At 76.7% G+C, this 115,343-nt stretch carries 12 protein-coding genes (2 of these 12 cut by a window edge); 1 reads left to right on the top strand and 11 read right to left on the bottom strand.

Translation table 11 applies throughout. The features are described from left to right. From O7600_RS02925 to O7600_RS02885, 9 genes are all read right to left on the bottom strand, one after another. Nucleotides 1–1,368, bottom strand: the 5' portion of a protein-coding gene (locus O7600_RS02925; protein WP_281592153.1) for a type I polyketide synthase. 12,702 nt of this gene lie to the left of the window's left edge; only the first 1,368 of its 14,070 coding nucleotides appear in the window; its start codon is at nucleotides 1,366–1,368; the stop codon falls past the left edge of the window. A 46-nt stretch (nucleotides 1,369–1,414) separates the two neighbouring features. Continuing rightward, nucleotides 1,415–12,580 carry a type I polyketide synthase gene (locus O7600_RS02920; RefSeq protein WP_281592152.1) on the bottom strand — a complete coding sequence of 3,722 codons (11,166 nt, stop codon included), beginning with the start codon at nucleotides 12,578–12,580 and terminating at the stop codon, nucleotides 1,415–1,417. Between the two features lie 34 nt (nucleotides 12,581–12,614). After that, the gene (locus O7600_RS02915) at nucleotides 12,615–27,479 is read right to left on the bottom strand and encodes a type I polyketide synthase (protein ID WP_281592151.1); all 14,865 of its coding nucleotides are present in this window, start codon (nucleotides 27,477–27,479) and stop codon (nucleotides 12,615–12,617) included. Nucleotides 27,480–27,517: 38 nt separating this feature from the next. Then, the gene (locus O7600_RS02910) at nucleotides 27,518–37,816 is read right to left on the bottom strand and encodes a type I polyketide synthase (RefSeq protein ID WP_281592150.1); all 10,299 of its coding nucleotides are present in this window, start codon (nucleotides 37,814–37,816) and stop codon (nucleotides 27,518–27,520) included. Between the two features lie 298 nt (nucleotides 37,817–38,114). Then, the gene (locus O7600_RS02905) at nucleotides 38,115–67,733 is read right to left on the bottom strand and encodes a type I polyketide synthase (RefSeq protein ID WP_281592149.1); all 29,619 of its coding nucleotides are present in this window, start codon (nucleotides 67,731–67,733) and stop codon (nucleotides 38,115–38,117) included. A 21-nt stretch (nucleotides 67,734–67,754) separates the two neighbouring features. Beyond that, entirely contained in the window at nucleotides 67,755–91,496 is a 23,742-nt protein-coding gene (locus tag O7600_RS02900; protein WP_281592148.1) for a type I polyketide synthase, read from the bottom strand. Between the two features lie 234 nt (nucleotides 91,497–91,730). After that, nucleotides 91,731–92,588 (bottom strand): metallophosphoesterase, encoded by an 858-nt coding sequence (locus O7600_RS02895; RefSeq protein ID WP_281594057.1) that lies wholly within the window; start codon nucleotides 92,586–92,588, stop codon nucleotides 91,731–91,733. Then, nucleotides 92,582–106,549, bottom strand: coding sequence for a type I polyketide synthase (locus O7600_RS02890; RefSeq protein WP_281592147.1), 13,968 nt, complete (start codon nucleotides 106,547–106,549; stop codon nucleotides 92,582–92,584). The genes O7600_RS02895 and O7600_RS02890 overlap by 7 nt, the downstream gene beginning before the upstream one ends. Before the next feature lie 20 nt (nucleotides 106,550–106,569). After that, nucleotides 106,570–111,993, bottom strand: a complete 5,424-nt coding sequence (locus O7600_RS02885; RefSeq protein ID WP_281592146.1) for a type I polyketide synthase — start codon at nucleotides 111,991–111,993, stop codon at nucleotides 106,570–106,572. A gap of 230 nt (nucleotides 111,994–112,223) precedes the next feature. On the opposite strand from O7600_RS02885, the gene O7600_RS02880 reads away from it, so the two are divergent. Further along, on the top strand, nucleotides 112,224–112,982 hold the full coding sequence (locus O7600_RS02880) for an alpha/beta fold hydrolase (protein ID WP_281592145.1): 759 nt from the start codon (nucleotides 112,224–112,226) through the stop codon (nucleotides 112,980–112,982). A gap of 64 nt (nucleotides 112,983–113,046) precedes the next feature. Here O7600_RS02880 and O7600_RS02875 read toward each other — a convergent pair whose 3' ends face one another. Both O7600_RS02875 and O7600_RS02870 read right to left on the bottom strand, forming a co-directional pair. Further along, nucleotides 113,047–113,934 carry a class I SAM-dependent methyltransferase gene (locus tag O7600_RS02875; protein WP_281592144.1) on the bottom strand — a complete coding sequence of 296 codons (888 nt, stop codon included), beginning with the start codon at nucleotides 113,932–113,934 and terminating at the stop codon, nucleotides 113,047–113,049. Between the two features lie 29 nt (nucleotides 113,935–113,963). Beyond that, nucleotides 113,964–115,343, bottom strand: partial view of a bifunctional 3-(3-hydroxy-phenyl)propionate/3-hydroxycinnamic acid hydroxylase gene (locus O7600_RS02870; protein WP_281592143.1) — the 3' portion only. 183 nt of this gene lie beyond the right edge of the window; only the last 1,380 of its 1,563 coding nucleotides appear in the window; its start codon lies beyond the right edge, outside the window; the stop codon is at nucleotides 113,964–113,966.

The following is a 115,343-nucleotide window of genomic DNA, read 5'->3' as shown; positions in this document are numbered from 1 at the left end:
GGTGTGCGCGTTGGTGCCGGACACCCCGAACGAGGACACCGCCGCGCGGCGCGGCCGGTCGACGGCCGGCCAGGGCGTGGCCTCGGTGGCGAGCGCGACCGCCCCGGCGTCCCAGTCGATGTGCGGGGACGGCCGGTCCACGTGCAGCGTGGGCGGGACGACGCCGTGCCGCAGCGCCAGCACCATCTTGATCACGCCGGCGACGCCGGCGGCGGCCTGGGTGTGCCCGAGGTTCGACTTGACCGAGCCGAGCAGCACCGGCGGCGCGTCGCCCCGGTCCTGCCCGTACGTGGCCAGCAGCGCCTGCGCCTCGATCGGGTCGCCGAGCGTGGTGCCGGTGCCGTGCGCCTCCACCACGTCGACCTGTTCGGGGGTGAGCCGGGCGTTGGCGAGCGCCTGCCGGATCACCCGCACCTGGGAGGGGCCGTGCGGCGCGCTCAGCCCGTTGGACGCCCCGTCGGAGTTGACCGCGCTGCCCCGGATCACCGCGAGCACCGGATGACCGTGCCGTTGGGCGTCGGAGAGGCGGGCCAGCAGCAGCATGCCGACGCCCTCGGACCAGCCGGTGCCGTCGGCGGCGGCGGCGAACGGCTTGCACCGGCCGTCGGCGGCCAGCCCGCGCTGGCGGCTGAACCCGACGAACACGGCCGGCGTGGGCATCACCGTGACACCGCCGGCCAGGGCCAGCTCGCAGTCGCCGTTGCGCAGCGCCTGCACGGCCAGGTGGATCGCCACCGAGGAGGACGAGCAGGCGGTGTCGATGGTGACCGCCGGCCCCTCCAGCCCCAGCGTGTACGCGATCCGGCCGGAGACGATGCTCGTCGAGTTGCCGGTGAGCGAGTGTCCCTCGCCGTCCTGCCCGGCCTGGGCGAGGATCGCGTCGTAGCCGTGCGCGGCGGCGCCGACGAACACGCCGGTGCGGCTGCCCCGCACGGCCGGCAGCGGCAGCCCGGCCCGTTCGAACGCCTCCCAGGTGGCCTCCAGCAGCAGCCGCTGCTGCGGGTCCATGGCGACGGCCTCGCGCGGGCTGATGCCGAACAGGTCGGCGTCGAAGTCGCCGGCGTCGTAGACGAAGCCCCCCTCGCGCACGTAGCTGGTGCCCGGGTGGTCGGCGTCGGGGTGGAAGAGCCGGTCCAGGTCCCAGCCCCGGTCGGCGGGGAACGGGCCGATCCCGTCGCCGCCGTCGCGGACCAGGTCCCACAGCTGCTCCGGCGACCCGACGCCGCCGGGGTAGCGGCAGGTCATCGCCACGATGGCCACCGGCTCGGTGTCGCGCGCCTCCAGCGCCCGCAGCCGCCGCCGGGTGCGGCGCAGCTCCGAGGTCGTACGCTTCAGGTACTCGACGTACTTCTCGTCCTCGCTGTTCACCGTGGACCTACCTCACTCGGCGTGCCGATGTCGTCGCGGCCGTCGCTCAAGACGTCTCCAGCTCGCGGTCGATCAGGTCGAAGATGTTCTCGGTGGTGGCCGACTCCAGGTCGTCGTCGTCCGCGTCGGCCTGCCGGGCGGTGAGCCGGTCCAGCAGGCCGTGCAGCCGCTCGGTGATCCCGCGGTAGGCCTCGTCGTCCGGGTCCAACCCGGCCAGCGCCGCCTCCAGCCGGTCCAGGTCCGGCCCGAGACCCGCGGTCCGGTCGGCCGGGCCGTCGGGTACGGCGATCCGGGTGGCCAGGTGCGCGGCGAGCGCGGCCGGCGTCGGGTTGTCGAAGACCAGCGTCGCCGGCAGGCGCAGCCCGGTGGCGGCGCCGAGCCGGTTACGCAGCTCGACGGCGGTGAGCGAGTCGAAGCCGAGTTCCCGGAACGCGCGGTCGGGTTCCACCGCGTCCGGGTCGCCGGCGCCGAGCACCACCGCGACGTGGGTCAGCACCAGGTCGCGCAGCGCGCGTTCGCGCCTGTCGGCGGAGAGGCCGCGCAGCGTGTCGGCGAACGCGGGGCCGCCGGCCGCCTCGGTGACCGTGCCGCGTCGGGCGCCGGCCCGGACCAGGGCGGTCAGCAGCGGGTGGACCGGTCCGCCGGTGGGCCGGGTGCTGATCCGCGCGGGCATCAGCGTCGGTCGTTCCGAGCGCCAGGTGGCGTCGAACAGGGCCAGCGCCTCGTCGTCGGTGAGCGCCACCAGGCCGCTGCGTTCCAGCCGGCGCCGGTCGACCGCGCCGAGGTGGCCGGTGATGCCGCTGGCGGTGGCCCACAGGCCCCAGACCAGGGAGACCCCGGGCAGGCCGAGGGAGCGCCGGTGGTCGGCGAGCGCGTCGAGGAACGCGTTGCCGGCGGCGTAGTTGCCCTGGCCCGGGCCGCCCATCAGGCCGGCGGCGGCGGAATAGAGCACGAACGCGGTCAGCTCGTGGTCCCGGGTCGCGCGGTGCAGGTTCCAGGCCGCGTCGACCTTGGGACGCAGCACCGCGGCGAGCCGGTCCGGGGTGAGCGACTCGACGGTGGCGTCGTCGACGACACCGGCGGTGTGCACCACGGCGCGCAGCGGGTGCCGGGCGTCCACCAGGGACAGCACGTCGGCCACGGCGTCCGGGTCGGCCAGGTCGGCGGCGACCAGCTGCACCTCCGCGCCGCCGGCCTTGAGGTCGGCGAGCAGCTCGTCGGCGCCCTCGGCGTCCGGGCCGCGCCGGCTGACCAGCAGCAAGTGCCGGGCGCCGTGTGCGGCGACCAGGTGGCGGCAGAGCAGCGCGCCGAGCGTGCCGGTGGCGCCGGTGACCAGGACGGTGCCGTCGAGCCGGGGCGTGGCCGGGATGCTCAGCGTCAGCTTGCCCACGTGCCGGGCCTGGCTGAGGAACCGGAACGCCTCGGGGGCGCGCCGGACGTCCCAGGTGCGCCGCGGCAGCGGTCGCAGCGCGCCGTCGGCGAACAGCGCCATCAATCGCTGCAGCATCCGGCCGACGACGGCCGGGCCGGCCGCCATCAGGTCGAAGCCCTGGTAGCTGACGCCGGGGTGGTCGGCGGCGACGCGGGCCGGGTCGCGCGGGTCGGTCTTGCCCATCTCGACGAACCGGCCGCCCGGGTCGAGCAGCCGCAGCGACGTGTCGACGTACGCGCCGGCCAGCGAGTTGAGCACGACGTCGACGCCCCGCCCGGCGCGGCGGGCACGGAACTCGTCGGCGAAGTCGAGGGAACGGGAGGAGGCGATGTGGTCGTCGTCGAGGCCGGTGGCCCGCAGCACCGGCCACTTGGCGGGGCTGGCCGTGCCGTAGACCTCGGCGCCGAGGTGGCGGGCGATCTGCACCGCGGCCATGCCGACACCGCCGGTGGCGGCGTGCACCAGCACCGACTCCCCGGCGGTCAGCCGGGCCAGCTCGACCAGGCCGTACCAGGCGGTCAGGAAGACCACCGGGACGCCGGCCGCCTCGCTGTACGACCAGTGGTCGGGGATCCGGGTGACCATGCGGTGGTCGGTGACGGCGACGGTGGCGAACGAGCCGGCGAAGATGCCCATGACCCGGTCGCCGGGGGCCAGCCCGGTGACGCCGGGGCCGACCTCGCGCACCACGCCGGCGCCCTCGCTGCCCAGCACCTGCTGGTCGGGGACCATGCCGAGGGCCAGCACGACGTCGCGGAAGTTCAGCCCGGAGGCGCGCATCTCGACCGCGACGTGTCCGGCCGGCACCGTGCCCTCCCCGACCGGGACGGGCAGCAGCGCCAGGTTCTCCAGCGTGCCCGTCTCGGTCACGTCGAGCCGCCACGGCTGTCCGCCGGCGGGGGGCGCCAGCACGCCGGTGTCGCGGGCCCGGACCAGCCGGGGCGTGAGGGCGGCGCCGTCGCGCAGCGCGAGCTGCGGCTCGCCGGACGCCAGCGCGGCCGGCACCGCGGCCCGCGAGGCGGCGGTGTCGTCGAGGTCGAGGAGCGTGAACCGCCCGGGGTGTTCGGACTGGGCGGAGCGGACCAGCCCCCACACCGCGGCGCGGGCCAGGTCGCGCGGCGCCTCGCCGGGCGCGGCGGCGACCGCGCCCCGGGTGGCCACGACCAGGTGGGTCGCCTCCAGGCGCGGTTCGGCCAGCCACTGCCGCAGCAGCGCCAGCATGTCGCGCGTGGCGTCGTGGGCGTCCGCGTCGGCCCGCTCCGGGTCGGGGTCCGGGCCGCCGCGCAGGTCGATCACGATCTCCGGTACGTCCTCGCCCCGGTCCACCGCGGCGAGGAGCGCGGCCAGGTCGGGGTGGGTGCTCACCCGCTGTCCGGCGTCGGCCAGCGCGTCGACCAGCCCGGTGGCGTCGGGACCGTCGAGCAGCGCCCAGTGGGCCGGGGCCGGGGCGTCGGTGGTCGGCAGCGGGGTCCAGTCCAGGTGGAACACCGAGGTGCGGCGCAGCGCGGCGGCGTCGTCGTGACCGGCGCCGACCGGCCGGAACGTCAGCGACCCGACCTCGGCGACCGGGCGGCCGGCCGGGTCGGCGAGGGTGACGGCGACGGTGTCCGGGCCGAGCGAGCGGATGGTGACCCGCAGCCGGGTGGCCCCGTGGGCGTGCAGCGTGACCGCGCGGAACGTGAACGGCAGCCATCCGCTGCCGGCGTCGGCGGGGGCGCCGAGCAGCGCGGTGGGGCCGGTGGCGTGCAGGGCGGCGTCGAACAGCGCCGGGTGCAGGCCGAACCGGGACGCGTCGGCGGCCTGCGTCTCGGGCAGCGTCACCTCGGCGTACACCTCGTCGCCGTGTCGCCAGACGCGGTGCAGGCAGCGGAACGCGGGGCCGTAGGTGAGGCCGGCGCCGGCGGTGTGGGCGTACCAGTCGTCCAGGTCGGCGTCGACCTCGACGGCGCCGGCCGGCGGCCACTCCCCCGGCCCGGGCGTCGGTTCGGTGGTCTGCGGGGTCAGCAGCCCTTCGGCGTGCCGGGTCCAGTCGGCGGCGGGGTCGTCGGCGGGGCGGGAGTGCAGCGTGACGGCGCGTTCGCCGGTGTCGCCGGGCGGGCCGACGCGGACCTGCACCTGGACGGCGCCGGTGGGCGGCAGCACGAGCGGGCTGATCAGGGTGAGGTCGGCGACCTGGCCGGCGTCGACCTCGTCGCCGGCGCGGACCAGCATGTCGACGACGGCGGTGCCGGGGACGACGACGGTGCGGCCGACGACGTGGTCGGCCAGCCACGGGTGGGTACGCGTGGACAGCCGGCCGGTGAGCACCACGGTCTGGTCGTCGGCGACCGGCAGCGCGGCGCTGAGCAGGGGGTGCGCGGCGTCCTGGAGGCCGGCGGAGGCGACGTCGTGTGCGGGCTGGACGGTGGTGGTGAGCCAGTAGCGCTTCCGGTCGAACGCGTAGGTGGGCAGGTCGACGGTGGGCGCGGGGGCCAGGACCCGGCCGAGGTCGACGGGCAGGCCGATGGTGTGGGCGGTGGCGAGGCTGGTCAACAGCCGCCTCGCGTCGTCGTCACCACGCCGCAGCGTCGACAGCGTGTGGCCGGTGGTGTCGGTGTCGTCGAGGATCGCCGTCACCGGCAGGCTCAGCACCGGATGCGCGGACACCTCCACGAACGTGGTGTGCCCCGCCGCTATCGCCGTGCGGACAGCGGCGTCGAACCGGACGGGTTGACGCAGGTTGGTGTACCAGTAGGTCCCGTCCATGCCCTCGGGTTCGGCCCACTCCCCCGTCACCGACGACACCATCCGGACCTGACCCGGCTGCGGCGACAAGCCCGCCAGGTCGGTGAGCATCCGCTCGCGGATCTGCTCCACGGCGGGGTTGTGCGAGGCGTAGTCGAACGGCACCGGCCTCGCCCGCACCCCCTCGGCCAGCCACTGCTCCCGCAGCTCGTCCAGGATCTGCGGAGGGCCGGACACCACCACATGCCCCGGCCCGTTGAGCACCGCCACCACCGTGCCCGACACACCCTCGATCCGGGCGGCAACCTCCGCCTCGGGCAGATCCACGGCCAGCATCCCGCCCGAACCCGCCAGGGTGGACAACGCGCGCGCCCGCAGGATCACCGCCCGCGCCGCGTCGTCCAACGACAGCACCCCGGCCACGCACGCCGCGGCCATCTCCCCCTGCGAATGCCCGACCACCAACGCCGGCTCGACACCGGCGGCCCGCCACACCTGCGCCAGAGACACACCGACGGCGAACAGCACCGGTTGCAGGATCTCCACCCGACCGAGCCAGGCATCGTCGTCGCCGGTGAGCACCGACACCACGTCCACGTCGAGGTACGGCGCGAACGCCCGCTGACACTCGGCAAGTCGCGTGTCGAACGGTGCACACCGGCCCACCAGACCCGCCGCCATCCGCACCGACTGACCACCCTGACCCGGGAACACGAACACCGGACCCGGCCCGTGCACGGCCACCGAGCCCGTCGCCACGGTCCCGGCCGGCGTGCCCGAGGCCAGGGCGTCCAGGCCGGCCAGCAGCTCCGGGCCCGTCGTGCCGAGCACGGCGGCGCGGTGCTCGAACGCCGAACGCGTCGTCGCCAGCGACCACGCCACCGCCGCCGGGTCGACGTCCTGCCCCGCGCGCAGGTGGGCGGCCAGCCGGGCGGCCTGCGCGGCCACGCCGGTCCGGGTCCGCGCCGACAGCGGCCAGGCCGTGACCTCGGTGTCCACCAGGCCCCTGGTGGCGGGGACCGGCCGGAGGTCCGGCTCGTCGGCCTGCTCGACGACCACGTGGGCGTTGGTGCCGGAGATGCCGAACGACGACACCGCGGCCCGACGCGGCCGCTCCACCACCGGCCACGGCCGGGCCTCGGTCACCAGCTCCACCGAACCCGCCGACCAGTCGATGTGCGGCGACGGCGCGTCCACGTGCAGCGTGGCCGGCACGACGCCGTGTCGCATGGCGAGGACCATCTTGATGATGCCGGCGACGCCGGCGGCGGCCTGGGTGTGCCCGATGTTCGACTTGACCGACCCGAGCAGCAGCGGCGTGTCCCGGTCCTGCCCGTACGTGGCGAGGACCGCCTGTGCCTCGATCGGGTCACCCAACGTGGTGCCGGTGCCGTGCGCCTCCACCACGTCCACGTCCGACGGCGACAGACCGGCGTCGGCCAGGGCCGCCCGGATCACCCGCTGCTGCGACGGCCCGTTCGGCGCGGTCAGGCCGTTGGACGCGCCATCCTGGTTGACGGCGCTGCCGCGAACCACCGCGAGCACCGGGTGGCCGTGGCGGCGGGCCTCGGAGAGCCGTTCCAGGAGCAGCACGCCGACGCCCTCGCCCCAGCCGGTGCCGTCGGCGGCGGCGGCGAACGCCTTGACCCGCCCGTCGGCGGCCAGGCCGCGCTGGCGGGAGAACTCGACGAACAACCCGGGTGTGGCCATCACGGTCACGCCGCCGGCCAGCGCCAGGTCGCACTCGCCCCGGCGCAGCGCCTGCACGGCCAGGTGGAACGCGACCAGCGACGAGGAGCACCCGGTGTCCACCGACACGGCCGGCCCTTCCAGGCCCAGCGCGTACGACACCCGGCCGGAGACCACGCTCGCCGCGTTGTCGGTGCCGCCGAAGCCGGCCGCCTCGTCGGCGGCGACGAGCAGCAGCGCCCGGTAGTCCTGGCCGTTGGTGCCGGCGAACACGCCGGTACGGGAGCCGCGCAGCGACTCCGGCACCACGCCGGCCCGCTCGATCGCCTCCCACGACGCCTCCAGCAGCAGCCGCTGCTGCGGGTCCATGGCGGCGGCCTCCCGCGGCGAGATGCCGAAGAACGCCGGGTCGAAGTCGCCCGCGTCGTGCACGAACGCGCCCTGGTCGGTGTACGTGGTGCCGGACGCCGCCGGGTCGACGTCGACGAGCGTGTCCGGGTCCCAGCCCCGGTCGGTGGGGAAGGCTCCGACCGTGTCGACGCCGTCGGCGACGATCCGCCACAGCCCTTCCGGGTCGCTGACCCCGCCGGGGAAGCGGCAGGCCATGGCCACCACGGCCACCGCCTCCTCGTCCGCGACGGTGGTCACCGGGTCGGTCGGCGCGGGCGCCGGCTCGCCGCCGAGCAGCGTGGCCAGCAGCATCCGGGCCAGCGCCACCGGGTTGGGGTGGTCGAAGACCAGCGTGGTGGGCAGCGGCTGGCCGGTCGCGGTGACCAGGCGGTTGCGCAGCTCCACCGCGGTCAGCGAGTCGAAGCCGAGGTCCCGGAACGCGGTGCCGGCCGGGATCGCGGCGGCGTCGGCGTGCCCGAGCACGTCGGCGGCGAGGTCCCGGACCAGGTCGGTGAGCGTCTCCTCGCGCCGGGCCGCGCCCAGCCCGGCGAGCCGGGCCAGCAGGGCGGCGGCCGGACCGTCGTCGGCGTCGTCGGCCGGCGCGCCGCCGTCGAGCGCGGCCCTGGCCTCCGGTACGCCCTCCAGCAGCGGCCGGCGCCGGGCGGAGGCGTACGCCGGGGCGAACCGGGACCAGTCCACGTCGGCGACGGTGAGCGTCACGTCGTCGTGGTCGAGGGCCTGTCGCAGGGCGTTCATCGCCACGTCGGCGTCCATCGGCGGCACACCCCGGCGGCGCAGCGCGCGGTCGGAGTCGGCCACGTGCATGCCGCCCTCGCCCCAGGAGCCCCAGGCGATCGCGGTGCCGGCGAGCCCGTCGCCGTGCCGCCGCTGCGCCAGCGTGTCCAGGTAGGCGTTGCCGGCCGCGTACGCCGCCTGTCCGGCGCTGCCCCAGGTGGCGGCGATGGACGAGTAGAGGACGAACGCGTCCAGGTCGTCGCCGGCGAGCAGCTCGTGCAGGTGCGCCGCGCCGGAGACCTTGCCGGCGGTCACCTCGGCCAGTTCGGCGGGCGTGACGTCGGCGAGCGGGGTGGTCTGGGGAAGCCCGGCGGTGTGCAGCACGGCGCGGATCGGCGGGCCGTCGGCGCGGAGCCGGTCGAGCAGCGCGGCGACCGCGTCCCGGTCGGCGAGGTCGCACGCGGCGACGGTCACCCGGGCGCCCCGCTCACGCAGCTCGGCGGCGAGGTCGACCGCGCCGGGCGCGTCCGGGCCGCGCCGGCTGACCAGCGCCACGTGTTCGGCGCCGGCCTCGGCGAGCCAGCGGGCGGCGCGCGCGCCGAGGCCGCCGGTGCCGCCGGTGACCAGGACGGTTCCGGTGGGCGTGAACCGGCGTACCGGGGATCGGTCGCCGATCGGTGCGCGGACCAGGCGGCGGACCAGGACGCCGGGGCCGCGTACCGCGATCTGGTCCTCGCCGGGCGGCGCGGCCAGCAGCGCGGCGAGCCGGCCGGCGGCGCGGGCGTCGGGCGCGGCGGGCAGGTCGACCAGGCCGCCCCAGCGGTGCGGGGCCTCCACGCCGACCACCCGGCCGAGGCCCCAGAGGGCACCCTGCCCGGGGTCGGTGCCCCGGTCGTAGGCGGTGGCGGCGACGCCGTTGCGGGTGACCAGCCACAGTGGCGCGTCGAGGCCGGCGTCGCCGAGCGCCTGGGTCAGGATGAGCGTGGCGGCCAGGCCGGGCAGGAGCGCGCCGTCCGCCGGCTCCCAGGCGAGCAGCGACACCACCCCGGCGACGTCGGCGGGCGCGGTGTGCTCGGTGAGTGCTGCGGCGAGCGCGGTCCGGTCGGCGTCGGGCGCCACGGTCAGCGGGCGCACGTCGGCGCCGGCGGCGGCGAGCGCGTCGCGCACGGCGGTGACGGCCGGGTCGTCCTGGTGGCCGGCGGGCAGCGCCAGCAGCCACGTCCCGTCCGGCGGGGCGGCGGCGGGCTCGCCGGCGGCCTGCCACTGCACGCGGTAGCGCCAGCCGTCGAGCCGGCCGTGCTCCTGCTGCCGCCGCCGCCAGCCGGCGAGGACGGGCAGCAGCGTCCGCAGCGACTCGGCCGCGTCGGCGTCGTCGACCGCCAGGGTGTCGCGCAACGCGTCCAGGTCGGCGCGGTCGACGGCGTCCCAGAAGCGGTGGTCGAGCAGGCCGGCGGCGACGGCCGGGGCGGCCGGTTCGCCGGCGGGCACCCAGTAGTGCTGCCGCTGGAACGGGTAGGTGGGCAGGTCGACGAGGCGGCCGGGGTGGCCGGCGAAGGCGGGCCGCCAGTCCACCGCCGTCCCGGCGGTGTGCAGGGCGGCGAGGGACCGGTGGAACCGGTCGAGGCCGCCCTCGTCGCGGCGCAGGCTGCCGGTGACCGTGACCGCGTCCGGCCCGGCGACGGCCTCGGCGCTGTCCTGCACCGCCATGGTGAGCACCGGGTGGGCGCTGACCTCGACGAAGGTGCGGTACCCGGCGGCGGTGAGGTCACGGACGGCGTCGTCGAAGCGGACCGTCTCGCGCAGGTTGCGGTACCAGTAGTCGGCGTCGAGGCCGGCGGTGTCCGTCCAGTCGCCGGTGACGGTGGACCGGAACCGCACCGTGCCGGAGCGGGGTTCGATCTCCGCGAGCCGGGCCAGGAGTCGCTCGCGCAGCGGTTCGACGTGCGCGGAGTGGGAGGCGTAGTCCACCGGCACCCGCCGCACCCGCACCTCGCGGGACTCGTAGTGCGCCACCAGCTCGTCCAGTGCGGCGGCGTCGCCGGAGACCACCACCGAGGTCGGCCCGTTGACCGCGGCGAGCGCCACCCGCCCGTCCCACCGGCCGATCGTCTCGGTGGCCTCGCCGGCGGTGGTCGCCACGGACACCATGCCGCCGTCGCGGGCCAGCTCCGCGATGACCCGGCTGCGCAGCGCCACCACGGCGGCGGCGTCGTCGAGGCTGAGCCCGCCGGCCACGTACGCGGCGGCGATCTCGCCCTGCGAGTGGCCGATGACCGCCGACGGGTGCACGCCGTAGGAGCGCCACAGCGCGGCCAGGGACACCCCGACCGCGAACAGCGCGGGCTGCACCACGTCGACGCGCTCCAGCGACGGCGCGTCCGGCGCGCCGCGCACCACGTCGAGCAGCGACCAGTCCACGTACGGGCGCAGCGCCTGCGCGCAGGCGGTCAGCTCCGCCGCGAACACCGGTGCGGTGGCGAGCAGGTCGGCGGCCATGCCGACCCACTGCGACCCCTGGCCGGGGAAGACGAACGCCACCTCGCCCGCCTCCCGGGCGGCCCCGGTGACGAGCTGCGGGGCGGGCCGGTCGTCGGCGAGCGCGTCCAGCGCGGCGGTCAGCTCGTCCCGGTCGGCGGCGAGCACCACGGCGCGGTGCTCCAGCGGCGAGCGGGACACCACCGACGTCCAGGCGACGTCGGCCGGCGCGAGCGCCGGGTCGGTGGCCAGGCGCGCGGACCAGCGCGCGGCCTGCTGGCGCAGCGCGGTGCGGGTCCGGCCGGTGACCAGCACCGGCGCGGTCCGGTCGGCCGGGGTGGCCGGCTCCGGGGCCTCCTCGGTGGACTGTTCCAGGATCAGGTGGGTGTTGGTGCCGCTCATCCCGAACGAGGAGACGGCGGCCCGGCGGGGCCGGTCGACCGCCGGCCAGGGTGTGGGCTCGGTGACCAGGCGGACCGCGCCGGCGGTCCAGTCGACGTGCGGCGTGGGTTCGTCGACGTGCAGCGTGGCCGGCACGATCCCGTGCCGCATGGCGTGGACCATCTTGATGATCCCGGCGATGCCGGCGGCGGCCTGGGAGTGGCCGAGGTTCGACTTGACCGACCCGAGCAGCAGCGGCGTGGAGCGGTCCTGCCCGTACGTGGCCAGCAGCGCCTGCGCCTCGATCGGGTCGCCGAGCACGGTGCCGGTGCCGTGCGCCTCCACCACGTCCACCAGGTCGGGGGTGAGCTTCGCGCCGGCCAGCGCCGCCCGGATGACCCGCTGCTGGGAGGGGCCGTTCGGGGCGGTCAGGCCGTTGGACGCGCCGTCGGAGTTCACCGCCGAGCTGCGGATCACCGCGAGCACCGGGTGGCCGTTGCGGCGGGCGTCGCCGAGGCGTTCCAGGAGCAGCATGCCGACGCCCTCGGACCAGCCGGTGCCGTCGGCGGCGGCGGCGAACGACTTGCACCGCCCGTCGGCGGCCAGGCCGCGCTGGCGGGAGAACTCGACGAACGGGCCGGGGGTGGCCATCACGGTCGCGCCGCCGGCCAGCGCCAGCCCGCACTCGCGTTCCCGCAGCGCCTGGCAGGCCAGGTGCACCGCGACCGACGACGACGAGCAGGCGGTGTCCACCGTGATCGACGGCCCCTCCAGGCCGAACGTGTAGGCGAGCCGGCCGGAGACCACGCTGGCGGCGGTGCCGGTGAGCACGTACCCCTCGGCGTTCGGGGCGCGGTGCAGCACGGCGGCGTAGTCCTGCCCGGACGTGCCGACGAAGACGCCGGTGCGGCTGCCGCGCAGCGACAGCGGCGCCACGCCGGCCCGTTCGAACAGCTCCCAGGTGACCTCCAGCAGCAGCCGCTGCTGCGGGTCCATGGCGACCGCCTCGCGCGGTGACACGCCGAACAGCGCGGCGTCGAACTGCCCGGCGTCGGCCAGGAACCCGCCGGAGGCGGTGTACGAGGTGCCGGCGTTCTCCGGGTCGGGGTGGTGCAGCAGGTCGAGGTCCCAGCCCCGGTCGGCGGGGAAGTCGCCGATCGCGTCGCCGCCGTCGGCGACGAACCGCCACAGCTGTTCCGGGGTGGTGATCCCGCCGGGGTAGCGGCAGCTCATCGCCACCACGGCCACCGGCTCGGACTCCTGGGCGGTGACCTCGCGCAGCCGCTGGCGGGTCTGGTGCAGCTCGGTCACGACCCGGGTCAGGTACTCCCGGAGTCGCTGCTCGTCCCCCGCCGGTCCGGTGCTGCCCACTGCCGTGTCCGCCATGGTCGATCTCGCTCCCTGGTGTGCCACGCGTGCCTCAGGACAGCCCGAGATCGCGGTCGAGAAGGTCGAAGAGCTCCTGGTTGCTGGCCGTCCGCAGCCGGTCGGCCACGTCGCCGGCCGGCTCGTCCGGTTCGTCGGCGCCGAGGCGTTCCAGCAGCCGTTGCAGCCGCATGGTGATCCGCACCCGGCCGAGGTCGTCGCGCTCGCGCAGCGTGAGCGCCTCCTCCAGCCGGTCCAGCTCCTCACCGGTGGGCAGCTCGCCCGCCGACGCCTCGTCGACGAGCTGGGCGCGCAGGTGCTCGGCGAGGGCCTGCGGGGTCGGGTAGTCGAACACCACCGAGCTGGCCGGGGCGAGGCCGGTGAGCCGGACCAGCCGGCCGCGCAGCTCCACCGCGGTCAGCGAGTCGAAGCCGAGGTCCCGGAACGGCCGGTCGGCGTCGAGGGCGTACGGGCTGTCGTGGCCGATCACCTCGGCCGCGGCGGCCCGGATCAGGTCCACCAGCAGCCGGTTCTGCTCGGTGGTGGTGAGGTCGGCCAGGCGCTTGCGCAGCGCGGCGAGCGTCTCCGTGCCGCCGGTGTCGGCCGGGTCGGTCCCGGCGGCCGGCGTCGCCACCTCGGGCAGGTCGGCGATCAGCGGGCGGGGTCGGGCGGCGGCGAAGACCGGGGCGAAGCGCGCCCAGTCGACGTCGGCGACGGTGAGCACCGTGCCGTCGCCCTCGATCGCGGCGCGCAGCGCGGCCATCGCCGGTTCCCGGTCCAGCAGGGTGACGCCGCGCCGGCTCATCGCGGTGGCGTGGTCGTCGCTGACCATGCCGCCGCCGGCCCACGGTCCCCAGTCGACCGACACCACCCGGGCCCGTCCGGCCGGGCGGGACTGCGCCCAGGCGTCGAGGAAGGCGTTGCCCGCCGCGTACGCGCCGTGGTCGCCGACGCCCCAGGTGGCGGCGATGGAGGAGAAGTAGACGACCAGCTCCAGCGGCTCCGGGTCGAGCAGTTCGTCGAGGTGGCGGGCGCCGGCGGTCTTGCCGGAGACCACGTCGGCCAGTTCGTCGGTGGTGACCGCGCGCAGCGGGTTGAGCCGGCCGACGCCGGCGGCGTGCACGACTGCCCGTACCGTCTCGCCGTCGGCGCGCAGCGCGTCGACGAGCCCGGCGACGGCGGCGCGGTCGGCCAGGTCGCAGGCGAGTACGCGGGCGTGCGCGCCGAGGTCGGCCAGTTCGGCCACGGTGTCGGCGACGCCGGGGGCGTCCGGTCCGCGCCGGCTGACCAGGATCAGCCGGCGGGCGCCGTGCCGGGCGAGCCAGCCGGCGGCGTACCGGCCGATGGCGCCGGTGCCGCCGGTGACGAGCACGGTGTCCGGGGGCTGCCAGGTCGGGGTGTCCGGCCGGTCGGGGCGGGGCGCGCGGGCCAGCCGGCGCAGGTGCACGCCGGACGGGCGGACCGCGAGCTGGTCCTCGCCGTCGGCGTTGGTCAGCGCCCGGACCAGGTGGTCCCCGGCGCCGCCGTCGAGATCGGCCGGCAGGTCGATCAGGCCGCCGGCGTGCGCCGGGTGTTCCAGCGCGGTGACCAGGCCGAGTCCCCAGGTGGTGGCCTGGGCTGGCCGGGTGAGCGGGTCGACCGCGCCGGTGCTGACGGCCTGCCGGGTGAGCAGCCACAGCGGTCCGGTGGGCGGGGAGTCGGTGACGGCCTGGACGAGGGCCAGGTTGCCGGTGAGTCCGGCCGGCACGGCCGGGTGGGCGGGATGCGGGCGCTCGTCCAGGGCGAGCAGCGACACGATCCGGGTCGGCCGGTCCGGCAGTTGCCCGGCCAGCTCGGCGCGCGCGACGGTGGCCGGATCGACGGTGAGCAGGCGGGCGTCGCCGCCGTGGTCGCCGATCAGCGCGGCGATCCGGCCGGCCAGGTCGGTCGCGGCGTCGGACGCCACGAGCAGCCAGTCACCGGCGGCGGGGCCGGCGGTGAGCTGCCGCCGGGGCCAGGTGATCCGGTAGCGCCAGCCGTCGGCGAGCGCGTCGGCGCGTCGCCGCTGGTGCCAGTCGGCGAGTGTGGGGAGCTGGTCGCGCAGCGGCCGGTCCGGGTCCACGCCGAACCGGGTGGCGAGGGCGTCGCCGTCGCCGGCGGTGACGACCTGCCAGAACGCGTCGTCGACCGGGTCGGCGGCGGCCGGCGCGGCGACGCCCACCAGTTCGCCGTCGCCGACCGGCCAGTACCGCTGGTGGCGGAACGGATAGGTGGGCAGGTCGACGGGTGCGGCGGCGGGCAGCAGCGCGGCCCAGTCCACGGGTACGCCGTGGCAGTGCAGCCGGGCCAGCGCGCCGAGCAGGGCGTCGACCTCGTCCCGGCCGCGGCGTTGCACGCCGGTGACCAGCGGGCCGCCGTCCGGCAACGCGTCCGCGGCCAGCGCGGTGAGCACCGTGTCCGGGCCGATCTCCAGCAGCGTGCCCACGCCGAGGTCGCGCAGGTGGGTGACGGTGTCGCCGAAACGCACCGCCTCCCGGACGTGGCGGACCCAGTAGTCGGGGGTGCAGACCAGGTCGGCGTCGGCGACCCGGCCGGTCAGGTTCGACACCAGCGGCACGGTCGGCGGGGCGTAGTCGAGGCCGGCGGCGACGGTGGCGAACTCGGCCAGCATCGGCTCCATCAGCGGGCTGTGGAACGCGTGGCTGACGGCGAGCCGCTTCACCCGTACGCCGAGGGCGGTGAAGTGGTCGGCGAGCGCGGCCAGCGCGTCGTCGGCGCCGGCGACCACGACGGCGGCCGGGCCGTTGACGGCGGCGATCGCGGCCCGGTCGCCGTGGCCGGTGAGTGCGTCGGCCACCTCGGTCTCGCCGGCAGCCACGGCGAGCATGCCGCCGCCGGCCGGCAGCGCCTGCATGAGCCGGCCGCGGTGGCCGACCAGCGTGCACGCGTCGGCCAGGGTGAACACCCCGGCGACGTACGCGGCGGTGATCTCGCCGACCGAGTGCCCGGCGACCAGGTCGGGACGTACCCCCCAGTCGGCGAGCTGCCGGTGCAGCGCCACCTCGACGGCGAAGAGCCCGGCCTGGGTGAAGGCGGTCTGGTCCAGCAGCGCGGCCTCGGCGCTGCCCTCGGGCGCGAACAGCACGCTCTTGAGCGGCCGGGGCAGGTGCGCGTCGAGGTGCTGGCAGACCTCGTCGAGCGTCTCGGCGAAGGCGGGCAGCGTCTGGTAGAGCTCCCGGCCCATGCCGGCGTGCTGGGCGCCCTGCCCGGAGAAGAGCACGGCGAGCGTGCCTCCGGACGCGGCGACGTCCCGGTGCACGGCGGGGTGGCTCTCCCCGGCGGCCAGGGCGCGCAGCGCGGCCAGTCGGGTGTCCGGGTCGGCGGCCAGCAGCACCGCGCGGTGCCGCAGGTGGGAGCGGGCGGTGGCGAGCGTCCACCCGACCGGGGCGGCGTCGTCGCCGGTCGCCGAGGTCCCGTCGCCGGTGGCGTCCGGCCCGGTCGGCTCGGCGGCGGCCAGAGCGGCGGCGGCCGGGCCGGTGAGCCGGGCGGCCAGGCGGGCGGCCTGGGCGCGCAGCCCGTCCTCGTCGGCGGCGGAGAGCGGCCACGGCAGCAGCGGCAGCGCCGGACGCGGGACGTCCTCCCGCTCGGGCGGGTCCCCGACCGGCGGGGCCGCCTCCAGGACGACGTGGGCGTTGGTGCCGCTCACCCCGAACGCGGACACCGCCGCCCGCCGGGGGCGGTCCGTCTCCGGCCAGGGCCGGGCCTCGGTGAGCAGCGACACCGCGCCGTCGGACCAGTCGACGTGCGGGGTGGGCTCGTCCACGTGCAGCGTCGGCGGGAGCACGCCGTGCTGCAACGCCAGCACCATCTTGATCACGCCGGAGACGCCGGCGGCGGCCTGCGTGTGGCCGATGTTGGACTTGACCGAGCCGAGCAGCAGCGGCCGGTCGGCGGGCCGGTCCTGCCCGTAGGTGGCCAGCAGCGCCTGCGCCTCGATCGGGTCGCCGAGGCGGGTGCCGGTGCCGTGCCCGTCGACCGCGTCCACGTCGGCCGGGGCGAGGCCGGCGTTGGCCAGCGCCTGCCGGATGACCCGCTGCTGGGCGGGCCCGTTCGGCGCGGTGAGGCCGTTCGAGGCGCCGTCGGAGTTGGTCGCCGAGCCGCGTACCACGGCCAGCACCCGCCGGCCGTCGCGGCGGGCGTCGGAGAGTCGTTGCAGCAGCACCAGGCCGGCGCCCTCGCCCCATCCGGTGCCGTCGGCGGCCCCGGCGAAGGACTTGCACCGGCCGTCGGCGGCGAGGCCGCGCTGGCGGGCGAACTCCAGGAACGGCCCGGGCGTGGCCATCACGGTCACGCCGCCGGCCACCGCGAGGTCGCACTCGCCGGCGCGCAGCGACTGCACCGCGAGGTGCAGCGCGACCAGCGACGACGAGCAGGCGGTGTCCACGGTGACCGAGGGGCCCTGCAACCCGAACGTGTAGGAGAGCCGGCCGGAGACCACGGCCGCCGCGTTGCCGGTGGCCTGGTAGCCCTCCGTCTCGGCCCGGGCGGCCATCAGCAGCGTGGCGTAGTCCTGCCCGTTGGTGCCGACGAACACGCCGGTGCCGCTCTCCCGCAGCCCGTCCGGCGGCAGGCCGGCCCGTTCGAACAGCTCCCACCCGGTCTGCAGCAGCAGGCGCTGCTGCGGGTCCATCACCAGCGCCTCGCGGGGCGAGATGCCGAACAGGCCGGCGTCGAAGCCGCCGACGTCGGTGACGAAGCCACCCTCGCGGGCGTACGAGGTGCCGGGGGCGTCCGGGTCGGGGTCGTAGATGGCGTCGAGGTCCCAGCCCCGGTCGGCGGGGAACGGGCCGATGGCGTCGCGGCCCTCGACGACGAGGCGCCACAGCTCCTCCGGGCTGTCGACCCCGCCCGGGTAGCGGCAGCTCATGGCCACCACGGCGATCGGTTCGTCGAGCGCGGCGACGGCCCGGGTGGGCGCGGCGGCGGCCTCGGTGACGCCGAGGATCCGGTCGGCCAGCCAGCCGGCGAGCAGGTCCGGGGTGGGCCGGTCGAAGACCAGGGTGGCGGGCAGCCGCAGCCCGACCGCCTCGGCGATCCGGTTGCGCATCTCCACCGCGCTGAGCGAGTCGAAGCCGATGTCCCGGAACGGCCGGTCCGCGCCGACCGCCTCGGCGGAGGCGTGGCCGAGCACGGCGGCGGCGTGCATCCGGACCAGTTCCAGCAACGCCCGGCGGCGCTCCGGCGCGGCCAGGCCGGCGAGCCGGCCGCGCAGCGGGGACGCCTCGGCCGGCTCGTCGTCGGTGCGGGCGGCGGCGAGCAGGCGGGCGACCTCGGGCAGTTCCTCGATCAGCGGGCGGGGGCGGGCCAGCGCGTACGTCTGGTGGAACCGGTCCCAGGCGATGTCGGCCACGGCGAGCGTGACCTCGTCCTGGGCCAGCGCCCGGGCCAGCACGGCGACCGCCAGCTCGGGGCGCATCGGCCGGACGCCGGAGCGGAACATCTGGTCGGCGGCGCCCTCGGTGTCCATCATGCCGCCGCCGTCCCAGGCCCCCCAGGCCACGGCCGTGGCGCGCCGGCCGCGCCGGCGCCGGTCCTCGGCGAGCGCGTCGAGGAACGCGTTGCCGGCGGCGTACCCGCCCTGCAGGCCGCCACCCCAGACGCCGGCGCCGGAGGAGAACAGCACGAACGCGGCCACGTCGTCGCCGAAGGTCCGGTCGAGGTTGACCGCGCCGGCCACCTTGGCGCGCAGGGCGTCGGCGAGCTCGGCCGGGCCGGTGGCGTCGAGCGGTCCGGCGTGCGCGACGCCGGCGGCGTGGAAAACCGCGTCGATCCGGACGTCGAGCCGGTCGACCAGGTCGCGCAGGGAGTCGGGGTCGGCGACGTCGCAGGCCGCCACCGTGACGGTCGCGCCGAGCGCGGTCAGCTCCGCCCCCAGCTCGGCCGCACCGGGGGTGGCCGGGCCCTGCCGGCCGGTGAGCACGAGGTGCTCGGCGCCGTCGCGGGCCAGCCAGCGGGCCACGTGCGCGCCGAGCGAGCCGAGGCCGCCGGTGACCAGGACCGTGCCGGCGGGCCGCCAGCCGCCGCCGTCCGGCGCGCTGTCGCCGCCGGCGCGGGCGAGCCGGCGGCCGAACAGCCCGGAGGGGCGTACGGCGAGTTGGTCCTCGTCGCCGACACCGGCGAGCACGACGGCCAGCCGGCCCCGGGCGCGCCGGTCCAGGACGGCCGGCAGGTCGACCAGGCCGCCCCAGCGGTCCGGGTGTTCCAGCGCGACGACCCGGCCGAGGCCCCAGACCGGGGCCTGCCACGGGTGGTCGAGCGGGTCGGCGCGGCCGGTGCTGACGGCGCCCCGGGTGGCGCACCACAGCGGCGCGGTGAGGCCGGCGTCGCCGAGGGCCTGGACGAGGGCGAGCGTGCCGGCGAGCCCGGCGGGTACGACCGGGTGGTCGGGGTGGCCGGCCTCGTCGAGCGCCAGCAGTGAGAGCACGCCGGTGATGTCGTAGAGCCCGGCCAGATGTGCGGCCAGCGCCGCCCGGTCGGGTTCGGCGACGGTGACCGGCACGACGCCGGCGCCGGCCTCGCCGAGGGCCGCCACCACCTGCCCGACCAGGGCGTCACCGGCGTGGGCGGCCGGCGCGACGAGCAGCCAGGTGCCGGTGAGCCGGGCGGTCGACGCGGCGGGGAGCGGCGCCCACCGGACCCGGTACCGCCAGGCGTCCGCTGTGGATTCGTCGCGGCGGCGTTGCCGCCAGTCGGCGAGCACCGGCAGCGCCTCGCCCAGCGCCCGCGCCTCGGTGCCGTCGACGTCCAGGGCGGCGGCGAGCGCGTCGGCGTCGGCCCGCTCGACGGCGTCCCAGAACTGCCGGTCGGCCTGGTCCTCGACGGCCGCCACCGGCCCGGTGCGCACCGGCGAGTCGGGCCAGTAGCGCTGGCGGTGGAAGGCGTACGTGGGCAGCGGCACCGCCGGTCCGGCGGGGACGCCGCAGACCGCGGTCCAGTCCACGCCGACGCCGCGGGTGTGCAGCTCGGCCAGCGCGGTGAGCAGCCGCGGCCAGCCGCCGGCGTCACGGCGCAGCGTGTTCACCACGGCGGCCTCGTGCTCGGCGTCGTCGATCGTCTCCTGCATGCCGAAGCTGAGCACCGGGTGCGGGCCGATCTCCAGGAACACCTGGTGCCCGTCGGCGAGCAGCGTCCGGACGGCCTGCTCGAAGTTCACCGTCTGGCGCAGGTTGCGGTACCAGTAGTCGGCGTCGAGCGTGGTGGTGTCGGTGGGCAGGCCGGTGAGCGCGGAGTAGAACGGCACCTCGGCCGGGCGGGCGGTGATGTCGGCCAGGCTGTCCAGGAGCCGGTCGGCGACGGCCTCGACGTGCGGCGAGTGGGAGGCGTAGTCGACGTCGAGCGGGCGGATCCGCACGTCGTCGGCGGTGCAGGCGGCGACCAGCTCGGCCAGCGCGTCCGGGTCGCCGGCGACCACCACCGAGCCGGGACCGTTGACCACGGCCACGCAGAGCCGCCCGTCCCAGCGTCGCAGCATCCGCTCGACCCGGTCGGCGGGCAGGCCGACCGAGGCCATGCCGCCCCGGCCGGCGATGTCGGCGAGCACCTGACTGCGCAGCGCGACGATGCGGGCGGCGTCCTCGAGGGAGAGCGCGCCGGCCACGCAGGCGGCGGCGATCTCGCCCTGGGAGTGCCCGACCACCGCGCCCGGGCGTACGCCGAGGGACCGCCACAGCCGGGCCAGGGAGACCATCACGGCCCAGAGTGCGGGCTGCACCACGCCGGAGGCGACCAGGGGCGGCGCGCCGTCGGCGCCGCGCAGCACGTCGGTGAGCGACCAGTCGACCCAGGGCGCGAGGACCGCTTCGCACTCGGCGATGGAGGCGGCGAAGACGGGTGAGCTGTCCAGCAGGTCGACGGCCATGCCGGGCCAGTGACCGCCGTGGCCGGAGAAGACGAAGACGGGCGCCGGGTTGCGCAGCGCGGTCCCGGTGACCACTGTCGGCACGGTTTCGCCGTCGACCAGGGCGGTGAGGCCGCGGACCAGGCCGTCGGGATCCTGACCGAGGACGACGGCCCGGTGCGGGAACGCCGCACGGGTGGCGGTCAGCGCGTACGCCACCTCGGCCGGCCCGTACTCGGGGTAGGCGGCGAGGTGGGCGCGCAGTCGGGCGGCCTGTTCGGGGAGCGCGGCCCGGTCGGCGGCGGAGAGCGCGAGCGCGACGACGCCGGCGTCGGTGGCGGCGCCGGGCCGGAACTCGGCCGGGGCGGCGGGTTCGGGGGTGTGTTCGAGGACGACGTGGGCGTTGGTGCCGGAGATGCCGAACGAGGACACGGCGGCCCGGCGGGGCCGGTCCCGGTCGGGCCAGGGCGTCGGGGCGGTGGCGAGGGTGACCGCGCCGGTGGTCCAGTCGATGTGCGGGGACGGCTCGTCGACGTGCAGCGTCGGTGGCACGATGCCGTGCCGCATGGCCAGGACCATCTTGATCACCCCGGCGACGCCGGCGGCGGCCTGGGTGTGGCCCAGGTTCGACTTCACCGACCCGAGCAGCAGCGGCCGGCCGGCCGGCCGGTCCTGCCCGTACGTCGCGAGCAGCGCCTGCGCCTCGATCGGGTCACCGAGCGTGGTGCCGGTGCCGTGCGCCTCCACCGCGTCCACGTCGGCGGTGCCCAGCCGTGCGTTGGCCAGGGCCTGCCGGATCACCCGCTGCTGCGACGGACCGTTCGGCGCGGTCAACCCGTTGGACGCGCCGTCGGAGTTGACGGCGGTGCCGCGCACGACGGCGAGGATCCGGCGGCCCTCCCGCTGGGCGTCGGCGAGCCGTTGCACCAGCAGGACGCCGGTGCCCTCGCCCCAGCCGGTGCCGTCGGCGGCTGCGGCGAACGACTTGCACCGGCCGTCCGGGGACAGGCCGCGCTGGCGGGAGAACTCGATGAACGTGCCGGGCGTCGCCATCACGGTCACACCGCCGGCCAGCGCCAGGTCGCACTCGCCGGAGCGCAGCGCCTGCGCGGCGAGGTGCAGCGCCACCAGCGAGGACGAGCACGCGGTGTCTACCGTGACGGCCGGACCCTCCAGCCCGAACGAGTAGGCCACCCGGCCGGACAGCACGCTGGCGGAGGTGCCGGTGCCGATGTAGCCCTCGACCTCGGCGGGCAGCTCCATCAGGCGGGAGGCGTAGTCGTGGTACATCACGCCGGCGAACACGCCGGTGCGCGAGCCACGCAGCGTCGCCGGGTCCAGGCCGGCGGACTCGAACGCCTCCCACGAGGTCTCCAGCAGCAGCCGCTGCTGCGGATCCATCGCCAGGGCCTCACGCGGGCTGATGCCGAAGAAGCCGCTGTCGAACTCCGGCGCGCCGTAGAGGAAGCCGCCGTGGCGGGTGTAGGAGGTGCCGCTGTGGTCGGGGTCGGGGTCGAACAGCGACTCCAGGTCCCACCCCCGGTCGGCGGGGAACTCGGAGATCCCGTCGCCGCCGGCGGCCAGCAGCTCCCACAACTGGTCCGGGTTGTCCACCCCGCCCGGGTAGCGGCAGGCCATCCCGACGATCGCGATCGGCTCGTCCGGGCCGGTGGTGGTGGCGGTGTCGGGCGCGGCGGTGGTGTCGGCGCGGGCGCCGGCCAGTTCGGCGTACACCTGGCCGGCGAGGATCTGCGGCGTCGGGTAGTCGAAGACGAGCGTGGACGGCAGTCGCAGCCCGGTCGCGGCGTTGACCCGGTTACGCAGGTCCACGGCGGTCAGCGAGTCGAAGCCCAGTTCCCGGAACGCCCGGTCGGCCGGCACCGCGTCCGCGCCACCGTGCCCGAGGACCTGCGCGACCAGGCCCCGGACCAGCGCGTCGACCTGGTCGCGGGCCTCCTGCGGGTCCAGGCCGGCCAGCCGGTCGGCCCAGTTGCCCCGGCCGGCCTGCCGGCGGGTGGTGACCGGGCCGAGCAGCGCGCGCAGCAGGGACGGCACCCGGCCGCCGACGATCTGCGACCGCATCGCCGGTACGTCGACGACGGCCGGCACGAGCGTGGCCCGCCCGGCGGTCAGCGCGGCGTCGAACAGTTCCAGCCCGACCTCGGGGCTCATCGCGGCGAGGCCGGCCCGGGTGGAGCGGGCCCGGTCGACGTCGGACTGGGACGCGGCCATGCCACCGGTGTCCCACATGCCCCAGGCGAGGCTGACCGCCGGCAGGCCGTCCTGCCGGCGGTACGCCGCCAGCGCGTCCAGCACACCGTTCGCGGCGGCGTACGCGGCCTGGCCGGGCGAGCCGAGCACCCCGGCGACGGAGGAGAAGAGCACGAACAGGTCCAGGTCGAGGTCGCGGGTGGCCTCGTGCAACCACCACGCGGCAGTGGCCTTCGGGGCGAGCACGTTCGCCAACCGGTCCGGCGAGATCGCCGACACCACGCCGTCGTCCAGAACCCCGGCGGTGTGCACCACCCCGGCGAGCCGACCGGACACCCCGGCGACCAGCCGGTACACCTGATCCCGATCGGTCACATCGGCGGCGACCACCGACACCGACGCACCCAACCCGGCCAACCGCTCGACCAACGCCGCCGCGCCCGACGCGGCCGAACCCTGCCGCGACACCAACACCAACGACCGCACCCCGTACCCGGCCACCAGATGCTCCGCCACCAGGGCACCCAGCGCCCCCGTGCCACCGGTCACCAGCACCGTGCCGCCGGACACAGCCGCGGTCGCGGGGATGTCCGCGGCCGGGACCGGACCGGCCACGTCACCACCGGTCGCGGGCGCGTCGCCGGCGTGACCGGCCGTCGCGTCTCCCGACGACGTCGCGAGAGTGGGCGGCGGAAGCGTCGCGCGGACCAGGCGCGGCGTCAGCACGGCACCGCCGCGCACCGCCACCTGCCCGCCCGTGACCGGCAGATCGGCCGTCACGCCAGCCAGCACCGACAACACCGACGCGTCCACGTCCCGATCCACGTCCGCCAGAACGATCCGCTCCGGATGCTCCGACTGCGCCGACCGCAACAACCCCCACACCGCCGCACCGGCCAGATCCGCCACCCGGTCGCCGTCCGACACCGCCACCGCACCCCGGGTCACCACCACCAACCGCGAATCCGCCAACGCCTCGGCGGCCAACCACGCCTGCACCGTCGCCAGCACGTCGGACGCGGCGACGCGAACCGCCTCCGGCACCGCCACCCCGGACGGCGCGGCCACCGGCAGCACCAGCGTGCGGGGCATCTCCTCCCCCGCCTCGGCGGCGGCCGGCACGTCCGGGTACGCCGGCAGCCCGCCGACCGGCGCGCCGAGCGCCGCCCAGCCGGACAGGTCGTCGACGGGCGGGACCGGCTCGTGCTGCCAGCGCACCTCGAACATCGACCGGGCCGCCGCGCCCGGGGCGGTCAGGCCGGTCATCTCCCGCAGGACCAGCGCGTCCACCGACACGACCGGGGCGCCCGCGTCGTCGGCGGCGACCAGCCGCACCGTGCCACCGTCGCGGGACAGCCGCACCCGCAGCGCGGTGGCCCCGGCGGCGTGCACCTGCACGCCCTCGAACGCGAACGGCACGCGCGGACCACCGCCGTCGGTGGCGAGCAGCAGCCCGATCGGGTGCAGCGCGGCGTCCAGCAGTGCCGGGTGCACCGCGAAGCCGGCCGCGCCGTCGGCGACCTCCTCCGGGAGGGCGACCTCGGCGTACACCTCGCCGTCGCCGGCCCAGGCCCGGCGCAGGCCGCGGAACGCCGGCCCGTACGCCAGGCCGTGCTCGGCGAGCGTCGGATACCAGCCGTCCAGGTCGATCTCGGTGGCGGTGGTCGGGGGCCACGCCGGCAGGGCGGGCTCGTCGGCGGCGGCGGGTTCGAGGACGCCCTCGGCGTGCCGTACCCAGCCGGCGTCCGGGTCGTCCTCGGCCTGGGCGTGCACGGTGACCGCGCGGGCGCCCGCCGCGTCGGCCGGGCCGACCCGCACCTGCACCCGCACGCCACCGGCGGCGGGCAGCACCAGCGGCGCGGCGATGGCCAGCTCGCGCAGGCGGGACACGCCGACCTCGTCGCCGGCCCGGACGACCAGCTCGACGAGCGCGGCGCCGGGCAGCACCACCACGTCGCCGACCGTGTGGTCGGCGAGCCAGGGGTGGGTGGCGGCGGCGAGCCGGCCGGTGAGCAGCACCATGTCCTCGCCGGCGACGGAGACGGCGGCGCCGAGCAGCGGGTGCCCGGCCGCGCCGAGGCCGGCGCCGGACACGTCGGCGAGCCGCCCGACCGGCTCCAGCCAGTACCGTTCGTGCTGGAAGGCGTACGTGGGCAGGTCGACGCGACGGGCGCCCGCGCCGGCGAGCAGCGCGTCCCAGTCGACGGTCAGACCCTCGGTGTGCAGCCGGGCCAGCGCCTCCAGCACGGCGCGGGGTTCGGCGCGGTCCTTGCGCACCAGCGGCACCAGCACGGCCGCCGGGTCGGTGAGGCAGCTCTCGGCCATGGCGGTGAGCACGCCGCTGGGGCCCAGCTCGACGTACGTGCCGACGCCCGCCTCGGCGCACCGGTCCACCGCGTCGGCGAACCGCACCGCCTCCCGGACGTGCCGGACCCAGTAGTCGGGGGCGCAGATCAGCTCCGGCTCGGCGATCCGGCCGGTCAGGTTGGACACGATCGGCACGGTCGGCGGTTCGTAGCGCAGATCGGCGGCGACCGCGGCGAACTCGGCGAGCATCGGCTCCATCAGCGCGCTGTGGAACGCGTGGCTGACCCGCAGCCGGTGGGTGGGCGTACCCCGGTCGGCCCAGTGGGCGGCGAGCGCGTCGATCGCCTCGGCGTCGCCGGAGACGACCACGGCGGCGGGGCCGTTGACGGCGGCCACGCCGACCCGCCCGTCGACGCCGGCCAGCGACGCGGCCACGTCCGCCTCGCCGGCGGCCACCGCGAGCATCGCGCCACCGGCCGGCAACGCCTGCATGAGCCGGCCCCGCGCGGCGACCAGCGCGGCCGCGTCGGGCAGCGACAGCACGCCGGCGACGTGCGCGGCGGCCAACTCGCCGATCGAGTGGCCGACCAGGAGGTCGGGGGCCAGCCCGAACGAGCGGGCGAGCCGGTGCAGCGCCACCTCGACGGCGAACAGCCCGGCCTGGGTGAACTGCGTCTGGTGCAGCAGGTCGTCGTCGCCGAACAGCACCGGCTTCAGCGGCTGCGGCAGCAGCGGGTCGAGGTGGGCGCAGACCTCGTCGAGCGCGGCGGCGAAGACCGGGAACGCCGCGTACAGGTCGCGGCCCATGCCGGCGCGCTGGGCGCCCTGCCCGGAGAAGAGGAACGCGACCCGGCCGCGCGGCGCGGCGGCGCCGGTGACCACTGACGGCGCGGGCTCGTCGTCGGCGAGCGCGCGCAGCCCGGCGAGCAGCTCGTCGCGGTCGGTGGCGAGCACCACGGCCCGGGCATCCAGCCCGGCGCGGCGCCGCGAGGCGGCGGCCAGGTCGACCGGGCGGGCGGTGTCGTCGGCGGCCACGTAATCGGCCCAGCGGCGGGCCTGCGCCGCGAGCGCGTCGGGGTTGCGGGCGGAGAGCAGCACCGGCGCGAGCGGCGGCGGGGTGCCGGCCTCGGGCTCCTCGGCGGCCGGTGGCTGCTCGACGATGACGTGGGCGTTGGTGCCGCTGATGCCGAACGACGAGACGGCGGCGCGGCGGGGCCGGTCGCCGGCCGACCACGGCCGTTCCTCGGTGAGCAGCTCGACCGCGCCGGCGGACCAGTCGATGTGCGGGGACGGCTCGTCCACGTGCAGCGTGCGGGGCAGCACCCCGTGCCGCATCGCCAGGACCATCTTGATGATCCCGGCGGCGCCGGCCGCCGCCTGGGTGTGCCCCAGGTTCGACTTCACCGACCCCAACCAGAGCGGGTCGCGCCCGTCGCGGTCCTGCCCGTACGTGGCCAGCAGCGCCTGCGCCTCGATCGGGTCGCCGAGCGTGGTGCCGGTGCCGTGCGCCTCCACCACGTCCACGTCGGCCGGGGACAGCCGGGCGTTGGCGAGGGCCTGCCGGATCACCCTTTCCTGGCTGGGCCCGTTGGGGGTGGTGAGGCCGCTGCTGGCGCCGTCCTGGTTGACGGCGCTGCCACGGATGACGCCGTGGATGTGCCGGCCGTCGCGTTGCGCGTCGGAGAGGCGTTGCAGCAGCAGCATGCCGACGCCCTCGGCCCAGCCGGTGCCGTCGGCGGCGGCGGCGAACGACTTGCACCGCCCGTCGGCGGCCAGGCCGCGCTGGCGGGAGAACTCGGCGAAGACGCCGGGGGTGGACAGCACGGTGACGCCGCCGGCCAGGGCCAGGTCGCAGTCGCGCTGCCGCAGCGCCTGCACGGCGAGGTGCACGGCCACCAGCGACGAGGAGCAGGCGGTGTCGATGGTGACGGCGGGCCCCTCCAGCCCGAACGTGTACGCCACCCGGCCGGACACCACGCTGCCGGAGTTGCCGGTGCCGAGGTAGCCCTCGACGCCCTCCGGGAGGTCGACCACCCGGGAGGCGTAGTCGTGGTACATGACGCCGGCGAACACGCCGGTGCGGCTGCCGCGCAGCCGCTGCGGGTCCAGACCGGCGGACTCGAACGTCTCCCAGGTGCTCTCCAGCAGCAGCCGCTGCTGCGGGTCCATGGCGAGCGCCTCGCGCGGCGAGATGCCGAAGAACGCGGGGTCGAACGCGGTGGCCTCGTAGAGGAAGCCGCCCTTGTCGGTGGAGGACGTGCCGGGGTCGTCCGGGTCGACGGAGAAGAGCCGGTCCAGGTCCCAGCCCCGGTCGGTCGGGAAGTGCCCCACCCCGTCGCGGCCGTCGGCGACGAGCTGCCACAGCGCGTCCGGACCGTGCACCCCGCCCGGGTAGCGGCAGGCCATGCCCACGATGGCCATCGGCTCGCGGTCCTTGGCCTCCACCTCGCGCACGCGCCGCCGCGCCTCACGCAGGTCGGCCGTGGCGCGCCGGAGGTAGTCGAGGAACTCTTCCTCAGTGGGCATCGGGCCGCTCCGTATCGGGATCAGAGGTCCGGGGCATCTCAGGCGGTTCCGAGTTCGTCGTCGAGCAGGTGGAACAGTTCCTCGGCGCTGGCGGAGCCGAGGTTGTCGGCGCCCGCGCCGGCGTCGTCGGCGGCGCCCTCGGCGTACGTCCAGAGCGACAGCAGTTCACGCAGCCGGGCGGCGACGGCGGCGCGGTCGGTGTCGTCGGCGGCGATGGCGCGCATCGCGGTCTCCAGCTTGTTCAGCTCGCCGAGCACGGACAGCGCGGAGGTGCTCCGCTCGGCGAGCAGCGCGCCGCGCAGGTGCGCGACCATGGCCGCGGTGGTGGGGCGGTCGTAGATGAGCGTGGACGGCAGGCGCAGCCCGGTGGCGGCGGCGAGCCGGTTGCGGAACTCCACCGCGGTCAGCGAGTCGAAGCCCAGCTCGACGAAGCCCTTGTCGGTGTCCACGTCGCGCAGCGAGGCGTAGCCGAGCACCGCCGCCGCGTGCGTGCGGACCAGGTCGGAGAGCACCCGGTCGCGGTCCGCCTCGGCGGTGGCGGTGAGCGTGTCGCGCAGCGCGGTCGCCGCGTCCGGTGACGCGGCCGGTGCCGCGCCGGTGACCCGGACCAGGCCGTGCAGCAGTCGGGGCAGCGCCGGCCCGAGCCGGCCGAGCACCGCGTGGTCCAGGTTGACCGGCGCGATCGCCGGCTCGTCGTGCCGCAGGCCCTCGCTGAACAACGCCATGCCCTCGTCCGGGCCGAGCGGGCGGAAGCCGGCGCGGGTCATCCGCCGCTCGTCGACGTGGCCCTGCGGACCGCCGGGCTCGTCCGGGTTGGCCCACGGCCCCCACGCCATCGACGTGACGGGGAGCCCGCGGGCCCGGCGGTGGTGGGCGAGCGCGTCGAGGAACGCGTTCGCGGCGGCGTGGTTGGCCTGGCCGGGGCCGCCGAACAGGCCGGCGGAGGAGGAGAAGAGCACGAACGCGGCGAGGTCCAGCTTCTCGGTCAGTTCGTGCAGGTGCCAGGCGGCGTCGACCTTGGGCCCGAGGACGGCGTCGAACCGGGCCGGGGTCAGCGCCGGCAGTACACCGTCGTCGAGGACGCCGGCGGCGTGCACCACGCCGACCAGCGGCCGGTCGGCGGGGATCTCGTCGAGCAGCACCGCGAGGGCGTCCCGGTCGGTGACGTCGGCGGCGACGACCTGCGCGGTGGCGCCGAGCGCGGTCAGGTCGGCGACGAGGTCGGCCGCGCCGGGCGCGTCCGGGCCGCTGCGGCTGACCAGCAGCAGGCTAGGCACGGCGTGCCGGGTGACCAGGTGCCGGGCGACGAGCCGGCCGAGCGCGCCGGTGGCGCCGGTGACCAGCACGGTGCCGGTGGACAGGTCCGGTTCGGGCCGCTGCGGCGGCGGGCCGAGGCGGACCAGGCGGGGCGCCCGGAGCTGGCCGGCCCGCAGCGCGAGCTGCGGCTCGCCGGTGCCCAGCGCGGCGGGCAGCGCCACCGTGGAGCGGGGGTCGTCGTCGAGGTCGAGCAGCACGAACCGGCCCGGGTTCTCCGACTGGGCGGAGCGGATCAGGCCCCACGCGGCGGCGGCCGGCAGGTCGGCGGGCCGGTCGGTCGGTTCGACGGCGACCGCGCCCCGGGTGACCACGACCAGCGGGGTGCCGGCGAACGGTTCCCGGGTGAGCCAGTCCTGCGCCAGCGCCAGCGTCTCGTGGGTGACCAGGTGTGCGGCCCGGGCTGGGTCCGGCTCGTCGACGCGCTGCCCGGGGCGGATCGCGACCACCGCGTCGGGCCGGGCCGCGCCGCCGGTCACGGCCGTGACCAGGTCGTCCAGGTCCCGGTACGCCTCGACGCCGGGCCACCCGTCGGCGTCGCCGAGCACGGCGATCCGGGTGGGGCGGGTGGTGCCCGGTTCCGGGGTGGTCCAGTCGAGGCGGTGCAGCGACCGGGCGGCGGCCCGGCGGGCGGTGTCGAGCTGGTCGGCGCTGATCGGACGCAGCACGAGCGCGTCGAGGGAGGCGACGGGCGTGCCGCCGGTGTCGGTGACGGTGGCGGCGACCGCGCCGTCGGTGGGGGTGAGCCGGACCCGCAGCTCGCGGGCCCGGGTGGGCTGGATCGCCAAGCCGGTCCAGGAGAACGGCAGCCCGGGCCCGGCCGCGTTCGCGGGTGCGGCGGCAGCAGTGGTGGCACGGTGCAGGGCGGCGGCGCCGATGGTGTGCAGTGCGGCGTCGAGCAGCGCGGGGTGCAGGGTGAACGGGTCGACCGGCGCGTCGGGGTCGAGCGCGACCTCGGCGAGGAGGTCGTCGCCGCTGCGCCAGGCGGCGCGCAGCGCCTGAAACGTCGGCCCGTACCGGTAGCCCTGCTCGGTGAGGTGCGGGTAGAGGGTGTCCAGCGGGATCGGTTCGGCGTCGGCGGGGGGCCAGGCGCCGCCGGCGGTGGCGGTGACCGGCCGGGTGGGGGCGAGCAGGCCGGTGGCGTGCCGCTGCCAGGTCCGGCCGGTGCCGGGGGCGTCGCCGCCGTCGTCGAGGTGGGAGTGGACGGAGACCGCCCGGCATCCGTCGTCGTCGGCGGCGCCGACGCGGATCCGCAGGTCGACGCCGCCGGTCGGCGGGACGACCACCGGTGCTTCCAGGACCAGTTCGGTGACGTGGGCGGTGTCCAGGGCGCGTCCGCTCCAGGACGCCATCTCGACCAGGGCGGTGCCGGGGAGCAGGACGGTGCCGAGCACGGCGTGGTCGGCGAGCCAGGGGTGGGTGGTCAGGGAGATCCGGCCGGTGACCAGCAGGCCGTCCTCGCCGGGCAGGTCGGCGGCGGCGTGCAGCAGCGGGTGGTCGACGGCGTCGAGTCCGGCGGCGGGCAGGCCGGCCGGTCCGGTGCCGCCGCGTGACAGCCAGTACCGGTCCCGTCCGAACGGGTAGGTGGGCAGGTCGACCACGGCGGCCGGGGTGAGCACGGCGGTCAGGTCGACGGGCAGGCCGGTGGTGTGGGCGGTGGCGAGGCTGGTCAACAGCCGCCTCGCGTCGTCGTCACCACGCCGCAGCGTCGACAGCGTGTGGCCGGTGGTGTCGGTGTCGTCGAGGATCGCCGTCACCGGCAGGCTCAGCACCGGATGCGCGGACACCTCCACGAACGTGGTGTGCCCCGCCGCTATCGCCGTGCGGACAGCGGCGTCGAACCGGACGGGTTGACGCAGGTTGGTGTACCAGTAGCCGCCGTCCATGCCCTGCGGTTCGGCCCACTCCCCCGTCACCGACGAGACCATCCGGACCTGCCCCGGCCGCGGGTTCAGGCCCGCCAGGTCGGTGAGCATCCGCTCGCGGACCTGCTCCACCGCCGGGTTGTGCGAGGCGTAGTCGAACGGCACCCGCCGCGCCCGCACCCCCTCGCCCACCCACCGCTCCCGCAGCCCGTCCAGGGTGTCCGGCGGCCCGGACACCACCACATGCCCCGGCCCGTTGAGCACTGCCACCACCGTGCCCGGAATCTCTTCGATGCGGGCGGCCACCTCCGCCTCGGGCAGATCCACGGCCAGCATCCCGCCGGAACCGGCCAGGGTGGACAACGCGCGCGCCCGCAGGATCACCGTCCGCGCCGCGTCGTCCAGGGACAACACCCCGGCCACGCACGCCGCGGCCATCTCCCCCTGCGAATGACCGATCACCACACCCGGCTGCACACCGGCGGCCCGCCACACCTCCGCGAGAGACACACCCACCGCGAACAGCACCGGCTGAAGGACCTCCACCCGGTCCAACCAGGCGTCATCCTCACCGGTCAACACCGACACCAGATCCACGTCCAGAAACGGCGCGAACGCCCGCTGACACTCCGCCAACCGCGCGTCGAACGGCCCGCACCGGCCCACCAGACCCGCCGCCATCCGCACCGACTGACCACCCTGACCCGGAAACACGAACACCGGACCCGACCCGTGCACGCCCGCCGTCCCGGTGACCAGGGCGGAGGACGGCAGGCCGGACGCGAGGGCGTCCAGGCCGGCCAGCAGGTCGTCGCGGTCCGTACCGACGACGGCGGCGCGCTCGTCGAGCGCGGCGCGGGTGGTGGCGAGTGACCAGGCCACGGCGGCCGGGTCCTGATCCGGGTGTTCGCGGACGTGCCGGGCGAGCCGCTGCGCCTGGTGCGCGAGCGCGGTGGTGGAGCGCGCGGACAGCGGCCAGAGCACCGCCTCGGTCCGCACCAGCCCGTCCGTCGGCGCGGGCGCGGCGTCCTCCGGCTCGGCGGGCTGCTCGACGATGACGTGGGCGTTCGTGCCGGAGATGCCGAACGACGACACCGCCGCCCGACGCGGCCGCTCCACCACCGGCCACGGCCGGGCCTCGGTCACCAACTCCACCGAACCCGCCGACCAGTCGATGTGCGGCGACGGCGCGTCCACGTGCAGCGTGGCCGGCACGGTCGCGTGGCGCATCGCCTCGATCATCTTGATCACGCCGGCGACGCCGGCGGCGGCCTGTGCGTGGCCCATGTTCGACTTGATCGACCCGAGCAGCAGCGGCGTGTCCCGGTCCTGCCCGTACGTGGCCAGGACCGCTTGCGCCTCGATCGGGTCACCCAACGTGGTGCCGGTGCCGTGCGCCTCCACCACGTCCACGTCCGACGGCGACAGACCGGCGTCGGCCAGGGCCGCCCGGATCACCCGCTGCTGCGACGGCCCGTTCGGCGCGGTCAGGCCGTTGGACGCGCCGTCGGAGTTGACCGCCGAGCCGCGCACCAGCGCCAGCACCCGGTGGCCGTGGCGGCGCGCGTCGGAGAGCCGTTCCACCAGCAGCATGCCGACGCCCTCGGACCAGCCGGTGCCGTCGGCGGCGGCGGCGAAGGACTTGCACCGCCCGTCGGCGGCCAGGCCGCCCTGCCGGGAGAACTCGGCGAACGTGTCCGGGGTGGCCATCACGGCGACGCCGCCGGCGAGGGCCAGGTCGCACTCGCCGCGGCGCAGCGACTCGCCGGCCAGGTGCAGCGCGACCAGCGACGACGAGCAGGCCGTGTCGACGGTGACCGCCGGGCCTTCCAGCCCGAGCGTGTACGCGACCCGGCCGGAGATGACGCTGTGCGCCCCGCCGGTCATCAGGTAGCCCTCGGTGCCCTCCGGCACCTGGGTCAGCCCGGTCCCGTATCCGGAGGTGGAGGCGCCGACGAACACGCCGGTGCGGCTGCCGGTCAGGCCGGTCGGGTCGACGCCGGCCCGTTCCAGCACCTCCCAGGCGGCTTCGAGGGTGAGCCGCTGCTGCGGGTCCATCGCGAGGGCCTCGCGGGGCGAGATGCCGAAGAACGCGGGGTCGAAGCCGGTGGCCTCGGGCAGGAAGCCGCCGGCCGGGGTGTAGCCGCTGTCCGGCGCGGGCACGGCCCAGCCCCGGTCGGTGGGGAATCCGCCGATCGCGTCGACGCCGTCGGCGACCAGACGCCACAGCTCCGCCGGGCCGCTGACCCCGCCCGGGTAGCGGCAGGCCATCCCGACCACCGCGATCGGCTCGTCGGTGTCGGCGGCGCGGGTCGGACCGGCGGACGAGACGGGTACGGCGCCGAAGGCGGTCTCCCGCAGGTGGCGGGCCAGTTCGGCCGGGGTGGGGTGGTCGAAGACGAGGGTGGACGGCAACCGCAGCCCGGTGGCCTCGTTCAGTCGGGTCCGCAGGTCCACCGCGGTGAGCGAGTCGAAGCCGAGGTCCTTGAACGGCCGGGCGCGCAGGTCGTCGGCGGTGGCGTGACCGAGGACGCGGGCGGTCTGCTCGTCGACGATGCGCAGCAGTTCCCGTTCCTGCTCCGCCTCGGGCCGGTCGGCCAGGTGGCGTAGCGGCTCGGCGACCCCGGCCGGCGCGGCGGCGTCCCGGGCCGCCTCGTCCTCGGCGAGCGCCCGCACCTGCGGCAGGTCGGACAGCAGCGGGCTGGGCCGGGTGAGCGTGAACGCCGGGTGGAAGCGGCTCCAGTCGACGTCGGCGACGGTGACGCCGGGCGTGGGTCGGTCCAGCGCCCGGTCCAGCGCGAGCAGGGCCCGCCGGGGGTCGATGGTGGGCAGTCCCATCCGGTGCAGCTGTTCGGTGGCGGCGTTCTTCGCGGCCATGCCGTCGGCGCCGCCCCAGGCGGTCCAGGCGACGGCGGTGGCGGCCAGGCCCCGGTCGCGGCGGTGCACGGCGAGCGCGTCGAGCAGCGAGTTGCCGGCGCCGTACGCGCACTGTCCGGCGCTGCCCCAGGTGCCGGAGACGGAGGAGAAGAGCAGGAACGCGGTGAGCGGCCGGTCGGCGAGGCACTCGTCGAGGTGCAGCGCACCGAGCACCTTGCCGGCGACCACGTGGGCGAACTCGTCGAGGGTGGTGCCGGTCAGCGGGGTGAGCTGGTCGGTGCCGGCCGCGTGCACCACGGCGGTCAGGTCGGGTAGCGAGTCCAGCAGCGCGGCGACGGCCGTACGGTCGGTCATGTCGCAGGCGGCGGCGGTGACCCGCCCGTCGGCACCGTGCTCGTCGAGCAGCGGGGCCAGGCCGGGGGTGTCGGCGCCGCGCCGGCCGGCGAGCACGACCCGGCGGGCGCCCCGGTCCAGCAGCCAGCGGGTGACGTGGCCGCCGAGCGCGCCGGTGCCGCCGGTGACCAGCACGGTGGCGTCGGTCCACCGGTCGTCGGCCGGCTGCTCGGGTGCGGCGGCCGGGCCGAGCCGGCGGCCCCAGACACCGCCGGCGCGGACGGCCACCTGGTCCTCGCCGCTGCCGCCGGTGAGGATCGCGGCGAGGCGGCGCCGGCCGGCGTCGTCGGCAGTCTCCGGCAGGTCGACCAGGCCGCCCCACCGGTGCGGCTGTTCCACGGCGGCGGCGCGGCCGAGGCCCCAGACCAGGTTCTGCACCGGGTGGGTGAGCCGGTCGGCCGGACCGGCCTTGACCGCGCCGCTGGTCAGGCACCAGACGGGCGCGTCGAGGTCGAGGTCGGTGAGGGCCTGGAGCAGCACCAGCGTGGTGGCGGCGGCGACGCTGACGCCGGGGTGGGCCGGCAGCAGCCGGTCCTGCCCGGCGACCAGGTGCAGCACGCCGGCGACCGGCGCGTCGCCGATCGCTTCCCGCAGCCGGTCGGCGAGCGCCGCCCGGTCCAGGTCGTCGGCGCCGAGGCGCAGCACCGCCGCGTCGTCGACGAGTCCGGGCAGGTCGTCCGCCCAGCCGCGCTCCTCGGGGTCCGTGGGCAGCAGCACCAGCCAGCGGCCCGCCGGCCGGTCACCCTCCGGGACGGCGACCGGTTGCCACCGCACCTGGTACGTCCAGCCGTCCACCACGGACCGGTCGTGCCGGCCGCGTCGCCAGGCGGAGAGCACCGGCAGCGCCGGCAACAGCGTGTCGACCGCGCCGAGCTGGTCGCGCAGGGCGTCGACGTCGGTCCGTTCCACCGCGGCCCAGAACTCGGCGTCCGCGCCGGTCTGCGCGCCGGCGGGGGCGGGAGGCGGCGGCTCCGGCCAGAACCGCTGCCGGTGGAACGCGTACCCGGGCAGCCGGACCCGGCGCGGGTCGGCGCCGGCGAACAGTTCCCGCCAGTCGACGGTGACGCCGGCGACGTGCAGCTCGGCCAGCGCGGTGAGCAGGGCGGCGGGTTCGGGCCGGTCCCGGCGCAGCAGCGCCACCGCGGCGACGTCCGGGCCGGCCACGTCCCGGGTCAGCGCGGTGAGCACGCCGCTCGGCCCGACCTCCAGGAACGTGCCGGCGCCGAGCGCGCGCAGCCGGGTGACGCCATCGGCGAAGCGGACCGCCTCCCGGACGTGGCGCACCCAGTGGTCGGCGGTGCGGATGCCGTCCGGATCGACCGGCTCGCCGGTCAGGTTGGACACGATCGGCAGGGTCGGCGCGCGCAGCTCCAGCCGCTCCACCACGGCGGCGAACTCGGCGAGCATCGGCTCCATCAGCGGACTGTGGAACGCGTGGCTCACGGCGAGCCGCTTCGTGCGTACCCCCTGCTCGGCGCAGCGGCGCTCGACCTCGGCGACGGCCGCCTCGGCGCCGGAGACCACGACGGCGGCGGGCCCGTTGACGGCGGCGACGCCGATCGGCCCGGCGACGTCGGTGAGCAGCGCCTCGACGTCGGCGGGCGGCGCGGTGACGGCGAGCATGGCGCCGCCGGCCGGCAGCTCGTGCATGAGCCGGGCGCGCGCGGCGACCAGCGTGGCGGCGTCGGCGAGCGACAACACGCCGGCCACGTGTGCGGCGACCACCTCGCCGATCGAGTGCCCGGCCAGCAGCTGCGGCCGGACGCCCCAGGAGGCCAGCAGCCGGACCAGGGCCACCTCGACGGCGAACAGCGCGGGTTGGGTCCACCGGGTCAGGTCGAGCAGCGCCGCGTCCTCGGTGCCGGGTTCGGCGGCGAGGATCGGCCCGAGCGGGCGGGGCAGGTGCCGGTCGAGTTCGGCGCACACCTCGGCGAGCGCGTCGGCGTAGGCCGGGAACGCGGCGGCCAGCTCGCGGCCCATCCCGGGCCGCTGCGCGCCCTGGCCGCTGAACAGGAACGCCAGCTGCCCGCCGCGCGGGCCGGTGCCGGCGACCAGGCCGGGGCCGGTCCCGCCGGTGGCGAGGGTCCGCAGGTGGTCGCGGAGCGCGGCGCGGTCCGGGGCGAGGATCACGGCCCGGTGGTCCAGCGCGCCCCGGGTGGTGACCGACGACCAGCCGATGTCGGTCAACGCGGGTCGGGCGCCGACGACACCGGAGTCGGCCCGCTCGGCGGCGTCGCGGTCGGTCGGGTCGGCCCCGTTGGCCCTGTCGAAGTCGGCCGGCTCGGCCCCCTCGGCGTCGGCCGGGTCGGCGGTGTCGAGCCAGTCGGCCCACCGGGCGGCCTGGGCGGCCAGGCCAGCGGCGTCGCGCGCGGAGACCAGTACCGGCACCAGGCCGGCGGCCGTCACCGGTGCCGGACCGGTGGCCGCGACGGCGGTCGGCGCAGCGCCGTCGCCAGCGGCCGCCCCGTCCGGGGCCGGGGTCGCCGGCGGGTCCGTCGCGGTCGAGGGGGCCTCCTCGACGATGACGTGGGCGTTGGTGCCGCTCATGCCGAACGAGGACACCCCGGCGCGGCGGGGCTGCTCGCCCGGCGGCCAGGGCAGCGCCTCGGTCAGCACCGACACCGCGCCGGCGGTCCAGTCGACGTGCGGGGTGGGCGCGTCGACGTGCAGCGTGGCCGGGAGCCGGCCGTGGCGCAGCGCCATCACCATCTTGATCACGCCGGCGACACCGGCGGCGGCCTGGGTGTGGCCGATGTTCGACTTGACCGACCCGAGCCGCAGCGGCCGGTCCGCGGGCCGCCCCTGCCCGTACGTGGCGAGCAACGCGGTCGCCTCGATCGGGTCGCCGAGACTGGTGCCGGTGCCGTGCGCCTCCACCGCGTCGACCTGCTCCGGGGCGAGCCGGGCGCTGGCCAGCGCCTGGAGCACCACCCGCTGCTGGGAGGGGCCGTTGGGGGCGGTGAGGCCGTTGGACGCGCCGTCCTGGTTGACGGCGCTGCCCCGGATCACCGCGAGCACCGGGTAGCCGTGCCGTTGGGCGTCGGAGAGCCGGGCCAGCAGCAGCACGCCCACGCCCTCGCCCCAGGCGGTGCCGTCGGCGGCGGCGGCGAACGCCTTGACCCGCCCGTCGGCGGCGAGCCCGCGCTGGCGGCTGAAGCCGACGAACGCGGCCGGGGTGGACATGACGGTGGCGCCGCCGGCCAGCGCGAGCGTGCACTCTCCCTGCCGCAGCGCCTGGCCGGCGAGGTGCAGCGCGACCAGCGACGACGAGCAGGCGGTGTCGACCGAGACGGCGGGTCCCTCGATGCCCAGCACGTAGGAGATCCGCCCGGAGACGACGCTGGCGGCGGTGCCGGTCAGCACGTACCCCTCGACGCCGGGCGGGGGCGTCTGGAGCAGCGCCGCGTAGTCCTGGCCGGTGGTGCTGGCGAACACGCCGACCTGGTGTCCGCGCAGCGCCGTCGGGTCGATGCCGGCGTGCTCGAACGCCTCCCACGAGGTCTCGAGCAGCAACCGCTGCTGCGGGTCCATGCCGAGCGCCTCGCGGGGCGAGATGCCGAAGAAGCCCGGGTCGAACTCGGTGGCCGAGTCGAGGAAGCCGCCCTCGCCGACGTAGGAGGTGCCGGGGTGGTCGGGGTCCGGGTGGATCAGCCGGTCCAGGTCCCAGCCCCGGTCGGTGGGGAAGGCGCAGACGGCGTCGGCGCCGGAGTCGACGAGCCGCCACAGGTCCTCCGGTGACCGCACGCCGCCGGGGAACCGGCAGCCGATGCCGACGACGGCGATCGGCTCCCGTTGCGCGGCCTCCAGCTCGCCGAGCTTGCGCCGGGTCTGGTGCAGGTCGGCGGTCATCCATTTCAGGTATTCCCGGAGGGTGTCCTCAGTCGCCATCAGCGCCACCTTTTCGGGCCGGAGAAACAGGCGACCCAATACCGTTCGGCGTGACCATGAATTGCACTGTCCCGCGCCCACCAGGTCTCACTTACGGTGAGGAAGGTAATTGTCCGCGGAGGCGGGTCACAACCCCTACGACGCCCCTAGGGCCGCCCCTAGCAGGGACGCCGTCGCGAGGTGCCCAGGCTGGGCGGGTGCGCCCGGGTCGGCGGCCCGGTGGGACCGGTGGCGGCAGCGTCCACAAAGCCGTCGCGACCGATCCGCCGTACCCACTCCACAATGGCGACGGAATCGTTCAGAATTCGCCGCCGGGGCCACCCAACTCGCGGTGGATGAAATCAAACAGTTCGGCATCGCTGGCCCCGTCGAGCGTGCGGGTCACCGGCGCCTCCTCCGACGCGGACCGGTCGTCGCCCCAGCGGGCGAGGAACGCCTGCATCTGCACCATCAGCTTCCGCCGGGTCAGCTCGTCCGGCGCGCCGGCGGCGAACAGCCCGTCCACCTTCTCCAGTTCGGCGAGCAGGCCGGTGGTGGCGGCGGCGCCGTCGGGCGCCAGCAGCGTACGCAGGTGCCGGGCGAGCGCCAGCGGGGTCGGGTAGTCGAACACCACGCTCGCCGGCAGCGTGGCCCCGGTGGCGGCCCGCAGCCGGTTGCGCAGCGCCACGGCGGTCATCGAGTCGAAGCCGACCTCGCGGAACGCCCGGGCGGGGCCGAGGTCGGTGGTGTCCGGGAGACCGAGCACCGAGGCGGCGTGCCCGGCGACGAGGTCGACCAGGATCGCGTCCCGCTCCGCGTCGCCGAGCGGGCGCAGTCGTTCCCGCAGCGCAATCGCGGAGGCGTCGTCGGTGGGCTGGTCGGCGTGCAGGCCGCGCAGCGCCTCCCGGGCCTCCGGCAGGTCGCCGAAGAGCGGCCGGTCGCGGACCGCGGCGACGGCCGGCACGAACCGGTCCCAGCGCACGTCGGCGACGACCAGCCGGGCGCCGTCCGCGACGGCCCGCCGCAGCGCGGCCACGGCCAGTTCGGGATCCATGCCGGGCAGCCCGCCCCGGCTCAGCTGCGCCAGGTCGGTGTCGGTGAGGCCGTCGGCCCAGGGGCCGAACGCGACCGAGGTGACCGGCAGCCCGGCCCGCCGCCACCCGGCGGCGAGCACCTGGAGCAGGGCGTCGCCGGCCGCCTGCCCGCAGCGCCCGCCGGAACCCCACACCCCGGAGGTGGACGAGCAGACCACGAGCGCGCCGAGCGTCCGCTGTTCCACCTCGTCGGCGTACCGGGGCAGGTCACCGACGGTGGCGAGCAGGTCGGCGGCCAGGTCGGCGAGGGTGAGGTCGGCCAGCGGCACGGTGCCGGTGTCGGCGGGCACGTGCACCAGCCCGGTGACCGGGCGTCCGTCGGCGGCGAGCTGCGCCATCCGGTCGGCCAGCTTCCCGCCGGCCGGCTCGTCCAGTGGCGCCACGGTGGCGCCGGCCCGGTCGAGCCAGGCGGTGGTGTGCCGGGCGACCGGTCCGGTCCCGCCGCTGAGCAGGACGCTGCCGCGCGGCGTCCAGCCGCCGTCCGTACCCCCGGTCGGGTCGGTGGCGCGGACCAGGCGGCGCACGAGCGGCCCGGCCGCGCGCACCGCGACCTGGTCCTCGGCCTCCCGGTTGGTCAGCGCGGCGAGCAGCGCGGCGGCGGACCCGGCGGTCACCGCGCCGGGCAGGTCGACCAGGCCACCCACGTGCCGGGGGTGTTCCAGCGCGGCGGCCAGGCCGAGACCCCAGGTGGTGGCCTGCCACGGCCGGGTGGCCGGTTCGTCGTCGGTGGCCACGGCGCCGGTGGTGGCGAGCCACAGCGGCGCGCCGCCGTCGCGGCCGGTGTGCGCCTGCAGGAGCAGCAGGTTCGCCGCCAGGCCGGCCGGCAGGGCGTCCTGCTCGGGGTGGGGCGCCTCGTCGAGCGCGAGCAGCGACAGCAGGCCGGTGGGGTGGTGTTCGGCCTCGGCCCGGGTCAGCTCGGCGGCGAGGCCGTCCCGGTCCACGGCGGCCGGGTCGACGGTGAGCAGCCGCACCTCGGCGCCGCCGGCCCGCAGCGCGTCGGCGACCGCGCGGGCGGTCTCGCGGGGCGGCGCGACCAGCAGCCAGCGGCCCGGTTCCCCGCCGGTGAGGAGGCGGGGGTGCCAGGTGACCCGGTAGCGCCAGCCGGCCAGCACGCCGTCCTGACGCCGCCGGCGACGCCACGTGTCGAGCTGCGGCAGCAGGTCGCGCAGCGGCTGTCCGGTGTCGATGCCGAGGCGGTCGAGGTCGCCGTCGGTGACCGCCCGCCAGAACTCGCCGTCGTCCGGCCCGGCCGCGCCGCCGATCGGCGTGGTCAGGGTGGGCCAGTAGCGCTGCGGCCGGAACGGGTAGGTGGGCAGCTCGGGCAGGTCGCGGGCGGCGGGTCGGGGGCCGGCGAGCAGCGCCGGCCAGTGCGGGTCCCGGCCGGTCGCGTACCAGGCGGCGACCGCGGTGAGCAGCGCGGTGACCTCGGGTACGCCGGCGCGCAGGGCGGCCACGGCGGTCGCGTCGTCGGGGAGCAGGTCGGCGTTCATCGGGGTCAGCACGGCGGCCGGTCCGAGTTCCAGGAACGTGTCCGCGCCGGCGTCGCGCAGGGCGGTGACGCCGTCGGCGTAGCGGACCGCCTCGCGGACGTGGCGCACCCAGTAGTCGGGGCTGCGCAGGTCGTCGCCGTCGGCGAGCGCGCCGGTCAGGTTGGACACCACCGGCAGCAACGGCGCCGCGAACGTCAACCCCTCCAACACGCCGCGGAAGTCGGCCAGCATCGGCTCCATCAACGGACTGTGGAACGCGTGCGACACCGTGAGCCGACGGGTGCGCACGCCCCGGCCCCGCCAGACCCGTTCGATCTCGTCCAGCGCCTCGACCGGCCCGGACACCACCACCGACGACGGCCCGTTGACCGCCGCGACCCCGACGTCCGCGCGGCCGGCGATCGACGCGGCCACCTCGGCCTCCGACGCGGCGACCGCCAGCATCCCGCCGCCGGCCGGCAACGCCTGCATCAGGCGGCCCCGCGCCGCCACCAACGCACACGCGTCCGGCAGCGACAACACCCCGGCCACGAACGCGGCCGTGACCTCACCGATCGAATGACCGCCCACGAAGTCCGGCGTGACCCCGAACGACTCGACCAGACGGAACAGGGCCACCTCGACCGCGAACAGACCGGCCTGCGTGAACTGCGTCTGATCCAACAGGTCACCGTCACCGAACAGCACCGGCTTCAGCGGCTGCGGCAGCAACGGATCCAGATGAGCACACACCTCATCGAGGGCGGCGGCGAACACCGGGAACGCCTCGGACAACTCCCGGCCCATGCCGGCGCGCTGCGCGCCCTGACCGGAGAAGAGGACGGCGACGGTGCCGGTGGCGGCAGGCGCGGCGGTGACGAGCGCGGGGTGGGGGTCGCCGGCGGCGAGCGCGGCGAGCGCTTCGCGCCGGGTCGACGGGTCGGCGGCGACCACCACGGCCCGGTGGGCCAGGTGGGCCCGGCCCCCGACCAGCGCCCAGGCGGTGGCGCCGGGGTCGGCGGCGGCAAGCGGGTCGGCCGGGTCGGTGAGCCGGGCGGCCAGGCGGGCGGCCTGGTCCCGCAGGCCGGCGGTGATGGCCGCGCTGACCGGCCACGGCAGCACGTCGTCCCGGGCCGGGTCGGCGGGGTCCGGGGCGGGCGGGTCGGCGGGTTCGGGGCCGGCCGGGGCCTCCTCCAGGATCACGTGGGCGTTGGTGCCGCTGATGCCGAACGACGAGACGCCGGCCCGGCGGGTGCGCCCGTCGGCCGCCCAGGGACGCGCCTCGGTGAGCAGCGCCAGCGGTCCGGCCGACCAGTCCACGTGCGGCGTCGGCGCGTCGACGTGCAGCGTCGCGGGGAGGGTGCCGTGGCGGAGCGCCAGCACCATCTTGATCAGGCTGGCCGCGCCCGCCGCCGCCTGCGTGTGGCCGAGGTTCGACTTGACCGAGCCGAGCCAGAGCGGCCGGTCCGCCGGGCGGTCCGGCCCGTACGCGGCGGCGAGCGCCTGCGCCTCGATCGGGTCGCCGAGCGTGGTGCCGGTGCCGTGCGCCTCGACCACGTCGACGTCGGCCGGGGTGAGGCCGGCGTTGGCCAGGGCGGCCCGGATGACGCGCTGCTGGGCCGGACCGTTGGGCGCGGTCAGGCCGTTGGACGCGCCGTCGGAGTTGACCGCGCTGCCGCGCACCACGGCGAGGATCCGCCGGCCTTCCCGCTCGGCGTCGGAGAGGCGTTGCAGCAGCAGGACTCCGACGCCCTCGCCCCAGCCGGTGCCGTCCGCGGCGGCGGCGAACGCCTTGACCCGGCCGTCGGCGGCGAGCCCGCGCTGCCGGGAGAACTCCAGGAACGCGCCGGGTGTCGACATCACCGTGACGCCCCCGGCGAGGGCCAGCTCGCACTCGCCGGAGCGCAGCGCCTGCGCGGCCAGGTGCAGCGCGACCAGCGACGACGAGCAGGCGGTGTCGACGGTGACGGCGGGGCCGTGCAGGCCGAACGCGTACGCCAGCCGGCCGGAGACGACGGACGCGCCGTTGCCGGTGGCCTGGTAGCCCTCGACCTCGGCACGGGCACCCAGCAGCAGGGTCGCGTAGTCCTGCCCGTTGGTGCCGACGAACACGCCGGTGGCCGAGCCGCGCAGCCGCTGCGGGTCGAGGCCGGCGGACTCGATCGCCTCCCAGGTGGTGTGCAGCAGCAGCCGTTGCTGCGGGTCCATGGCGAGCGCCTCGCGCGGGTTGATCCCGAAGAACGCGGCGTCGAAGCCGGCGACGTCGGCGAGGAAGCCGCCGCTGCGGGTGTAGCTGGTGCCGACCCGCTCCGGGTCGCTGTCGAAGAGCCCGTCGAGGTCCCACCCCCGGTCGGTGGGCATCGGGCCGACGGCGTCCACACCGTCGGCGAGCAGCCGCCACAGCTCCTGCGGGGAGGACACGCCGCCGGGGAACCGGCAGGCCATCGACACGATCGCGATGGGTTCGTCGACGGCCGGCCGGGCCGCCGAGTGGGCGGCCTCGACCGGCGTGTCCGCGCCGGCCACCATCGCGGTACGCAGGAAGCGCGCCAGCTCGGCCGCGGACGGATGGTCGAAGACCACTGTGGAGGGCAGCGTCATGCCGGTCACCCGGCCGACTCGGTCGCGCAGCTGCACCGCGGCCAGCGAGTCGAAGCCGAGGTCGCGGAACGCGCGGTCGGCCGGCACCTGGTCGGTGGAGGGGTGCCCGAGCACGGCTGCGGCCTCGGCGCGGACCAGGTCGCGCAGCAGCGTCTCCTGCCCGGCCGGCGGCAGCCCGGCGAGTCGGGCGCGGAAGCCGTTGTCGGTCGGCTCCGGCTGCCCGCCGTCGACCGCGACCGCCGGGGCGACCCGGTCGAACAGGTGGCTGGGGCGCGCGGCCGTGTACGCCGCGACGAACCGGGACCAGTCCACGTCGGCGATCACCGGGGCCGGCTCGGGAGCGTTGACCCAGCGACCCAACGCGGCGACGGCGGTGGTGGGCGGCAACGGGTCGAGCCCGCGGCGGCGCAGCCCGTCCGCCGTCTCCCCGGCGGCCATCCCGTCCTCCGCCCACGGGCCGTAGGCGAGCGCGGTGGCCGGCAGGCCGGCCGCGCGGCGGGCGGCGACCAGCGCGTCGAGCAGGGCGTTGCCGGCGGCGTAGCCGGCCTGCCCGCCGCCGCCCCAGACGCCGGCGACGGAGGAGAACACCACGAACGCGTCGAGGTCGCGGTCCTGGCAGGCGGCGTCCAGGTGGATCGCACCGAGCACCTTGCCGGAGAGGGTGCCGGCGAGGTCGGCGACGGTCAGGTCGTGCGCGGCCCTCGGGTCGCCGGCGACGCCGGCGGTGTGCACCACGGCGGTCAGCGCGGGCAGGTCGTCCACCAGGTCGGTCACGGCGACCGGGTCGCTGACGTCGCAGGCGACCACCCGGACCGCGCCGAGCGTGGCGGCGAGGTCGGCCGCGCCGGGGGCGTCCGGGCCCCGCCGCGACGCCAGCACCACGTCGTCGGCCCCGTTCGCCAGCAGCCACCGGGCCACGTGCCGGCCGAGCGCGCCGGTGCCGCCGGTGACCAGCACGGTGCCCCGGGGTCGCCAGCCGGCTCCGGCGGGCGCCGTGGCCGGGAGGAGCCGCCGGGCGTAGACGCCGCTGCGGCGTACGGCCACCTGGTCGTGGGCGCCGTCGGCGAGCAGCGCGACGAGCGCGGCGCGGGTGGTCCGGTCGGCGCGGGCGGGCAGGTCGACCAGGCCACCCCACCGGTCCGGGTGTTCCAGGGCGACAGCGCGGCCGAGGCCCCAGGCGGACGCGGCCCGGATGTCGCCGCCCCGGTCGCCGGGGGCGACGGCCAGCGCGGCGCGGCTGAGCGCCCACACCCGGCCGGGCCGACCGGTGTCGGTGAGCGCCTGCACGAGCGTGAGCAGCGCGGCGGTGCCGGCCGGGACCGCCGGCGCGCCGGGCAGCGGCCGGTCCTGCCGGGGCAGGACGCAGAGCACGCCGGCCCAGCCCTGGTCGTCGCCGAGGCGTCGGAGCCGCTCCGCCAGGTCGGTGCGGTCGGCGCCGGCCGCGATGGTGAGCGTGTCGACGGTGGCGCCGGCCTCGGTGAACGTCCTCGCCACGCCGCCGTCGGCGCCGCCGCCGACGGTGGCGACCAGCCACCGGCCGGTGAGCCCGGTGGCGCCGGCGGGACGCACCGGCTCCCACCCGATCCGGTACGCCCCGGTGTCCGGTCCCCGGGTGCGGGCGCGGTGCCAGTCGGCGAGGACCGGCAGCGCGGAGCTGAGCGCGTCGGCGGCGGCGTCGTCGCCGAGGTGCGCGGCGAGCGCGGCGGGGTCGCCGCTCTCCACGGCGGCCCAGAACGCGGCGTCCGGTGCGGCCGGCGCGCGGGTGGTTGGGGCGGGCCAGTAGCGCTGGTGCTGGAAGGCGTAGGTGGGCAGGTCGACGCGGGTGGCGTCGGTGCCGGCGAACCAGGGCGTCCAGTCCACCGGCACGCCGTGCACATGCAGCTCGCCCAGCCCGGCCAGCAACGCGGCGCTCTCGTCCCGGTCCCGACGCTGCACCGCAACCGCGAGCCTGTCGGGCAGGACCTCGGCGGTCAACGCCGTGAGCACGCTCTGCGGCCCGATCTCCAGGAACGTGTCCACCCCGGCGCCGCGCAGCGCGGCGACCCCGTCGGCGAAGCGGACCGCCTGACGCACGTGCCGCACCCAGTAGTCGGGGTCTGCCAACTCCCCCGCATCGGCGACCGCACCGGTCACGTTGGACACCACCGGCAGCAACGGCGCCGAGAACGTCAACCCCTCCAACACACAACGGAACTCGGCCAGCATCGGCTCGATCAGCGGACTGTGGAACGCGTGACTGACGGCGAGCCGGCGCACCCGGACACCCCGGTCGCGCCAGATCCGCTCGACCTCCGCCAGCGCGTCGACCGGCCCGGACACCACCACCGAGGACGGCCCGTTCACCGCCGCGATCCCCACCTGCGCCCCGTCGACGATGGACGCCGCCACCTCGGCCTCCGGCGCGGCCACCGCCAGCATCCCACCACCGGCCGGCAACGCCTGCATCAGGCGACCCCGCGCCGCCACCAACGCACACGCGTCGGGCAACGACAACACCCCCGCCACGAACGCGGCCGTCACCTCACCGATCGAATGACCACCCACAAAGTCCGGCGTCACCCCGAACGACTCGACCAGACGGAACAGGGCCACCTCGACCGCGAACAACCCGGCTTGCGTGAACCACGTCTGATCCAGCAGGTCACCGTCACCGAACAACACCGGCTTGAGCGGCTGCGGCAGCAGCGGATCCAGGTGACCGCACACCTCGTCGAGGGCGGACGCGAACACCGGGAACGCCGCGTACAACTCCCGACCCATCCCCGCGCGCTGCGCGCCCTGACCGGAGAACAGCACCGCGAGCGGGCCGCGCCGCACCGCGTCACCGGAGAGCACCGCGCCGGACGGCGTACCGGCCGCCAGCGCGCGCAGCGCGGTGAGCAGGTCGTCCCGGTCGGCGGCGGCCAGCACGGCCCGCCGTTCCAGGGTGGCCCGGGTGGTCACCGAGGACCAGGCCAGGTCCACCGGTCGGAGCGCGGTGTCACCGGTCAGGCGACGCGCCCACCGCTCGGCCTGACGGGCCAGGGCGGCGTCGGTCCGCGCCGACAGCAGCACCGGCAGGTGGGCACGCGGCGGGACAGCGGTCGTGACGGGCCGCTCCTGGCCCTCGACGCGGGCGGGGAGCACGTCGCCCTCGATCACCGGCGGGGTGGCTCCGGCCGGTCGAGCAGTGGCGGGTGGTTGTTCCAGGATGACGTGGGCGTTGGTGCCGGAGATGCCGAACGAGGACACGGCGGCCCGGCGGGGCCGGTCCCGGTCGGGCCACGGCGTCGGGGCGGTGGCGAGGGTGACCGCGCCGGCGGTCCAGTCGATGTGTGGCGACGGTTCGTCCACGTGCAGCGTCGGCGGCACCAGGCCGTGCCGCATGGCCAGGACCATCTTGATCACCCCGGCGACACCGGCGGCGGCCTGCGTGTGCCCGAGGTTCGACTTGATCGACCCCAGGAGCAGCGGCGTCTCACGGTCCTGGCCGTAGGTGGCCAGCAGCGCCTGCGCCTCGATCGGGTCGCCCAGCGTCGTGCCGGTGCCGTGCGCCTCGACCACGTCCACGTCGGCGGTGCCCAGCCGCGCGTTGGCCAGGGCCTGGCGGATCACCCGCTGCTGCGACGGACCGTTCGGCGCGGTCAGCCCGTTCGACGCGCCGTCCTGGTTGACCGCCGTGCCCCGCACCACGGCCAGGATCCGGCGGCCCTCCCGCCGGGCGTCGGAGAGCCGCTGCACCAGCAGGACGCCGGTGCCCTCACCCCAGCCGGTGCCGTCGGCGGCAGCGGCGAACGACTTGCACCGACCGTCGGCGGCGAGTCCACGCTGCCGGGAGAACTCGATGAACGTGCCGGGGGTGGCCATCACCGTCACGCCGCCCGCGAGCGCCAGGTCGCACTCGCCGGACCGCAACGCCTGCGCGGCCAGGTGCAGCGCGACAAGCGACGACGAGCACGCCGTGTCGACGGTGACCGCCGGACCCTCCAGGCCGAACGTGTACGCCAGCCGGCCGGACAGCACGCTGCCCGAGGTGCCCACGCCGACGTACCCCTCGACCTCGGCCGACGACTCGACCAGCCGGGTCGCGTAGTCGTGGTACATCACGCCGGCGAACACGCCGGTGCGCGAGCCGCGCAGCGTCGCCGGGTCCAGGCCGGCGGACTCGAACGCCTCCCACGACGTCTCCAGCAGCAGCCGCTGCTGCGGGTCCATCGCCAGGGCCTCGCGCGGGCTGATGCCGAAGAACGCGCTGTCGAAGTCGGCGGCGTCGTAGAGGAAGCCGCCCTGCGTCGCGTACGAGGTGCCGCTGCGGTCCGGGTCCGGGTCGAACAGCGACTCCAGGTCCCACCCCCGGTCGGCCGGGAACTCGGAGATCCCGTCCCCACCGGCGGCCAGCAGCTCCCACAACTGCTCCGGGTTCTCCACCCCACCCGGATAGCGGCACGCCATCCCGACGATCGCGATCGGCTCGTCCAGCCCGGTGGTGGTGGTCGTCGCCGTCGGGGTGGTCGCGCCCGGCCGACCGCCGGCCAGTTCGGTCCACACCTGCGCGGCGAGAGCGGCCGGGGTGGGGTGGTCGAACACGAGCGTGGACGGCAGTCGCAGCCCGGTCGCGGCGTTGACCCGGTTACGCAGGTCCACGGCGGTCAACGAGTCGAAGCCCAGTTCCCGGAACGCCCGATCGGCCGGCACCGCGTCCGCCCCACCGTGCCCGAGGACCTGCGCGACCAGGCCCCGGACCAGCACGTCGACCTCGGCGCGGGCCTGGTCGTCGGTAAGCCGGGCCAGTCGGTCGGCCCAACCGCCGGTGCCGGCGAGCCGCCGGGTGGCGGCGGACCCGACGAGCGGGGCCAGCATCGACGGTACGGGAGCACCGGCGGCGCGCAGCGCGGGCAGGTCGATCACGGTCGGTACCAGGGCCGGCCGGTCGGCGGTGAGCGCGGCGTCGAACAGCTCCAGCCCGACCTCGGGGCTCATCGGGGGCAGCCCGGCCCGCGTCGACCGCCGCCGTTCCTCCTCGGTGAGTGACGCCGCCATCCCGGCGGTGTCCCACATTCCCCACGCGAGGCTGACCGCCGGCAGGCCCTCGTGCCGCCGGACCACCGCCAACGCGTCCAGGAACGCGTTGCCCGCCGCGTACGCCGCCTGACCCGGCGAACCCAACACCCCGGCGAGGGACGAGAACAGGACGAACAGGTCCAGATCGAGGTCGCGGGTGGCCTCGTGCAACCACCAGGCGGCAGTGGCCTTCGGGGCGAGCACGTTCGCCAACCGGTCCGGCGAGATCGCCGACACCACGCCGTCGTCCAGAACCCCGGCGGTGTGCACCACCCCCGTCAACCGACCCGGAACCCCGGCGACCAGCCGGTACACCTGGTCCCGATCGGTCACATCGGCGGCGACCACCGACACCGACGCACCCAACCCGGCCAACCGCTCGACCAACGCCGCCGCGCCCGACGCGGCCGAACCCTGCCGCGACACCAACACCAACGACCGCACCCCGTACCCGGCCACCAGATGCTCCGCCACCAGGGCACCCAGCGACCCGGTGCCACCGGTCACCAGCACCGTGCCGGCGTCGCCGACGACCGGCGCAACCGTGTCGCGGTCGGTCGGGGGAGTCTCATCGACCGGTTCACCGGCAGCGGCGTGAGCACGCCCGACCGTCGCGTCCGCGGCGGCGACCGGCCCGAGTGCGGCGCGGGCCAGGTGCGGGGTCAGCACGGCACCACCACGCAGCGCCACCTGGCCGCCGGTGGCAGGCAGGTCCCCCGCCACACCGGCAAGCGCCGACACCACGATGTCGTCGAGGTCACGATCCACATCGGCCAGGACGATCCGGCCCGGATGCTCCGACTGCGCCGACCGCAGCAGCCCCCACACCGCCGCACCGGCCAGATCCACCACCCGGTCGCCGTCCGAGGCCGCCACCGCGCCCCGGGTCACCACCACCAACCGCGAGTCCGCCGACGGCTCGGCGGCCAACCACGCCTGCACCGTCGCCAGCACGTCCGAGGTGACCGTCCGGACCGCTTCCGGCGGCGCCACGTCGGACGGCGCGGCCACCGGGAGCACGAACACCTCGGGCGCCCCGGCGGTGAGCGCCGCCGGCACGTCCGGGTACGTCGGCAGCCCGTCGACGGGTACGCCGAGCGCCGCCCAGTCGCCGATCCGCCCCGGGCGCGCCGGCGCGGGATCCCAGCGCACCTCGTAGAGGGAGCGGGCACCGGTCGCTGGCAGGCCGGTCATCTCCCGCAGGTGCAGCGCGTCCACCGACACGACGGGCGCGCCGGTCTCGTCGGCTGCGGCCAGCCGGACGGCGTCGCCGTCGCGGGTGAGCCGTACCCGCAGCACGGTGGCGCCGGTGGCGTGCACCTGGACGCCCTCGAACGTGAACGGGACGCGTGGTCCGCCGGTGCCGGGCGTGGGCAGCAGGCCGATCGGGTGCAGGGCGGCGTCGAGGAGCGCCGGGTGGATGCCGAACCGCGCCGCGTCGCCGGCCACGTCGTCCGGGAGGGCGATCTCCGCGTACGCCGCGTCGTCGCCGGTCCAGGCCCGCCGCACGCCCCGGAACGCCGGCCCGTACGCCAGGCCGTGCGCGGCGAGCGTCGGGTACCAGTCGGTGAGGTCGATCTCGGTCAGCCCGGCGGGCGGCCAGGCGCCGACGGTGGGCTCGTCCGGCACAGCCGGTTCGAGGATGCCGTCGGCGTGCCGGGTCCAGCCGGCGTCGGGGTCGTCCTCGGGTCGGGAGTGGATGGTGAGGGCGCGTCGGGTGCCGCCGCCGTCGACGCGTACCTGGAGGCGCAGCCGACCGGTGTCGGGCAGGACCACCGGCGTGGCGACGGTGAGGTCGCGCAGCCGGGGCACGCCGGCCTCGTCGCCGGCGCGGACGGCGATCTCGACGAGCGCGGCGCCGGGGAGCAGCGTGGTCCCGGCGACGGCGTGGTCGGCCAGCCAGGGGTGGGTGGCGAGGGAGAGCTGGCCGGTCAGGACGACCGTGCCGTCGCCGGCCAGGTCGACGGTGGCGCCGAGCAGGGGGTGCGCGGCGTCGCTCAGCCCGGCGCCGGAGACGTCGCCGGGGCGGTGGCGGGGGGGCTCCGGCCAGTAGCGCCGGTGCTGGAACGCGTACGTGGGCAGGTCGACCCGGGTGGGCGCGGGGCCGGTGAACCACGCCTCCCAGGAGACCGGGACGCCGTGCACGTGCAGCTGGGCCAGCGCGGTGAGCAGCGCGGGCGTCTCGGCGCGGTCGCGACGTTGCGCGGCCACGGCGAGCGCGGCGTCGTCGTCGGGCAGGATCTCGGCGGTCAGCGCGGTCAGCACGCTCTGCGGGCCGAGTTCGAGGAACGTGTCCGCGCCGGCCGCGCGCAGCGCGGTGATCCCGTCGGCGTAGCGGACCGCCTCGCGGACGTGGCGCACCCAGTAGTCGGGGGTGCGCAGGTCGTCACCGTCGGCCAGCGCACCCGTCACGTTCGACACGACCGGCAGCAGCGGCGCGGCGAACGTCAACCCCGCCAGCACACCGCGGAACTCGGCCAGCATCGGCTCCATCAGCGGACTGTGGAACGCGTGCGACACGGTCAGGCGGCGCACCCGCACGCCCGCGTCCCGCCACGTGCCGTGGAGCGCGGCCAGGGCGTCGAGGTCACCGGAGACGACCACCGAGGACGGCCCGTTCACCGCCGCGATCCCCACGTCCGCCCGGCCGGCGATCAGTCCGGCCACCTCCGCCTCCGGGGCGGCCACGGCGAGCATCCCGCCGCCGGCCGGCAGCGCCTGCATCAGTCGGCCCCGCGCGGCGACCAGCGCGCACGCGTCCGGCAGCGACAGCACCCCCGCCACGTACGCGGCGGTGATCTCCCCGACCGAGTGCCCACCGATCAGGTCCGGCACCACCCCGAACGACTCGACCAGCCGGAACAGGGCCACCTCGACCGCGAACAACCCCGCCTGCGTGAACCACGTCTGATCCAACAGGTCACCGTCACCGAACAACACCGGCTTCAACGGCCGCGGCAGCAACGGATCCAGGTGACCGCACACCTCGTCCAGGGCGGACGCGAACACCGGGAACGCCGCGTACAACTCCCGACCCATCCCCGCGCGCTGCGCGCCCTGCCCGGAGAAGAGGATCGCCAGCCGGCCGCGCGGCGTCGGGACGCCGCTGATGGCGCCGCCGGACGGTTCGCCGGCGGCCAGCGCCCGCAGACCGGCCAGCAGGTCGTCCCGGTCGGCGGCGGGCACCACGGCCCGTCGCTCCAGCGCGGATCGGGTGGTCACGGACGACCAGGCGACGTCGACCGGTCGCCACGCCTCGTCGCCGGCGAGCCGGTCGGCCCACCGGTCGGCCTGGGCGGCCAGGGCCGCGTCGGTACGCGCCGACAGCAGCACCGGCACCACCGCCGGGCCGGCCGGCCGGTCGGTTGCCGCGTCGCCGGCGTCGGAGACGGGGGGCTGTTCCAGGATGACGTGGGCGTTGGTGCCGGAGATGCCGAACGACGACACGGCGGCCCGGCGGGGCCGGCCTTGGTCGGGCCAGGGCGTCGCGGCCGTGGCCAGGGTGACCGCGCCGGCGGTCCAGTCGATGTGCGGGGACGGCTCGTCGACGTGCAGTGTGGCGGGGACGATGCCGTGCCGCATGGCCAGGACCATCTTGATCACCCCGGCGACGCCGGCGGCGGCCTGGGTGTGGCCCAGGTTCGACTTCACCGACCCGAGCAGCAGCGGCCGGCCGTCCGGCCGGTCCTGCCCGTACGTCGCGAGCAGCGCCTGCGCCTCGATCGGGTCACCAAGCGTGGTGCCGGTGCCGTGCGCCTCCACCGCGTCCACGTCGGCCGTACCCAACCGCGCGTTGGCCAGGGCCTGCCGGATCACCCGCTGCTGCGACGGACCGTTCGGCGCGGTCAACCCGTTGGACGCACCGTCGGAGTTCACCGCCGTTCCCCGCACCACGGCCAGGATCCGGCGGCCCTCCCGCCGGGCGTCGGAGAGCCGCTGCACCAGCAGGACGCCGACGCCCTCGGACCAGCCCGTCCCGTCGGCCGAGGCGGCGAAGGACCGGCACCGGCCGTCCGGGGACAGGCCCCGCTGCCGCGAGAACTCCACGAACGTCCCCGGCGTCGCCATCACCGTCACACCGCCGGCCAGCGCCAGGTCGCACTCGCCCGACCGCAACGCCTGCCCGGCGAGGTGCAGCGCCACCAGCGACGACGAACACGCCGTGTCCACCGTGACCGCCGGACCCTCCAACCCGAACGTGTACGCCACCCGGCCGGACAGCACGCTGGCGGAGGTGCCGGTGCCGACATAGCCCTCGGCGTCCGGCGGAAGGTCGGCCAGGCGGGACGCGTAGTCGTGGTACATCACGCCGGCGAACACGCCGGTGCGGGAGCCGCGCAGGACGGCCGGGTCCACGCCGGCGGACTCGAAGCTCTCCCAGGACGCCTCCAGCAGCAGCCGCTGCTGCGGATCCATGGCGAGCGCCTCGCGGGGCGAGATGCCGAAGAAGCCGCTGTCGAAGTCGGCGGCGCCGGCGAGGAAGCCGCCGTGCCGGGCGTACGAGGTGCCGGGGTGGTCCGGGTCGCTGTGGAAGAGGGTGTCGAGGTCCCAACCCCGGTCGGCGGGGAACTCGGCGATCCCGTCCCGGCCGCCGGCGAGGAGCTGCCAGAGCTGCTCGGGGTTGTCGACGCCACCGGGGTAGCGGCAGGCCATGCCGACGATGGCGATCGGCTCGTCGGTGTCGGCCGCCCGCACGGCCGCGCGGCGGGCGGTGATCCGGCCGGAGACCAGTTCGAGGAGGTGCGCGGCGAGGGCGGCCGGGCTGGGGTGGTCGAAGACGAGTGTGGACGGCAGCCGCAGCCCGGTCGCGGCGTTGACCCGGTTACGCAGGTCCACCGCGGTCAGCGAGTCGAAGCCCAGTTCCCGGAACGCCCGGTCGGCCGGCACCGCGTCCGCGCCGCCGTGCCCGAGCACCTGCGCGACCAGGCCCCGGACCAGCACGTCGACCTCGGCGCGGGCCTCGTCCTCGGTGCGGTCGGCCAGCCGGTCGGCCCAGTCGCCGCCGGCTCGGGCCTGCCGACGGGTGGCGGTCGGGCCGGCGAGGGCGCGGAGCACCGTCGGGACCGGCCCACCGTCGAGGGCGGCCCGCAGCGCCGGTACGTCGACGACGGCCGGCACGAGCGCCGGCCGTCCCTCGGCGAGGGCGGCGTCGAACAGGGCCAGCCCGACGTCGGTGCTCATCGGGGGCAGTCCGGCTCGCGTCGACCGTTGCCGCTCCCCCTCGCTCAGCGACGCCGCCATCCCCGCGGTGTCCCACATTCCCCACGCCAGCGACACCGCCGGCAGACCCTCCTGCCGCCGCACCACCGCCAACGCGTCCAGGAACGCGTTGCCCGCCGCGTACGCCGCCTGACCCGGCGAACCCATCACCCCGGCGAGGGACGAGAAGAGCACGAACAGGTCCAGGTCGAGGTCGCGCGTCGCCTCATGCAGAGCCCATGCGGCGGTCACCTTCGGCGCGAGCACGCCCGCCAACCGTTCCGGAGAGATCGCCGACACCACACCGTCGTCCAGCACACCGGCGGTGTGCACCACCCCGGCCAACCGACCCGGCACCTCCGCGACCAGCCGAGACACCTGATCCCGATCGGTCACGTCGCACGCCACCACCGACACCGCCGCGCCCAACCCGGCCAACCGTTCGACCAGGACGTCCGCGCCCGACGCGGACGGGCCCTGCCGCGACACCAACACCAGCGACCGCACCCCGTACCCGGTCACCAGATGCTCCGCCACCAGGGCGCCCAGGGCACCCGTGCCACCGGTCACCACCACCGTGCCGTCACCGACACCGGTACCGCCCAACGGCGGGGACGCGGCGCGGACCAGGCGGGGCACGGACACCCGGCCGTCCCGGATCGCCACCTGGCCGCCGGCCGGGTCGGCGGTGACGCGGGCGAGCAGCGCCAGGGTGTGCGCGTCCGGCTCCCGGTCGAGGTCGGCCAGCACGATCCGGCCCGGGTGCTCGGACTGCGCCGCGCGCAGCAGCCCCCACACCGCCGCGCCGGCCAGGTCGGTCACCGGGTCACCGTCGCCGGTGGACACGGCGCCCCGGCTCAGCACGACGAGTGCGGTCTCCGCGAGGGGGTCGGTGGCCAGCCAGGACCGCACGGTGGCGAGCACGTCGGTGGTGACCGCGCGGACCGCGTCGGGGGTGGGCAGGTCGGCGGCGGGCAGCGGCAGGACGAGGACGCGCGGGGGCGTCCGTCCCGCGTCGACGGCCTCGACCAGCGCCGCCACGCCGGGGTACGCGGGCAGGCCGGCCGGGCCCTCGCCGGTCAGCGCCGCCCAGTCGGACGGCGCCTCGGCCGGCGTGACGTCCTCCGGTTGCCAGGTGAGCGCGTACAGGGACCGGGCGGCGACGCCGGGGACGACCGCGCCGGTCAGCTCCCGCAGCACCAGCGCGTCGACGGAGACCACCGGCGCGCCGGAGGAGTCCACGGCGACCAGCCGGACGGCGTCGCCGGCGCGGGTGAGCCGGACCCGCAGGACGCGGGCGCCGGCGGCGTGCACCTGGAGTCCGTCGAGGGTGAACGGCACGCGCGGGCCGTCGCCGGCGAGCACCAGCCCGGCCGGGTGCAGGGCGGCGTCCAGCAGCGCCGGGTGGACCCCGAACCGGGACGCCTCCCCAGCGGCGTCGTCCGGGAGCGCCACCTCGGCGTACGCCTCTCCGTCGCCGGTCCAGAGCCGGCGCAGGCCCTGGAAGGCCGGCCCGTAGGTGAGGCCGTGCCCGGAGAGGGTCGGGTACCAGTCGGTCAGGTCCACCTCGGTGAGCCCGGCGGGCGGCCAGGCGAGGGTGGGCTCGTCCGGCCGGGGCGGGTCGAGGACACCCTCGGCGTGCGCGGTCCACTCGGTGTCGCCGTCGGGCTGGGAGTGGATGGCGACCGGACGGCCGCCGGTGCCGTCGGGTGCGCCGACGCGTACCTGCACCCGCACGGCGCCGGTCTCGGGCAGCACCAGCGGCGCGGCGAACGTGAGGTCGCGGATGCGGGGGGCGCCGACCTCGTCGCCGGCGCGGACGGCCAGCTCGGCGAGCGCGGTGCCGGGCAGGAGCACGGCGCCGGCCACCACGTGGTCGGCGAGCCACGGGTGGGTGGCCAGCGACAGCCGGCCGGTGAGCAGGACCATCTCGGCGCCGGCGACGGCGACGGCCGCGCCGAGCAGCGGGTGGCCGGCGTCGCCGAGCCCGGCGCCGCTGACGTCGCCGGGGCGGATCCGGCCGGTGGGCAGCCAGTACCGCTGGTGCTGGAACGCGTAGGTGGGCAGGTCGATCCGGGTCGGCTCGGCGCCGGTGAACCAGGGCCGCCAGTCGACCGGCACGCCGTGCACGTGCAGGTCGGCCAGCGCGCCCAGCAACGCGGCTGTCTCGTCCCGGTCGCGGCGCTGGGCGGCGACCGCGAGCGCGTCGGGCAGGATCTCGGCGGTCAGCGCCGTGAGCACGCTCCGCGGGCCGATCTCCAGGAACGTGTCCACCCCGGCGTCGCGCAACGCGGTGACCCCGTCGGCGAACCGGACCGCCTGCCGGACGTGCCGCACCCAGTAGTCGGGATCGGTCAACTCCGCCGGGCCCGCGATCGCACCGGTCACGTTGGACACCACCGGTAGCAGCGGCGCGGAGAAGCCCAGCCCGTCCAGGACGGCGCGGAACTCGGCCAGCATGGGCTCCATCAGCGGGCTGTGGAACGCGTGCGACACGGTCAGCGCGCGGGTCCGGACGCCGCGTTCGTGCCACCGCCGCGCGATCCCGTCGAGGGCGTCGACCGGTCCGGAGACCACGACGGAGGACGGGCCGTTGACGGCGGCGACACCCAGGCCGGGCGCCCCGTCGAGCGACGCCAGCACGTCCGCCTCACCGGCGGCGACCGCGAGCATGCCGCCGCCGGTCGGCAACGCCTGCATGAGCCGGCCCCGCGCGGCGACCAGCGTGCACGCGTCGGGCAGCGACAGCACGCCGGCCAGGTACGCGGCGGTGACCTCGCCGATCGAGTGCCCACCGACGGCGTCCGGCACCACCCCGAACGACTCGACCAGCCGGAACAGCGCCACCTCGACCGCGAACAGGCCGGCCTGGGTGAACCGCGTCTGGTCGAGCAGATCGTCCTCGCCGAACAGCACCGGCTTCAGCGGCTGCGGCAGCAGCGGATCCAGGTGGTCGCACACCTCGTCCAGCGCGGCGGCGAACACGGGGAACGCCGCGTACAGGTCGCGGCCCATGCCGGCGCGCTGCGCGCCCTGACCGGAGAAGAGGACGGCCAGCCGGCCCCGCGCGGTGCGCGTACCGGTGCGGGTGCCGGCGGCCGGTGCGCCGGTGGCCAACGCCCGCAGCCCGGCCAGCAGCTCGTCCCGGTCGCCGGCGGCGACCACGGCGCGGTGGTCCAGGACGGTCCGGCCGGTCACCGAGGACCAGCCGACGTCGACCGGGCGGGCCGCGTCGTCGCCGGCGAGCCGGCGGGCCCAACGGTCGGCCTGCGCGGCGAGCGCGGCGTCGGAGCGGGCGGAGAGCAGCACCGGCGTGGGCGTGCGCGGCGTCGGGGCGGCGGCCCGGGTGGGTTCGGCCGGCGGCGCCTCGAGGACGACGTGGGCGTTGGTGCCGCTGACCCCGAACGAGGAGACGGCGGCGCGGCGGGGCCGGTCCGACTCCGGCCACGGCCGGGCCTCGGTCAGCAGCTCGACCGCGCCGGCGGTCCAGTCGATGTGCGGGGACGGCGCGTCCACGTGCAGAGTCGCCGGGGCGACGCCGTGCCGCATGGCGAGGATCATCTTGATGATGCCGGCGACGCCGGCGGCGGCCTGGGTGTGCCCCAGGTTCGACTTCACCGAGCCGAGCAGCAGCGGCTGGCCGTCCGGGCGGTCCTGCCCGTACGTGGCCAGCAGCGCCTGCGCCTCGATCGGATCGCCGAGCGTCGTGCCGGTGCCGTGCGCCTCCACCACGTCCACGTCGGACGGGTTCAGCCGCGCGTTGGCCAGGGCCTGCCGGATCACCCGCTGCTGCGACGGACCGTTCGGCGCGGTCAACCCGTTGGACGCGCCGTCGGAGTTGACGGCGGTGCCGGCCACCACGGCGAGGATCCGCCGCCCGTCGCGGCGGGCGTCGGAGAGCCGCTGCACCAGCAGCACACCGACGCCCTCGGCCCAGCCGGTGCCGTCGGCGGCGGCGGCGAACGACTTGCACCGCCCGTCGGCGGCCAGGCCGCGCTGGCGGGAGAACTCGATGAACGTGCCCGGGTTCGCCATCACGGTCACGCCGCCGGCCAGGGCCAGGTCACACTCCCCTGACCGCAGCGCCTGCGCGGCCAGGTGCAGCGCCACCAACGACGACGAACACGCGGTGTCCACCGTGACCGCCGGACCCTCCAACCCGAACGCGTACGCCACCCGGCCGGACACCACGCTGCCGGAGGTGCCGGTGCCCAGGTAGCCCTCCACGCCGTCGGGCAGGTCGCGCACCCCGGCCGCGTAGTCGTGGTACATCAGGCCGGCGAACACGCCGGTGCGGGAGCCGCGCAGGTTCGCCGGGTCCACGCCGGCGGACTCGAAGCTCTCCCAGGACGCCTCCAGCAGCAGCCGCTGCTGCGGATCCATGGCGAGCGCCTCGCGGGGCGAGATGCCGAAGAAGCCGCTGTCGAAGTCGGCGGCGCCGGCGAGGAAGCCGCCGTGCCGGGCGTACGAGGTGCCGGGGTGGTCCGGGTCGCTGTGGAACAGGGTGTCGAGGTCCCAACCCCGGTCGGTGGGGAACTCGGAGATTCCGTCGCGCCCGGCGGCCAGCAGCTCCCACAGGTCGTCGGGGCTGTCGATCCCGCCCGGGTAGCGGCAGGCCATCCCGACGATCGCGATCGGCTCGTCGACACCGGTGACCGCCATGGTGCCGGCCCGGTTGGCGGTGGCGCCGCCGAGTTGCTCGTGCACGTGCGCGGCCAGCGCGGCCGGGTTCGGGTGGTCGAAGACCAGGGTGGACGGCAGCCGCAGCCCGGTCGCGGCGTTGACCCGGTTGCGGAGGTCCACTGCGGTCAGCGAGTCGAAGCCCAGCTCCTGGAACGCCCGGTCGGCCGGCACCGCGTCCGCGCCGCCGTGGCCGAGGACCTGGGCGACGAGGCCCCGGACCAGCAGGTCGACCTCGGCGCGGGCCTCGTCGGCGGGCAGCGCGGCGAGCCGCCCGGCCCAGCCGTCGGCCGCCGCGCCGGCCTGCCGCCGGGCGGGTGCGGCGCCGGCGAGGGCGCGCAGCATCGGGGGTACGCCGCCGGCGGCCCGCAGCGCCGGCAGGTCGAGCACGGCCGGTACGAGCGTGGCGTCGTCGGCGGTGACGGCGGCGTCGAAGAGCGCGACGCCGACCGGGGCGGTGATCAGGCCGAGTCCGGCGCGGGTCACCCGGGACCGGTCGGCCGCGCCGAGTCCGGCCGCCATGCCGTCGGTGTCCCACATGCCCCAGGCGAGCGCGTGTGAGGGCAGGCCGAGGGCGCGGCGGTGGGTGGCGAGGGCGTCGAGGAAGGCGTTCGCGGCCGCGTACGCGCCCTGGCCGGGGGAACCGAGCACGCCGGCGATCGACGAGTAGGTGACGAACAGGTCGAGGTCGAGCCCGGCGGTGGCCTCGTGCAGGTGCCAGGCGGCGTCGGCCTTGGGGGCGAGGACCCGGGCCAGCCGGTCGGCGTCGGTGCCGGTGACGACGGCGTCGTCGAGCACGCCGGCGGTGTGCACCACCCCGGCGAGCCGGTCGCCGTCGGTGAGCCCGGCGACCAGGTCACGCACGGCGTCGGGGTCGGTGAGGTCGACGGCGAGCACCCGGACCCGGGCGCCGAGCGCGGTCAGGTCGCCGGCCAGTTCGGCCGCGCCGTCGGCGTCGGGTCCGCGCCGGCTGACCAGGGCCAGCGAGTCGACGCCCCACGCGGTGACCAGGTGCCGGGCGAGGAGGCCGCCGAGCGCGCCGGTGCCGCCGGTGACCAGGACGGTGCCGCCGCGGGTGCGCGGGGCGGGGGCGGGTGGGGCGTCGGCGCGTATCAGTCGGGGGGTGAGGGTGGTGTCGCCGCGCACCGCGACCTGCGCCGCGGTCGGGTCGGCGGCGGCGGCCGTGAGCAGCGCCAGGGCGGCGGCGTCGGGGTCCCGGTCGAGGTCGGCGAGGACGATCCGGCCGGGGTGCTCGGACTGGGCGGAGCGGACCAGGCCCCAGACGGCGGCGCCGGCCAGGTCGGTGGCGGGGTCGTCCGGCCGGGCCGGCATCGCGTCGCGGGTGAGCACGACGAGGCGGGCGTCGGCGGTCGCGTCGGTGGTCAGCCAGTCGCGCAGCGCGGCGAGCACGCCGGTGGTGGCGGCCCGGACCGTGGCCGGCGACGCCGGGCCGGTCGGCACCGGCAGCAGCACCAGCGGGGGTACGTCGCCGGCGGCGAGCAGTCCGGCCACGTCGGGGTGGGTGGGGGCGTCGGGCCGGGCGGCCAGCGGCGCGCCGAGCACCGCGACGGGGGGCGGTGTGGCCGGGGTGAGCGGTTCGGTGTGCCAGGCGACCCGGTACAGCGCGCGGGCGGCGCGGGCGGCGGCCGGCGGCTCGGCGGCGGTCAGCTCGCGCAGGACCAGCGCGTCGACGGTGACGACGGGCCGGTCGGTGGGGTCGACGGCGAGCAGCCGCACGGCCGTGCCGGCGCGGGTGAGCCGGACCCGCAGCGTGTCCGCGTCGACGGCGTGCACCTGGACGCCGGTGAACGCGAACGGGGCCTTGGGTCCGGTGGTGCCGTCGCCGGGCAGCAGCGCGGCGGGGTGCAGCGCGGCGTCGAGCAGGGCGGGGTGCACGCCGAACCCGGCGGTCCGGTCGGGGCCGGTCGCGGGCAGTGTCACCTCGGCGTAGACGGTGCCGTCGTCGGCCGTCCAGGCGCGGCGCAGGCCCTGGAACGCCGGCCCGTAGGTCATGCCGTGGCCGGCGAGGGCGTCGTACCAGCCGGTGAGGTCGGTCTCGGCGGCGTGCGGCGGGGGCCACGCGCCGAGGCCGGCGTCGTCGGTGGGAACGGCGGCGGTGAGCAGTCCCTCGGCGTGGCGGGTCCAGTCACCCTCGGGGTCGTCGTCGGGCTGGGAGTGGACGGTGACGGCGCGCCGCCCGGTGTCGTCGCGCGGGCCGACGCGGACCTGCACCGGCACGGCGCCCCGCTCGGGGAGCACCAGCGGCGTGACGACGGTCAGCTCGCCGATCCGGCAGGGGCCGAACTCCTCGCCGGCGCGCAGCGCGAGTTCGACGAGCGCGGTGCCGGGGATGAGGACCGCGCCGGCGACCACGTGGTCGGCGAGCCACGGGTGGGCGGCCAGGGAGAGGCGGCCGGTGAGCACGGCGGCGTCCTCGCCGGCCAGCCGCACGGCGGCGGCCAGCAGCGGGTGGCCGGCGGCGCCGAGACCGGCGCGGGTGACGTCGGCGCCGGCGCCGGCCGGGCGCAGCCAGTACCGGTCACCGCCGAACGCGTAGGTGGGCAGGTCGACCGGGCCGGTCGCGGCGCCGCCGAGGACCGGGGTCCAGTCGACGTGGCCGCCGGCGGCGACGAGTTCCGCCAGCCCGGTGAGCAGCGCGCGCGGCTCCGGGCGGTCGGCGCGTTGGATGGCGACGGCCGTCGCGGCGTCGGCGGTGTCCCGGACGAGCGCGGTGAGCACGCCGCGCGGGCCGATCTCCAGGAACGTGTCCACCCCGGCGTTCCGCAGCGCCGCGACGCCGTCGGCGAAGCGGACCGCCTGACGCACGTGCCGCACCCAGTAGTCGGGGTCGGTCAGCTCCCCCGCATCGGCGACCGCACCGGTCACGTTGGACACCACCGGCAGCAACGGCGCGGCGAACGTCAACCCGTCGAGCACGGTGCGGAACTCGGCGAGCATCGGCTCCATCAGCGGACTGTGGAACGCGTGCGACACGGTCAGGCGGCGGACCCGGACGCCCCGGTCCCGCCAGGAGTTTTCGATCTCGTCGAGCGCGTCGACCGGCCCGGACACCACGATCGACGTGGGGCCGTTGACCGCCGCGATCCCGACGTCCGTCCGGCCGGCGATCGAGTCGGCCACGTCGCACTCCGACGCGGCAACCGCGAGCATTCCGCCGCCGGCCGGCAACGCCTGCATCAACCGGCCCCGCGCCGCCACCAACGCGGCGGCGTCGGACAGGGACAGCACCCCCGCCACGAACGCGGCCGTCACCTCACCGATCGAATGACCACCCACGAAGTCCGGCACCACACCGAACGACTCGACGAGGCGGAACAGTGCCACCTCGACCGCGAACAGACCCGCCTGCGTGAACTGCGTCTGGTCGATCAGCTCCCCGTCACCGAACAGCACCGGCTTCAACGGCCGCGGCAGCAACGGATCCAGATGACCGCACACCTCGTCGAGGGCGGACGCGAACACCGGGAACGCCGCGTACAACTCCCGGCCCATCCCGGCGCGCTGCGCGCCCTGACCGGAGAACAGCACCGCGAGCGGGCCCCGGTCGGTGGCGCGGTCGGTGACCAGGTTGTCGGCCGGCTCGCCGGCGGCCAGCGCGCGCAGCCCGGCGGCCAGGTCGTCGTGGTCGGCGGCGAGCAGCACCGCCCGGTGCTCCAGCGCGGTCCGCGCGGTCAGCGACGCACGGGCCACGTCGGCGAGGTCGGGCCGGTCGGGCGCGGCCAGCGCGTCCGCCCAGCGGGCGGCCTGCCGGGCCAGCCCGCCGTCGCCGCGCGCCGACAGCAGCACCGGCACCAGCGGCGGCGTGGGCCGGTCGACCGGTTCGTCCGCGACCGCCGGTGGCTGCTCCACGATGACGTGGGCGTTGGTGCCGCTGACCCCGAAGGAGGAGACGGCGGCCCGGCGCGGTCGGCCGGTCTCCGGCCACGGCCGGGCCTCGGTCAGCAGCTCGACCGCGCCGGCCGACCAGTCGACGTGCGGGGTGGGCTCGTCCACGTGCAACGTGCGGGGCAGGACGCCGTGGCGCAGCGCCTGCACCATCTTGATCACGCCGGCGACCCCGGCGGCGGCCTGGCTGTGCCCGATGTTGGACTTGATCGAGCCCAGCCACAGCGGCTCCCCGGCCCGGTCCTGCCCGTACGTGGCCAGGAGCGCCTGTGCCTCGATCGGGTCGCCGAGGGTGGTCGCGGTGCCGTGCGCCTCGACCGCGTCCACGTCGGCGGTGCTCAGGCCGGCGGCGGTGAGCGCGGCCCGGATGACCCGCTGCTGGGAGGGCCCGTTGGGGGCGGTCAGGCCGTTGGACGCGCCGTCCTGGTTGACGGCGGAGCCGCGGACGACGGCGAGCACGCGGTGGCCGTTGCGGCGGGCGTCGCCGAGCCGCTCCACGACCAGCACGCCGACGCCCTCGGACCAGCCGGTGCCGTCGGCGGAGGCGGCGAAGGATCGGCAGCGGCCGTCGGCGGCCAGCCCACCCTGCCTGGTGAACTCGACGAACGCGCCGGGGGTGACCAGCACGTTGACGCCGGCGGCGACGGCCAGGTCACACTCGCCCTGGCGCAGCGACTGCACCGCGAGGTGCAGCGCCACCAGCGACGACGAGCAGGCGGTGTCCACGGTGACCGCCGGGCCCTCCAGGCCGAACGTGTAGGCGACCCGGCCGGAGATGACGCTGTGCGCGCCGCCGGTGAGCCGGTAGCCGTCCAGGTCGCGGGTCTCGTCGCCGGCACCGTAGCCGGACGGGGACGCGCCGACGAACACGCCGGTCGGGGTGCCGTGCAACGTGTCCGGCGCGACCGCCGCCTGCTCGAACGCCGCCCAGGTGGCCTCCAGCAGCAGCCGCTGCTGCGGGTCCATCGCGAGGGCCTCACGCGGTGAGATGCCGAAGAACTCGGGATCGAACTCCGTGGCCCGGTCGATGAACCCGCCGTGGCGGGTGAACGAGCGGCCCGGCGCGTCCGGGTCGGCGGCGTGGAGCCGGTCCAGGTCCCAGTCGCGGTCGGTGCGGAACTCGGTGATGCCGTCGCGGCCCTCGGCGACCAGCTCCCACAGCCCGTCGGGGTCGCTGACGCCGCCGGGGTAGCGGCAGCTCATCCCGACGATGGCGATCGGCTCGTCGACGGTCGGCGCGCCGGCCGGGGCGTCGGCGGCGGCGCCGTCGCCGTCGCCGTGGGGCAGCCGCAGCAGCGTGGCCAGGTGGCCGGCCAGCACGGCCGGGCTCGGGTAGTCGAAGATGACGGTGGTGGGCAGCGCCAGCCCGGTCGCGGCGGTGAGCTGGTTGCGCAGCTCCACGGCGGTCAGCGAGTCGAAGCCGAGGTCGCGGAACGCGCGCCGGGGGCGTACCGCGTCGCTGCCGGTGTGGCCGAGCACGGCGGCGGCGTGGTCGCGGACCAGGTCGGTGAGGCGGCGTTCCCGGTCGGCGGGGGCCAGGTCGAGCAGTTGCCGGCGCAGCGCGGCGGCCCGGTCGTCGACGTCGTCGGCGGGCCGTTCGGCCAGCGCCGCCCGGGCCTCCGGGATGTCGGCGAGCAACGGCCGGGGCCGGGCGGAGGCGTACGCGGGGGCGAACTGCGCCCAGTCGACGTCGGCGACGACGAGTGTGGTCTCGCCGTGCTCGACCGCCCGGCGCAGGGCGAGCAGCGCGGCGGCGGGTTGCATCGGGTTCAGGCCGCGCCGGCTGAGCAGCCGCTGCGCCTCCTCGGTGGTGGCCATGCCGCCCTCGGCCCAGGCGCCCCAGGAGATCGAGGTGGCGGTGCGGCCGGCGGCGCGGCGCCGCTCGGCGAGCGCGTCCAGAAAGGCGTTCGCCGCCGCGTACGCGCCCTGGCCGCCGCTGCCCCACACGCCGGAGATGGAGGCGAACAGCACGAACGCGTCGAGGTCCCGGTCGCCGAGCAGCTCGTCGAGGTGGGCGGCGCCGGCGACCTTGCCGGCCATCACGTGGTCGAACACGTCCAGGTCGGTGTCGACCAGGGCGGTGAGCCGGGTGATCCCGGCGGCGTGCAGCACGGCGGTCAGCGGCGCGACGTCGTCCAGCCCGGCGACGAGCGCGGCGACCTGGTCCCGGTCGGCGAGGTCGCAGGCGACGACGCTGACCCGTACCCCGTCGGTGGTCAGCTCGTCGACCAGCTCGCGGGCGCCGGGGGCGTCGGGGCCGCGGCGGCTGGTGAGCACCAGGTGCTCGGCGCCGTTGGCGGCGAGCCAGCGGGCGGCCTGCGCGCCGATCGCGCCGGTGCCGCCGGTGATCAGCACGGTGCCGCGCGGTTGCCAGCCGGTGAGCTGCCCGGAGGTGCGGGCGGTGGTGCGGGCCAGCCGGCGCGTGAACGTCCCGTAGGGGCGCACGGCGACCTGGTCCTCGTCGCCCGCGCCACCGCCGAGGACGCGGAGGACCTCGGTCCACGTCGCCGCGTCGGGGTCGGCGGGCAGGTCGAGCACGCCGCCCCACTGCCGGGGGTGTTCCAGGCCGACCACCCGGGCCAGGCCCCACAGGGCGTGCTGGGCGGCGCTGGCCACCGGCTCGGCCGGGCCGGTGCCGACCCCGCCGCGGGTGAGGCACCACAGCGGCGCGGTCAGGCCGGCGTCCTGCAGGGCCTGCACCAGCCGGGTGGTGGCGACCACGGCGGTGGGGACGCCGGGGTGCCCGGGATGGTCGGTGTCGGCCAGCCCGAGCAGGGACACGATCACCGCCGGTCCGCCCGGCTCGTCGGTCAGCCGGGCCGCCAGCTCCGCCCGGGTGGCGCGGGCCGGGTCGACGGCCAGGGTGCGCAGTGCCGCGCCGTCGGGCAGGGCGGCGGCGAGCGACTCCAGCCAGGCGTCCACGCGGGCGTCGTCGGCCGGGCGCAGCACCAGCAGGTCACCGGTGACGGTGGCGCCGGTCGCCGGGGCGGCCGGCTGCCACACCACCCGGTACGACCAGCCGTCCAGCACGGCCCGTTGGAGGCGGGCGCGGCGCCACGACGACAGCAGCGGCAGCGCCGGGGCGAGCACCTGCGGGTCGGCGTCCCCGGCGGTGAGCGCGGCGACGTCGGCGCGTTCCACCGCCGACCAGAACTCGACGTCGACCACGTCCGGCCCGACCGGCCCGGCGGTGGACGCGGCCATCCGCTCCGGCCAGTAGCGCCGGCGCTGGAACGGGTACGTGGGCAGGCCGGTGAGGACCGGCGCGGGGGCGAGGACCCGGCGCAGGTCGACCGGCAGTCCCTCGGCGTGGGCGTGGGCGAGGCTGGTCAGCAGCCGCAGCCGGGCGTCCTCGCCCCGGCGCAGCGTGGACAGCGCGCGCCCGGTGGTGCCGGTGTCGTCCAGGACGGCGGCCACCGACATGGTGAGCACGGGATGCGGGGACACCTCGACGAAGTCGGTGTGCCCGGCGGCGATCGCGGTCCGCACGGCGGCGTCGAACAGCACCGGCAGGCGCAGGTTGTCGGCCCAGTGGTCGGCGTCGAGCCGGGCGCCGGCGAGCCAGTCGCCGGTGACCGTGGAGATGATCGGCACGTCACCGTCGCGGGGGGTCAGGCCGGCCAGTTCGGTGCGGAGACGGTCGGCGGCCGGCGCCACGGCCGGGGAGTGCGAGGCGTAGTCCACGGCCACCAGCCGGGCCCGTACCCCGTCGGCGACCAGCGCGGCGACGAAGTCCGCCACCGCCTGCCACGGCCCGGCCACGGCGGTGGTGGCGGGGCCGTTGACCACGGAGACGGTGACGCCCTCGGGCAGGCGGGCGGTCAGCTCGGCGGCCGGCAGGTCGACGGCGGCCATGGTCCCGGTGCCGGCGACGTCGGCCAGCGCCCGCAGCCGCAGCGCCAGCACCCGGACCGCGTCGGCGAGGGTCAGCGCGCCGGCCACGTGCGCCGCGACGATCTCCCCCTGGGAGTGGCCGATCACGGCGCGCGGGCTCACGCCGGCGTGCCGCCAGAGCCGGGCCAGCGCCACGCCGACGGCGAACAGCGCCGGCTGGGCCATCTCGGAGCGGGTCAGCCAGGTGTCGTCGGCGCCGGTGAGCAGCGCGGTCACGTCGACGTCGAGCCAGCGGTCCAGTTCGGCCTGGCACTCGGCGAGGGCGTCGTCGAAGACCGGGCAGGCGCCGATCAGCTCGGCGGCCATGGCGGCGTGCTGGGCGCCCTGGCCGGGGAACACCCAGACCGGTCCCTCGCCCGCCTCGCCGGCCTGGCCGCTGACGACGCCACCGGTGGGCGTGCCGGCGGCGACGGCGTCGAGACCGGCGAGCAGCTGCGCCGGGTCGGCGGCCACCACGGCCGCCCGGTGCTCGAAGACCGACCGGGTGGTGGCCAGCGACCAGGCCAGTCGGGCCGGGTCGAGGTCGGCGTGTTCGCGGACGTGGCGGGCCAGGCGGGCGGCCTGCTCGCGCAGCGCGTCGGCGGAGCGGGCGGACAGCGACCAGACGGTGGCCGGGCCGGCGACCAGGGCGGGCCGCTCGTCGTCGGGCGTCGGGGCGGGGGCGGCGTCGACCTGTTCCAGGATGACGTGGGCGTTGGTGCCGCTGATGCCGAACGAGGACACCGCGGCCCGGCGCGGCCGCTCCACCCGCGGCCACGGGCGGGCCTCGGTGAGCAGGGACACCGCGCCGGCGGACCAGTCGATGTGCGGGGACGGCGTGTCGACGTGCAGCGTCGCGGGCAGCCGACCGTGCCGCATCGCCTGCACCATCTTGATCACACCGGCGACGCCGGCGGCGGACTGGCTGTGCCCGAGGTTCGACTTGACCGAGCCGAGCCAGAGCGGGTCGTGCCCGTCCCGGTCCTGCCCGTACGTGGCCAGCAGCGCCTGCGCCTCGATCGGGTCGCCGAGCGTGGTGCCGGTGCCGTGCGCCTCGACCGCGTCGACGTCGCCGGCGTCGAGGCGGGCGTTGCTCAACGCCTGGCGGATGACCCGCTGCTGCGACGGCCCGTTCGGGGCGGTGAGCCCGTTGGACGCGCCGTCGGAGTTGATCGCGCTGCCGCGCAGCACGGCGAGCACCGGGTGGCCGTGGCGGCGGGCGTCGCTGAGCCGCTCGACGAGCAGCAGACCGACGCCCTCGGCCCAGCCGGTGCCGTCGGCGGCGGCGGCGAACGACTTGCACCGCCCGTCGGAGGCGAGCCCGCGCTGGCGGGAGAAGCCGACGAACGCGCTGGGGCTGGCCATCACGGTCACACCGCCCGCGAGGGCCAGGTCGAACTCGCCGGCCCGCAGCGCCTGCGCGGCCAGGTGCAGCGCGACCAGCGACGAGGAGCAGGCGGTGTCCACGCTGACCGCCGGCCCCTCCAGACCCAGCGCGTACGCGATCCGGCCGGAGACGACGCTGGTGACGGTGCCGGTGAGCAGGTAGCCCTCGTCGGCGTCCAGCGCGCCGCCGTCGGCGCCGACGCCGTAGCCGTTGGCGGCGGTGCCGACGAACACGCCGACCTTCTGCCCGCGTACCGAGGACGGGGCGATGCCGGCGGTCTCGAACGCCTCCCAGGAGGTCTCCAGCAGCAGCCGCTGCTGCGGGTCCATGGCGAGGGCCTCGCGGGGTGAGATGCCGAAGAACTCGGCGTCGAACCCGGCCGCGTCGTAGAGGAAGCCGCCCTGCTGGGTGGTGGAGCGGCCGGACCGGTCGGCGGACGGGTCGTAGAGGTTGGCCAGGTCCCAGCCCCGGTCGGTGGGGAAGCCGCCGATCGCGTCACCGCCGCCGTCGACCAGGTCCCACAGCTGCTCCGGGGTGGACACACCGCCGGGGTAGCGGCAGGACATCGCGACGATCGCGATCGGCTCCCGGGCCGCCGCGGTCAACTGCTGGTTGAGCTGCTTGAGCCGGCTGGTCTCCTTGAGGGAGGCCCGAAGCGCCTCGACGACCTTGTCTGCGGACGTGGACATCATCTACTCCGTACGTGGGCGTCAGGACTCGGTGCCGTCGAGGGCCAGCCGGATCAGGGTGTCGGTGTCCATCTCGTCGAGGTCGACCTCCGCCCGGTCCGGTTCGGCGGCGGGACCGTCGTCGGCGGTGAGACCGAGCAGCAGGTCCAGCAGACCGGCCTCGCGGATGCGGGCGAGCGGGACGGTGGCCAGCGCCTGGCGTACCGCGGTCTCGGCCGGGTCGGCGGCCGGCCCGGCGGGTGTGTCGGGCAGCAGGGTGGCGCGCAGGTGGTCGGCGAGCGCGGCCGGGTCGGGGTGGTCGAAGACGAGCGTGGTGGGCAGGGACAGACCGGTGGCCCGGTTGAGCCGGTTGCGCAACTCGACCGCGGTCAGCGAGTCGAAGCCGAGGTCCTTGAAGGCCCGGTGGGGCTTGACCCGTTCCGGGCCGCCGTGGCCGAGGACGGCGGCGGCCTCGGCGCGGACCAGGTCGGTGAGCCGGCGGTCCTGGTCCTCGCCGGTCAGGCCGCGCAGTTCCTCGCGCAGGGCCGCGCCCCCGTCGGCGGGCGCCTCGGCCGCGTCCCGCACCGCCTGCCGGGCCTCGGGCAGGTCGGCCAGGAACGGCCGGGGCCGGGTCGACGCGTACGCCGGGGCGAACGTCGTCCAGTCCACGTCGGCCACGGTCAGGGCGGGCCCGCCCCGGCCGACGGCGACGCGCATGGCGTGCACCGCGTCGGCGGGGGCCATGACTCGCAGGCCGCGCCGGGCCAGTTCCCGCTGGGCGTCGTCGGTGGCCATGCCGCCGTCGGCCCACGGTCCCCAGGCCACCGAGGTGGCGGCGAGGCCACGCGCGTGCCGCCGCTCGGCCAGCGCGTCGAGGTAGGCGTTGCCGGCGGCGTAGCCGGCCTGTCCGCCGCTGCCCCAGACGCCGGCGATGGAGGCGAACAGCACGAACGCGTCGAGCGGACGGTCGCCGAGCAGCTCGTCCAGGTGCGCCGCGCCGGCGGTCTTGCCGGCCGACACGGCGGCCAGCCGGTCCAGGTCGGTGTCGAGCAGCGGGGCGACGTCGTTGAGGCCGGCGGCGTGCACCACGGCGGTCAGCGGCGCCGGGTCGTCGTCGAGTCGGGCGAGCAGCGCGGCGACCGCGTCCCGGTCGGCCACGTCGCAGGCGGCGACGGTGACGCGGACGCCGAGGGCGGTCAGCTGGTCGCGCAGCGCGGCCGCCCCGGGCGCCGCCTCGCCCCGGCGGCCGGTGAGCACCAGGTGCGCGGCGCCGTGACCGGCGGCCCAGCGGGCGACGTGGGCGCCGAGCGCGCCGGTGCCGCCGGTGACCAGCACGGTGCCGGAGGGCTGCCACCGGTCGGCGGCGTCGCGCGCGGCGGGGGCGGCCCGCACGAGCCGGCGCGCGTGCAGACCGGCCGGGCGCAGGGCGAGCTGGTCCTCGTCGCCGGCGGCGGTGAGAGCGGCGGCGAGGCGGGCCGGGTCGGTGTCGCCGTCGGGCAGGTCGAGCAGGGTGACCCGCAGCCGGGGCAGCTCCAGCCCGGCGACGCGGGCCAGGCCCCACAGGGCGCCCTGACCGGCGCTGCGGACCGGGTCGTCGCCGCCGGTGGCGACCGCGCCCCGGGTGAGGCACCACAGCGGGGGCGTCTCGCCGGTGTCGTGCAGCGCCTGGACCAGCAGGAGCGTCGCGGCGGTGCCGGCGGGCAGCGACGGGTGCGCCGGGTGCGGCTCGTCGCGCAGGCCGAGCAGGGAGACCACGCCGGCGACCGGCCCGTCGGCGAGGGCCTTGCCGAGTGCGGCGGCCAGGTCGGCGCGGGTGGTGGTGGCCGGGTCGACGGTGACGCGCCGCAGCTCCGCGCCGGCCAGCGCGGCGCCGACGTGCGCGGCGGCGGGCTCACCGTCCGGGGTGACCAGCAGCCAGGCGCCGTCGGTCGCCGACGGTCCGTCGAGGTCGATCCGGCGCCACTCGACCTGGTACGACCAGCGGTCGGCCCCGGTGCGGCGGGTGCGGGACCGGCGCCAGGTGGTGAGCGCGGGCAGGGCGGGGGTGAGCGTGTCCAGGTCGTCGTCGCCGAGGTGGCCGGCGAGCGCGGTCAGGTCGCCGCTCTCCACGGCGGCCCAGAACTCGGCGTCGGAGGCGTCGGCGCGGGTGGGGTTGTCGGGCCAGTAGCGTGCGTGCTGGAAGGCGTAGGTGGGCAGGTCGACGCGGGTGGCGTCGGTGCCGGCGAACCAGGGCGTCCAGTCCACGGCGACGCCGTGCACGTGCAGCTCGCCCAGCCCGGCCAGCAGCGCGGCGCTCTCGTCCCGGTCCCGACGCTGCACCGCCACCGCCCGCACGTCCTCATCGGGCAGGATCTCGGCGGTCAGCGCGGTCAGCACACTGCGCGGACCGATCTCCAGGAACGTGTCCACCCCGGCGTTCCGCAGGGCGGTGATCCCGTCGGCGAAGCGGACCGCCTGCCGGACGTGCCGCACCCAGTAGTCGGGGTCGGTCAGCTCGCCCGCATCGGCGACGGCACCCGTCACGTTGGACACCACCGGCAGCAGCGGCGCGGCGAACGTCAGTCCCTCCAGGACCGCGCGGAAGTCGGCGAGCATCGGTTCCATCAGCGGACTGTGGAACGCGTGCGACACCGTCAGACGGCTGGTCCGCACGCCCCGGTCGCGCCAGACCCGCTCGATCTCCGCCAGTGTGTCCCCGGCGCCGGAGACCACGACCGACGTGGGGCCGTTGACCGCCGCGATCCCGATGTCCGTGCGGCCGGCGATCGTCTCGGCCAACTCGGACTCCGGGGCGGCGACCGCGAGCATCCCGCCGCCGGCCGGGAGCGCCTGCATCAACCGGCCCCGCGCCGCGACCAGCGCGGCGGCGTCCGGCAGCGACAGCACCCCGGCCACGAACGCGGCCGTCACCTCACCGATCGAATGACCACCCACGAAGTCCGGCGTCACCCCGAACGACTCCACCAGCCGGAACAGCGCCACCTCGACCGCGAACAGGCCGGCCTGCGTGAACTGCGTCTGGTCCAGCAGGTCACCGTCGCCGAACAGCACCGGCTTCAGCGGCTGCGGCAGCAACGGATCCAGATGAGCACACACCTCATCGAGGGCGGACGCGAACACCGGGAACGCCTCGGACAACTCCCGGCCCATGCCGGCGCGCTGCGCGCCCTGACCGGAGAACAGCAGCGCCAGGTGGCCGCGCGGTCGCGCGGTACCGGTGATCGCCGCGCCGGTGGTGGTGCCGGCGGCCAGCGCGCGCAGCGCGGTGAGCAGCTCGTCCCGGTCGGTGGCGGCCAGCACGGCCCGCTGCTCCAGCGGCGGGCGGGTGGTGAGCGCGGACCAGCCGACGTCGGCCGGGCGGGGTGTGCCGTCGGCGGCGAGCCAGGTCGCCCACCGGTGGGCCTGCGCGGCGAGCGCGGCGTCGGTACGCGCCGACAGCAGCACCGGCAGCACCGCCGGCCCGCCGGGGCGGCCGTCGGCGGCGTCGCCGGCCGTGACCGGGTGGTCGGCGACGGGTGGTTGTTCCAGGACGACGTGGGCGTTGGTGCCGGAGATGCCGAACGACGACACCGCCGCCCGGCGCGGCCGGGCCTGGTCGGGCCACGGCGTCGGGGCGGTCGCCAGCTTGACCGCGCCGGCGGTCCAGTCGATGTGTGGCGACGGTTCGTCCACGTGCAGCGTCGGCGGCACCAGGCCGTGCCGCATGGCCAGGACCATCTTGATCACCCCGGCCACGCCGGCGGCGGCCTGCGTGTGCCCGAGGTTCGACTTGATCGAGCCCAGGAGCAGCGGCCGGTCCGTCGGGCGGTCCTGCCCGTAGGTCGCGATGACCGCCTGCGCCTCGATCGGGTCACCGAGCGTGGTGCCGGTGCCGTGCGCCTCCACCACGTCGACGTCGGCGGTGCCCAGGCGGGCGTTCGCCAGGGCCTGGCGGATCACCCGCTGCTGCGACGGCCCGTTCGGGGCGGTCAGCCCGTTCGACGCGCCGTCCTGGTTGACGGCGGTGCCGCGTACCACGGCCAGGACGCGGTGGCCGCGCCGGCGGGCGTCGCTCAGGCGCTCGACCAGCAGCATGCCGACGCCCTCGCCCCAGCTGGTGCCGTCGGCGCCGGCGGCGAAGGACTTGCACCGCCCGTCGGGGGCGAGTCCGCGTTGCCGGGAGAACCCGACGAACGCGCTGGGCGTGGCCATCACGGTGACGCCGCCCGCGAGGGCGAGGTCGCACTCCCCCGCCCGCAGCGCCTGGCCGGCCAGGTGCAGCGCGACCAGCGACGAGGAGCAGGCGGTGTCGACGGTGACGGCCGGGCCTTCCAGCCCGAACACGTACGCGACGCGGCCGGAGGCGACGCTGCCGGCGGTGCCGTTGACCAGGTAGCCCTCCAGTTCGGCGGAGGCGTCGAGCCGGCCGGCGTAGTCGTGGTGGATGAGGCCGGCGAAGACGCCGGTGGTCGTGGTGCGGTCGTGCGGGTCGAGGCCGGCGGACTCGAACGCCTCCCACGAGGTTTCCAGCAGCAGGCGCTGCTGCGGGTCCATGGCGAGGGCCTCGCGGGGGCTGATGCCGAAGAAGGCCGGGTCGAAGTCGGCGGCGCCGGGCAGGAATCCGCCGTGGCGGGTGCTGGAGGTGCCGGCGCGGTCGGCGTCCGGGTCGTAGAGCGCGTCGAGGTCCCAGCCCCGGTCGGCGGGGAACTCGGCGATCCCGTCGCCGCCGGTGGACACGAGGTGCCACAGCTGGTCGGGGTTGGTGACCCCGCCGGGCAGCCGGCAGGCCATGCCGATGATGGCGATGGGATCGTCGTCGTCGCTGGTGGCGGCGCGGGTGGCGGTGGTGGTGTCGCCGGCCGGGTCGTGGCCGAGGTGCTCGTGCAGGTGGTCGGCGAGGCGTTCCGGGGTCGGGTAGTCGAAGACGAGCGTGGCGGGCAGCCGTAGCCCGGTGGCGGCGGCGAGCCGGTTGCGCAGCTCGACCGAGGTCAGCGAGTCGAAGCCCAGTTCCTTGAAGGCGCGGACGGCGGGCACCGCCTGCGCCGACGGGTGGCCCAGCACCGCGGCGGCCTGGGCGCGGACCAGGTCGACCAGGCGCTCCCGGGCCTCGTCCGAGGTGAGCCCGGCGAGCCGTTCGACCCAGCCGGTGGCGGTCCCGTCGCCGGTGCGGGCCTGTCGGCGTCCGCCGGTGGGGGCCAGCAGCCGCAGCATCGGGTGGAGCTGCGCGGGGTCGCCAGTGATCCGGAGCCGCGCGGCGACCCCGGTCGGCGGCGCGGCGGCGGCGACGGCGTCGAGCAGCGTGGTGCCTTCGGTGGCGGTCAGCCCGGTCATGCCGATCCGGCCGAGCCGCGTGCGGTCGTCGGCGTCGAGCCGCCCCGCCATGCCGCCGTCGGTGGCCCACATGCCCCAGGCGATGCTGGTGGCGGGCAGGCCGTGGGCGCGGCGGTGGGTGGCGAGGGCGTCGAGGAACGCGTTGGCGGCGGCGTAGTTGCCCTGCCCGGGTGAGCCGAGCGTGGCCGCGATCGAGGAGAACAGCACGAACGCGGTCAGGTCCCGGTCGGCGGTGGCCTGGTGCAGCGCCCAGGCGGCGTCGACCTTGGGCCGCATCACCCGCGCCACGGACTCGGCGTCGAGCGCCGCGACCGTGGCGTCGTCGAGCACTCCGGCGCAGTGGTGGACGGCGGTCAGGTCGACGCCGTCCAGCAGCCGGGCGACCTGCGCGGTGTCGGACACGTCGACGGCGGCGGTCCGCACGGTCGCGCCGGCCGCCTTCAGCTCGTCGACGAGGGCCGCGTAGGCCGGATCGTCGGCGGGGGCGCGGCGGGCGGCCAGGAGCAGGTTGCGGGACTGCCCGGTGGCCACGAGGTGCCGGGCGACGACACCGGCCAGCGCGCCGGACGCCCCGGTGACGAGCGTGACCCGGTCCGGGTCGGCGGTGGCGGGGACGGTCAGCACCACCTTGCCCACGTGCCGGGCCTGACTCACGTACCGCAGGGCGGTCCGCGCCTGCCGGACGTCCCAGGTGCGGATGGGCAGTGGTCGCAACGCTTCCCGCTCGAACAGTTCCAGGAGTTCGGTGAGCATCTGCCCGATCCGCTCCCCACCGGCCTCGTTCAGATCGAACGACCGGTACGCGACGCCCTGATGTTCCCGAGCCACCACGTCGGGGTCCCGCAGGTCGGTCTTGCCCATCTCGACGAACCGGCCGCCGCGCGGCAACAACCGCAACGACGCGTCCACGAACTCCCCCGCGAGGGCGTCCAACACCACATCCACACCCGCTCCCCCGGACGCGGCCAGGAACGCGGCCTCGAAGTCCGTGGTCCGCGACGACGCGATCCGGTCCTGCTCGACGCCGAGCCCACGCAGCGTGTCCCACTTGCCGGGGCTCGCCGTCGCGTACACCGTCGCACCCAGATGGTGGGCGATCTGGATCGCCGCCATGCCGACCCCACCGGCACCCGAGTGGATGAGCACCGACTCACCGGCCCGCAGGTCGGCCAGATCCCGCAACGCATACCACGCCGTCAGGAACACCACCGGCACAGAGGCGGCTTCGACGAACGACCAGCCCTCCGGCATCCGCGCCACCCGGTCCCGCCGCGCCACCACCCGCGGACCGAAACCCGGCTCGAACAACCCGAACACCCGATCACCCGGCACCAGACCCGACACACCCGGCCCGACCTCCAGCACCACCCCCGCGCCCTCACTACCCATCACCGCAGCCGGATCCGGATACATCCCCAACGCGATCAACACATCCCGGAAGTTCACCCCCGCCGCCCGCACCGCCACCCGCACCTCACCCGCGGCCAGCGGGTGCGTGTCGGTGGTGCGCAGGTCGACGCCGTCGAGCGTGCCGGGGTGCACGGCGGCGACGTGCCAGACGCCGGTCGCCGGTGGCGCCAGCTCGCTGCCGGTCGGACGCGCCAACCGGGGTACGCACACCCGGTCGCCGCGCAGCGCGAGCTGACCACCCACGGTGGATGGTGTCCCGGCGACGGTCGCCAGCACGTCGAGCGCGCGCCGGTCGAGGGCGGAGTCGATGTCGGCGAGCACGATCCGGTCCGGGTGCTCGGACTGCGCCGAGCGCAGCAGCCCCCACACGGCCGCGCCGGCGGGATCGGCCGGACGGTCGTCGTCGCCGGTGGTGACCGCGCCCCGGGTCACCACCACGAGCCGCGAGTCGCCCAGATCGTCGGCGGCGAGCCACGCCTGCACGGTCGCCAGCACCGCCGTCGTCACCGCCCGCACCCGCCCGGGCAGGTCGCCACGGCCCGAGCCGGTCAGGTCGCCGTCGGCCAGGCCCGACAGATCGCCCTCGGTCGGGCTCGACAGGTCGCCCTCGGCCGGACGCGACAGATGGGCGCCGGTCTCGGCAGGCCAGCCACCGGTTCCGACGGGCAACAGCACTGCGTCGGGGGCCGGCGCGCCGTCGGCGACGGCCGCCACCAGCCCGGCCACGTCCGGGAACCGCGCGGGCACGGCCGTGTCGAACCATCCGCCCGGCAGCGGCGCCGGCGCGCCCGTACGGGCCTTCCCGCGTCCCGCGCCCCGACCGGCCGCGCGACGGGTCCGGCCGCCCGGCGTGGGCGCGGCGTCACGCGGCAGCGCGGCGGTCAGCACCGTCCACGTCACCTCGCGGTCGGCCGGGTCGATCTCCTCGGCCGGCCAGGTCACCACGAACCGGGAACGCGCGGCCGCGTCCGGTGCGGGGACGCCGGCCAGTTCGCGCAGGACCAGCGCGTCGACCGACACCACCGGCGCGCCCGTCTCGTCCGCCGCGACCAGCCGGACGCCGGAGCCGGCACGGGTCAACCGGACCCGCAGCAGCCGGGCGCCGGCCGCGTGCACCTGGACGCCCTCGAACGCGAACGGCACGCGCGGGCCGGCGCCGTCGGCGGGCAGCAGCAACCCGATCGGGTGCAGCGCGGCGTCCAGCAGCGCCGGGTGCACCGCGAACCCGTCCACCGCCGCGTCGGGAAGCGCCACCTCGGCGCACACCTGGTCCGGGCCGGTCCACACCCGGCGCAGGCCGCGGAACGTCGGCCCGTACGTCAGGCCGTGGCCGACGAGCGTGTCGTAGAACCCGGTCAGGTCGGTCTCGGTGACACCGGCCGGCGGCCAGGCGGTCAGGCCCGGTTCCTCGGCGGCGGCCGGCTCCAGCACCGCCTCGGCGTGGCGCACCCACTGCGCGTCGGTGTCGTCGTCCGGCTGGGCGTAGACGGCGGCGTCCCGGTTGCCGGCCTCGTCGGCCGCGCCGACGCGCACCTGCACCCGGACGCCGCCGGTGGCGGGCAGCGCGAGCGGCGCGGTGACGGTCAGGTCGCGTACCCGGGGGGCGCCGGCCTCGTCGCCGGCGCGCACCACCAGCTCGACCAGCGCGGTGCCCGGCACCAGGACGGAGCCGCCGACGACGTGGTCGGCCAGCCAGGGCTGCGCGGCCAGCGCGAGGCGGCCGGTCAGCACCAGCTCGTCCGCGCCGGCCAGCCGCACCGCCGCGCCGAGCAGCGGGTGCCCGGGCGCTGCCAGCCCGGCGCCGGACAGGTCGCCGGTGCGCCAGGTCGCGGCGTCGGGCCAGTAACGTCGGCGCTGGAACGGGTAGGTGGGCAGGTCGAGCGGCACGCCACCGCCGGTCAGCGCGGTCCAGTCCACCGGCGTTCCCGCGGCGTACGCCTCGGCGAGCGCGGTGAGCAGCGCGGACGCCTCGGTGCGTCCGGCGCGCAGGGTCGGCACGACCACCGGACCGGTGTCGTCACCGAGGCAGTCCCGGACCATCCCGGAGAGCACCCCGTCCGGCCCGACCTCCAGGTAGGTGCCGACGTGGCGCTCCCGCAGGTGGCTGATGCCGTCGGCGAAGCGGACCGCCTCGCGGACGTGCCGCACCCAGTGGTCGGGGTCGCGCAGCTCGTCCGGTTCGGCGATCCGGCCGGTCAGGTTCGACAGCACCGGCAGGCGCGGCGCGTCGAGGGTGAGGCCGTCGACGACGGCCCGGAAGTCGTCCAGCATCGGCGCCATCAGCGGGCTGTGGAAGGCGTGGCTGACGGTCAGCCGGCGGACCCGCACACCGCGCTCCCGCCAGGCCCGCTCCACCTCCGCCAGGGCGTCACCGGCCCCGGAGACCACCACCGACGCCGGGCCGTTGACCGCGGCGATCCCGACGTCCGCGCGGCCCGCGACGGCAGCGGCGACCTCGGGCTCGGGCGCGGCGACGGCGAGCATCCCGCCGCCGTCGGGCAGCGCCTGCATGAGCCGGCCCCGCGCGGCGACCAGGGCGGCGGCGTCGGGCAGGGAGAGCACCCCGGCGACGTGCACGGCGGTGATCTCGCCGATCGAGTGGCCGCCGACCACGTCGGGGGTGACGCCGAACGACTCGACCAGGCGGTACAGCGCCACCTCGACGGCGAAGAGCGCGGGCTGGGTGAACTCGGTACGGTCCAGCAGCGCGGCTTCCGGCGCGCCCTCGGGCGCGAAGAGCACCGGCCGCAGCGGCCGGGGCAGCAGCGGGTCGAGGTGGTCGCAGACCTCGTCCAGCGCGGCGGCGAAGACGGGGAACGCCGCGTACGCCTCGCGGCCCATGCCGGGGCGCTGCGCGCCCTGGCCGGAGAAGAGGACGGCGAGGCGGCCGGGGCGGGTGACGCCGCGCACCACGGCGGAGGACGGCTCGTCGGCGGCGACGGCGGTCAGGCCGGCGAGCAGGCCCGCCCGGTCGCGGGGCAGCAGCACGGCCCGGTGCTCGAACGCGGACCGGGCGGTGGCGAGGGCGTGGCCGAGATCGGCCAGCGGGACCGCCGGGTTCGCCTCGACCCAGGCGGCCAGCCGGCCGGCCTGGGCGCGCAGCGCGTCCGGGGTGCGCGCGGAGAGCACGCACGGAACGCCGAGGTCGCCGGCTGCCGGCGCGGGCGCGGTGGGGGTCGGCTCGGGGGCCTGTTCCAGGACCGCGTGCACGTTGGTGCCGGAGATGCCGAACGACGACACGGCGGCGCGGCGGGGCCGGTCCACGGCGGGCCAGGGCTGCGCCCGGTGCGCCAGGGTGATCGCGCCGGCGGTCCAGTCGACGTGCGGGGACGGCTCGTCGGCGTGCAGCGTCGGCGGGACCAGGCCGTGCCGCATGGCCAGAACCATCTTGATCACGCCGGCGACGCCGGCGGCGGCCTGGGTGTGCCCGATGTTCGACTTGACCGAGCCCAGGAGCAGCGGCGTGTCGCGGTCCTGCCCGTACGTGGCCAGCAGCGCCTGCGCCTCGATCGGGTCGCCGAGGGCGGTGCCGGTGCCGTGCGCCTCGACCACGTCCACGTCGGACGGCGACAGCCGCGCGTTGGCCAGGGCCTGGCGGATGACCCGCTGCTGGGACGGCCCGTTGGGGGCGGTGAGGCCGCTGCTCGCGCCGTCCTGGTTGACCGCGCTGCCGCGCAGCACGGCGAGGATCCGGCGGCCGTCGCGTTGCGCGTCGGAGAGGCGTTGCAGCAGCAGCATGCCGACGCCCTCGGCGAAGCCGGTGCCGTCGGCGCCGGCGCCGAACGCCCTGCACCGCCCGTCCGGGGACAGGCCGCGTTGGCGGGAGAACTCGGCGAGCATGCCGGGGGTGGACATGACGGTGACACCGCCGGCGAGCGCGAGCCCGCACTCCTGCTGGCGCAGCGCCTGGGCGGCGAGGTGCAGCGCGACCAGCGAAGAGGAGCAGGCGGTGTCGACGGTGACGGCCGGGCCCTCCAGGCCGAGCAGGTAGGAGATGCGGCCGGAGGCGACGCTGCCGGCGCTGCCGTTGCCGACGTACCCGTCGAGGTCGTCGCCGGCGCCGACGGCGGCGCCGGCGTAGTCGTGGTAGATCAGTCCGACGTAGACGCCGGTGGCGCTGCCCCGGACGGTGAGCGGGTCGACGCCGGCGCGTTCCAGCGCCTCCCACGACGTTTCCAGCAGCAGCCGCTGCTGCGGGTCCATGGCGAGCGCCTCGCGCGGGTTGATGCCGAAGAAGGCGGCGTCGAAGTCGGCGGCGTCGTAGAGGAAGCCGCCGTGCCGGGGCGCCGGCCGGTCGGCGTCGTCGCCGAGGACGCTGAGGTCCCAGCCGCGGTCGGTGGGGAACGGCGCGATGACGTCGGCGCCGGCGGTGACCAGGTCCCACAGGTCCTCGGGGGTGCGGACGTCGCCGGGGAAGCGGCAGGCCATGCCGACGACGGCGATCGGCTCGTCGACGGCGGTGGTCACGCCGGACACGGGGGTGGCGGCCGGCGCGGCCGACCCGCCGATCTCCCGGTCGAGGTGGTCGGCGAGCACGGCGGGGGTGGGGTGGTCGAACGCGACGGTGGCGGGCAGTCGCAGCCCGGTGGCGGCGGCGAGCCGGTTGCGCAGTTCGACCGAGGTGAGCGAGTCGAAGCCGAGTTCCCGGAACGGGCGCTGCGGGTCGACGCCGTCGGCGCCGCGGTGTCCGAGCACCGCGGCCGCCGCGGCGGTGACCAGGTCGAGGAGGTGGCCGCGCCGGGCGGCTGGGCTGAGCGCCGCGAGCCGGTCGCCCAGGGACACCTCTGCCCCGGTACGCGTGGCGGCGCGCCGCCGGGCGGGGCGGATCAGGTCGCGCAGCAGCGCGGGTACGCGGGCCGGGTCGGGGCTGGTCGGCACCTTCGTCAGGACGACGTGTGCGCCGCCGTGGCGGCCGGCCGCGTCGAGCAGGGCCAGCCCTTCGGTGTCGGTGAGCGGGGCGCTGCCGGCGCGGATGGCGCGGCGGTGCTCGCCGTCGTCGAGGTGCGCGGTCATCGCGCTGGTGGTGGCCCAGAGTCCCCAGGCGAGGCTGGCCGCCGGCAGTCCGTGGGCGCGGCGGTGGGTGGCGAGGGCGTCGAGGAACGCGTTGGCGGCGGCGTAGTTGCCCTGCCCGGGTGAGCCGAGCGTGGCCGCGATCGAGGAGAACAGCACGAACGCGGTCAGGTCACGGTCGGCGGTGGCCTGGTGCAGCGCCCAGGCGGCGTCGACCTTGGGCCGCATGACCCGGTCGAGCGCGTCGTCGTCGAGTCCGGTGATGGTGGCGTCGGCGATGGCGCCGGCGCAGTGGTAGACGGCGGTGAGGTCCGCCCCGGCGACCAGGTCGGCGACGCCTACCGGGTCGCCGAGGTCCACCGCGACGGCCCGTACGGTCGCCCCGGCCGTGGTCAGCTCGTCGACCAGCGCGGCGTAGGCCGGGTCGTCGGCGGGGGCGCGGCGGGCGGCGAGCAGCAGGTTGCGGGACTGCCCGGTGGTGACCAGGTGCCGGGCGACCAGGCCGGCGAGGGTGCCGCTGGCGCCGGTGACGAGGGTGACGCGGTCCGGGTCGGCGGTGGCGGGGACGGTGAGCACGACCTTGCCGACGTGGCGGGCCTGGCTGATGTGCCGCAGCGCGGTGCGCGCCTGCCGGACGTCCCAGGTGCGGGTGGGCAGCGGTCGCAGCGCGCCCCGCTCGAACAGCTCCAGGAGTTCGGTGAGCATCTGCCCGAGGCGCTCACCGCCGGCGGAGTTGAGTTCGAACGACCGGTAGGTGACGCCGGGGTGCTGGGTCGCGACGAGGTCGGGGTCCCGCAGGTCGGTCTTGCCCATCTCGACGAACCGGCCGCCGCGCGGCAACAACCGCAACGACGCGTCCACGAACTCCCCCGCCAACGCGTCCAACACCACATCCACACCAGCACCACCGGACGCGGCCAGGAACGCGGCCTCGAACTCCGTCGTCCGCGACGACGCCATCCGCCCGTCCGCGACCCCGAGCCGGCGCAGCGTGTCCCACTTCCCCGGGCTCGCCGTCGCGTACACCGTCGCACCCAGATGGTGGGCGATCTGGATCGCCGCCATGCCCACCCCACCGGCACCCGAGTGGACCAGCACCGACTCACCGGCCCGCAGGTCGGCCAGATCCCGCAACGCATACCACGCCGTCAGGAACACCACCGGCACAGAGGCGGCTTCGACGAACGACCAGCCCTCCGGCATCCGCGCCACCCGGTCCCGCCGCGCCACCACCCGCGGACCGAAACCCGGCTCGAACAACCCGAACACCCGATCACCCGGCACCAGACCCGACACACCCGGCCCGACCTCCAGCACCACCCCCGCGCCCTCACTACCCATCACCGCAGCCGGATCCGGATACATCCCCAACGCGATCAACACATCCCGGAAGTTCACCCCCGCCGCCCGCACCGCCACCCGCACCTCACCCGCGGCCAGCGGGTGCGTGTCGGTGGTGCGCAGGTCGACGCCGTCGATGGTGCCGGGCTCGACGGCGGCCACGTGCCAGCCGCCGGCCGGCGGGACGAGCCGGTCCCCGGCCGGGCGGACGACGCGGGGCGCCAGCACGTCGCCGTCGCGCAGCGCGAACTGCCCGCCGGCCGCGGCGAGCGGCGCGAGGGTGTCGGGGTCGGCGTCCCGGTCGAGGTCGACCAGCACGATCCGGTCCGGGTGCTCGGACTGCGCCGAGCGCAGCAGCCCCCACACGGCGGCGCCGGCCAGGTCGGTGACGTCCTCCTCGTCGCGGGCCGCCACCGCGCCCCGGGTCGCCACCACCAGGCGCGCGTCGGCGAGGGTGTCGGCGGCCAGCCAGTCCCGCACGGTGGCCAGCACCGTGGACGTGACCGACCGGACCCGCGCCGGCAGGTCGGCGTCGTTCCCGGCCGGAACCGGAAGCAGCACCGCGTCGGGGGCCGGCGCGCCGGCCTCGACGGCCGCCGCCAGCGCGGTCACGTCGGGGTACGCGGCAGTGTGATCCCCGAGGGCCGGGACGCCCGACGCGGAGCCCGAGCTGCCGACGTCCGTGCGTGCCGCACCAACGGTGACCGCCGTGCCGGCCTCCCGCCGCGCCGTACCGGCGGTGACCGCCGTGCCGGCCTCCCGCCGCGCCGTACCGGCGGTGACCGCCGTGCCGGCGTCGGTGCCCGTCACGGGGGCGCCGAATGCGGCGAGCGTCGCCCAGGACCGGGGTCCGCCGGTGGGCGGGAGGTCCCGGACCGACCAGGCGACCTCCAGCACGGACCGGTCGGCGGGGCCCGGCCGCCCCGTGGCGTCGCCCAGTTCCGTGAGCACCAGGGAGTCCACCGAGACCACCGGCGCGCCGGTCTCGTCGGCCGCGACGAGCCGCACCGCCGAGCCGGTACGGCGCACCCGCACCCGCAGCACGGCCGCGCCGGCGGCGTGCACCTGCACGCCCTCGAACGTGAACGGCACGCGCGGCCCGGAGGTGGCCTCACCGCCGGGGAGCAGGCCGATCGGGTGCAGCGCGGCGTCGAGCAGCGCCGGGTGCACCTCGAACCGGCCGGCCCGCTCGGCCGGCCCGTCCGGCAGGGCCACCTCGGCGTAGACGGTGTCGTCGTCGGTCCAGGCCCGGCGCAGGCCCCGGAACGCGGGCCCGTAGGCCAGGCCGTGCCCGGCGAGCGTGTCGTACCATCCGGTGAGGTCCACCTCAGCCGCGTCGGCGGGCGGCCAGGAGCCCGGCGTGGGCTCGTCGGCGGTGCCCGGCTCCAGCAGCCCTTCGGCGTGCCGGGTCCACCCGTCGTCGGTGTCGTCGGCGGGTTGGGCGTGGACGGTCACCGGGCGGGCGCCGGCGTCGTCGGGGGCGCCGACGCGCACCTGCACCCGCAGTCCGCCGGTGTCCGGCAGCGTGAGGGGGGTGACCAGCGTCAGTTCGCGGACCCGGGGGGCGCCGACCTCGTCGCCGGCGCGGACCACCAGCTCGACCAGCGCGGTGCCGGGCAGCAGCACGGCGCCGGCGACGGCGTGGTCGGCCAGCCACGGCTGGGCGGACAGCGCGAGCCGGCCGGTCAGCACCACCTCGTCGGCGTCGGCCAGTCGCACCGCCGCGCCGAGCAGCGGGTGCCCGGCGGCGCCGAGCCCGGCGCCGGTGACGTCGCCGCCGGCCGCCGTGCCCGGCTCGGGCCAGAAGCGTTCCCGCTGGAAGGCGTACGGGGGCAGGTCGACCCGAATGGCGCCCGAGCCGGCGAACACGGCCGCCCAGTCGACGGGTACGCCGGCGGTGTGCAGGGCGCCGAGGGCGGTGAGCAGTTGGCGGGGGCCGTGTTCGTCGCGGCGCAGCGACCCGACGACCACGCCGGGCGGGCCGGCGGGTGCCCGGTCGAGCGCGTCCTGCACCACGACCTTGAGCACCGGGTGCGGGCTGACCTCGACGAACACCCGGTGACCGGTGTCGATGAGCGCGTCCACGACCGGCGCGAGCCGGACCGGTTCGCGAAGGTTGCGGAACCAGTAGTCGGCGTCGAGGTCGGCGGTGTCGATCGGTTCGCCGGTGACGGTGGAGTGGAACGCGATCCGGCTCGGACGGGGGTGGAGCGTGCCGATCGCGGCGGTGATGTCGTCGCGGACCGCGTCGACGTGCGCGCAGTGGGAGGCGTAGTCGACAGCGATGCGCCGGGCCCGCAGTTCCCGGTCGGCGCAGGCGGCGAGCAGGTCGTCGACGGCGTCCGCGTCGCCGGAGACGACGGTGACGGCGGCGCCGTTGAGCGCGGCGACGCCAAGGCGGTCGCCCCAGGGGGCGATGAGGTCGGCGGTGTCGGCGGCGGAGAGCGGCACGGAGACCATCCCGCCCCGGCCGGTGAGGGCGAGCAGGCCCCGGCTGCGGGCCACCACGAGCCGCAGCGCGTCGGGCAGGGTGAGCGCGCCGGCCACGCAGGCGGCGGCGATCTCGCCCTGGGAGTGGCCGATCACGGCGTCGGGGCGTACGCCGCAGGCACGCCACACCTCGGCGAGGGAGACCATCACGGTGAACAGCAGCGGCTGAACCACGTCGACCCGGTCCAGCGGTGGGGCGCCGGGGGCGCCGCGCAGCACGTCCTCGGGCGTCCAGTCGACGAGGTCGGCCAGTTCGGCGGCGCACTCGCGCATCCGGTCCCGGAAGACCGGGGAGCGGTCGAGCAGGTCGAGCGCCATGCCGGGCCACTGGGAGCCCTGGCCGGGGAAGACGAGGACGACCTTCGGCGTACCGTCGGTGGGCTGGGCCGGCGGCGTGGCGGCGGTGAGCGCGGCGAGCGCAGCGGCGCGGTCGGCGGCGACGGCGACCTGCCGGTAGGGGTGGTGCGCGCGGCCGGTGGCGAGCGACCAGCCGAGGTCCGCCGGGTCGAGGTCGGGGTGCGCGGCGAGGTGCTCGTGCAGGCGCGCGGCCTGGGCCGGCAGGGCACCGGCGGTGCGGGCGGAGACGAGCAGCGGCACCGCGTCGGCGCCGACCAGGCCGGGGCCGGTGGCGGGCGCGGGGTCGGCCGGCGCCGCGGTGGGGGCGGCCTCGATGACGGCGTGGGCGTTGGTGCCGGAGATGCCGAACGAGGAGACGGCGGCGCGGCGGGGCCGGTCGAGCGCGGGCCAGGGGGTGGGCGCGGTGACGAGGGTGACGGCGCCGGCGGTCCAGTCGACGTGCGGGGACGGCTCGTCGGCGTGCAGCGTCGCGGGGACGATCCCGTGCCGCATGGCGAGAACCATTTTGATCACGCCGGCGACGCCGGCGGCGGCCTGGGTGTGGCCGATGTTCGACTTGACCGACCCGAGCAGCAGCGGGGTCTCCCGGTCCTGCCCGTACGTGGCGAGCAGCGCCTGCGCCTCGATCGGGTCGCCGAGCGTGGTGCCGGTGCCGTGCGCCTCGACCACGTCCACCTCGGACGGCGACAACCGCGCGTTGGCCAGGGCCTGCCGGATGACCCGTTGCTGCGACGGCCCGTTCGGCGCGGTGAGCCCGTTGGACGCGCCGTCGGAGTTGACGGCGGTGCCGCGCACCACGGCGAGGATCCGGCGGCCCTCCCGCCGCGCGTCGGAGAGCCGCTGGACCAGCAGCAGACCGGCGCCCTCACCCCAGCCGGTGCCGTCGGCGGCGGCGCCGAACGCCTTGCACCGGCCGTCCGGGGCCAGCCCGCCCTGGCGGGAGAACTCGGAGAACATGCCGGGGGTGGCCATCAGGGCGACGCCACCGGCGAGCGCCATGTCGCACTCGCCGGAGCGCAGCGCCTGCGCGGCCAGGTGCAACGCGACCAGCGACGAGGAGCAGGCGGTGTCGACGGTGACGGCCGGACCCTCCAGGCCGAACGCGTAGGCGACCCGGCCGGAGGCGACGCTGCCGGCGGTGCCGGTGAGCAGGTGGCCTTCGAGGCCGTCGGCGCCGGTGGCGGCGTATCCGGAGGAGGCGGCGCCGACGAAGACGCCGGTGGCGGTGCCGGCGCGGGTGGTCGGGTCGAGGCCGGCGGACTCGAACGCCTCCCAGGACGTTTCCAGCAGCAGGCGCTGCTGCGGGTCCATGGCGAGGGCCTCGCGGGGGCTGATGCCGAAGAAGGCGGGGTCGAAGTCGCCGGCGTCGGCGAGGAATCCGCCGTGGCGGGTGGTGGAGGTGCCGGCCCGCTCGGCGTCCGGGTCGTAGAGCGCGTCGAGGTCCCAGCCCCGGTCGGTCGGGAAGCCGCCGATCGCGTCCGCGCCGGCGGCGACGAGGTCCCACAGCTGGTCCGGGGTGGCGATGCCGCCCGGGTAGCGGCAGGCCATGCCGATGACGGCGAGCGGTTCGTCGGTGCCGGCCGGGCCCGCCGCGCGGGCGGTCGACGCGGCGGGTGCGGCGGCGGCGAGCCGGGCGTGGAGGTGGTCGGCGACGCGGGCCGGGGTGGGGTGGTCGAACACGAGTGTGGCGGGCAGCCGCAGCCCGGTGGCGGCGGCGAGCCGGTTGCGCAGCTCGACCGAGGTCAGCGAGTCGAAGCCCAGTTCCTTGAACGCGCGGGTTTCCGGCACGGCGTGGGCGCTCGCGTGGCCCAGCGCCGCGGCGGCCTGCGCGCGGACCAGGTCGACCAGGCGCTCCCGGGCCTCGTCCGGGGCGAGCGCGGCCAGCCGTTCGGCCCAGCCCGCCTCCCCGTCCGCGGTGTCCTGCGCCGTGCGGCGGGCACCGGCGCGGGCCAGGCCGCGCAGGATCGCCGGGTAGCGGCCGGCGTCGCCGGTGAGCCGCAGCCGGGCCGCCGCGACGGCGGGCAACGCGCGGCGGGTGGCGGCGTCGAGCAGGGCGGAACCCTCGGCGGCGGTCAGCGGGGTCATGCCGAGGCGGCGCAGTCGCCGCGCGTCGTCCCGGTCGAGGTGCGCGGTCATCGCGCTGGTGGTGGCCCACATGCCCCAGGCGATGCTGGTGGCGGGCAGGCCGTGGGCGCGGCGGTGGGTGGCGAGGGCGTCGAGGAACGCGTTGGCGGCGGCGTAGTTGCCCTGCCCGGGTGAGCCGAGCGTGGCCGCGATCGAGGAGAACAGCACGAACGCGGTCAGGTCCCGGTCGGCGGTGGCCTGGTGCAGCGCCCAGGCGGCGTCCACCTTGGGCCGCATCACCCGCTCGAGCGCGGCGTCGTCGAGTCCGGCGACGGTGGCGTCGGCGACGATCCCGGCGCAGTGATACACGGCGGTCAGGTCGACGCCGTTCAACAGGTCGGCCACCGCCGCCCGGTCCCCCACGTCCACAGCGGCGGTCCGCACCGACGCACCCGCGGCCGTCAACTCGTCCACCAGGCTCGCGTAGGTGGGGTCGTCGGCCGGACCACGGCGGGCGGCGAGGAGCAGGTTCCGGGACTGCCCGGTGGCGACGAGGTGCCGGGCGACGACACCGGCCAGCGCGCCGGACGCGCCGGTGACCAGCGTGACGCGGTCCGGGTCGACGGCGGCCGGAACGGTCAACACCACCTTGCCCACATGCCGGGCCTGACTGACGTGCCGCAACGCGGTCCGCGCCTGCCGCACGTCCCACGCCCGCACCGGCAACGGCCGCAACGCCCCACGCTCGAACAACGCCAGCAACTCCGCCAGCATCTGCCCGATCCGCTCCCCACCGGCCTCGTTCAGATCGAACGACCGGTAGGCGACGCCGGGGTGCTGGGCCGCGACGAGGTCGGGGTCGCGGACGTCCGTCTTGCCCATCTCCACGAACCGGCCGCCGCGCGGCAACAACCGCAACGACGCGTCCACGAACTCCCCCGCCAGGGCGTCCAACACCACATCCACACCCGCGCCCTCCGACGCGGCCAGGAACGCGGCCTCGAACTCCGTGGTCCGCGACGACCCGATCCGGTCCTCCGCGACCCCCAGCCGACGCAGCGTGTCCCACTTCCCCGGACTCGCCGTCGCATACACCGTCGCGCCCAGGTGGTGGGCGATCTGGATCGCCGCCATGCCGACCCCGCCGGCACCCGAGTGGATGAGCACCGACTCACCGGCCCGCAGGTCGGCCAGGTCCCGCAACGCGTACCAGGCGGTCAGGAAGACCAGCGGGACGGACGCGGCCTCGGTGAACGACCAGCCGGCCGGGATCCGGGCCACCCGCTCGCGCGCGGCGAGCACCTCCGGCCCGAAGCCCGGTTCGAACATGCCCAGCACCCGGTCGCCCGGCGCCAGGTCGGTCACGTCCGGCCCGACGGCGAGGACCACGCCCGCGCCCTCGCTGCCCATCCGGGCGTCCGGGTCGGGGTACATGCCGAGTGCGATCAGCACGTCGCGGAAGTTCACGCCGGTGGCCCGGACGGCGACGCGGACCTGGCCGGGCCCCGGCGCGGCCGGGGCGGCGGGCACCGGCGCGACGCCGTCGATGGTGCCGGGAGCGACCGGCGCGAGGTGCCAGAGGCCGTCCGGCGGCCGCAGCTCGTCGTCGGCCGGTCGACCCAACCGGGGTACGCGCACCGCGCCGCCGCGCAACGCCACCTGCCCGCCGGTCGACGCGGGGTCGGCGACCACCCCGGCCAGCGCGGACAACGCCTCGGCGTCGACCTCGCGGTCGAGGTCGGCCAGCACGATCCGGCCCGGGTGCTCCGACTGCGCCGAGCGCAGCAGCCCCCACACCGCCGCGCCGGCGAGGTCGGTGACCCGGTCCTCGTCCCCGGCGGCGACCGCGCCCCGGGTGAGCGCCACCAGCCGCGTGTCGGCGAGCGCCTCGGCGGCCAGCCACTGCTGCACGGTGACCAGCACCGCCGCCGTCACCGCCCGGACCCGGTCCGGCAGCGCGCCGCCATCCGGCGCCGGCCGCAGCGGCAGCACAACCGCGTCGGGGGCCGGCGCTCCGGCGGCCACGGCGGCCACCAGCGCGGCCATGTCCGGATGGGCGGCGGGCCGGGGCGCGGCGTCGAGCGGGTCGGACCCGTTCGGGGTCAGCACCGCCCAGCTCGGCGGCGTGGCCGGCGCGGTGATCTCCTCGACCGGCCAGGTGACCGCGTACAGGGACCGGTCGGCCGCGCCCGCCGCGGCGGTCCCGGTCAGCTCCCGCAGGGCCAGCGCGTCCACCGACACCACCGGCGCGCCGGCCGTGTCGACCGCGACCAACCGCACCGACGAGCCGGCGCGGGTCAGCCGTACCCGCAGCACCGTCGCGCCGGCGGCGTGCAGCTGCACGCCCTCGAACGCGAACGGCACCCGGGGTCCGTCCCCGGTGCCGGCGTCGAGCAGGCCGATCGGGTGCAGGGCCGCGTCGAGCAGCGCCGGGTGCGCCCCGAACCCGGTCGGGTCGACGCCGTCGGGGAGCGTCACCTCGGCGTACGCGGCGTCCGGGTCGGAGAAGACCCGGCGGACGCCCCGGAACGCCGGCCCGTACGCCAGGCCGTGCGCGGCGAACGCGTCGTACCAGCCGGTCACGTCCACCTCGGACGCCCCGGCGGGCGGCCACTCGCCGAGGGTCGGCCCGTCGGCGGCGGCCGGCTCCAGCACACCGTCGGCGTGCCGGACCCACTCGGCGTCCGGGTCGTCCTCGGGCTGGGCGTGCACGGTCACCGGTCGGGCGCCGGTGTCGTCGGCGGCGCCGACGCGCACCTGCACCCGCACCGCGTCGGTGGCGGCGAGGGTGAGCGGGGTGGCGACGGTGAGGTCGCGGATCCGGGCGGCGTCGACCTCGTCGCCGGCCCGGACGACCAGTTCCAGCAGCGCGGTGCCGGGCACCACCACGGCGTCGCCGACCACGTGGTCGCCGAGCCACGGGTGGGTGGCGACGGACAGCCGGCCGGTGAGCACCACCTCGTCGTCGCCGGCGAGCCGGACGGCCGCGCCGAGCAGCGGGTGCCCGGCCACGCCGAGTCCCGCGGCGGAGACGTCCCCGGCCTGCCAGGCCGGCGCGTCCGGCCAGAACCGCTGCCGCTGGAACGCGTACGTCGGCAGGTCGACCGGCCGGGCGCCGGTGCCGTCGAACCAGGGCGTCCAGTCGACGTCGACGCCGTGCGTGTGCAGTTCGGCGAGCGCGGCCAGCAGCGCCGCGACCTCGGGCCGGTCGTGTCGCTGCGCGGCCACGGCGAGCACGCCGTCGTCGCCGGGCAGCGCCTCGACGGTCAGCGCGGTCAGCACGCTGCGCGGGCCGATCTCCAGGAACGTGTCCGCGCCGGCCGCGCGCAGCGCCGTCACGCCGTCGGCGTAGCGGACGGCCTCGCGGACGTGCCGCACCCAGTAGTCGGGCGTGCGCAGGTCGTCGCCCTCGGCCAGGGCGCCGGTCAGGTTCGACACCACCGGCCGCGTCGGGGCGTGGAAGGTCAGCTTCGCCAGCACCGCGCGGAAGCGGTCCAGCATCGGGTCCATCAGCGGGCTGTGGAACGCGTGCGACACAGCCAGCCGCCGCACCCGTACGCCCCGGTCGGTCCACCGCCGGGCCAGCTCGTCCAGCGCGTCGGCGGCGCCGGAGACCACCACCGACGACGGGCCGTTGACCGCCGCGACGCCCACCCGGTCGGCGTGGTCGTCCAGGCCGGCGCGCACATCCGCCTCGGTGGCCGCGACCGCGAGCATGCCACCGCCGTCGGGCAGCGCCTGCATGAGCGCGCCGCGCGCGGCCACCAGCAGGCAGGCGTGTTCCAGCGACAGCACGCCGGCCAGGTGCGCGGCGGTGACCTCGCCGATCGAGTGGCCGGCCAGCAGGTCCGGGGTGACGCCGAACGACTCGACCAGCCGGAACAGCGCCACCTCGACCGCGAACAACCCGGCCTGGGTGAACGCGGTGCGGTCCAGCAGCGCGGCGTCGTCGGTGCCCTCGGCGGCGAACAGCACCTCCGTCAGCGGGCGCGGCAGCGCCCGGTCCAGGTGCCCGCACACCTCGTCCAACGCGGCGGCGAACACCGGGAACGCCGCGTACAACTCCCGACCCATGCCGGCGCGCTGCGCGCCCTGCCCGGAGAAGAGCACCGCGAACGGGCCCCGGTCGGTCGCCTCGCCGGTGACCAGCGCGCCGGACGGCTCGCCCGCGGCGAGCGCGCGCAGCGCGGCGCGCAACCCGTCGGCGCCGGTGACGGCGAGCACGGCCCGCCGGTCCAGGCTGGTCCGGGTGGTGACCGACGCGTACCCGACGTCCCGGGGTCGGGGCGCGGGCCCGGCGTCCAGCCAGGCGGCCCAGCGGTCGGCCTGGGCGGCGAGCGCGGCCGGGTGGGCGGCGGAGAGCAGCACCGGCACGACCGGTCGGTCCACGGTGGCCGCCGGCTCGGGGGCGGGCTCGGCCGGCGGGGCCTCCTCGACGAGCAGGTGGGCGTTGGTGCCGCTCATGCCGAAGGAGGAGACGGCGGCCCGGCGGACCCGGTCGGGCTCGGCCGGCCACGGCTGCGCCTCGGTGAGCAGGGCGACCTCGCCGGTCGACCAGTCGACGTGCGGGGTGGGCTCGTCGGCGTGCAGGGTGGCCGGGAGCAGGCCGTGCCGCAGCGCGAGCACCATCTTGATCACGCCGGCGACGCCGGCGGCGGCCTGGGTGTGGCCGAGGTTGGACTTGAGGGAGCCGAGCCGCAGCGGCCGTCCGGCGGGCCGGTCCCGCCCGTACGTGGCGAGCAGCGCCTGCGCCTCGATCGGGTCGCCGAGCGTGGTGCCGGTGCCGTGCGCCTCGACCACGTCCACCTCGGCCGGGGTGAGGCCGGCGTTCTCCAGCGCCTGGCGGATGACCCGCTGCTGGGCCGGCCCGTTGGGGGCGGTGAGGCCGCTGCTGGCGCCGTCGGAGTTGACCGCGCTGCCCCGGATCACGGCCAGCACGGGGTGGCCGAGCCGCCGGGCGTCGCTGAGGCGTTCGACCAGGACCAGGCCGACGCCCTCGGCCCAGCCGGTGCCGTCGGCGGCGGCGGAGAACGCCTTGCAGCGTCCGTCGGCGGCCAGGCCGCGCTGCCGGGAGAACTCGACGAAGCCGCCCGGCGTGGCCATCACGCTGGCGCCGCCGGCGACGGCCAGGGTGCACTCGCCGTCGCGCAGCGCCTGCGCGGCCAGGTGCAGGGCGACCAGCGACGACGAGCAGGCGGTGTCGATCGTGACGGCCGGCCCCTCCAGGCCGAACGTGTAGGCCAGGCGGCCGGAGATGACGCTGGCGGCGGTGCCGGTCAGCACGTACCCCTCGGCACCCTCGGGCAGGCGGCGCAGCACCGACGCGTAGTCCTGGCCGGCGGTGCCCACGAAAACGCCGGTGCGGCTGCCGCGCAGCACGCCGACGTCGACGCCGGCGGACTCGAACACCTCCCAGGCGGTCTCCAGCAGCAGCCGCTGCTGCGGGTCCATGGCCAGGGCCTCGCGCGGGCTGATGCCGAACAGGGTGGGGTCGAAGTCACCGGCGTCGGCGAGGAACCCGCCCCGGTCGCTGTACGAGGTGCCGGGGTGGTCCGGGTCCGGGTCGTACAGCCCGGCCAGGTCCCAGCCACGGTCGGTGGGGAACGGGCCGGTCGCGTCTGTGCCGGCGACGACCAGGTCCCAGAGCTGCTCCGGGGACGCGACTCCGCCGGGGAACCGGCAGGCCATGCCGACCACGGCGATCGGCTCCGGTTCCTCCAGCTCGCGCAGGCGCCGGTGCGCCTGGCGGAGCTCGGTGGTCACCCACTTGAGATGTTCGAGGAGCTTCTCTTCGTCCGCCATGATCCACCCGCCCGAACTTGCTGCCGATCGATTCCGTCGAACACCGAGATGGCCGCCGGTGCGGCACACCGGTGACCGGGGACGGCCGACGGCGACGGGGATACGCCGGCACCCGGCCCGTCACCGTGCATGGACGCTACTGAGCGCTGAGCTGCGACCCCAACCCCTACGGACCCCTCATTCACCTCGCTGGCGGGGTGCCCGGCGTCGGCCGTGACGGTCCCGGCGGGACGGTCAGCGCAGCTGCCCGGCGAGGGTGGGCAGGATCGCCCGGGGCCGTCCGGGCGGAGTCCCGCGTCGGCGCCACTCGCGCGGGTAGCCGACGGACACCTCCTCGAACCGCACCCCGTCGTAGCGGGTGCTGCGCGGGATGTGCAGGTGCCCGTAGACGGCGACGCGGGCCTCGTAGTGCAGGTGCCAGTCGGCGGTGAGGTCGGTGCCGCACCACTGGGCGAACTCGGGGTGCCGCAGGATCCGGGTGGGTTCGCGGACCAGCGGGTAGTGGTTGACCAGCACGGTGGGCAGGCCGCCGCGCTCGGCGTCGAGGCGCCGTTCGGTGCGGATGACCCGGGCCCGGCACCACGCGTCGCGGCTCGGGTACGGGTCGGGGTGCAGCAGGATCTCGTCGGTGCACACCACCCCGGTCTCGTACGCCCGCGCCAGCGCCTGGGCCCGGTTCCAGGTGCCCGGTGGCCGCCACGAGTGGTCGTACCCGACGAACAGCGGCACCACCAGCACCGGGTCGCCGTCGGGGTCCCACACCGGGTACGGGTCCTCGGGCGTGCGCACGCCGAGACGCCGGCACAGGTCCACCAGGTGCCGGTAGCGGGCCTCGCCGCGCAGTTGCACCGGGTCGTCGCGGGGCGTCCACAGCTCGTGGTTGCCGGGTGCCCAGACGACCCGGGCGAACCGGTCGGCGAGCAGGCCGAGCACCCACTCGACGTCGTGCAGGTACTCGCCGACGTCGCCGGCGACGATCAACCAGTCGTCGTCGTGCTCGGGGCGTAGCCGCTCGACCAGCGCGCGGTTCTCCGCGTACCCGACGTGCAGGTCGCTGATGGCGAGCAACCGCCCGCTGCTGCCGGTCACGATTTGCCGAACTCCTGTCGGATGATGGCGAAGATGTCGTCCTCGCCGGCGGCGGCCAGGTCGTCGGCGGGCGGCGGGGTGGTCGCGCCGCCCCGCCAGCGCGACAGCAGGTCCTCCAGCCGGCGCGTGACGTCCGCGGCGCGCCGGTCGTCGGGCACCGCGTCGAGCAGCCGTGCCAGCCGGTCGATGCCGTCGGTGACCGGGTCGGCGGGGCCGGCGGGCAGCAGTTCCCGGCCCAGGTGCGCGGCGAGCGCCGCCGGGGTGGGGTGGTCGAAGACCAGCGTGGTGGGCAGCGTCAGGCCGGTCTCGGCGGTGAGCCGGTTGCGCAGCTCCACGGCGGTGAGCGAGTCGAAGCCGAGGTCGAGGAAGCCGCGCCCGGCCCGGATCGCGGCCGGGGTGCGGTGCCCGAGCACGGTGGCCGCCGCCGCGCGGACCAGGTCGAGCAGCGTCCGCTCCCGCTCCACCGTGCCGGCGGCGGCGAGCCGGTCGCGCAGCGCCTTCGGCGCGCCCGCGTCGGCCGCCGGGGGCCCGGCGGGGTCGGTGGCGGCCTCGGGAATGCCGGCGAGCAGCGGGCTGGGCCGGCGGGCGGTGAACGACGGGGCGAACCGGTCCCAGGCGACGTCGGCGACGACCACCGCCGTGTCGTCCCGGTCGAGTGCGCTGCCCAGCGCGGTGACCGCGAGGTCCGGGTCGAGCGCGGGCAGGCCGCGCCGGGCGAGCTGGTCGCGCTGCTCGCCCGCGGCCATGCCGCCGCCGGCCCAGGGCCCCCAGGCCACGGCGGTGCCGCCGGCGCCGCGCGCCCGGCGGCGGGCGACCAGCCCGTCGAGGTACGCGTTGGCGGCGGCGTAGCCGCCCTGCCCGGCGGAGCCCCACACCCCGGCGATGGAGGAGAACACCACGAACGCGTCCAACCCGTCGGGCAGCAACGCGTCGAGGTGGGCCGCGCCGTCGACCTTGGCCCGGAGCACGTCGGCCAGCTCGGCGCCGGTCATGGTGGCCAGCGGGGTGGCCTGGGCGGCGCCGGCGGCGTGCACGACGGCCCGGACCGGATCGCCGGCCGCGGCCAGCCCGTCCAGCAGCCCGGCCAACGCGTCCCGGTCCGCCACGTCACACCCGGCCACCGTCACCCGCACACCGCGCTCCCGCAGCCGCTGCGCCAGGTCGGTCGCGCCGGGGGCGTCCTCGCCGCGCCGGCTGGTCAGCACCAGATGCTCCGCACCGGCGCCGGCCGCCCACTCGGCGACCCGCGCGCCGAGCGCGCCGGTGCCACCGGTGACCAGCACCGTCCCGGCGAACCGGAACTCCCGCCGCACCGGATCCCCGGACGCCCGCACCAGCCGCCGCCCGAACACCCCCGACGACCGCACCGCGACCTGATCCTCGACGCCGGCCAACACGCCGCACACCCGCCGTACCGCCGGTTCGTCGACCTCGGCCGGCAGGTCGATCAGACCACCCCACCGGCCGGGGTCCTCCAGCGCGGCCACCCGGCCGAGGCCCCAGGTGCCGGCGGCGACCGGGTCGACCGGGCGGTCGGACGCGCCGACCGTGACCGCGCCCCGGGTCAGCCACCACACCGGCCCGGACAGGCCGGCGTCCGCGACGGCCTGCACGGTGGCCAGCGCGGCGCCGGGGCCGGCGCCGGCGAGCGCGAGCAGGGACACCACCCCGGCGGCCGTGTCGCCGTCGCGCAGCGCCTTGGCGAGCAGGTCCCGGTCGTCCGCCGGCCCGTGGACCGGCACCGGCCGCACGGTCGCGCCGGCCGTGGTCATCCCGTCGGTCACGGCCGCGACCACCGCGTCGTCGGTCCCGGCGTACGGCACGAGCAGCAGCCACGTGCCGGCCAGCGCCGGCGTGGTCGTCTCCGGTACGGGCTGCCAGTCGACGCGGTACCGCCAGGCGTCGGCGGTGGCGCGTCGCCGGCTGGCCCGCCGCCACCGGGCGAGCGCCGGCAGCAGGTCGGCGACGGGCTGGTCCGTGCGGAACCGGGGGTCGAGCGGGGTCAGGTCGGCCCGTTCGACGGCGGCCCAGAAGCCGTCGTCGGCCGCCTCCGCGGTGCCGCCCACCGGGCCGTCCTGGTCGATCAGCCAGTAGCGCCGGTGCTGGAACGCGTAGGTGGGCAGGTCCACGGTGGCGGGCCGGCGGCCGTCCACGGTGTACCAGGACGTCCACTCGACGGGGGTGCCGGTGACGTGCAGCCGCGCCAGCGCGGTGGTCAGCGCGGCCACCTCGTCCTGGTCTCGGCGCAGCGCCGGGATGTGGTGCACGGTCCGGTCGGCCGGGACGTCGGCGGCCATCGCGGTCAACGTGGCGTCCGGCCCGACTTCCAGGAACGTGCCCACCCCGAGGTCGTGCAGCGTGGCCACCCCGTCGGCGAAGCGGACCGCCTCCCGCACGTGCCGCACCCAGTACTCCGGGCCCGCGATCTCCACGGGATCCGCGAGCCGGCCGGTCACGTTCGACACGATCGGCAGCGTCGGGGGCCGCCAGTCCAGGCCGGCGATCGCGGCCCGGAAGTCGTCCAGCATCGGCTCCATCAGACGCGAGTGGAACGCGTGACTCACCGCAAGCCGCCTCACCCGCCAACCGCGCGTGACGCACTGCCCCGCAACCCGATCCAGGTCAGAGACCGCACCGGACAGGACCACCGACGACGGGCTGTTCACCGCCGCCACGTCGACGCCGCCGTCCGGGCCCGCGCCGCCCATCACCGGCTGTGCGACGGCACCCTCGGCTCTCCGCAGCGGTCCACCCGCCGAATCGGCAGCCTCGACCGCAGCGACACGCGATCCCAGCAGCGCCCGAACCTGGTCCTCCGACGCGCCGACCGCCAGCATCCCGCCACCGGACGGCAGCGCCTGCATCAACGAACCCCGCGCCGCAACGAGCGCGACTGCGTCGTCCAGGGACAGCACCCCCGCCACATGCGCGGCGGTCACCTCACCGATCGAATGCCCCGCCACGACGTCCGCGCCGACGCCCCACGAGGACAGCAACTCCCACAACGCCACCTCGACCGCGAACAACCCGGCCTGCGCGTAGACGGTCCGATCCAGCAGCTCCCCGCCGTCGAACACCACCTCCCGCAACGGTCTGTCGAGCCGACCGTCGAACAGCGCACACACCCGGTCGAACGCGTCCGCGAACACCGGGAACGCGGCAGACAGCTCGCGGCCCATGCCGGCGCGCTGCGAGCCCTGACCGGTGAACACCACCGCCCGCCGACCGGACACGACCTCACCCGACACCACACCCGGCGCCGCCCCGCCCTCGGCCAGGGTGGACAGCCCGGCCAGCAGCGCGTCCCGGTCCACGCCGACCACCGCGGCCCGGTGCTCCAGCGCCGCACGGCCGGTCGCCAGGGACCACCCCACCTCGACCGGCGACACGTCCGCACGCTCCCGGAGGTGGTCGGCCAGCCGGGCCGCCTGGGCGGCCAGCGCTTCGGCGGATCGCGCCGACAGCAGCCACGGGACGGCCGTGTCCGGCGCGCCGGGCCGGTCGCCGTCGTCGACCCGGTCGGGTGCTTCCAGGACCACGTGGGCGTTGGTGCCGGAGATGCCGAACGAGGACACCGCCGCCCGGCGGGGCCGGTCCACCGCCGGCCACGGCCGCGCGGACGTGACCAGCTCCACCGCGCCGGCCGACCAGTCCACCTTCGACGACGGCCGGTCGACGTGCAGGGTGGCCGGGACGAGGCCGTGCCGCAGCGCGAGGACCGCCTTGATGACGCCGGCCGCTCCGGCGGCGGCCTGGACGTGGCCGATGTTGGACTTGATCGAGCCGAGCAGCAGCGGCGCCCCGTCGCCCCGGTCCTGCCCGTACGTGGCCAGCAGCGCCTGCGCCTCGATCGGATCACCCAGCGTGGTGCCGGTGCCGTGCGCCTCCACCACGTCCACGTCGGACGGGGACAGCCCGGCGTTCGCCAGCGCCGCCCGGATGACACGCTGCTGCGCCGGCCCGTTGGGGGCGGTGAGCCCGTTCGACGCGCCGTCGGAGTTGATCGCGGAGCCGGCCACCACGGCGAGGATGCGCCGGCCGTCGCGGCGGGCGTCGGAGAGGCGCTGCACCAGCAGCACGCCGACGCCCTCACCCCAGCCGGTGCCGTCCGCGCCCTCGGCGAACGACCGGCAGCGGCCGTCGGCGGCGAGGCCGCCCTGGCGGGAGAACTCGACGAAGGTGGCCGGTGAGGCCATCACGGTCACGCCGCCGGCGAGCGCGAGCGTGCACTCGCCGCTGCGCAGCGACTGGGCGGCCAGGTGCAGCGCGACCAGCGACGACGAGCACGCCGAGTCCACGGTGAGCGCGGGCCCCTCGAAGCCGAGCGTGTACGCGACCCGACCGGATAGCACGCTGGTGGCGGTGCCGGTGAGCAGGTGCCCGCCGACCTCCTGGTCGCGGCCGATGGCGGTCGAGGCGTACCCCTGGAAGCCGGCGCCGGCGAAGACGCCGACGCGTTCGCCGCGGAGCCGGGCGGGGTCGATACCGGCGTGTTCGACCGCCTCCCAGGCGGCTTCGAGCAGCAGCCGTTGCTGCGGGTCCATGGCGAGGGCCTCGCGCGGGGAGATGCCGAAGAAGTCGGCGTCGAAGGCGCCCGCGTCGTAGACGAATCCGCCCCGCCGGGGGAACGAGGTGTCGGTGAGCCGGCCGGCGAGGAACCGGTCCCAGCCGCGGTCGAGGGGGAAGTCGGAGATGCCGTCGCGTCCGGCCGCGAGCAGGTCCCACAGCTCGTCGGGGTTGGTGACGCCGCCGGGCAGGCGGCAGGCCATGCCGACGACCACGATCGGGTCGTCGTCGACCGCGACGCCGGCCGCCGGTCCGTCCGCCGCCGCCGGCTCGCCGGTCAGCGTGGCGGCGAGGTAGGCGGCGAGGGCAGCCGGGGTCGGCTGGTCGAACACGAGCGTGCTGGGCAGCGCCAGGCCGGTCTCGGTGGTGAGCCGGTTGCGCAGCTCGACGGCGGTCAGCGAGTCGAAGCCCTGCCGTTGGAACGCGCGGTCGGCGTCCACCGCGTCGGCGCTCGGGTGGCCGAGCACGGCCGCGGCCTGGGCGCGGACCAGGTCGAGCAGGTGGCCGTCACGCCGGCTCGGGGCGAGGGCGGCGAGCCGGCGGGCGAGCGGGGTGGTCCGCTCTCCGGGCGCGACCGGCGCGGGTCGGGCCTCGGGCAGGTCGTCCAGCAGCGGGCTGGACCGCAGGGCGGTGAACGTGGCGGCGAACCGGTCCCAGGCGACGTCGGCGACGACCACTGTCGTGTCGTCGCGGTCGAGCGCGCGGTGCAGCGCGGTGACCGCGAGGTCCGGGTCCATCGCGGGCAGGCCGCGCCGGGCCAGCGCCTCCCGCGCCTCGCCCCGCGCGGCCATGCCGCCGCCGGCCCAGGGTCCCCAGGCCACGGCGGTGCCGGCGGCGCCGCGGGCGCGGCGGCGGGCCACCAACGCGTCGGCGTACGCGTTGGCGGCGGCGTAGCCGGCCTGGCCGGCGGAGCCCCACACCCCGGCGATGGAGGAGAACACCACGAACGCGTCCAGCCCGTCGGGCAGCAACGCGTCGAGGTGGGCCGCGCCGTCGACCTTGGCGCGCAGCACGTCGCGCAGTTCGTCGGTGGTGACGTCGGCGAGCGGGGCGAACTGCGGCGCGCCGGCGGCGTGCACGACCGCCCGGACCCGGTCGCCCTGGTCGGCCAGCCCGTTCAGCAGCCCGGCGAGCGCGTCCCGGTCCGCCACGTCACACCCGGCCACGGTCACCCGTACGCCCCGGCCCCGCAGCCGCTGCGCCAGGTCGGTCGCGCCGGGGGCGTCCTCGCCGCGCCGGCTGGTCAGCACCAGATGCTCCGCACCGGCGCCGGCCGCCCACTCGGCGACCCGCGCGCCGAGCGCGCCGGTGCCACCGGTGACCAGCACCGTGCCCGCGAACCGGAACTCCCGCCGCACCGGATCCCCGGACGCCCGCACCAGCCGCCGCCCGAACACCCCCGACGACCGCACCGCCACCTGATCCTCGACACCGCCGGCCAGCACACCGCAGATCCGCCGCACGGCCCGCTCGTCGACCTCGGCCGGCAGGTCGATCAGACCACCCCACCGGCCGGGGTCCTCCAGCGCGGCCACCCGGCCGAGGCCCCAGGTCGCCGCCGCGACGGGCTCGGCGGGGGTGTCCGTGGCGCTGACGGCCACGGCGTTGCGGGTCAGCCACCACAGTCGCCCGCCGACGCCGCTGTGGGTGTGGGCCTGCGCGACCGTCAGCGCCGTCTCCGGGGTCGCGTCGAGCGCCGACAGCACGCCGGCGACGTCACCACTGGGGGCGGCGGCGCGGAGGCGGGCGGCGAGGTCCGCGCGGTCGGCGGTGCCGTCGAGCGTCACCGGCACGACGTGGGCGCCGTGCGCGGCCACGCCGTCGACAAGCGGGTGGTCGGCCCGGTCGGGGCCGGTCAGCACCAGCCACGTCCCGGTCAGGGTTGGCCGGGGTACGGAGGTGAGCGGCCGCCACCGCACCCGGTAGCGCCACGAGTCGGCGGCGGCGCGCTCCCGTCCCGTCCGCCGCCAGCGCGCCAGCGCCGGCAGCAGGTCCCGCAGCGGCTGGTCCGGGGTGAGCCGCAGCTCGGCGCCGAGGCCGCCGAGGTCCTCCTGCTCGACGGCCGCCCAGAACCGGTCGTCGAGGTCGGTGCCGTTTTGTGCCGCGGGTGTGGGCTCCGGCCAGTACCGGGTGCGTTGGAAGGCGTAGGTGGGCAGGTCCACGGTGGCGGGCCGATTGCCGTCGACGGTGTACCAGGCCGTCCAGTCGACGGGGGTGCCGGTGACGTGCAGCCGCGCCAGCGCGGCGGTCAGCGCGCTGACCTCGTCCTGGTCGCGGCGCAACGCCGGGATGTGGTGCACGGTCCGTCCGGCCGGGACGTCGGCGGCCATCGCGGTCAGCGTGGCGTCCGGCCCGACTTCCAGGAACGTGCCGACACCGAGGTCGTGCAGCGTGGCCACGCCGTCGGCGAAGCGGACCGCCTCGCGGACGTGCCGCACCCAGTACTCCGGGCCCGCGATGTCGTGAGGCTCGGCGAGCCGCCCGGTCAGATTGGACACGACCGGCAGCGCCGGGGTCCGCCAGTCCAGGCCGGCGATCGCGGCCCGGAACTCATTCAGCATCGGCTCCATCAGACGCGAGTGGAACGCGTGACTCACCGCCAACCGCTTCACCCGCCAACCCCGCGCGACGCACTCCCCCGCAACCCGATCCAGGTCAGCGACCGCGCCGGACAGGACCACCGACGACGGGCCGTTCACCGCCGCCACGTCGACGCCACCACCCGTGCCGCCCGCGACCGGCTGTGCGACGGCACCCTCGGTTCCCCGCAGCGGGCCTCCCGCCTGCGCCGTGGCGTCACCTGACCGTAGAAGCGCGCGGATCTGGTCCTCCGACGCCCCGACCGCCAGCATTCCGCCACCCGCGGGCAGTGCCTGCATCAACGCACCCCGCGCCGCGACCAACGTGACCGCGTCGTCCAACGACAGCACCCCCGCCACATGCGCGGCGGTCACCTCACCGATCGAGTGCCCCGCGAGGTAGTCGACCCGCACGCCCCACGACGACAGCGCCTCCCACAGCGCGACCTCGACCGCGAACAACCCCGCCTGCGCATACACGGTCCGATCCAGCAGGTCCCCGCCGTCGAACACCACCTCCCGCAACGACCGGTCCAAACGACCCTCGAACGCCGCGCACACCCGGTCGAACGCCGCCGCGAACACCGGAAACGCCCCATACAGCTCCCGACCCATGCCGGCGCGCTGCGAGCCCTGACCGGTGAACAGCACCGCCCGCCGACCCGACACCACCTCGCCGGTCACCAGACCGGCAGCCGTCCCACCCTCGGCCAGCGCGGACAGGCCCGCCAGCAACGCGTCCCGGTCCGCGCCCAGCACGGCCGCGCGGTGCTCCATCGCGGTCCGCGTGGCGAGCAGGGACCAGCCGACCTCGGCCGGCGGGAGATCGTCGTTGGACCGGAGGTGGTCGACCAGCCGGGCGGCCTGGTCCGCGAGGGCGGGGGCCGTCCGGGCCGAGAGCAGCCACGGCGTGGCCGGGGACGGATCCGTCGCCGGCCGGGCCACGGTCGGCTCGGGTGCTTCGAGGATCACGTGGGCGTTGGTGCCGGAGATGCCGAACGACGACACCGCCGCGCGACGCGGCCGGCCGGTCACGGGCCACGGCCGCGCCGACGTCACCAGCTCCACCGCTCCGGCCGACCAGTCCACCTTCGACGTCGGCGCGTCCACGTGCAGCGTCGGCGGCACGACGCCGTGCCGCATCGCCAGGACCATCTTGACCAGACCGGCCACGCCGGCGGCGGCCTGGGTGTGGCCGACGTTCGACTTCACCGAGCCGAGCAGCAACGGTTCGGCCCGCTCCTGCCCGTACGTGGCCAGCACCGCCTGCGCCTCGATCGGATCCCCCAGCGTGGTGCCGGTGCCGTGCGCCTCCACCACGTCCACGTCGGACGGGGACAGCCCGGCGTTCGCCAGCGCCGCCCGGATGACACGCTGCTGCGCCGGCCCGTTCGGCGCGGTCAGGCCGTTCGACGCGCCGTCGGAGTTCACCGCCGAGCCGCGCAGCACGGCGAGGATCCGCCGGCCGTCGCGGCGGGCGTCGGAGAGACGCTGCACCAGCAGCATCCCGACGCCCTCACCCCAGCCGGTGCCGTCCGCGCCCTCGGCGAACGACCGGCACCGGCCGTCCGCGGCGAGACCACCCTGCCGGGAGAACTCGACGAACGCGCCGGGGGTCGCCATCACGGTCACGCCACCGGCCAGGGCCAGGTCGCACTCCCCGGCGCGCAGCGACTGGGCGGCCAGGTGCAGCGCCACCAGGGAGGAGGAGCAGGCGGTGTCCACGGTCACCGCCGGGCCTTCGAAGCCGAACGCGTACGACACGCGGCCGGAGAGCACGCTGGCGGAGGCGCCGGTGGCGCCGTAGCCGGCGAGGTGTTCGCCGCCGTACCGGATGAGGTGGTCGAAGTCCTGCCCGTTGGTGCCGGCGAAGACACCGACCCGCTGACCGGCCAGGCCGGCCGCGTCGATCCGGGCGTCCTCGATCGCCGCCCAGGCGGTCTCCAGCAGCAGCCGCTGCTGCGGGTCCATGGCGACCGCCTCGCGGGGCGAGATGCCGAAGAAGTGGGCGTCGAACGCGGCGGCGTCGGCCAGGAAGGCGCCGCGGGTCACGTCGGGTGGCAGCGCGCCCAGGTCCCAGTGCCGGTCGGTCGGCAGGTCGGACATGGTGTCGACGCCGTCGGCGAGCAGCCGCCAGAACGCGTCCGGGGAGTCCGCCCCGCCGGGGAATCGGCACGCCACACCGACGACCGCGATCGGGTCGTCGTCGACGGGACGTACCGGTGTGTCGGTGGTGGCGACCGACCCGCCGGACAGTTCGATCGCGAGGTGGGCGGCCAGGGCCTCGGGGTTGGGATGGTCGAAGGCGAGCGTGGCGGGCAGGGTGAGGCCGGTGGCGGTGGCGAGCCGGTTGCGCAGTTCGACGGCGCTGAGCGAGGTGAAGCCGAGGTCGCGGAACGCGCGCCGGTGCGGCACCGCCTCGGCGTCGGCGTGGCCGAGCACGGCGGCGATCTCGGCGCGGACCAGGTCGCCGAGCGTGTCCCGCCGCTCGGCCGGGGTGAGTGCGGCCAGCCGTCCGCGCAGCGTGGTGGCCCGGTCGGTGCCGGCGACGGCCGGCGCGGTCAGCAGATCGCGGATCAGCGGGTCGGGCCGGGTGCCGGCGGTGGCGGCGATCCGGTCCCAGTCGGCGTCGGCGACGACGACGTGGGTCTCGTCCCGGTCCAACGCCCGGTGCAGGGCGCGGACGGCGCGGGCGGGGTCCATGGCCCGGACGCCGCCGCGCGCCATCCGACGCTCGAACTCGCCGGCGCTGACCCCGCCGTCGGCCCAGAGACCCCAGCCGAGGGAGGTGGCGGGCAGCCCGTCGGCGCGGCGGCGCCGGGCGAGCGCGTCGAGCCAGGCGTTGCCGGGCGCGTAGTTGCCCTGCCCGGGTCCGGCCATGGTGCCGGCGAGGGAGGAGAAGAGCACGAACGCGGTCAGGTCGTGCTCGCGGGTCAGTTCGTCGAGGTGGCGGGCGGCGTCGACCTTGGCCCGCAGCGCGGTGGCCATCCGGTCGACGGTGAGCGCGTCGGTGACGGTGTCGTCCAGGGCGGCGGCGGTGTGCACGACGGTGCGCAGCGGCGCGTCGGCGGGGACGGTCGCGAGCAGGTCACGTACCGCGTCGCGGTCGGCGGCGTCGCAGGCCGCGACCGTGACCCGGGTGCCGTGCGCGGTCAGCTCGTCGACCAGGTCGGCGGCGCCGGGCGCGTCGGGTCCGCGCCGGCTGACCAGCAGGAGGTGGTCGACGCCGGCGGCGGCCAGGGCCCGGGCGACGTGCGCGCCGAGGGCGCCGGTGCCGCCGGTGACGAGCGCGGTGCCGCGCGGCGTCCAGCTCCGTCCCGCGCCGGCCGGCCGTCCGGCCCGGACCAACCGCCGGGCGTACGCCCCGGTGCCGCGTACCGCGAGTTGGTCCTCGGTCGGGTCGCCGACGAGCAGTCGACGCAGCCGGGACGCGGCGCGCGGATCGCCCGCCGGGGGCAGGTCGACGAGCCCGCCCCAGCGGTGCGGATGTTCGGCGCGCAGCGCGCCGCCGAGGCCCCAGAGCAGTGCCTGGTCGGGGTCGACCGCCGCGTCGTCGGGGTCGACGGCGACGGCGGCGCGGGTGGCGACCCAGAGCCGCGCGGCGGCGCCGGCGTCGCCGAGCGCCTGGGCGAGCGTGACGGTGTCGGCGAGCCCCACCGGTACGGAGGCGTTGTCCGGGTGCGTGCCGGACGTCAGGCCGAGCAGGGACAGCACGGCGCCGGGGGCGGCGAGCGCGCCGAGGTCGCGGGCGAGGTCGGCGCGGCCGTGGCCGGCGGGCACGGCCAGTGTCCGGACGCCGGGCCCGGCCAGCGCGTCGGCCCACTGCCGGGCCGGGCCGTCCGCCCCTTCCGGTACGACGAGCAGCAGGTCGCCGTCGTCGGCGCGACCGGTCTCGGCGAGTGGTTGCCAGGTGACGCGGTAGTGCCAGGAGTCGAGCGCGGCGTCGTCCTCCTGGCGGCGGCGCCAGGCGGAGAGGGCGGGGAGCACGGTGGTGAGGGGCGCGTCGGGGTCGACGGCGAGCGCGGTGGCCAGGCCGTCCACGTCCTCGTCGTCGACGACCCGCCAGAACGTGGCGTCGTCCGGGTCCGCGTCGGGGTGGCGGGTGCGGGCGTCGAGCCAGTAGCGCCGGTGGTGGAAGGCGTAGGTGGGCAGGTCGACGGTGGTGGGCCGGCGCCCGTCGACGGTGTACCACGCCGCCCAGTCGACCGGGGTGCCCGTGACGTGCAGCCGGGCCAACGCGGTGGCCAGCGCGCTGACCTCGTCCTGGTCCCGGCGCAGCGCCGGGATGTGGTGCACGGTCCGGTCGGCCGGGACGTCGGCGGCGATCGCGGTCAACGTGGCGTCCGGCCCGACCTCCAGGAACGTGCCGACACCCAGGTCGTGCAGCGCGGCCACGCCGTCGGCGAAGCGGACCGCCTCCCGCACGTGCCGCACCCAGTACTCCGGTGTCGCGATGTCGTCGGGATCCGCGAGCCGCCCGGTCCCGTTCGACACGATCGGCAGCCTCGGGGACCGCCAGTCCAGGTCGACGATCGCGGCCCGGAACCCGTCCAGCATCGGCTCCATCAGACGCGAGTGGAACGCGTGACTCACCGCCAACCGCTTGGCCCGCCAACCCCGCGCGGCGCACTCCCCCGCGATCCGGTCCAGGTCAGCGACCGCACCGGACACCACCACTGAGGACGGACCGTTCACCGCCGCCACATCGACGCCGCCCGCGAGCTGCCGAACCTGGTCCTCCGACGCGCTGACCGCGAGCATTCCGCCGCCGGCCGGCAGAGCCTGCATCAAGGACCCCCGCGCCGCCACCAACGTGACCGCGTCGTCCAACGACAGCACCCCCGCCACATGCGCGGCGGTCACCTCACCGATCGAGTGCCCCGCGAGGTAGTCGACCCGCACGCCCCACGACGAGAGCGCCTCCCAGAGGGCGACCTCGACGGCGAACAGTCCGGCCTGCGCGTAGACCGTCCGGTCCAGCAGGTCCCCGCCGTCGAACACCACCTCCCGCAACGGCCGGTCGAGGCGGCCCTCGAACGCCGCGCACACCCGGTCGAACGCCGCCGCGAACATCGGGAACGCCTCGTACAACTCCCGGCCCATGCCGGCGCGCTGCGAGCCCTGACCGGTGAACAGCACCGCCCGCCGACCCGACACCACCTCACCGGTCACCAGACCGGCGGCGGACCTGCCCTCCGCGAGGGCCGACAACCCGGCCAGCAGTACGTCCCGGTCCGCACCCACCACCGCCGCGCGATGCTCCAACGCGGCGCGGGTCGTCGCCAGGGACCAACCCACCTCGACCGGCGACACGTCGTCCCGGTCCCGCAGGTGGTCGACCAGCCGGGCCGCCTGGTTCACGAGCGCCGACGCCGAACGCGCCGACACCGTCCACGACAGGACCGGCGGTGCGGCGCCAACGGCCGCGTCGTCGGCGACCGGCTCGGGCGCCTCCAGGATCACGTGGGCGTTGGTGCCGGAGATGCCGAACGACGACACCGCCGCCCGGCGGGGCCGATCGGTCGCCGGCCACGGCCGCGCCGACGTCACCAGCTCCACCGCACCGGCCGACCAGTCCACCTTCGACGACGGCGCGTCCACGTGCAGCGTCGGCGGCACCACCCCGTGCCGCATCGCCAGGACCATCTTGACGATCCCGGCGACACCGGCCGCCGCCTGGGTGTGGCCCAGGTTCGACTTCACCGACCCGAGCAGCAACGGTTCGGCCCGCTCCTGCCCGTACGTGGCCAGCAGCGCCTGCGCCTCGATCGGATCACCGAGCGTCGTGCCGGTGCCGTGCGCCTCCACCACGTCCACCTCGACGGGCGACAGCCCTGCCGCGGCGAGGGCCGCGCGGATCACCCGCTGCTGCGACGGCCCGTTCGGCGCGGTCAGCCCGTTCGACGCACCGTCCTGGTTCACCGCCGAGCCTCGTACTACCGCGAGGACGCGGTGGCCGTGTCGGCGGGCGTCGGAGAGGCGTTCCAGGAGCAGCACGCCGACGCCCTCGGACCAGCCGGTGCCGTCGGCGCCCTCGGCGAACGACTTGCACCGACCGTCGGGGGCCAGGCCGCGCTGCCGACTGAAGTCGACGAACGTCTCCAGCGTGGTCATCACGGTGACGCCACCGGCGAGCGCGAGCACGGACTCGCCGGCGCGCAGCGACCGCACGGCCAGGTGCAGCGCGACCAGCGAGGACGAGCAGGCGGTGTCGACGGTGAGCGCCGGGCCCTCCAGGCCGAGGGTGTAGGCGACCCGGCCGGACAGGACGCTGCTGGCGGTGCCGCCGCCGATGAAGCCGTCCAGGGTGTCCGGGACGTCGTCGAGGTTCGCGGCGTAGTTGTGGTACATCATGCCGGCGAAGACGCCGACCCGGCTGCCGCGCAACGACAGCGGGTCGATCCGGGCGTCCTCGATCGCCGCCCAGGACGCCTCCAGCATGAGCCGCTGCTGCGGGTCCATCGCCAGCGCCTCGTACGGGGAGATGGTGAACAGCTCCGGGTCGAAGTTCCCGGCGTCGTGCAGGAAGCCGCCTTCCCGGGCGTACGTGCTGCCCCGCCGCTCCCCGGTCGGGTCGTACGCCCGCTCGGTGTCCCAGCCCCGGTCGGTGGGGAATGCGGTGATGCCGTCGCCGCCGGCGGCCACGAGGTCCCACAACTCCTGCGGCGACCGGACGCCGCCGGGGTAGCGGCAGCTCATCCCGACGATCGCGATCGGCTCGTGGTCCTTGGCGTCGGCGGCCCTCAGCCGTTCGCTGGTCTCGTGCAGGTCGGCGGTGACGCGCTTGAGGTACTCACGGAGCTTGGCTTCGTTCGCCATCGGGATTCACCTGTCGCGGGTCAGGACCGGCCGAAGCGGCTGTCGATGAAGTCGAACAGTTCGTCGTCGCTGGCGTCGTCGAGGGTGGCGGCGACCTCGCCGCCGTCGCCGTCCCAGCGGGTGAGCAGGGCGCGCAGGCGCGCCGCCACGGCGGTGCGGGTCTCCTCGTCGGCGGTCAGCTCGGCGAGGGTGTCGGCCGGGGTGGCGGCGAACGCCGCCTCGAGGCGGTCCAGCTCGTCGAGGAGGGTGGGCGCGGCCGGGGCCGGTCCGAGCCGCGTCAGCAGGTGCCCGGTGAGGGCGGCGGGGGTGGGGTGGTCGAAGACCAGCGTGGCCGGCAGCGCCAGACCGGTCCGGGTGGTGAGCCGGTTACGCAGGTCGACGGCGGTGAGGGAGTCGAAGCCGAGTTCGGTGAAGGAGCGCTCGGGGCCGACCGCCGCCGCCGAGGCGTACCCGAGCACGTCGGCGACCTGGCCGGCGACCAGCTCGGCGACCAAGCGGGCCCGGTCCTCGGCGGACGCCCCGGCGAGCCGGTCGCGCAGGCCGCCGCCGGCCGCGGCGACGCGGCGCGCGGGCCCGCCGGCGAGGCCGTGCAGCGGCGCCGGCAGCTGGTCGCGGCCGATGCGGGTACGCAGCGTCGCCACGTCGAGGTGGACGGGGAGCAGCAGCGGACGCCGGCCGCGCCGGCTGGCGTCGAGGAGGGCGAGCGCCCGGTCGGTGGTGAGCGCGACGATGCCCTGTCGGGTGAGGCGGTCCCGGCCGGCGGCGCCCAGGTCCCGGGTCATCCCGCCGGCTTCGGCCCACGGTCCCCAGGCCAGCGAGGTGGCCGCGAGTCCGGCGGCACGCCGCTGGTGGGCGAGACCGTCGAGGAAGGCGTTGGCCGCGGCGTAGTTGCCCTGCCCGGGCGCGCCGAGCGGGCCGGCGATCGAGGAGAAGAGCACGAACATGGGCAGGTCGAGGTGGCGGGTGAGGTCGTGCAGGTGCCAGGCGGCGTCGGCCTTGGGGCGCAGCACGGCGTCGACCCGCTGCGGGGTGAGCGCGGTGACCACCGCGTCGTCGAGCGTGCCGGCGGCGTGCACCACACCGGCGAGCGGGTGTTCGGCGGGGACGCCGGCGAGCAGGTCGGCGAGCTGCGCGCGGTCGGCCACGTCGGCGGCGGCCAGGCGGGCCCGGGCGCCGAGGCGGGTGAGGTCGGCGAGCAGGTCCGCGGCGCCGGGCGCGTCGGCGCCGCGGCGGCCGACCAGCAGCAGGTGCCGGACCTTGTGGTGGGTGACGAGGTGCCGGGCGACGAGCCCACCGAGCGCGCCGGTGGCGCCGGTGACCAGCACCGTCCCGTCGGGGACCAGGTCGACGGCGCCGGTCGGGTCGGGTTCGGCCGGGGCGAGGCGCGGCACGAGCAGCCGGCCGTCGCGGAGCGCGACCTGCGGTTCGTCGGCGGCGAGCGCCCGGCCCAGCAGCTCGGGGTCGTCGCCGTCGAGGTCGGCGAGGACGAACCGGCCGGGGTGTTCGAGCTGCGCGGCGCGGACCAGCCCCCACACGGCGGCGCCGGCCAGGTCGGTGACCGCGCCGTCGGCGGGTACCGCACCCCGGGTGCACACCACGAGCCGGCGGCCGGCGAACCGGTCGTCGGCGAGCCATTCCTGGAGCAGGGCGAGGATGTCGGACAGTCGGGCGCGGGTGGCCGCGAGCGGGTCGCCCGCCGGGGCGTCGCCTGCGGGTGCGAGCACCAGCCGGGCGTCGTCGCCCAGCGCGGCCGGGCTGGCCGCCGGGTCCAGCGGCACGATCCCGGTGGCCGGCCGGGCCGGCAGCGGCACCGGGTTCCAGCGCAGGTCGTAGAGGGGCAGGTCGGCGGCGCCGGCGTCGAGCTGTTCGGCGGCCAGCGGTCGGGACACCAGGGAGTCGACGCGGGCCACCGGCGCGCCGGTGGCGTCGGCGAGGGTGAGCGCCGTGGCGGGGCCGCTGCGGGTGAGGCGTACCCGCAGGTGGGTGGCGCCCTCGGCGGCGAGGCGGACGCCGCTCCATGCCCACGGTAGGCGGGCCCCGGCGTGGTCGGTGGTGGCGTCGTCGTCGGTGAGGCCGACGATGTGCAGCGCGGCGTCGAGCAGCGCCGGGTGCAGCGCGTACCCGCCCGCGTCGGCGTCGTCGGGCAGTTCCACCTCCGCGGCGGCCCCGTCGGGGGTACGCCAGGCGGCGCGCAGCCCCCGGAACGTGGGCCCGTGTTCGACGCCGAGGTCGCGCAGGCGGGTGTAGACCGGTTCGACCGGCACGGGGGTGGCGTCGGGCGGCGGCCACCCGGTCAGCGGTTCGGCGGTCTCGCCGGCGCCGGGGGCGAGGATCCCGTCGGCGTGGGCGGTCCAGTCGGCGTGCGGGTCGTCGGCGGGCCGGGAGTGGACGGTGATCCGACGCCGGCCCTGCTCGTCGGCGGCGGCCAGGTGCAGTTGGAGGGCCCGGGCGCCGTCGTCGGGCAGCACGAGCGGCGCGCCGAGGGTCAGTTCCTCGACGGTGTCGCAGGCGGCCTGCGCGCCGGCGTGCAGGGCCAGTTCGACGAGCGCGGTGCCGGGGACGACGACCCGGCCGCGCACCACGTGGTCGGCGAGCCAGGGGTGGGTACGCACGGACAGCCGGCCGCCGTGGACGCGGACGTCGCCGGCGGCGGTGACGAGCGCGGTGTCGAGCAGCGGGTGCCCGGTGGCGCGGGCGCCCAGGCCGACGGTGTCGTGTCCGGAGGCGCGGGCGTCGATCCAGTAGCGCCGGTGCTGGAACGCGTAGGTGGGCAGGTCCACGGTGGCGGGCCGATTGCCGTCGACGGTGTACCAGGCGGTCCAGTCGACGGGGGTGCCGGTGACGTGCAGCCGGGCCAGCGCGGCGGTCAGCGCGGCCAGCTCGTCCTGGTCGCGGCGTAGCGCCGGAACCAGGGTGACGGTCCGGTCGGCGGGGACGTCGGCGGCCATCGCGGTCAGCGTGGCGTCCGGCCCGACTTCCAGGACCGTGCCGACACCCAGGTCGTGCAGCGTGGCCACGCCGTCGGCGAAGCGGACCGCCTCGCGGACGTGCCGCACCCAGTACTCCGGGCCCGCGATGTCGTGAGGCTCGGCGAGCCGCCCGGTCAGATTGGACACGACCGGCAGCGCCGGGGTCCGCCAGTCCAGGCCGGCGATCGCGGCCCGGAACTCATTCAGCATCGGCTCCATCAGACGCGAGTGGAACGCGTGACTCACCGCCAACCGCTTCACCCGCCAACCCCGCGCGACGCACTCCCCCGCAACCCGATCCAGGTCAGCGACCGCACCGGACAGCACCACCGAGGACGGACCGTTCACCGCCGCCACGTCGACCCCGCCCGCAAGCTCGCGGACCTGCTCCTCCGACGCGCCGACCGCCAACATCCCGCCACCCGCGGGCAGCGCCTGCATCAACGCACCCCGCGCCGCCACCAACGTGACCGCGTCGTCCAACGACAACACCCCCGCCACATGCGCGGCGGTCACCTCACCGATCGAGTGCCCCGCGAGGTAGTCCACCCGCACACCCCACGACGACAGCGCCTCCCACAGGGCGACCTCGACCGCGAACAACCCCGCCTGCGCATACACGGTCCGATCCAGCAGGTCACCGCCGTCGAACACCACCTCCCGCAACGACCGGTCCAGGCGACCCTCGAACGCCGCGCACACCCGGTCGAACGCCGCCGCGAACACCGGAAACGCCGCATACAACTCCCGACCCATGCCGGCGCGCTGCGAGCCCTGACCGGTGAACAGCACCGCTCGCCGACCGGCGACCACCCCACCCGACACCACACCCGGCGCCGTCCCACCCTCGGCCAGCGCGGACAGGCCCGCCAGCAACGCGTCCCGGTCCACGCCGACCACCGCCGCCCGGTGCTCCAGCGCCGCACGCCCGGTCGCCAGGCACCAGCCGACGTCGACCGGCGACACGTCCGCACGCTTTCGGAGGTGGTCGACCAGCCGTGCGGCCTGGTCGGCGAGGGCCGGAGCCGAACCCGCCGACACCACCCACGACAGGACCGGCGGTGCCGCGCCCACGGCCGCGTCGTCCGCGACCGGCTCGGGCGCCTCCAGGATCACGTGGGCGTTGGTGCCGGAGATGCTGAACGACGACACGGCGGCCCGCCGGGGCCGGTCGACCGCCGCCGGCCACGGCCGCGCCGACGTGGCCAGCTCCACCGCTCCCGCCGACCAGTCCACCTTCGACGACGGCGCGTCCACGTGCAGCGTCGGCGGCACCACCCCGTGCCGCATCGCCAGGACCATCTTGACGATCCCGGCGACACCGGCGGCCGCCTGGACGTGGCCGATGTTCGACTTCACCGAGCCGAGCAGCAGCGGCGTGGGCCGGTCCTGCCCGTACGTGGCCAGCAGCGCCTGCGCCTCGATCGGATCACCGAGCGTCGTGCCGGTGCCGTGCGCCTCCACCACGTCCACCTCGGCGGCGGAGAGTCGGGCGTCGGCGAGCGCGGCCCGGATCACCCGCTGCTGCGACGGCCCGTTCGGCGCGGTCAGGCCGTTGGACGCGCCGTCGGAGTTGACCGCCGAGCCGCGTACCACCGCGAGGACGCGGTGGCCGTGCCGGTGGGCGTCGGCGAGGCGCTCGACCAGGAGCACGCCGACGCCCTCGCCGAGGGCGGTGCCGTCGGCGGCGTCGGCGAACGCCCGGCACCGGGCGCCGCGGGAGAGGTTGTTCTGCCGGGTGAAGTCCACGAAGATCGACGGCGTGGGCAGCACGGTCACGCCGCCGGCCAGGGCCAGGTCGGATTCGCCCGACCGCAGCGACCGCACGGCCAGGTGCAGCGCGACCAGCGACGACGAGCAGGCGGTGTCCACCGTGACGGCCGGCCCCTCGAAACCGAGGGCGTAGGACACCCGGCCCGAGCTGACGCTGCCGGCGCTGCCCAGCCCGAGGTAGTCGGCGACGCCGTCGGGCACGTCGGCGGCGCCGGCGGCGTACTCGGCGTGGGTGAGGCCGGCGAAGACACCGACCCGCCCGCCGCGCAGCGCGGTGGGATCCACGCCGGCGGCCTCGAACGCCTCCCAGGACACCTCCAGCAGCAGCCGCTGCTGCGGGTCCATGGCGAGGGCCTCCCGGGGCGAGATGCCGAAGAACGCCGGGTCGAAGTCGGCGGCGTCGGCCAGGAAGCCGCCCTCCCGCACGCACGAGGTGCCGGGGCGTTCCCGGTCCGGGTCGTAGAGGGTGGCCAGGTCCCAGCCCCGGTCGTCGGGGAACGGGCCGATCGCGTCGCCGCCGGCGGCGACCAGGTCCCAGAGCGCGTCCGGCGAGCCGATCCCGCCGGGGAAGCGGCACGCCATGCCGACCACGGCGATCGGCTCGTGGGCGGAGTCCTCGACGTCGCGGAGCCGTTGCCGGGTCCGCCGCAGGTCGGTGGTGACCCTCTTCAGATACTCCCGGAGCTTCTCTTCGGTGTCCATCAACCTGGCCCTTGGTCGGCGGGGACCGGCCGTTGTCCGGCGCGCACACGTCATCCGGGAGCCACGGGTCCCCTCTGCGGGGAAGCTATGGCGTCGCGCTGAGCTGCGACAACCCCTAACCCGTACGGCCGGTCGGCTAGGGGTGGCCGGGTCGGCGGCGGCGCGGTTAGCGTCCGGTGGACCGCCCTGGCGCCCGTCGCGGGCGCCACCGCCGGAAGGACCGCGTGACGATGACCGACGACGACAACGGCCTGTGGGTACGCCGGTTCCACCCGGCCCCGGCGGGCGCCCCGCGCCTGGTGTGCCTGCCGCACGCCGGCGGGTCCGCGAGCTTCTTCTTCCCGGTGTCCCGGGCGCTGTCGCCCGCCGTGGAGGTGCTCAGCGTGCAGTACCCGGGCCGGCAGGACCGCCGCCAGGAGCCCTGCGTGCCGACCATCGGCGAGCTGGCCCGGCAGGTGACCGACGTGCTGCGCCCGTGGACCGACCGTCCACTGGCGATCTTCGGGCACAGCATGGGCGCGACGCTGGGCTTCGAGGTGGCGAGGCTGCTGGAGGCGGAGACCGGCGCGCCGGTGGCGCACCTGTTCCCGTCCGGCCGGCGGGCGCCGTCGTGCCACCGGAACGAGACCGTGCACCTGCTCGACGACGAGGGTCTGCTGGCCGACGTGCGGAAGCTCAGCGGCACGAACTCGGCGATCCTCGGCGACCCGGAGATGCTGCGCGCGGCGCTGCCGGCGATCCGCAGCGACTACCGGGCCGCGGAGACCTACACGTTCGCCGACGGCCCGAAGCTGACCTGCCCGGTCACCGTGTTCACCGGCGACGCCGACCCGAAGACCACGGTGGACGAGGCGAAGGCGTGGGCGGAACACACCACCGGCCCGTTCGACCTGCACGTCTTCCCGGGCGGGCACTTCTTCCTGGCGTCTCACCAGCCGGCGATCCTGCGTACCCTCTCGGCGGCGCTGACCCGCACGGCGGTCGGCTGACCCGGCGGGCCGCGACCGGCGCCGGCCCCCACCGCCCGGCCCGGGTGGCGGGGGCCGCGGTCGGTCAGGGCTTCTGCGCCACGGCGATCACGTAGTCGAGCAGCCCCAGCTCCTTCTTGATCAGGTCGGCGTCGCGCCAGTGGTTGGCCATGCCCTTGACCGCGCTGCCGTCGACGGCGGCGCGGAACGCCGGGTCGGCGGGGCGGGCGGCCTGGAACCGCCGCCAGCCCTCCCAGGTGCGGTCGGCGATGGAGTGGACCTCGACGTTGCCGAACCCGGCCTCGGTGAGCTGCTCGCCGTAGGTGCGGCGGTCGTGCCAGTTCTCGTCCGGCAGGCTGAACTTGACGAAGCTCAGCGGACCCGAGTTGATCGACATGCGCGGGGTGTCGTTGCTCAGCGGGATGATGTCGGCGGTGGCCAGCGTGCCGCCCGGCCGCAGCACCCGCAGCGCCTCGGCGAAGAACGCGCTGCGCGGGTGGAAGTGGAACGCCGACTCCAGCGCCACCACCCGGTCCACGCTGGCGTCCGGGAACGGCAGCGCGGTGGCGGTGCCGAGCTGGAAGTCGGCCCGGTCGGCCAGCCCTTCGCGGCGGGCGCGTTCCTGGGCGTGCTCGACGTGCCGGGGGGTGACGTTGACGCCGTGCACCCGGGCCACCCGGCGGTCCCGCAGCCAGGCGAAGTCCTGGTCGCCGTAGCCGAAGCCGACGTCCAGGACGGTGTCGTCGGGCTTGAACCCGGCCGCGTCGGCGAGCTTGTTCGCCAGCGCCTCGCCGGCCACGTCGATGCTGGTGACGCCCTCCTCCCAGTAGCCGACGTTCATGTAGCGGGAGGTGCGGGCGGCGAACTCGACGTCCGGCGACTGGATCTCGTAGAACCGGCGGACCCGGGTCACCGGGTCCTTGGTGGCCAGGGTCCGGACGACCCGGCCGAGGGTGCGGAGGTTCTCCAGCATGTCAGCTCCTCAGGGCTGGAAGGGGATGGTCAGGGCTGCAGGGCGGGGGCGGAGACCTGCCGGCGCAGGTCGGCCACCACTGTCGCCGCGGCGTCGGGCCCGGTGGCCGCGCCGAAGAGGTAGAAGTCCGGGCGGATCAGGGCGGCGTCCGCGCCGCCCAGCCAGGACAGGTACGCGCCGTCGAGGTCGACCAGGTCGTCGGCCGCCGCGTCGCCGTCGGCGGGCCGCACGGTCAGCCGGTACGCGCCGAGGTCGTCGAGGAACGCGGCGGCGTCCGGGTCGAGCGCGGCCGGTTCCCGGGTGAGCAGGACGAAGCCGACGCCCACCACGTCGTCGAAGCCGCCGGTGCGCCCGCCGACGGACACCCGGCCCTGCGGCGCGGGTTCCCCGGCGCGCGGCGTCGGCGTGCCGTCGGCGGCGCGGTGCAGCACGCCGTCGACGATCGCCTCGCGCAGCGACCGGACGTGCCGCTGCTGGGTACGCCGGCGCAGCGCGGCCAGCATCACCGAGTCACGGCCGGCGGCCTTCTTCGGGTCGGTCTCGCAGATCACCGCCCCGGAGTCCATGGACATCCGGATCGCGTGCTGCACGTGCGCCCGCCGCTCCACCTGGTAGGTGTCGAGCAGCGCCTCACCGGCGAGGCCCCGGCGCACCAGGTCCAGCTTCCAGGCCAGGTTGACCACGTCGCGGAAGCCGGAACTCATGCCCTGCCCGAGAAACGGCGGCATGACGTGCGCGGCGTCGCCGGCCAGGAACACCCGCCCGCGCCGCCACAGGTCGGCGGAGCAGGCCTGGGTGGTGTAGACGCCGTAGCGGTCCAGCCGGGCGTTGTCCGGGGTGATGTCGAACAGGCCGAGCAGCCGCCAGGCGCTGGCCTCGGTGCGGAACTCCTCCAGGGTCTCCCCCGGCACCCGCATGAACTCCCACCGCCGGTGGTCCGGCCCGGCCGAGACGGCGGTACGCGGGCGGGCCGGGTCGCAGATCTGCAGGTTGTTCGGCCGGAACTCGCGCGGGGTGTGCAGCACCACGTCGCAGACCAGCCAGTCGTGGGTGAAGTCCAGGTCGGTGACGCCTGAGCCCAGCCAACCCCGGACGAAGCTGTTCGCGCCGTCGCAGCCGAGCACCCAGGAGGCGGTGAACGTGTGGCTGCCGCCGTCGCCGTCCACGGCGGTCACCTCGACCCGGTCGCCGTGGTCGGCCAGCCCGGTCACCTCCACGCCCCGGCGCACCTCCACCCCTGGCAGCGCCGCGCCCCGCTCGGCCAGCCGGTCCTCCAGGCCGGGCTGGTAGAACGACGTCGAGTCGGGCCAGCCGGCCGGTCCGTCGGGCGCGGCACGCACGTGCAGCAGGGTGCGGCCGAAGCCGTTCTTCCAGGTGTACTCGCCGGACAGTTCGGTCACGTCGGCGAG

The organism is Micromonospora sp. WMMA1998, assembly GCF_027497375.1.
Lineage (GTDB): Bacteria > Actinomycetota > Actinomycetes > Mycobacteriales > Micromonosporaceae > Micromonospora > Micromonospora sediminicola.
Note: the sequence above shows the minus strand (reverse complement) of the source record. Positions and strands in the feature narration are given on the sequence as shown.

What these genes read in the sequence shown, in the direction of transcription:
- O7600_RS02890 (WP_281592147.1), bottom strand. Translation starts at nt 106,549, where the DNA reads ATGGCGAACGAAGCCAAGCTCCGTGAGTACCTCAAGCGCGTCACCGCC.
- O7600_RS02880 (WP_281592145.1), top strand. Translation starts at nt 112,224, where the DNA reads ATGACCGACGACGACAACGGCCTGTGGGTACGCCGGTTCCACCCGGCC.
- O7600_RS02915 (WP_281592151.1), bottom strand. Translation starts at nt 27,479, where the DNA reads ATGCCCACTGAGGAAGAGTTCCTCGACTACCTCCGGCGCGCCACGGCC.
- O7600_RS02900 (WP_281592148.1), bottom strand. Translation starts at nt 91,496, where the DNA reads ATGGCGGACGAAGAGAAGCTCCTCGAACATCTCAAGTGGGTGACCACC.
- O7600_RS02875 (WP_281592144.1), bottom strand. Translation starts at nt 113,934, where the DNA reads ATGCTGGAGAACCTCCGCACCCTCGGCCGGGTCGTCCGGACCCTGGCC.
- O7600_RS02920 (WP_281592152.1), bottom strand. Translation starts at nt 12,580, where the DNA reads ATGGCGGACACGGCAGTGGGCAGCACCGGACCGGCGGGGGACGAGCAG.
- O7600_RS02910 (WP_281592150.1), bottom strand. Translation starts at nt 37,816, where the DNA reads ATGGCGACTGAGGACACCCTCCGGGAATACCTGAAATGGATGACCGCC.
- O7600_RS02905 (WP_281592149.1), bottom strand. Translation starts at nt 67,733, where the DNA reads ATGTCCACGTCCGCAGACAAGGTCGTCGAGGCGCTTCGGGCCTCCCTC.
- O7600_RS02885 (WP_281592146.1), bottom strand. Translation starts at nt 111,993, where the DNA reads ATGGACACCGAAGAGAAGCTCCGGGAGTATCTGAAGAGGGTCACCACC.